118 protein-coding genes and 1 tRNA gene (1 of these 119 running past the window's edge) are annotated in these 111,308 nt (G+C 63.6%); 76 read left to right on the forward strand and 43 right to left on the reverse strand.

The window, feature by feature from the left end; translation table 11 throughout:
* The first annotated feature begins 227 nt into the window (after positions 1-227).
* Both NKI31_RS22070 and sbmA read left to right on the forward strand, forming a co-directional pair.
* Entirely contained in the window at positions 228-1,379 is a 1,152-nt protein-coding gene (locus NKI31_RS22070; protein ID WP_352652535.1) for a YbfB/YjiJ family MFS transporter, read from the forward strand.
* A gap of 115 nt (positions 1,380-1,494) precedes the next feature.
* Positions 1,495-2,763, forward strand: a complete 1,269-nt coding sequence (gene sbmA / locus NKI31_RS22075) for a peptide antibiotic transporter SbmA (protein WP_352652536.1) — start codon at positions 1,495-1,497, stop codon at positions 2,761-2,763.
* Between the two features lie 26 nt (positions 2,764-2,789).
* Here the strand turns inward: sbmA and NKI31_RS22080 are convergent, their stop codons facing one another.
* On the reverse strand, positions 2,790-3,794 hold the full coding sequence (locus NKI31_RS22080; RefSeq protein WP_352652537.1) for a polysaccharide deacetylase family protein: 1,005 nt from the start codon (positions 3,792-3,794) through the stop codon (positions 2,790-2,792).
* 192 nt (positions 3,795-3,986) lie between these two features.
* On the opposite strand from NKI31_RS22080, the gene NKI31_RS22085 reads away from it, so the two are divergent.
* Both NKI31_RS22085 and der read left to right on the forward strand, forming a co-directional pair.
* The gene (locus NKI31_RS22085) at positions 3,987-4,649 is read left to right on the forward strand and encodes a tetratricopeptide repeat protein (RefSeq protein ID WP_352652538.1); all 663 of its coding nucleotides are present in this window, start codon (positions 3,987-3,989) and stop codon (positions 4,647-4,649) included.
* Between the two features lie 76 nt (positions 4,650-4,725).
* The gene (gene der, locus NKI31_RS22090) at positions 4,726-6,156 is read left to right on the forward strand and encodes a ribosome biogenesis GTPase Der (RefSeq protein WP_023692116.1); all 1,431 of its coding nucleotides are present in this window, start codon (positions 4,726-4,728) and stop codon (positions 6,154-6,156) included.
* Positions 6,157-6,387: 231 nt separating this feature from the next.
* Here der and NKI31_RS22095 read toward each other — a convergent pair whose 3' ends face one another.
* On the reverse strand, positions 6,388-7,296 hold the full coding sequence (locus NKI31_RS22095; RefSeq protein ID WP_023692115.1) for a LysR substrate-binding domain-containing protein: 909 nt from the start codon (positions 7,294-7,296) through the stop codon (positions 6,388-6,390).
* 117 nt (positions 7,297-7,413) lie between these two features.
* On the opposite strand from NKI31_RS22095, the gene NKI31_RS22100 reads away from it, so the two are divergent.
* The 7 genes from NKI31_RS22100 to NKI31_RS22130 all read left to right on the forward strand — a co-directional run bounded on the left by NKI31_RS22100 (position 7,414) and on the right by NKI31_RS22130 (position 12,996).
* A complete protein-coding gene (locus NKI31_RS22100; protein ID WP_023807505.1) occupies positions 7,414-8,709 on the forward strand; it encodes an MFS transporter in 1,296 nt (431 codons plus the stop codon).
* Positions 8,710-8,846: 137 nt separating this feature from the next.
* A complete protein-coding gene (locus NKI31_RS22105; RefSeq protein WP_023668487.1) occupies positions 8,847-10,031 on the forward strand; it encodes a cell wall hydrolase in 1,185 nt (394 codons plus the stop codon).
* 265 nt (positions 10,032-10,296) lie between these two features.
* Positions 10,297-10,689, forward strand: a complete 393-nt coding sequence (locus NKI31_RS22110; protein ID WP_023668486.1) for an AtpZ/AtpI family protein — start codon at positions 10,297-10,299, stop codon at positions 10,687-10,689.
* Positions 10,690-10,752: 63 nt separating this feature from the next.
* A complete protein-coding gene (locus NKI31_RS22115) occupies positions 10,753-11,511 on the forward strand; it encodes a F0F1 ATP synthase subunit A (RefSeq protein WP_023668485.1) in 759 nt (252 codons plus the stop codon).
* Positions 11,512-11,577: 66 nt separating this feature from the next.
* The gene (locus tag NKI31_RS22120) at positions 11,578-11,802 is read left to right on the forward strand and encodes a F0F1 ATP synthase subunit C (RefSeq protein WP_006206606.1); all 225 of its coding nucleotides are present in this window, start codon (positions 11,578-11,580) and stop codon (positions 11,800-11,802) included.
* A 92-nt stretch (positions 11,803-11,894) separates the two neighbouring features.
* Entirely contained in the window at positions 11,895-12,494 is a 600-nt protein-coding gene (locus NKI31_RS22125) for a F0F1 ATP synthase subunit B (protein ID WP_023738460.1), read from the forward strand.
* Between the two features lie 10 nt (positions 12,495-12,504).
* On the forward strand, positions 12,505-12,996 hold the full coding sequence (locus tag NKI31_RS22130; protein ID WP_023668483.1) for a F0F1 ATP synthase subunit B: 492 nt from the start codon (positions 12,505-12,507) through the stop codon (positions 12,994-12,996).
* 247 nt (positions 12,997-13,243) lie between these two features.
* On the opposite strand, the gene rnhB is transcribed toward NKI31_RS22130, so the two are convergent.
* Both rnhB and NKI31_RS22140 read right to left on the reverse strand, forming a co-directional pair.
* Positions 13,244-13,939: a ribonuclease HII gene (gene rnhB, locus NKI31_RS22135; RefSeq protein WP_023747565.1), complete on the reverse strand. Its 696-nt coding sequence runs from the start codon at positions 13,937-13,939 to the stop codon at positions 13,244-13,246.
* 154 nt (positions 13,940-14,093) lie between these two features.
* Positions 14,094-15,248, reverse strand: a complete 1,155-nt coding sequence (locus NKI31_RS22140; protein WP_352652539.1) for a PA0069 family radical SAM protein — start codon at positions 15,246-15,248, stop codon at positions 14,094-14,096.
* A 150-nt stretch (positions 15,249-15,398) separates the two neighbouring features.
* Here NKI31_RS22140 and NKI31_RS22145 point away from each other — a divergent pair, with 150 nt between their 5' ends.
* Positions 15,399-15,902 (forward strand): glycosyltransferase, encoded by a 504-nt coding sequence (locus tag NKI31_RS22145; protein WP_352652540.1) that lies wholly within the window; start codon positions 15,399-15,401, stop codon positions 15,900-15,902.
* A 252-nt stretch (positions 15,903-16,154) separates the two neighbouring features.
* On the forward strand, positions 16,155-17,129 hold the full coding sequence (locus NKI31_RS22150; RefSeq protein WP_023687106.1) for a hypothetical protein: 975 nt from the start codon (positions 16,155-16,157) through the stop codon (positions 17,127-17,129).
* On the opposite strand, the gene NKI31_RS22155 is transcribed toward NKI31_RS22150, so the two are convergent.
* The 7 genes from NKI31_RS22155 to NKI31_RS22185 form a co-directional block, all read right to left on the reverse strand.
* Positions 17,119-17,550 (reverse strand): GFA family protein, encoded by a 432-nt coding sequence (locus tag NKI31_RS22155; RefSeq protein WP_023668478.1) that lies wholly within the window; start codon positions 17,548-17,550, stop codon positions 17,119-17,121. The genes NKI31_RS22150 and NKI31_RS22155 overlap by 11 nt on opposite strands.
* Positions 17,551-17,674: 124 nt before the next feature.
* Positions 17,675-18,229, reverse strand: a complete 555-nt coding sequence (gene moaB / locus NKI31_RS22160; RefSeq protein WP_023729313.1) for a molybdenum cofactor biosynthesis protein B — start codon at positions 18,227-18,229, stop codon at positions 17,675-17,677.
* Positions 18,216-19,109 (reverse strand): 4-(cytidine 5'-diphospho)-2-C-methyl-D-erythritol kinase, encoded by an 894-nt coding sequence (locus NKI31_RS22165; protein WP_352652541.1) that lies wholly within the window; start codon positions 19,107-19,109, stop codon positions 18,216-18,218. The genes moaB and NKI31_RS22165 overlap by 14 nt, the downstream gene beginning before the upstream one ends.
* Positions 19,110-19,135: 26 nt before the next feature.
* Positions 19,136-19,321 carry a membrane protein gene (locus tag NKI31_RS22170; RefSeq protein WP_023668475.1) on the reverse strand — a complete coding sequence of 62 codons (186 nt, stop codon included), beginning with the start codon at positions 19,319-19,321 and terminating at the stop codon, positions 19,136-19,138.
* Positions 19,322-19,393: 72 nt separating this feature from the next.
* Entirely contained in the window at positions 19,394-20,251 is an 858-nt protein-coding gene (locus tag NKI31_RS22175; protein ID WP_352652542.1) for a S49 family peptidase, read from the reverse strand.
* 121 nt (positions 20,252-20,372) lie between these two features.
* A complete protein-coding gene (locus NKI31_RS22180; RefSeq protein WP_352652543.1) occupies positions 20,373-21,167 on the reverse strand; it encodes a tRNA1(Val) (adenine(37)-N6)-methyltransferase in 795 nt (264 codons plus the stop codon).
* The gene (locus NKI31_RS22185) at positions 21,167-21,391 is read right to left on the reverse strand and encodes a putative signal transducing protein (RefSeq protein ID WP_023692106.1); all 225 of its coding nucleotides are present in this window, start codon (positions 21,389-21,391) and stop codon (positions 21,167-21,169) included. Before NKI31_RS22185 ends, NKI31_RS22180 begins: the two co-directional genes overlap by 1 nt.
* A gap of 221 nt (positions 21,392-21,612) precedes the next feature.
* Between NKI31_RS22185 and NKI31_RS22190 the strand changes: the two genes are divergently transcribed.
* From NKI31_RS22190 to NKI31_RS22210, 5 genes are all read left to right on the forward strand, one after another.
* Positions 21,613-22,629, forward strand: coding sequence for a polyprenyl synthetase family protein (locus tag NKI31_RS22190; RefSeq protein WP_352652584.1), 1,017 nt, complete (start codon positions 21,613-21,615; stop codon positions 22,627-22,629).
* An 89-nt stretch (positions 22,630-22,718) separates the two neighbouring features.
* Positions 22,719-23,387 carry a GntR family transcriptional regulator gene (locus NKI31_RS22195; RefSeq protein ID WP_023687112.1) on the forward strand — a complete coding sequence of 223 codons (669 nt, stop codon included), beginning with the start codon at positions 22,719-22,721 and terminating at the stop codon, positions 23,385-23,387.
* Positions 23,388-23,724: 337 nt separating this feature from the next.
* Positions 23,725-24,318: a biotin transporter BioY gene (locus tag NKI31_RS22200; protein ID WP_352498418.1), complete on the forward strand. Its 594-nt coding sequence runs from the start codon at positions 23,725-23,727 to the stop codon at positions 24,316-24,318.
* Between the two features lie 110 nt (positions 24,319-24,428).
* Positions 24,429-24,845: a DUF1284 domain-containing protein gene (locus NKI31_RS22205; protein ID WP_023735592.1), complete on the forward strand. Its 417-nt coding sequence runs from the start codon at positions 24,429-24,431 to the stop codon at positions 24,843-24,845.
* A gap of 191 nt (positions 24,846-25,036) precedes the next feature.
* Complete coding sequence (locus NKI31_RS22210) at positions 25,037-26,812, forward strand: tetratricopeptide repeat protein (RefSeq protein ID WP_352652585.1); 1,776 nt, start codon at positions 25,037-25,039, stop codon at positions 26,810-26,812.
* Between the two features lie 369 nt (positions 26,813-27,181).
* Here the strand turns inward: NKI31_RS22210 and NKI31_RS22215 are convergent, their stop codons facing one another.
* On the reverse strand, positions 27,182-27,643 hold the full coding sequence (locus NKI31_RS22215; protein WP_023684366.1) for a GNAT family N-acetyltransferase: 462 nt from the start codon (positions 27,641-27,643) through the stop codon (positions 27,182-27,184).
* A 176-nt stretch (positions 27,644-27,819) separates the two neighbouring features.
* Between NKI31_RS22215 and NKI31_RS22220 the strand changes: the two genes are divergently transcribed.
* The gene (locus NKI31_RS22220) at positions 27,820-28,764 is read left to right on the forward strand and encodes a glycine--tRNA ligase subunit alpha (protein ID WP_023687115.1); all 945 of its coding nucleotides are present in this window, start codon (positions 27,820-27,822) and stop codon (positions 28,762-28,764) included.
* A gap of 3 nt (positions 28,765-28,767) precedes the next feature.
* Here the strand turns inward: NKI31_RS22220 and NKI31_RS22225 are convergent, their stop codons facing one another.
* The gene (locus NKI31_RS22225) at positions 28,768-28,944 is read right to left on the reverse strand and encodes a hypothetical protein (RefSeq protein WP_352652544.1); all 177 of its coding nucleotides are present in this window, start codon (positions 28,942-28,944) and stop codon (positions 28,768-28,770) included.
* Positions 28,945-29,166: 222 nt separating this feature from the next.
* Here NKI31_RS22225 and NKI31_RS22230 point away from each other — a divergent pair, with 222 nt between their 5' ends.
* Entirely contained in the window at positions 29,167-29,568 is a 402-nt protein-coding gene (locus tag NKI31_RS22230; protein ID WP_352460048.1) for an endonuclease domain-containing protein, read from the forward strand.
* 306 nt (positions 29,569-29,874) lie between these two features.
* Complete coding sequence (gene glyS / locus NKI31_RS22235) at positions 29,875-32,226, forward strand: glycine--tRNA ligase subunit beta (RefSeq protein ID WP_352652545.1); 2,352 nt, start codon at positions 29,875-29,877, stop codon at positions 32,224-32,226.
* 120 nt (positions 32,227-32,346) lie between these two features.
* On the opposite strand, the gene NKI31_RS22240 is transcribed toward glyS, so the two are convergent.
* Positions 32,347-32,736, reverse strand: coding sequence for a hypothetical protein (locus tag NKI31_RS22240; RefSeq protein ID WP_023818981.1), 390 nt, complete (start codon positions 32,734-32,736; stop codon positions 32,347-32,349).
* A 159-nt stretch (positions 32,737-32,895) separates the two neighbouring features.
* Positions 32,896-33,348: a hypothetical protein gene (locus tag NKI31_RS22245; protein WP_352652546.1), complete on the reverse strand. Its 453-nt coding sequence runs from the start codon at positions 33,346-33,348 to the stop codon at positions 32,896-32,898.
* A gap of 370 nt (positions 33,349-33,718) precedes the next feature.
* On the opposite strand from NKI31_RS22245, the gene NKI31_RS22250 reads away from it, so the two are divergent.
* The 3 genes from NKI31_RS22250 (at position 33,719) to NKI31_RS22260 (ending at position 36,883) form a co-directional block, all read left to right on the forward strand.
* Entirely contained in the window at positions 33,719-34,684 is a 966-nt protein-coding gene (locus tag NKI31_RS22250; RefSeq protein WP_031193423.1) for an L-threonylcarbamoyladenylate synthase, read from the forward strand.
* 18 nt (positions 34,685-34,702) lie between these two features.
* Complete coding sequence (locus NKI31_RS22255) at positions 34,703-36,133, forward strand: FAD-binding oxidoreductase (RefSeq protein WP_352652547.1); 1,431 nt, start codon at positions 34,703-34,705, stop codon at positions 36,131-36,133.
* Between the two features lie 183 nt (positions 36,134-36,316).
* Positions 36,317-36,883 carry a DUF6101 family protein gene (locus tag NKI31_RS22260; RefSeq protein ID WP_023668457.1) on the forward strand — a complete coding sequence of 189 codons (567 nt, stop codon included), beginning with the start codon at positions 36,317-36,319 and terminating at the stop codon, positions 36,881-36,883.
* A gap of 267 nt (positions 36,884-37,150) precedes the next feature.
* Here NKI31_RS22260 and ubiA read toward each other — a convergent pair whose 3' ends face one another.
* Positions 37,151-38,134 carry a 4-hydroxybenzoate octaprenyltransferase gene (gene ubiA / locus NKI31_RS22265; RefSeq protein ID WP_352652586.1) on the reverse strand — a complete coding sequence of 328 codons (984 nt, stop codon included), beginning with the start codon at positions 38,132-38,134 and terminating at the stop codon, positions 37,151-37,153.
* Positions 38,135-38,185: 51 nt separating this feature from the next.
* Positions 38,186-39,097: a LysR family transcriptional regulator gene (locus tag NKI31_RS22270; protein ID WP_352652548.1), complete on the reverse strand. Its 912-nt coding sequence runs from the start codon at positions 39,095-39,097 to the stop codon at positions 38,186-38,188.
* Positions 39,098-39,187: 90 nt separating this feature from the next.
* Between NKI31_RS22270 and NKI31_RS22275 the strand changes: the two genes are divergently transcribed.
* Together NKI31_RS22275 and purD are read left to right on the forward strand one after the other, a co-directional pair.
* A complete protein-coding gene (locus NKI31_RS22275; RefSeq protein ID WP_352652549.1) occupies positions 39,188-39,982 on the forward strand; it encodes a phytanoyl-CoA dioxygenase family protein in 795 nt (264 codons plus the stop codon).
* Positions 39,983-40,115: 133 nt separating this feature from the next.
* The gene (gene purD / locus NKI31_RS22280; RefSeq protein WP_352652550.1) at positions 40,116-41,402 is read left to right on the forward strand and encodes a phosphoribosylamine--glycine ligase; all 1,287 of its coding nucleotides are present in this window, start codon (positions 40,116-40,118) and stop codon (positions 41,400-41,402) included.
* Positions 41,403-41,405: 3 nt separating this feature from the next.
* Here the strand turns inward: purD and NKI31_RS22285 are convergent, their stop codons facing one another.
* Entirely contained in the window at positions 41,406-42,518 is a 1,113-nt protein-coding gene (locus NKI31_RS22285) for a glycoside hydrolase family 25 protein (protein WP_352652588.1), read from the reverse strand.
* Between the two features lie 448 nt (positions 42,519-42,966).
* Here NKI31_RS22285 and NKI31_RS22290 point away from each other — a divergent pair, with 448 nt between their 5' ends.
* Together NKI31_RS22290 and NKI31_RS22295 are read left to right on the forward strand one after the other, a co-directional pair.
* Positions 42,967-44,736, forward strand: a complete 1,770-nt coding sequence (locus NKI31_RS22290) for an acyl-CoA dehydrogenase family protein (protein WP_286456335.1) — start codon at positions 42,967-42,969, stop codon at positions 44,734-44,736.
* A 31-nt stretch (positions 44,737-44,767) separates the two neighbouring features.
* Positions 44,768-45,520: a crotonase/enoyl-CoA hydratase family protein gene (locus tag NKI31_RS22295; protein WP_352652551.1), complete on the forward strand. Its 753-nt coding sequence runs from the start codon at positions 44,768-44,770 to the stop codon at positions 45,518-45,520.
* A gap of 8 nt (positions 45,521-45,528) precedes the next feature.
* Here the strand turns inward: NKI31_RS22295 and pdxH are convergent, their stop codons facing one another.
* A complete protein-coding gene (gene pdxH / locus NKI31_RS22300; RefSeq protein ID WP_081725434.1) occupies positions 45,529-46,158 on the reverse strand; it encodes a pyridoxamine 5'-phosphate oxidase in 630 nt (209 codons plus the stop codon).
* Positions 46,159-46,186: 28 nt separating this feature from the next.
* Between pdxH and NKI31_RS22305 the strand changes: the two genes are divergently transcribed.
* Positions 46,187-46,648, forward strand: coding sequence for an RT0821/Lpp0805 family surface protein (locus NKI31_RS22305; RefSeq protein ID WP_023818973.1), 462 nt, complete (start codon positions 46,187-46,189; stop codon positions 46,646-46,648).
* Between the two features lie 124 nt (positions 46,649-46,772).
* Positions 46,773-47,702 carry a DnaJ C-terminal domain-containing protein gene (locus tag NKI31_RS22310; RefSeq protein WP_023692090.1) on the forward strand — a complete coding sequence of 310 codons (930 nt, stop codon included), beginning with the start codon at positions 46,773-46,775 and terminating at the stop codon, positions 47,700-47,702.
* 19 nt (positions 47,703-47,721) lie between these two features.
* Here NKI31_RS22310 and NKI31_RS22315 read toward each other — a convergent pair whose 3' ends face one another.
* On the reverse strand, positions 47,722-48,357 hold the full coding sequence (locus NKI31_RS22315; protein WP_023740699.1) for a TetR/AcrR family transcriptional regulator: 636 nt from the start codon (positions 48,355-48,357) through the stop codon (positions 47,722-47,724).
* Positions 48,358-48,544: 187 nt separating this feature from the next.
* On the opposite strand from NKI31_RS22315, the gene mddA reads away from it, so the two are divergent.
* The 3 genes from mddA (at position 48,545) to NKI31_RS22330 (ending at position 50,958) form a co-directional block, all read left to right on the forward strand.
* On the forward strand, positions 48,545-49,279 hold the full coding sequence (gene mddA / locus NKI31_RS22320) for a methanethiol S-methyltransferase (RefSeq protein WP_023740700.1): 735 nt from the start codon (positions 48,545-48,547) through the stop codon (positions 49,277-49,279).
* A 223-nt stretch (positions 49,280-49,502) separates the two neighbouring features.
* Positions 49,503-50,324 carry an enoyl-ACP reductase FabI gene (fabI, locus tag NKI31_RS22325; protein WP_352652552.1) on the forward strand — a complete coding sequence of 274 codons (822 nt, stop codon included), beginning with the start codon at positions 49,503-49,505 and terminating at the stop codon, positions 50,322-50,324.
* 46 nt (positions 50,325-50,370) lie between these two features.
* The gene (locus NKI31_RS22330; RefSeq protein ID WP_023709880.1) at positions 50,371-50,958 is read left to right on the forward strand and encodes a histidine phosphatase family protein; all 588 of its coding nucleotides are present in this window, start codon (positions 50,371-50,373) and stop codon (positions 50,956-50,958) included.
* An 84-nt stretch (positions 50,959-51,042) separates the two neighbouring features.
* Here the strand turns inward: NKI31_RS22330 and NKI31_RS22335 are convergent, their stop codons facing one another.
* A complete protein-coding gene (locus NKI31_RS22335; protein ID WP_023685405.1) occupies positions 51,043-51,297 on the reverse strand; it encodes a DUF1344 domain-containing protein in 255 nt (84 codons plus the stop codon).
* A 183-nt stretch (positions 51,298-51,480) separates the two neighbouring features.
* Between NKI31_RS22335 and aroC the strand changes: the two genes are divergently transcribed.
* Complete coding sequence (aroC, locus tag NKI31_RS22340) at positions 51,481-52,596, forward strand: chorismate synthase (RefSeq protein ID WP_352652553.1); 1,116 nt, start codon at positions 51,481-51,483, stop codon at positions 52,594-52,596.
* Positions 52,597-52,669: 73 nt separating this feature from the next.
* Positions 52,670-53,770, forward strand: a complete 1,101-nt coding sequence (gene ribB, locus NKI31_RS22345; protein ID WP_023668438.1) for a 3,4-dihydroxy-2-butanone-4-phosphate synthase — start codon at positions 52,670-52,672, stop codon at positions 53,768-53,770.
* Between the two features lie 329 nt (positions 53,771-54,099).
* On the opposite strand, the gene NKI31_RS22350 is transcribed toward ribB, so the two are convergent.
* Positions 54,100-55,323: an MFS transporter gene (locus tag NKI31_RS22350; protein WP_352652554.1), complete on the reverse strand. Its 1,224-nt coding sequence runs from the start codon at positions 55,321-55,323 to the stop codon at positions 54,100-54,102.
* 118 nt (positions 55,324-55,441) lie between these two features.
* Between NKI31_RS22350 and NKI31_RS22355 the strand changes: the two genes are divergently transcribed.
* The 8 genes from NKI31_RS22355 (at position 55,442) to NKI31_RS22390 (ending at position 62,062) form a co-directional block, all read left to right on the forward strand.
* A complete protein-coding gene (locus tag NKI31_RS22355; protein WP_352652589.1) occupies positions 55,442-56,050 on the forward strand; it encodes a TetR/AcrR family transcriptional regulator in 609 nt (202 codons plus the stop codon).
* A 94-nt stretch (positions 56,051-56,144) separates the two neighbouring features.
* Positions 56,145-57,128 (forward strand): hypothetical protein, encoded by a 984-nt coding sequence (locus NKI31_RS22360; protein WP_352652555.1) that lies wholly within the window; start codon positions 56,145-56,147, stop codon positions 57,126-57,128.
* Between the two features lie 71 nt (positions 57,129-57,199).
* Entirely contained in the window at positions 57,200-58,126 is a 927-nt protein-coding gene (locus NKI31_RS22365; RefSeq protein WP_023687140.1) for a histone deacetylase family protein, read from the forward strand.
* A 3-nt stretch (positions 58,127-58,129) separates the two neighbouring features.
* The gene (locus NKI31_RS22370) at positions 58,130-58,381 is read left to right on the forward strand and encodes an exodeoxyribonuclease VII small subunit (RefSeq protein ID WP_023668433.1); all 252 of its coding nucleotides are present in this window, start codon (positions 58,130-58,132) and stop codon (positions 58,379-58,381) included.
* Positions 58,382-58,419: 38 nt separating this feature from the next.
* Positions 58,420-58,686 (forward strand): DUF2277 domain-containing protein, encoded by a 267-nt coding sequence (locus NKI31_RS22375; RefSeq protein WP_023668432.1) that lies wholly within the window; start codon positions 58,420-58,422, stop codon positions 58,684-58,686.
* Positions 58,687-58,695: 9 nt separating this feature from the next.
* Positions 58,696-59,616 (forward strand): pirin family protein, encoded by a 921-nt coding sequence (locus NKI31_RS22380; protein WP_352652556.1) that lies wholly within the window; start codon positions 58,696-58,698, stop codon positions 59,614-59,616.
* Positions 59,617-59,717: 101 nt separating this feature from the next.
* Positions 59,718-61,631: a 1-deoxy-D-xylulose-5-phosphate synthase gene (gene dxs, locus NKI31_RS22385; protein ID WP_023732098.1), complete on the forward strand. Its 1,914-nt coding sequence runs from the start codon at positions 59,718-59,720 to the stop codon at positions 61,629-61,631.
* 146 nt (positions 61,632-61,777) lie between these two features.
* The gene (locus NKI31_RS22390) at positions 61,778-62,062 is read left to right on the forward strand and encodes a hypothetical protein (protein ID WP_023735582.1); all 285 of its coding nucleotides are present in this window, start codon (positions 61,778-61,780) and stop codon (positions 62,060-62,062) included.
* On the opposite strand, the gene NKI31_RS22395 is transcribed toward NKI31_RS22390, so the two are convergent.
* Entirely contained in the window at positions 62,059-62,460 is a 402-nt protein-coding gene (locus tag NKI31_RS22395; protein ID WP_023687142.1) for a GFA family protein, read from the reverse strand. The two genes, NKI31_RS22390 and NKI31_RS22395, sit on opposite strands and share 4 nt — an antisense overlap.
* Positions 62,461-62,606: 146 nt before the next feature.
* Between NKI31_RS22395 and NKI31_RS22400 the strand changes: the two genes are divergently transcribed.
* Positions 62,607-63,401 carry a TlyA family RNA methyltransferase gene (locus NKI31_RS22400; RefSeq protein ID WP_352652558.1) on the forward strand — a complete coding sequence of 265 codons (795 nt, stop codon included), beginning with the start codon at positions 62,607-62,609 and terminating at the stop codon, positions 63,399-63,401.
* The gene (locus tag NKI31_RS22405; protein WP_352626071.1) at positions 63,398-64,633 is read left to right on the forward strand and encodes a class I SAM-dependent RNA methyltransferase; all 1,236 of its coding nucleotides are present in this window, start codon (positions 63,398-63,400) and stop codon (positions 64,631-64,633) included. Before NKI31_RS22400 ends, NKI31_RS22405 begins: the two co-directional genes overlap by 4 nt.
* Positions 64,634-64,699: 66 nt before the next feature.
* Here the strand turns inward: NKI31_RS22405 and NKI31_RS22410 are convergent, their stop codons facing one another.
* From NKI31_RS22410 to NKI31_RS22430, 5 genes are all read right to left on the reverse strand, one after another.
* Positions 64,700-65,089: a type II toxin-antitoxin system VapC family toxin gene (locus NKI31_RS22410; RefSeq protein WP_352652590.1), complete on the reverse strand. Its 390-nt coding sequence runs from the start codon at positions 65,087-65,089 to the stop codon at positions 64,700-64,702.
* Positions 65,076-65,351, reverse strand: a complete 276-nt coding sequence (locus NKI31_RS22415; protein WP_081725433.1) for an AbrB/MazE/SpoVT family DNA-binding domain-containing protein — start codon at positions 65,349-65,351, stop codon at positions 65,076-65,078. The genes NKI31_RS22410 and NKI31_RS22415 overlap by 14 nt, the downstream gene beginning before the upstream one ends.
* A 79-nt stretch (positions 65,352-65,430) precedes the next feature.
* Positions 65,431-66,843 carry a metalloprotease TldD gene (gene tldD, locus NKI31_RS22420; protein WP_023735580.1) on the reverse strand — a complete coding sequence of 471 codons (1,413 nt, stop codon included), beginning with the start codon at positions 66,841-66,843 and terminating at the stop codon, positions 65,431-65,433.
* A 272-nt stretch (positions 66,844-67,115) separates the two neighbouring features.
* Complete coding sequence (locus NKI31_RS22425; RefSeq protein ID WP_155923284.1) at positions 67,116-67,313, reverse strand: hypothetical protein; 198 nt, start codon at positions 67,311-67,313, stop codon at positions 67,116-67,118.
* 69 nt (positions 67,314-67,382) lie between these two features.
* Complete coding sequence (locus tag NKI31_RS22430; protein WP_023668422.1) at positions 67,383-67,967, reverse strand: invasion associated locus B family protein; 585 nt, start codon at positions 67,965-67,967, stop codon at positions 67,383-67,385.
* 362 nt (positions 67,968-68,329) lie between these two features.
* Between NKI31_RS22430 and coxB the strand changes: the two genes are divergently transcribed.
* From coxB to NKI31_RS22495, 13 genes are all read left to right on the forward strand, one after another.
* Complete coding sequence (gene coxB / locus NKI31_RS22435) at positions 68,330-69,226, forward strand: cytochrome c oxidase subunit II (RefSeq protein ID WP_050485823.1); 897 nt, start codon at positions 68,330-68,332, stop codon at positions 69,224-69,226.
* 38 nt (positions 69,227-69,264) lie between these two features.
* Positions 69,265-70,917, forward strand: a complete 1,653-nt coding sequence (gene ctaD, locus NKI31_RS22440) for a cytochrome c oxidase subunit I (protein ID WP_352652559.1) — start codon at positions 69,265-69,267, stop codon at positions 70,915-70,917.
* A 71-nt stretch (positions 70,918-70,988) separates the two neighbouring features.
* Positions 70,989-71,933: a heme o synthase gene (locus tag NKI31_RS22445; RefSeq protein WP_023692074.1), complete on the forward strand. Its 945-nt coding sequence runs from the start codon at positions 70,989-70,991 to the stop codon at positions 71,931-71,933.
* A complete protein-coding gene (locus NKI31_RS22450) occupies positions 71,930-72,085 on the forward strand; it encodes a cytochrome c oxidase system small membrane protein (RefSeq protein ID WP_023668418.1) in 156 nt (51 codons plus the stop codon). The genes NKI31_RS22445 and NKI31_RS22450 overlap by 4 nt, the downstream gene beginning before the upstream one ends.
* Positions 72,086-72,093: 8 nt before the next feature.
* Positions 72,094-72,720 carry a cytochrome c oxidase assembly protein gene (locus NKI31_RS22455; protein ID WP_352652560.1) on the forward strand — a complete coding sequence of 209 codons (627 nt, stop codon included), beginning with the start codon at positions 72,094-72,096 and terminating at the stop codon, positions 72,718-72,720.
* A gap of 1 nt (position 72,721) precedes the next feature.
* Positions 72,722-73,603 carry a cytochrome c oxidase subunit 3 gene (locus NKI31_RS22460; RefSeq protein WP_023668416.1) on the forward strand — a complete coding sequence of 294 codons (882 nt, stop codon included), beginning with the start codon at positions 72,722-72,724 and terminating at the stop codon, positions 73,601-73,603.
* 77 nt (positions 73,604-73,680) lie between these two features.
* Positions 73,681-73,821, forward strand: coding sequence for a L,D-transpeptidase family protein (locus NKI31_RS22465; RefSeq protein WP_023668415.1), 141 nt, complete (start codon positions 73,681-73,683; stop codon positions 73,819-73,821).
* Between the two features lie 13 nt (positions 73,822-73,834).
* A complete protein-coding gene (locus NKI31_RS22470) occupies positions 73,835-74,221 on the forward strand; it encodes a DUF983 domain-containing protein (protein ID WP_023685423.1) in 387 nt (128 codons plus the stop codon).
* Positions 74,218-74,973: an SURF1 family protein gene (locus NKI31_RS22475; RefSeq protein WP_352652561.1), complete on the forward strand. Its 756-nt coding sequence runs from the start codon at positions 74,218-74,220 to the stop codon at positions 74,971-74,973. The genes NKI31_RS22470 and NKI31_RS22475 overlap by 4 nt, the downstream gene beginning before the upstream one ends.
* A 161-nt stretch (positions 74,974-75,134) precedes the next feature.
* A complete protein-coding gene (ispH, locus tag NKI31_RS22480) occupies positions 75,135-76,145 on the forward strand; it encodes a 4-hydroxy-3-methylbut-2-enyl diphosphate reductase (protein ID WP_023692071.1) in 1,011 nt (336 codons plus the stop codon).
* 7 nt (positions 76,146-76,152) lie between these two features.
* Entirely contained in the window at positions 76,153-77,115 is a 963-nt protein-coding gene (locus tag NKI31_RS22485) for a homoserine kinase (protein ID WP_023668411.1), read from the forward strand.
* Positions 77,112-77,648: a ribonuclease HI gene (rnhA, locus tag NKI31_RS22490; RefSeq protein WP_023668410.1), complete on the forward strand. Its 537-nt coding sequence runs from the start codon at positions 77,112-77,114 to the stop codon at positions 77,646-77,648. Before NKI31_RS22485 ends, rnhA begins: the two co-directional genes overlap by 4 nt.
* 29 nt (positions 77,649-77,677) lie before the next feature.
* Entirely contained in the window at positions 77,678-78,262 is a 585-nt protein-coding gene (locus tag NKI31_RS22495) for a histidine phosphatase family protein (protein ID WP_352652563.1), read from the forward strand.
* A gap of 72 nt (positions 78,263-78,334) precedes the next feature.
* On the opposite strand, the gene NKI31_RS22500 is transcribed toward NKI31_RS22495, so the two are convergent.
* From NKI31_RS22500 to NKI31_RS22510, 3 genes are all read right to left on the reverse strand, one after another.
* Positions 78,335-78,814, reverse strand: coding sequence for a DUF2938 domain-containing protein (locus NKI31_RS22500; protein WP_023732091.1), 480 nt, complete (start codon positions 78,812-78,814; stop codon positions 78,335-78,337).
* Between the two features lie 87 nt (positions 78,815-78,901).
* Positions 78,902-79,384, reverse strand: a complete 483-nt coding sequence (locus NKI31_RS22505) for a peroxiredoxin (protein WP_023698522.1) — start codon at positions 79,382-79,384, stop codon at positions 78,902-78,904.
* A 111-nt stretch (positions 79,385-79,495) separates the two neighbouring features.
* Positions 79,496-80,302 (reverse strand): protein-disulfide reductase DsbD domain-containing protein, encoded by an 807-nt coding sequence (locus tag NKI31_RS22510; RefSeq protein WP_023706670.1) that lies wholly within the window; start codon positions 80,300-80,302, stop codon positions 79,496-79,498.
* 215 nt (positions 80,303-80,517) lie between these two features.
* Here NKI31_RS22510 and NKI31_RS22515 point away from each other — a divergent pair, with 215 nt between their 5' ends.
* Positions 80,518-81,126 (forward strand): YqgE/AlgH family protein, encoded by a 609-nt coding sequence (locus NKI31_RS22515; RefSeq protein ID WP_023668405.1) that lies wholly within the window; start codon positions 80,518-80,520, stop codon positions 81,124-81,126.
* 196 nt (positions 81,127-81,322) lie between these two features.
* On the opposite strand, the gene NKI31_RS22520 is transcribed toward NKI31_RS22515, so the two are convergent.
* Genes NKI31_RS22520 through thrC form a run of 4 tightly spaced genes read right to left on the reverse strand, consistent with a single transcriptional unit; the run spans position 81,323 to position 87,530 of the window.
* Complete coding sequence (locus NKI31_RS22520) at positions 81,323-84,211, reverse strand: EAL domain-containing protein (RefSeq protein ID WP_352652564.1); 2,889 nt, start codon at positions 84,209-84,211, stop codon at positions 81,323-81,325.
* Positions 84,212-84,214: 3 nt separating this feature from the next.
* Positions 84,215-84,811 carry a GNAT family N-acetyltransferase gene (locus tag NKI31_RS22525; RefSeq protein WP_023668403.1) on the reverse strand — a complete coding sequence of 199 codons (597 nt, stop codon included), beginning with the start codon at positions 84,809-84,811 and terminating at the stop codon, positions 84,215-84,217.
* Positions 84,812-84,825: 14 nt separating this feature from the next.
* Positions 84,826-86,118, reverse strand: a complete 1,293-nt coding sequence (locus NKI31_RS22530) for a M16 family metallopeptidase (protein WP_023668402.1) — start codon at positions 86,116-86,118, stop codon at positions 84,826-84,828.
* Between the two features lie 14 nt (positions 86,119-86,132).
* Entirely contained in the window at positions 86,133-87,530 is a 1,398-nt protein-coding gene (gene thrC / locus NKI31_RS22535) for a threonine synthase (protein ID WP_352652565.1), read from the reverse strand.
* A gap of 128 nt (positions 87,531-87,658) precedes the next feature.
* Between thrC and NKI31_RS22540 the strand changes: the two genes are divergently transcribed.
* From NKI31_RS22540 to NKI31_RS22570, 7 genes are all read left to right on the forward strand, one after another.
* The gene (locus NKI31_RS22540) at positions 87,659-88,390 is read left to right on the forward strand and encodes a hypothetical protein (RefSeq protein ID WP_023702000.1); all 732 of its coding nucleotides are present in this window, start codon (positions 87,659-87,661) and stop codon (positions 88,388-88,390) included.
* 199 nt (positions 88,391-88,589) lie between these two features.
* The gene (locus NKI31_RS22545; RefSeq protein WP_352652566.1) at positions 88,590-88,913 is read left to right on the forward strand and encodes an ArsR/SmtB family transcription factor; all 324 of its coding nucleotides are present in this window, start codon (positions 88,590-88,592) and stop codon (positions 88,911-88,913) included.
* Complete coding sequence (locus NKI31_RS22550) at positions 88,910-89,335, forward strand: SRPBCC family protein (RefSeq protein WP_023687161.1); 426 nt, start codon at positions 88,910-88,912, stop codon at positions 89,333-89,335. Before NKI31_RS22545 ends, NKI31_RS22550 begins: the two co-directional genes overlap by 4 nt.
* A 57-nt stretch (positions 89,336-89,392) precedes the next feature.
* A complete protein-coding gene (locus NKI31_RS22555; RefSeq protein WP_023668397.1) occupies positions 89,393-89,785 on the forward strand; it encodes a VOC family protein in 393 nt (130 codons plus the stop codon).
* Between the two features lie 25 nt (positions 89,786-89,810).
* Positions 89,811-90,032, forward strand: coding sequence for a hypothetical protein (locus tag NKI31_RS22560; protein WP_023668396.1), 222 nt, complete (start codon positions 89,811-89,813; stop codon positions 90,030-90,032).
* A 3-nt stretch (positions 90,033-90,035) separates the two neighbouring features.
* Entirely contained in the window at positions 90,036-90,494 is a 459-nt protein-coding gene (locus NKI31_RS22565) for a DUF1801 domain-containing protein (RefSeq protein ID WP_352652567.1), read from the forward strand.
* Between the two features lie 13 nt (positions 90,495-90,507).
* Entirely contained in the window at positions 90,508-90,939 is a 432-nt protein-coding gene (locus NKI31_RS22570) for a DUF1801 domain-containing protein (protein ID WP_352652568.1), read from the forward strand.
* Positions 90,940-90,944: 5 nt separating this feature from the next.
* On the opposite strand, the gene NKI31_RS22575 is transcribed toward NKI31_RS22570, so the two are convergent.
* Positions 90,945-91,631, reverse strand: coding sequence for an HAD family hydrolase (locus tag NKI31_RS22575; RefSeq protein ID WP_352652569.1), 687 nt, complete (start codon positions 91,629-91,631; stop codon positions 90,945-90,947).
* 189 nt (positions 91,632-91,820) lie between these two features.
* Between NKI31_RS22575 and NKI31_RS22580 the strand changes: the two genes are divergently transcribed.
* Positions 91,821-92,954, forward strand: coding sequence for a site-specific DNA-methyltransferase (locus tag NKI31_RS22580; protein ID WP_023727472.1), 1,134 nt, complete (start codon positions 91,821-91,823; stop codon positions 92,952-92,954).
* A gap of 218 nt (positions 92,955-93,172) precedes the next feature.
* Here the strand turns inward: NKI31_RS22580 and NKI31_RS22585 are convergent, their stop codons facing one another.
* Complete coding sequence (locus NKI31_RS22585; RefSeq protein WP_023732086.1) at positions 93,173-93,784, reverse strand: HAD family hydrolase; 612 nt, start codon at positions 93,782-93,784, stop codon at positions 93,173-93,175.
* A gap of 22 nt (positions 93,785-93,806) precedes the next feature.
* Positions 93,807-94,928, reverse strand: coding sequence for an A/G-specific adenine glycosylase (mutY, locus tag NKI31_RS22590; protein ID WP_023692057.1), 1,122 nt, complete (start codon positions 94,926-94,928; stop codon positions 93,807-93,809).
* A gap of 50 nt (positions 94,929-94,978) precedes the next feature.
* Between mutY and NKI31_RS22595 the strand changes: the two genes are divergently transcribed.
* The 4 genes from NKI31_RS22595 to NKI31_RS22610 all read left to right on the forward strand — a co-directional run bounded on the left by NKI31_RS22595 (position 94,979) and on the right by NKI31_RS22610 (position 101,448).
* Entirely contained in the window at positions 94,979-95,485 is a 507-nt protein-coding gene (locus NKI31_RS22595) for a DUF721 domain-containing protein (protein WP_023687168.1), read from the forward strand.
* 167 nt (positions 95,486-95,652) lie between these two features.
* The gene (locus tag NKI31_RS22600; protein ID WP_023692056.1) at positions 95,653-96,381 is read left to right on the forward strand and encodes a DsbA family protein; all 729 of its coding nucleotides are present in this window, start codon (positions 95,653-95,655) and stop codon (positions 96,379-96,381) included.
* Positions 96,382-96,450: 69 nt separating this feature from the next.
* Complete coding sequence (smc, locus tag NKI31_RS22605; RefSeq protein ID WP_352652570.1) at positions 96,451-99,909, forward strand: chromosome segregation protein SMC; 3,459 nt, start codon at positions 96,451-96,453, stop codon at positions 99,907-99,909.
* A gap of 1,230 nt (positions 99,910-101,139) precedes the next feature.
* A complete protein-coding gene (locus tag NKI31_RS22610; RefSeq protein WP_023670691.1) occupies positions 101,140-101,448 on the forward strand; it encodes a hypothetical protein in 309 nt (102 codons plus the stop codon).
* A 117-nt stretch (positions 101,449-101,565) separates the two neighbouring features.
* On the opposite strand, the gene NKI31_RS22615 is transcribed toward NKI31_RS22610, so the two are convergent.
* Both NKI31_RS22615 and NKI31_RS22620 read right to left on the reverse strand, forming a co-directional pair.
* Positions 101,566-101,640, reverse strand: a tRNA-Gln gene (locus tag NKI31_RS22615).
* Positions 101,641-101,751: 111 nt separating this feature from the next.
* Complete coding sequence (locus NKI31_RS22620) at positions 101,752-102,096, reverse strand: VOC family protein (RefSeq protein ID WP_023670692.1); 345 nt, start codon at positions 102,094-102,096, stop codon at positions 101,752-101,754.
* A gap of 216 nt (positions 102,097-102,312) precedes the next feature.
* Between NKI31_RS22620 and ppdK the strand changes: the two genes are divergently transcribed.
* The 3 genes from ppdK to NKI31_RS22635 all read left to right on the forward strand — a co-directional run bounded on the left by ppdK (position 102,313) and on the right by NKI31_RS22635 (position 107,153).
* Positions 102,313-105,018, forward strand: coding sequence for a pyruvate, phosphate dikinase (gene ppdK, locus NKI31_RS22625; RefSeq protein ID WP_352522285.1), 2,706 nt, complete (start codon positions 102,313-102,315; stop codon positions 105,016-105,018).
* A gap of 174 nt (positions 105,019-105,192) precedes the next feature.
* On the forward strand, positions 105,193-106,293 hold the full coding sequence (locus NKI31_RS22630; RefSeq protein ID WP_023684608.1) for a glycosyltransferase family 9 protein: 1,101 nt from the start codon (positions 105,193-105,195) through the stop codon (positions 106,291-106,293).
* Between the two features lie 89 nt (positions 106,294-106,382).
* Entirely contained in the window at positions 106,383-107,153 is a 771-nt protein-coding gene (locus NKI31_RS22635; protein ID WP_050592005.1) for a polysaccharide deacetylase family protein, read from the forward strand.
* A gap of 164 nt (positions 107,154-107,317) precedes the next feature.
* On the opposite strand, the gene NKI31_RS22640 is transcribed toward NKI31_RS22635, so the two are convergent.
* Positions 107,318-107,707 (reverse strand): DUF427 domain-containing protein, encoded by a 390-nt coding sequence (locus tag NKI31_RS22640; protein ID WP_023684606.1) that lies wholly within the window; start codon positions 107,705-107,707, stop codon positions 107,318-107,320.
* A 161-nt stretch (positions 107,708-107,868) separates the two neighbouring features.
* Entirely contained in the window at positions 107,869-108,228 is a 360-nt protein-coding gene (locus NKI31_RS22645; RefSeq protein ID WP_023684605.1) for a hypothetical protein, read from the reverse strand.
* Positions 108,229-108,587: 359 nt separating this feature from the next.
* Here NKI31_RS22645 and NKI31_RS22650 point away from each other — a divergent pair, with 359 nt between their 5' ends.
* Together NKI31_RS22650 and NKI31_RS22655 are read left to right on the forward strand one after the other, a co-directional pair.
* A complete protein-coding gene (locus NKI31_RS22650; RefSeq protein ID WP_023684604.1) occupies positions 108,588-110,216 on the forward strand; it encodes a fatty-acid--CoA ligase in 1,629 nt (542 codons plus the stop codon).
* A 122-nt stretch (positions 110,217-110,338) separates the two neighbouring features.
* Positions 110,339-111,121: a DUF1499 domain-containing protein gene (locus NKI31_RS22655; protein ID WP_023684603.1), complete on the forward strand. Its 783-nt coding sequence runs from the start codon at positions 110,339-110,341 to the stop codon at positions 111,119-111,121.
* A gap of 2 nt (positions 111,122-111,123) precedes the next feature.
* Here NKI31_RS22655 and NKI31_RS22660 read toward each other — a convergent pair whose 3' ends face one another.
* Positions 111,124-111,308, reverse strand: the 3' end of a protein-coding gene (locus NKI31_RS22660; RefSeq protein WP_352652571.1) for an MBL fold metallo-hydrolase. 724 nt of this gene lie beyond the right edge of the window; the window shows 185 of its 909 coding nt (coding positions 725-909); its start codon lies beyond the right edge, outside the window — the gene reads right to left on this strand; the stop codon is at positions 111,124-111,126.

Here is a 111,308-nt window from a genome sequence, read left to right on the forward strand (position 1 = left end):
CGCCGCGCCAACCAATCCGCTTGGCGCTGCGGCGGACGCATAGGGGGAGAGAAGTGTCACCTATGTATCCGGTTCAAAGTGTTACCCATCTATCGGCTGGACACCGGCAGGCGGGGCGGCGCGACGTCAGATGGGCTTTCGTGCCCGGCCACCATCGTTGCACGGACCGATCTGGCCCAACGCAAGTGGATTGGTCTGACCGGGCAGCACCCTTATTGTGCGCTGCAATGAACGCCGCGCCCTTACGCCTTGCTCTCGCTGGCATGATCGCCATGGCCGTCGCCATGGGCATTGGCCGTTTCGTCTACACGCCGATCCTGCCCGGAATGATGGAAGAACTGCATCTGTCGCCGGCCGATGCCGGCTGGATCGCGTCGGCCAACTACCTCGGCTACCTCGTCGGCGCGCTTGCGGCGGCCGGCGGCTGGGCGCATGGGCGCGAGCGGCTGCTGATGTTTGGCGGCCTTGCCGCCAGTGCTGCGCTCGCCGCCCTGATGGGACTGACCGAAACGATGACGGCCTTCATCCTCATCCGTTTCCTTGCCGGTCTCGCCAGCGCCTTCGTCATGGTGTTCATGGCCTCCATCGTCTTCGGTCACCTGGCAGCCGCCAACAGAAGCGACCTGCAGGCGCTGCATTTCGGCGGCGTCGGCCTCGGCATCGCGGCATCCTCAGCGCTGATGGCGGTTCTGGTCACCGAACATGCCGGCTGGGCTTCGGGCTGGCTGTGGTCGGCAGCGATTTCCGCCGGCGGCCTTGCGCTCGTCGCCCTGCTCGCCGGCGGCACCGCACCTGGCAGCGGCGTGGCCGACCGCGAACCGGCACTGCCGAGGGACCGGTCGTTGGCAAAAGTCATCGTTGCCTACGGCCTGTTCGGCTTCGGCTATGTGGTGACGGCGACCTTCCTGGTCGCCATCGTGCGCCAGGGCGGCGGCGGCCGTGTCTTCGAGGCAAGCGTCTGGATGGTCACCGGCCTTGCCGGCTTCCCCTCGGTCTGGCTGTGGCAGAAGGTAGCGGCACGGATCGGGCTTTATGCCGCCTATGCCTTGGGCTGCCTGGTCGAAGTGGTCGGCGTCACCGCCAGCGTCGCCATCGGCGCCGCCGCCGGGCCATTGCTCGCGGGAGTCCTGCTCGGCGGCACCTTCATCGCCATAACAGCACTCGGCCTGCAGACGGCAAGGCAGCTCGTGCCGCAGGCGCCGCGCCGCATCTTCGCTCTGATGACCGCGTCCTTCGGCATCGGCCAGATCGTCGGCCCCATCGTCGCTGGCCTGCTGGCGCAAGCCTCGGGCAACTTCTTCCTCGCCTCGATCGTCGCTGCTGGCGTATTGCTGGTATCTGCTGGGATCACCTGGTCGGCCGCGCCAAAATCGCCATGATTGTGGTCTTGCTCGATGCCGGGCATCGGGCACGGGCATTTGCTTTCCACCTAATGTGTGACTTTATGCCCGCTAAACCCCGCTGATTTGCGCATCGACCGAGGAATTCGCCACAGTGTTCGTATCCTTCTTCCCGCAGCCGAAGCTGTTTTTCATCTCGGCCGTCGTCTGGACTGCGGTTCTCGTGGCAGCCTGGTTCCTCGGTGCTGACCAGCTTGGCGCGTTTCTCGGCTTGCCTCCGGCTCTTGCCGACGCGCCGCCCATCATAGGCGTCTCGGTGTTCTGGTCGCCTCCGTTCCTCTGGTTCTACATCTACTATGCGCTTGGCGTTTTGATATTCTATGGCTTCTGGCACTGGTATTCTCCGCACCCGTGGGACCAATGGTCTATCCTCGGCAGTTCGCTGCTCCTGTTCACGACCTACTTTCAGGTGCAGGTAAGCGTGGCGATCAACGCATGGTATGGACCATTCTGGGACCTCATTCAGGGCATCGTGAGCAAAACGGTCAAGGCAACCGAGGCTGATCTTTACGCTCAAATAATCACTTTCCTCGGTATCGCTCTTGTCGCGGTTACCGTGTTCGTTTTGACAAACTTCTTCGTCAGCCACTGGGTGTTTCGCTGGCGCACTGCGATGAACAATTACTACATGTCCTATTGGCCGAAGCTGCGCCATATTGAGGGCGCTGCACAGCGTGTGCAGGAAGACACGATGCGGTTTTCCAAGATAATGGAAGACCTTGGCACTAGCTTCGTCGATTCCATCATGACGCTTATCGCTTTCATGCCGATCCTGCTCAGTTATTCTAAGCATGTCACAGAGTTGCCATTGATCGGTCATGTTCCTCAGCCGCTGGTTTTGGCTGCGATCTTCTGGGCAGTCTTCGGTACAGTCATCATTGCGACCGCAGGCATCAAGCTTCCTGGCTTGCAGTTTCGTAACCAGCGCGTCGAGGCAGCATATCGCAAGGAACTCGTCTACGGTGAGGACGATCCGGTCCGGGCGCAGCCGCAGACCGTCGCGGAGCTGTTTGCGAGTGTGCGGCAAAACTACTTTCGCCTGTATTTCCACTATGTGTATTTCAACGTGGTCCGCTATCTTTATCTTCAGACCAACAACGTCTTCTCCTACTTCCTGATGGTGCCTTCCATGATCGCTGGAACGCTGACGCTGGGTCTCATCAACCAGGTCAGTTCAGCCTTCAGTCAGGTAACCAACTCATTCCAGTATCTCGTCAATTCTTGGTCGACGATTGTCGAGCTTCTGTCAGTTCACAAGCGCCTTCGCGCCTTCGAGGCGACGATTCGCGGCGAGCCGCTGCCCGACATTGACCGCCACTTCATGGAGCGTCAGGAACAGGCAAAGGAACCCGACCCGGCTTGATCCTATTTGCACAGACGGTTGGCGGCTCAGCCGCCCACCGCCGCCTGCCTCTCGCTACCACGTTGCCGCTGCACATAATCGCGAAAACTGATGCATTCGACGTCGGCTTTCACGCACGCCTCGTCGGCAAAGCGCTCCAGCGCGTTCCAGTAGGCGCCGTTGTTCATCAAGGTGAAGTGGAAGCTCTGCACCAGCGGGATGCGCTTGCCCTGATATTGCTTGTCGAAGGCGGCGCGGAAGGCCTGGTAGGTCCGATCGCTGAACTCGGCTGCCTGGCTCGGCCGCTCGAAGCCGCCGGAATGCCGGACATAAAGATTGTAGTCCATGGCGATCACCGGCCTTGAGTTCGGGCCTTCCGGAATCTGTGGCAGCGAAAAGCGGGTCAGGCCGCCGCCGGTCGGCGGCTCGACCGGGCCATTCGAAACGCCGCTGGCGTCATAGTGGTAGCCGGCTTCACCCAGGGCCTCGTAGAGCCCTTTGCCGGTCGAGAGGTAGGGTGCGCGAAAGCCGACAACGGCGTGGGCAATGGCGTGCCAGCCCGCCGGCTCGGGCGCCATGCCGTTGATCGTATAGGCGTTCTCCAGAATGCGCCCGAACGAGGCGAATTCCTTCAGCCAGTCGGCCTTGCTCCAGTCCTTGCCGTCGAAGTGGCCGCAGCCATGGCTGGCAATGTCATGGCCCTCCGCAGCGGCAAGCCCGATCTGGTCGAGTCGGTCCGCGACTTCCTGCTTCGAGACGGCAAAGCCGATGTTGGATTTGCCCGCGGACCTGGCCGGCGCGGTGTATTCGGCGCGCGTCTGCTGCGACAACAGGAACACGCAGGACAGAAAGTAGGTGAAATGCGCGCCGGTGCGCTTGGCCAGTGCCCGGCTGCGCTGCCATTGCGAGATCTCCCGGGCGCTGTCGAACGAGATGATGACGATTTGCTTCGGCTTTGCCGGGGCAGGCGGCGCCGGCGGGTCGGCGAAAGCAGTGCCCGCCATGGCAAGCACGGCTGAGGAAAACGCAACAACGCGGGACAAACGTGGCATCGGCAATCTGGGCTTGATCTGAGGCAGTCCAAGCCGGCTATCGGCAAAATGTGGCGTGGGTGCGATCAATGTCGGCAGCTATGCGCCTGGCGATTAGCCGATTTTCCTGCCGAGCCCCTTCCATGCCCGCGAAATTTCGCTAAAACGCGGGCTCAAGAAGCGCCCCTGTTGGGGCAGCAATGGTTTTGATTGATGTCCGACGACAGTTTTATCCGCGAAGTCAACGACGAGATCCGTCGCGAAAAGGCGCAGGTGCTTTGGGATCGTTTCGGCCCGGCGATCCTTGTCCTCGCCGTCCTGGTGGTGCTCGGCACCGCCGCCTTCGTCGGCTACCGCTATTGGGACGAGACCCGCGCCAACCGCTCGGGCGATGCGTTTTCGCAGGCGCTGAAGCTTGCCAATGACGGCAAGAGCGACGAGGCGCTGACCGCGCTCGAACAGCTGGAAAAGGATGGCTACGGCGCCTATCCGCTGCTCGCCCGCATGCGCGCGGCAACCGTCAAGGCCGACAAGGGCGACTTTGCCGCTGCCGTCGCGGATTTCGATGGCGTCGCCGCCGACACCGCCATTCCGCAGGGCATTCGCGACATGGCGCGCCTGCGGGCAGCCCTGCTGCTCGTCGACCACGGCTCCTTCGCCGACGTCTCCAGCCGCGTCGAGGCGCTGACCGCCGACAACAACACGCTGCGCCACACGGCGCGCGAAGCGCTCGGCCTTGCCGCCTGGAAGGAAGGCAAGACCCAGGATGCGCTGAAACTGTTCGACCAGATCGCCGCCGATGACGGCGCCCCGCGCAACGCGCGCCAGCGGGCGACGCTGATGTCGGAATTGATCCGCGGCTCGGGCGCGTCATGATACGCATCGCCCAAAGCCTGCCCTCGGGCCTGACCCAAGGGCGCGCTGCGGTTTGGGCGATGATATGGATAGCCGGATGAGCTTCAAAGTCGCCATTATCGGCCGGCCCAATGTCGGCAAATCGACGCTTTTCAACCGATTGGTGGGACGGAAGCTGGCGCTTGTCGACGACACGCCGGGCGTCACCCGCGACCGTCGCGTCCACGCGGCCAAACTCTACGATCTGCATTTCGATGTCATCGACACCGCCGGTTTCGAAGACGCCGCCGCCTCGACGTTGCCCGGCCGCATGCGCGCGCAGACCGAGATCGCCATCCGCGAAGCCGACCTGATCTTCTTCACCATCGACGCCAAGTCCGGGCTTTTGCCCGACGACCGCACCTTTGCCGAGATCGTGCGCAAGTCCGGCAAGCCGGTCGTGCTGGTCGCCAACAAGGCCGAGGCCAAGGGCGCCCAGGGCGGCATGCTGGAAGCGTGGGAACTGGGCTTGGGCGAGCCGATCCCGGTCTCGGCCGAGCATGGCCAGGGCATGCCCGATCTGCGCGACGCGGTGATCGAGGCGCTGGGCAAAGACCGCGCCTTCGGCGAGGAAGAAGACGAGGCCGAGGACGTCGCCGCCAGCGAGGTGCTGATCGGCGAGGACATCACCGATCCCGACGCCGAACCCGCCTATGACGACACCAAGCCGATGCGCATCGCCGTCGTCGGCCGGCCCAATGCCGGCAAGTCGACGCTGATCAACGCGTTGATCGGCGAGGAGCGGCTGCTGACCGGCCCGGAAGCCGGCATCACCCGCGATTCCATCTCCGTCGACTGGGACTGGCATGGCCGCCGGCTAAAACTGTTCGACACTGCCGGCATGCGCCGCAAGGCCAGGATCCACGAAAAGCTGGAAGTGATGTCGGTGCAGGACGGTCTGCGCGCCATCCGCTTTGCCGAGATCGTCATCATCGTGCTCGACGCCACCATCCCATTCGAGAAGCAGGACCTCCAGATCGCCGACCTGATCATCCGCGAGGGCAGGGCGCCGGTCATCGCCTTCAACAAATGGGACCTGATCGACAATCCGCAGGAACTGCTGGCCGAATTGCGCGAAAAGACCACACGGCTTTTGCCGCAAGTGCGCGGCATCCAGGCGGTGACGGTTTCGGCCGAGACCGGGCGCAGCCTCGACAAGCTGATGGATGCCGTCATCAAGACGCACAAGGTGTGGAACAGCCGCGTTTCCACCGGCAAGCTCAACCGCTGGCTGGAAAGCATTCTTGCGCATCATCCGCCGCCCGCCGTCGCCGGACGCCGGCTCAAGGTAAAATACGTCACCCAGGCCAAGACGCGGCCGCCTGGCTTTGTCGTCCAGTGCTCGCGGCCGGATGCGATGCCGCAATCCTATGTCCGCTATCTCTCCAACAGCCTGCGCGAAGCCTTCGACATGCCTGGCGTGCCGATCCGGATAGCGCTGCGGACTTCGGACAACCCGTTCGCGGGGAGAGCGAACAAGCGCAAGTGAGCGGTGACGGTTGCGGAATTCTCCGCAAGATTGGCGGGACAGCACCCCCTCTGCCCTGCCGGGCATCTCCCCCGCAAGGGGGAGATCAGTCGTTTCGTCTTTGGAGCCTCTCTTGCAACGTTGAAAATTGGCGAAAGCATTCGCGAGATCCAATCTCCCCCCTTGCGGGGGAGATGTCCGGCAGGACAGAGGGGGGTGTGACGGAACGCTACGCTGGACAGCCGCTTCCGTCTAAGCGACCTCTCTCAACCGCTCGTCCTGCGGCAGCGCCGCCACCGCCGCGTGCCACAATATATCCGCCAGCCGCGCCGCCACCGGGTCCAGTTCGGCGTCTTTCTGGTGCAGCACCAGCGCCATGGTCGGCAGCGCGGGTAAGCCCAGCGTTTGCGGCGCCATCGCCCTGACATTGGCCGGCAGGCCGATATCGGTGCGGATGGTCAGGCCGAGGCCGGCGGCGACCGCCGCCCAGATGCCGCCAAGGCTGGGGCTGGAGAAGGCCATCCGCCATGGCAGGCCGGCGCGGTCGAGTGTTTCCGTCGTCACCGTGCGCAGCAGGCACGGCGCTTCCAGCGCCACCAGCGGCAGCGCCTCGCCCTCGCGCAGCCTGGTCTCGATCAGCTTGGCCGGCCCGATCCAGCGCAATTGCGCGTCGCCGACATGCCGGCTGTAAGGCAGCGCCTGGCCGCTGTCCCAGGCCAACGCAATGTCGAGATTGCCTGATGTGATCCGCTCGGCGAGTTCATAGCTGCGCCCGATCCGCGCCTCGATCTTGACCTTGGGGTGCGCGCGGGCGAAGCGTCCGAGCACCTCCGGCAGCACCGCCTCGCCGAAATCCTCCTGCAGGCCGAGCCTGACCCAGCCTTCCAGTTCCACGTCGTGGATGGCCGAGGCAGCCTCGTCGTTCAACTCGAGCAGCCGCCTGGCGTAGCCGAGCATGGTTTCGCCGGCTTCGGTCAACGCCAGTCCGCGGCCCGACTTGCGGAAGATCGGCGTCGCCGCCTGGTCCTCCAGCTTCTTCAGTTGCGCGCTCACCGCCGAGGTCGAGCGTCCAAGCCGGTCGGCGGCCTTGGCGAAGCTGCCGAGTTCCATGCCGGTGACGAAGCTTCGGAGGACTTCGAGGTCGAAGGTTACGCGGCGCATCATAACGATCCTGTTTTTCGGGAACAATTGTCAAAAACTTCCCGATATTCGGGATGAAGTTATGGCGGTAAAGACGAGGCGTCAAGGTCCCGAAAGGGCATCAACAGGAGTCCCGCCATGTCGATTGCCGACGCAAATTGTGAGCCAGGCCGGGTTGGCCGAGCCGCGGCCGTCACGTCGAAGGCTGAACGATTTCGCGCCAATCATCGCTGGAAGGTGCTTGGCATCGGCGTTGCCGCCAATGCCAGTTTCTCCGCAACCTTCGCCGGCATACCGGCGGCGGCGGTGTTTCTGCGGTCGGGCTATCACTTGAGCAATGGCAATCTCGGCCTGGTCGTCGGCCTTCTCGGACTGGGCGTCGCCTTGAGCGAACTGCCCTGGGGTCTGCTCACCGACCGCTGGGGCGATCGCGGCGTGCTATTGACCGGCCTTGGTGCGACCGCGGCGTGGCTCGCCCTGATGGCGTTGTTCATCGTGCCCTCAGTGACCTATGTGCCTGGCGTCGCAATGCTGGCCGCATGCCTTCTGGTCGCCGGCCTGCTCGGCGGCAGCGTCAACGGTTCCAGCGGCCGCGCCATCATGGCCTGGTTCCATGAAGGCGAACGTGGCTTTGCCATGAGCATCAGGCAGACCGCGGTGCCGCTCGGCGGCGGGCTCGGCGCGCTGGTCCTGCCGTCGCTGGCATCGGTGCACGGTTTCGCGGCGGTCTTCGGGCTGCTGGCCGCCATGAACGCCGTCTCTGCGCTGTTTGCCTTGCGATGGCTGCACCAGCCGCCGGAACTGGACAATGCCGGCAGCATGGCCATGGCAAAGTCGGGCGGTCCGGCGCCGCTGCGCAATGTCGAGGTCTGGCGCATCGCCACCGCCATCGGCCTGCTCTGCTTTCCGCAAGTGGCGGTGCTCACCTTCGCCTCCGTTTTCCTGCACGATTTCGCCGGCATGGCCACGCTCACGATCAGCGCCAGCCTTGCCGCGGTGCAGACCGGCGCGATGGTGATGCGCGTCTGGAGCGGCCGCTTCACCGACCGCCATGGCAACCGCCGCTGGTTCCTGCGCCTCTGCAGCATGACGAGCGCGCTTGGCTTCGCGGCCGTCGGCCTGCTGGTCCTGGCGGCAGGAGCCACGCCAGACGCCCATGCCGCGTTGATCCCGGCGATTGCCGTGCTGCTGGTCGTTGCCGGCATTTCGGTCTCCGCCTGGCATGGCGTCGCCTACACCGAACTCGCCACGCTTGCCGGCGCCAGCCGCGCCGGAACCGCGCTCGGTCTTGCCAACAGCTTCGTCTTCATCGCCTTCTTCGTGGTGCCGACCGCCATTCCGGCTTTGCTGCTTGTCTGGTCGTGGCCTGGCGTCTGGCTGGTGGGCGCGCTCTGCGCCTTGATTGCATGGCCAATTTTCCTGCGGCCGAACTGACGGGTTGGCCGGTCGGCAAACGGCGTCCCATTTCGGGCCGCTTCGGAAAAACACGATCAACCGCGTTAACCCCGCATCAAGGTTAATGCTTCACTTTGGCTCTCCAGTGGCTCAGTGGCGTTTCTGGAGAGTTCCCCGTGCATCGACGTGTCCTGAAGCGGCTGGCCGCCGCCGCCGGTGAGAAAAAACGTTCCTTCGTATCGCCATTGGTCATCGGGCTCGGCATCTGGATCGGCTTTCCAACTGTCGTCGCCTACCAGGACATGGGCAGCTTGATTTCCGGCCTCGAAGCCTCGGGCACCCGCTGGAACTCTTATGTCGAGCGCTCCGTCGCCGGCTCGGTTCATGCCGCCGAAATGCCTTTCATCGATTCCGTCACCACCGGTTCGCTCTCGGGCTCGGGCGTGCGCCTGCCCGGCGTCGGCAAGGTCTCGTTTCGCGGCAAGGGCAATGTCGCCGGCATCACGCCCGACGAGGACCGCATCATGCGCGCCGACAAGAAGGGCCGCATCATCCAGGTCTCGCCGGTGGCGCCGCCGAAGAACTTCAATGCCGGCTCGATCTTTCAGCGCACCTCCTCGCTGCTGCGGCCGAGCATGGACAGCGGCCTGAAGCTCGCCTTCGCCAAGCCCGGCATCAAGGGCAAGGAAATCCAGATCGCCCAGGCCTTCCACACCAACGTGGACAAGAAGCCCGATCCCGGCGTGCCGGCCATGCTTGCCGCGTTGGTCAACAATGACAGACCGGACGTGCTGGCCACCGCCTATGCCCAGGCCGAACCCGATTACGCCAAGGCCTCACCCTTCGAAGCGCTGCTGCAGGACGAGGAGCCGAGCAGCGGGCGCTTCATTCCGCCGATGGCCAAGGGTGACCACTCGTGGATCCAGAACCCGCTGCCGGCCAGCGTCTTCTCCACGAAGGAGCAGGCCTGCCTCGCCAACGGCATCTATTTCGAGGCGCGCGGCGAATCCGTGCGCGGCCAGGCCGCCGTCGCCCAGGTCATTCTCAACCGCGTCCGCAATCCGGCCTATCCGAACTCGATTTGCGGCGTCGTCTACCAGAACGACAACTGGCTGAACCGCTGCCAGTTCTCCTTCGCCTGCGACGGCCGCAAGAAGCGCATCGAGAGCCCCGCCCATTACAAGACCGCGCAGGACGTCGCGATGGCGGTCACCGCCGGCAAGATATTCATTCCCGAAGTCGGCTCATCGACCCACTACTACGCCAACTACGTCCATCCGGGCTGGGCGCGCACGATGCAGAAGATGACCAAGATCGGCCTGCATATCTTCTACCGCACGTATGGCGGCGGCTGGAGCTGAGCCCTTCGGCTTGCCTGTCGCAAACGAACCGCAAAGGCCCTGGAAGCCGAAATCGGACAGCGGTCGCCGGACGGATTCGGGGCATGTGCCGACCCGATAGTGCCGGGCACGATGTCGCACCTCGCCAAGTGGTTGATTCCAATAGAAAAAATACATGGCTTTGAAGTCCCGCCCGTGGCTTGACGGGCGCAAACCCTCTAACTATGTTGCCGGCGACTTTAGAAGCGGACGGACGGTGACGGTCTGACCGGGCAGGGGGGTTACGATGGCCGACAAGAACGGGCCAGACGGAACCGGAGAAACCGGCCGCGGCAGCAAGCACGAGGCCGACATCCGCGACGAAGATCTCGAACGCCGCCGGCGTGAGCTTGGAGCATCGCTTGCGACAAGACGGCCGGATCAGCTCGAGGGGAATGACGGCGCGAAAGCGACGGCCGGATATGGCCAGGCGCTCAAGCTGTCCAGCGAGTTCATCGCCGGGATAGTGGTGGGTGTGGGCCTTGGCTGGTTTCTGGATCGTGTGGCGGGAACCTCGCCATGGGGTCTGGTCGTCGGCTTGTTGCTGGGCTTTGGCGCCGGCGTGCTCAATGTCCTGCGTTCGTCAGGTGTTGTGGCGGAATTCGGAAAAAGCGAGAAGTCGCACGATCCGAAAGAATGAAATGGCGCCGCCAACGGCGCACAAGGACACTTAAGGCCGTTCGCGGCTTTGACGGGGATGTAAATGGCTGCTGACAAGGTCGATCCGATCCACCAGTTCCATATCGTCAAGCTGATTCCGATCAACATCGGAGGCTATGACCTGTCCTTCACCAATTCGTCCCTGTTCATGGTCGCGACCGTCCTCGTCGCATCGGCGTTTCTGTACCTCTCGACCTCGAGCCGCAGCCTTGTTCCCGGGCGCCTGCAGTCGGTTTCGGAAATGGGCTACGAGTTCGTCTCCAACATGCTGCGCGACGCCGCCGGAACGCAGGGCATGAAGTTCTTCCCCTTCGTGTTCTCGTTGTTCATGTTCGTACTGGTCGCCAACCTGCTTGGCCTTTTCCCGTACTTCTTCACCGTCACTAGCCACATCATCGTCACCTTCGGCCTCGCAGCCCTGGTGATCGGAACCGTCGTTGTCTACGGCTTCACGAAGCACGGTCTGGGTTTCCTCAAGCTCTTCGTGCCGCATGGCGTTCCGGTGTTCCTGCTGCCACTGGTGGTGCTGATCGAAGTGATCTCCTTCGTGTCGCGCCCGGTCAGCCTCTCGGTTCGTCTGTTCGCCAACATGCTGGCCGGCCACATCACACTGAAGGTGTTTTCGGGCTTCGTCGTCAGCCTGAGCGCGCTCGGCGCCGTCGGCGTTGCCGGTTCGGTGTTGCCGCTGGCCATGGCAGTCGCGCTGACCGCGCTGGAATTGCTGGTCGCTTTCCTGCAGGCCTACGTCTTTGCGGTGCTGACCTGCATGTATCTGAACGACGCCCTGCATCCCGGGCACTGACCTAGAATTTCCGGCATCTTTCGCCGGATGGAATTGCAACGAATTACAGATCCAAAGGAGTTTAAAATGGACGCAGAAGCAGCAAAGTACATCGGCGCCGGTATCGCTTGCCTGGGCATGGGCGGCGCGGGCATTGGCCTCGGCAACATCTTCGGCAGCTACCTGGCGGGCGCCCTGCGCAATCCGTCGGCCGCCGATGGCCAGTTCGGCCGCCTGATTTTCGGCTTCGCCGTGACCGAAGCTCTGGGCATTTTCTCGCTTCTCATCGCGCTTCTCGCCCTGTTCGGCTGAGCCCCTGTTCGGCCAATTATTGGTCGGACGAGCATTGGGAAGAATTGGCTGGCCGCATTCCTGCGGCCATGCCTGATATCAGGGGATAGTCCATGTTCGTGACATCTGCGTTTGCGCAAGAGTCCGCACCCGCCGCTGAAGGCGCCCATACCGGTACGGAAGGCGACACGCATTCCGGCACCGGCGTGCCTGCCGAGGCGCACGGCACGTTCCCGCCATTCGATCCGGCGACGTTTCCGTCCCAGCTTCTGTGGCTGGCGATCACGTTCGGGCTGTTCTATTTGTTCCTGAAGAAGGTGGTGATGCCGCGCCTTGGCGGCATCATCGACGTCCGCAGCGATCGCATCACGCAGGACCTCGACCAGGCCGCCAGGCTGAAGGGCGAGGCCGACGCCGCCGTTGCCGCTTACGAGCAGGAACTGGCGGAAGCCAAGGCCAAGGCCAACGCGATCGGGCAGCAGGCCAACGACGCTGCCAAGGCTGAAGCCGAGGCTGCCCGCAAGAAGGTCGAGGCCGCCCTCGACAAGAAGCTCGGCGAGGCCGAGGCCAGCATTGCTTCCATCAAGGCCAACGCCATGAAGGAAGTCGGCACGATTGCCGAGGACACCGCTTCAGCCATCGTCGATGCGCTTGTCGGCGGCAAGACCAGCAAGGCCGAGATCTTGGCTGCGGTCAAATCCGTGGCCCGGTGAGGAGCACATTATGGACGCCACATCTCTCGCAACGCTCTGGGCAACGGTTGCCCTCGTCATTTTCCTCGGCGTTGCCGTTTACATCAAGGTGCCGGGCCTGATCGCCAAGTCGCTCGACGCCCGCGCGACCAAGATCAGCGACGAGCTTGCGGAAGCCCGCCGGTTGCGCGAAGAGGCCCAGCAACTGCTCGGCCAATACCAGAAGAAGCGCAAGGAAGCCGAGCAGGAGGCCGCAGCCATCGTCGCTGCCGCCAAGCGCGAGGCCGACATGCTTGCCGCCGAGGCGCACAAGAAGACCGAAGACTATGTCACCCGCCGCACTGCGCTTGCCGAGCAGAAGATCGGCCAGGCAGAGCGCGAAGCCGTCGCCGAAGTGCGCGCCAGCGCCGTCGACATCGCCGTCGAGGCGGCCCGCACGCTGCTCGCCGGCAAGATCGACGCCAAGGCCGGCGCGGATCTTTTCAAGTCCGCGCTGCAGGACGTGAAGGCCAGGCTGAACTGAGCGGGGTTAACTCGCTGACATCAAGCCGCCCGGGCAACCTGGCGGCTTTTTTGTTGAGCGGCGACGGAGATTGGCGAAGGCGGTGCGCCTGATCTCCCCCCTCGAGGGGGAGGTGTCGCCAAAGGCGACAGAGGGGGTCCGTTCGACCGGGCGCGACGCATTCTGCTGCGAAGAAGGGCTAGCGCTTCACGCGCGGCGACCCCCTCTGGCCTGCCGGCCATCTCCCCCTCAAGGGGGGAGATTACCATTACTCCAACCCGGCGAAGCTCTCTTCCTCAACCACCTCAACTCCACCCAGCCTGAACGGCGCGAATGATGCCCGGTGCAGCCTTGCCACCGGCCCATGCGCTTCGATCGCGGTGCGGTGCCGCACGGTGGCGTAGCCCATATGGACCTCGAACCCGTAGCGCTCGTGATGGCTGCCGCAGCCGCACATCATGCGGTCGCGCATCACCTTGGCGACGATCGAGGCGGCGGCGATCGATTGCGAGCGCTGGTCGCCCTTGATCAGCGCGCGGCCTTCGCAGAGGAGACCCGGCGGCACATCGCGGCCATCGGCCAGCGCCAGCTTTGCCTGGATCGGCAGGCCGGCAAGGGCGCGGCGCATGGCTTCCAGGCTGGCTTTGAGGATATTGCTGCCGTCAATGCCTTCGGCGCTGACCGAGGCCATCGACACGCCGAGCGCTGACCCCAGGATTTTCAGGAACAGCGCCTCGCGCTGCAAATGGTTGAGCCGTTTGGAATCGTCTAGCCCGTCGGGAATGTTGGCGGGATCGAGGATCACCGCCGCCGCCACCACCGGCCCGGCCAGCGGACCGCGGCCGGCCTCGTCCATGCCTGCCACCGGCCAAAGGCCTTCAGCCATCGCCTTCGTCTCGAAGGAGAAGTCGGGCTTTTCGACGATTTCGAAAAGAAGCGGAGAATCGGAACGCGCGCGAGCCATGTTGCGGCGAGGTTCGCATCGGCTCCGATTCTCCGCAAGTCCCTCCAAGGTCGAGTGGGGCAAGACCGGGAGGGCACCGTCTGCAGGCCGGGGGACAGGCCGGACGGGATTCTTGGGTCGCCTGCCAACCACGAGGGCAGGGCAGGCGCTACTCTCAGAGCAGCATCAGCTGCTCGGTCGCCTTGGCGGCGGCGACAAACTGGTCGGTTCGGAGCGTGCGCCGCTCGGCGTTGAGGCCGAGCCGCTTGGCCGTGATCTCGAAGCGCCGGCCGATCTGCCAGGCATAGGGGCCGGCGCCTTTCATCCGCTTGCCCCATTCCGAATCATAGTCCTTGCCGTCGCGCATCGAACGGATCAGCGACATCACGTGCCGGTAGCGGTCGGGATAATGGCGCAGCAGCCAGTCCTTGAAGATCGGCGCCACCTCGAGCGGCAGGCGCAGGATGACATAGCCGGCCTCGCGGGCGCCTGCGGCGCGTGCCGAATCGAGGATGCGCTCCATCTCCTGGTCGGTCAGGCCGGGAATGATCGGCGCCACCATGACAGAGGCCGGGATGCCGGCATCGGAAAGCTGCCGGATCGCCTCAAGCCGCTTGGTCGGCGTCGACGCGCGTGGCTCCATGGTGCGCGCCAGCATGCGGTCCATCGTTGTCACCGACAGCGCCACCTTGGCCAAGCCCCGTTCGGCCATGCGCGACAAGATGTCGATGTCGCGCGTCACCAGATGGGATTTGGTGACGATGCCGACCGGATGGCCGCGCGCCTCCAGCACTTCGAGGATCTCGCGCATGATCCGGTATTGTTTCTCGATCGGCTGGTAGGGATCGGTGTTGGTGCCGATCGCGATGGTGCGCGGCTGATAGCCATCCTTCGACAGTTCCTTGTCGAGCAGCCGCGCCGCATCCGGCTTGGCAAACAGCTTCGCTTCGAAATCCAGCCCCGGCGAGAGGCCCATGAAGGAATGCGTCGGCCGGGCGAAACAATAGACGCAGCCATGCTCGCAGCCGCGATAGGGGTTGATCGAGCGGTCGAAGGAAATGTCGGGCGATTCGTTGCGGGTGATGATGGTGCGCGGCTTCTCGACCTGCACTTCGGTGTTGAACGGCGGCAATTCCTCCAGCGAATTCCAGCCGTCGTCGAACACATGCCGGCTGACCGGCTCGAACCGGCCGGACGGGTTGATGCCCGCGGAACGGCCGCGGTTGCGATCCGGACGGACGCGCATGCCGCTCTGTTCGATCATCGCATTGGCCATCTCGGCTCGCCCTGCTCCGAAAGCAGCAATGTCCGCACGCACGATATGTTCCATTTTGGCCCTTTCCCAAGGACTGTCGGCTGGCTGTCGAATCGCTCTGTTCATGAAAATAATCCTATTTCGCTGATGAGAACAAAGCAAGAACTTTTTCGTTGGGCCATGCAAAACTGGCGCTGCGCCGGGCTTTCCGCTATTCGGCTAAAAATGCTCAGCGTTCTCATCGAAACCCGGGATGACGAAGAAGGCCTTGCCCGCACGCTCGCCTCGTTGATCGGCGGCGCGGTCGAGGGCGTGGTGCGCGATGTCATCGTCTGCGACACCGGCTCGACCGACCAGACGCATCGGGTTGCCGATCATGCCGGTTGCCACTTCGTGGCCGGCGGCATTGCCGCGGGAATCAAGCAGGCGAAGGGTGACTGGCTGCTGTTTCTGGAACCCGGCGCAAGGCTGGCGGAGGGCTGGATCGACGACGTTGTCGCTCACACGGCGCGGCAAACCATGCCGGCGCGGTTTTGCCGTGCGCGCGGCAGCCGCACGCCGTTCCTGTCACGGGTGTTTTCGGGCAACCGGGCGCTGGCCGAAGGGCTGGTCATCAGCAAGCGCCAGGCCGCTGCCCTGTCGAAGAACGCGCACAGCGCCGAAGCCCTTGCGCGCGGTCTCGCCACCAGGCGGCTCGACGCCGAAATCTGGCTGGCGCCGAAGAAGTGATGTTTCTCCCTTTTCCCGTTCCCAGGGAGAAGGGTGCCCGAAGGGCGGATGAGGGGCAGCGTCGGCGTCTCATCCGCATTGGCACGGTCGCAGCACCATCCCTCTTTTTCGCCGCAAAAAGCTATTGTGCATTGCACAAAAGCTGACGCGGGATTAGCATTCCGTTGATGCGGGATATCGGGGTTTGGGTAGTGCCGGAGCGGTAAGCAAGCGCCGCGTCGTCGTTGCTGCCGTTCATATCTGAGGACCCCGATGAACCTTTCGTCCCCTGACAAATCCGGCGCCCCCAGTCTGGAAGCCATTGCCCGCAACGGCAGCCTGCTCCGCCGCATTGCGGTGCGTATCCCGACCTATCTGTCCGACCTGCGCGAAAATCCCGCATGGCTGCCGATGTTCGTGCTTGCCCGCACCATGCCGGCGCGCAAGCTGCACTGGCTTGGCGCCAAAGCCGCGCGCCCCGCGCAGAGTGCCGGAGCGACGATGTTCAGGGGCGTCGACCTCAAGTCGATCGTCGCGGCGCTGCGCACCGATGGCCTGTTCTCCGGACTGGTCCTGCCGCAGGCAATCCACGAAGAGATCGCCAGCTTTGCTCAGAGCACGCCGTGCTTCGGCAATTTCGACCGCCGGCTCGAATTCATGCCCGGAGAACACGCAGAAGCCGAGAAGCGGTTCGGCCGCTCTTTGCTCAGCGGACACTATTTCGAGCGCATCCTCGGCTGCAAGGCGGCACTCGCCATCCAGAACGACCCGCTGCTGCTCGACATCGCCCAGCACTATCTGGGCGGGCAGGCAAAGCTGATCACCACGCGTGTCTGGTGGAGCTTTCCGACCGGCGAGGCTTCCGACGCCGACAAGAACCTTGCCTCGCTCGGCAAATATCATTTCGATCTCGACGACTGGCGGATGCTGAAATTCTTCTTCTATCTCAAGCCCTGCGATGCCGGCACCGGCCCGCATGTCTATGTCAAAGGCAGCCACAACAGGCGCAGCCTCAAGCACCAGTTGACGCTGCTGGTCGGCCATCCGGCGCAAGACGTGCTCAAGGTCTATGGCGACGACAGCCCGGTCACGCTGACCGGCGAGGCCGGCCTCGGCTTCGTCGAGGACCCGTTCGGCTTCCACATGGGCACCGTGCCGTCCACCACGCCACGGCTGATGATGGAGGTCGGCTTCGGCGTCTCGCCGCCCTCGCGCCGCCGCTTCCACGGCGAACCGGTCATCCGCTGAGGCCGGAGCGGATCTCGACCGGCATCCAGCGCGCTTGCCGCCGGGCAATGCGACCCTCTTTGTTCTCGGCATCATAGTCCATTGGGACCGGCTCGCGGTTGAACCGCGGCCGGTCATCCAGCGCATTGACGATGACGATCGCTCTCGGTTCGCCGTCGGTGGTCACAGCAGCGACATAGACGCCGCAGTCCCGGCAGATGAGATAATCGGCGGTGCGCAATCCGAACCGGTATCGGTGCAGCCGCGCCTCGTCCTCGACCGAGACGATCAATCGGCCCTGCGGATCGGCGGCGGCGCGCGAACCATGCCGGACACAGAACGCGCACTGGCAGGCGCGGATCTCCACCTCGGCCGGCTCGATTCCCGTTTCGAACGTCAGGTGGATGTTGCCGCAATGGCAGCCGCCGCGGTGCGCGCTCATTGGATCTCTTCCGTCTTGACTTGGCGACAGACTATCCGCCCGACGACCCGGAGGAAATGACCTCTCGAAGGCGCAGCCGCCATTCTGCCTGACAAAGGCAGCACTTGGCCGGCTTTGCCTTGGTTTACGAGGCGGCCTTGCCGCGCCGCAAATGCTCGTCCAGGCGCGGCATGATCTCGACGAAGTTGCAGGGCATGTGGCGGTAGTCGAGCTGCGGTTTCAGGATGCCGTCCCAGGCGTCCTTGCAGGCGCCGGGCGAGCCCGGCAGCACGAAGACGAAGGTGGCGTTGACGACGCCGCCCGTCGCCCGGCTCTGCACTGTCGAGGTGCCGATCTTGTCGTAGGAAATGCGGTGGAACACTTCGGAAAAGCCATCCATGCGCTTCTCGAAGATCGGCTCCAGCGCCTCCGGCGTCACGTCGCGGCCGGTAAAACCGGTGCCGCCGGTGGTGATGACGACATCGATGTCTTCGTCGCGCGACCAGCCCAGCACCTTGTCGCGGATTTTCTCCCGGTCGTCGGTGACGATGTCGCGCGCGGCCAGGACATGGCCGGCCTCCGCGATGCGATCAGCCAGCGTCTGGCCGGATTTGTCGTCGGCAAGGCTGCGCGTATCGGACACCGTCAGCACCGCGATGCGCACCGGGATGAACGGCCGGCTCTCGTCAATTTTGGCCATCGGCCCCCTCCGAAGCGATGCTTCGTGTCGCGGCGACAAACCACTCCGGTTCGCGACTGCGAATCTCGGCGGCGGCGCGCTTGGCGACATTGCCGGTCTCGAACAGCCCGAAGCATGTCGCGCCGGATCCCGACATGCGCGAGAATCCAGATCCGGCCCTGTTCAGCAGGGAAAGCGCTCTGCCGATGGGCGGCTGTATTGCTTGCGCCGGTTCCTCAAGATCGTTGCGGGTGATCTCCAGCCAATTGCGGACGCCGTGGAAATCGAAACCGCGCGGCAGCGGCGGCAGTCCTTCATTGTCGCGTTTTTCAAGTGCATTGAACACATCGGGCGTGGAGACGGCGACGCCGGGATTGACCAGCACCAAGGCCAGCGCAGGAAAATCCGCAATTGGCGACAGCTCGTCGCCGACGCCACGCGCAACCAGCGGTTTTGCCGCAAGACACATCGGCACGTCGGCGCCGAGCGTGAGACCGATCCGGCTCAGTTCGGCCTCGCCGATGTCGAGCCCCCAGGTCCGGATAAGACCCTGCAATACCGCCGCCGCGTCGCTCGAGCCGCCGCCGACGCCGGATGCGACCGGCAGGTTCTTTTCCAGCCGGATGGCAACCGGCGGCGTGCTCTGCTGGCCGGCCTGCCTGCGCAGCGCCTCGCGCGCCTTCACCACCAGATTGCTGTCGTCGATCGGCACGGAAGTCGCGTAACGGCCCGATACGGAGAACCGGTCGGCGTCGGCAGGCTCGATCTCGACCCTGTCGCCGAAGCGGGTGAAAACGACCAGGCTCTCGAGCAGATGGTAGCCGTCGGCGCGCTTGCCGGTGATGTGCAGCGCCAGATTTATCTTGGCGGGCGCAAGCCACGTCCGGGCTGCGGCATCCAAACTGTCGGCTGCTGACGGGATGATGCTCAGTCCTTGGCCAGGCGGTATTCGCCGGTCTTGGGATCCTGGACCAGCGTGCCGTTGGTGCCGTTGGCTGCCTGCTTTTCGGTGCGCCGCACCTTGGCGGTCACACGTTCGGCCTCGCGGACGAAGGTGCGGTAGCCGAAATAAGCGGCTGCGCCGACAACTGCGAAGAAAATGATCTGTGGCATTTCAAAGCTCCTCCCTCGCAAGGCGGCAAGGCAGACTGTCAAGCCCTCATGCTAGACGCTTTCCCTGCTTTTTCAAAGCCCGAAGCGCGCCCACAATGCCCGCTCTTCCGCCGCATCGATCACGCCGCTTGCGGCGGCGGCGGCAATATCGGGCGCTGAAAAGTTCGAGCCGAACAGGCCGATGCGGCCAAACAGGCCACGCGGCGCGGTGACCAGCCTGAGCTGGGTTTTCGCGCCGAAGCGGGTTTTCAGTACCGTGCGCATGTCGCTCAACGCATCGACGAGGCCAAGCTCCAGCCCTTTCTTGCCGGTCCAGAACAGGCCGGTGAACAGGTCCGGATCGTCCTTCAGCTTGGTGCCACGGCGCTCCCTGACCAGATCGATGAAGGTCTCGTGCACTTCCAGCTGCAGCGCCTTCAGGCGCTCGACGTCTTCCCTCTTCTCCGGCTTGAACGGGTCGAGCACCGCCTTGTTCTGGCCGGCGGTGTGGACACGGCGCTCGACACCGATCTTCTTCATCAACTCGGGAAAGCCGAACGAGGCCGAGACGACACCAATCGAACCGACGATGGAGGACGGATCGGCAAAGATCTCGTCGCCGGCGACCGCGATCATGTAGCCGCCCGAGGCCGCCACATCCTCGACGAAGACCAGCACCTTCTTGTTCTTCTCGACCGCGAGGTCGCGGATGCGCTTGAAGATCAGCCGCGACTGCACCGGCGAGCCGCCAGGCGAATTGATCGAAATGGCGACGGCGGGCGCATCGAACAGGAACGCCTTTTCGATGAGGGCGGCGGTGGACGCCAAGGACAGGCTCGGCCGGAACGGGCCGCCGCCGGCCATGATGGCGCCATGCAGCCTGATGACGGGAATGGTGACGACGCTGGATCGCCAGGATTTCGGCAGCAGGCGGTTGAAAAGGCGTTTCACGAGGTGGCTGTCTCCAAATGGCTTCAACGCATGTAGGGATTTGCCGGTCAACGGCAATGCTGCAATCCATCTCAGCCAACTGTGTGCCGGTTTTGCGGCAACGACACTGACGGGCCCAAAATCAATCGCCAAACAGCGACGCCAGTCCGTTGTTGATCATCTCGGTTCGTTCCGACGGGCCGTCGCCCGTTTGCCCATGCAGCATCAAAGGCGGGCGGATCGACAGCTTGCCGCGCGCGCCGAGCGCTGCCCTGACGACAATGCGGATTGCGGCTGCTTCCGGGCGCGGATGCACGGCCAGCATCTCGGCGTCGCCGAAGCGGCCCGACAGCGCATGGAGGAGGTCGCCAAGCTGTTCCGGCCGCGCAATGACGGCCAGGCCGCCGCGCGGCTTGGCGACGGCAGCCGCACTCCGGATCCAGCTTTCGAACAGCCCCTGTTCCATCACATGCGCCTGCCGCCGCAGCGGATCGGGCGTGGCGCGGTCTTGCGCCGCGTTGAAGGGCGGGTTCATGATGACGAAATCGAAGGAATTGTCGGCAAGGCCGGCTTGCGTCCGCGCCCGGCCCGACAGCGTGACGTCGGCGGTCAGCACCGAGGCGCGATTGCCGAGATGCGCATTGCCGGGATGGGCGAGCGTGGTTGTGGCGAAGCCTGCCATCTCGGTCGACCGTTCGACGAGCACGACCTGCGCCTCTGGGCAGCGCGACAGCACGGCGAGACCCGCCGCACCGGCGCCGGCGCCGAAATCGGCGAGGCGCCCAGAAAAGCCGGATGAAACTGCTGCCGCCAGCATCATGGCATCCATCCCGGCGCGATGCCCTGTCCTGGGCTGGACCAGCCAGAAGCGGCCGCGATGGAAGGCATCGACCGTGTGGGCCGGCGTATCGCTGGTAAGCGCGCTCGCTTCAGCCATTATGTCTGGCGGATTTCGTTCTCGATGCCGGCGTCTTTCAAGATGCGCCGCGCCTGATCGGCCTGGTCGGCATCGACCATCACGCGCTTCTGCAAAAGACCGATCGACCCTTCGAGAATGCTCATGTTCTGGTCGGCGACGAAGCAGGCGATCCCGGCATCGCGCATCAGCGATTCGACGAAGGAGATGATCACGGCATCGTTGGTGCGCACGAGTTCTATCATCGGACGAAGTTCGCAGGTTGCAGCGTTGATGTAAACGCCGGAGCATGGCGCCCAAAAGTGTGGAGCGGTTTTCGGGCAACGGCATGCGGTCGCTAAGGTTGACACGCCGTCACCGCAGCCGCGCCAATTCGCCTCTTGCCGTGCCCGTATGTGCCGCCCTAGAGTCCCAGGCGGGACCAGGGTGCCGTCGCACGCGTGATCAAAGACGGGAGTGTTTGTTGGTGGGTGTCGTTCTCAACATCGAAAACGGGAAGCGGGAACCCGCCCCCATCAAGGATCTCATCGACCTGACAGCAGCCGATATGGGGCGCGTCAACAAACTGATCCTGTCCAAGGCCGGCTCCGACGTCGAGATGATCCCGGAGGTCGCCAATCATCTGATCTCGTCGGGCGGCAAAAGGCTGCGTCCCATGCTGACGCTCGCGGCGGCCCAGATGTTCGGCTATTCCGGCGAGGGCCACGTCAAGCTCGCCACCGCGGTCGAGTTCATGCACACCGCCACGCTGCTCCATGACGACGTCGTCGACGAGAGCGGCATGCGGCGCGGCAAAAAGACTGCCCGCATGATCTGGGGCAACCAGGCGAGCGTGCTGGTCGGCGATTTCCTGCTCGGCCAGGCTTTTCGCATGATGGTCGATGTCGGTTCGCTGGAAGCGCTCGACATCCTGTCCAGTGCCGCCTCGATCATCGCCGAGGGCGAGGTGATGCAGCTGGCGGCCGCCAAGAACCTCGATACCACCGAGGACGAGCATTTCGCCGTCATTAAGGCCAAGACCGCGGCGCTGTTCTCGGCTGCCGCCGAGGTCGGTCCGGTCATCGCATCGGCGACGCGCAACGATCGCGCCGCATTGCGCTCCTACGGCATGAATCTCGGCCTTGCCTTCCAGCTCATCGACGATGCGCTGGATTATGGCGGCTCCAGCCAGGAGCTAGGCAAGAATGTCGGCGACGATTTCCGCGAAGGCAAGGTTACGCTGCCGGTCATCCTCGCCTACCGGCGCGGCACCAAGGCCGAGCGCACCTTCTGGAAGCGCGCCATCGAGGACAATGTCACCGACGATGCCGGCCTGGAAAAGGCGATCGGCCTGATGACCCGCCATGGCGCCATTGCCGACACCATCGGCCGCGCCCGCCATTTCGGCGAGATCGCCCGCGACGCGCTGGCGCCGCTGGAGGCGACGCCGCAGAAATCGGCGCTGATCGACGTCATCGACTTCTGCATCAGCCGGGTGAACTGAGGCCCGCGCCTGGCGCCAAAGCAAGTTTGCATGCAAAGTCGGGCAATCACCGCTCGACAATCGGCAGCAGTGCAAATTATCTATAAAACATGGCAAAGACCGCAGACGACACCATCGCCGTGCGCATCAGCAAGGTGCTGGCGGATCGCATCATATCGGGTGCGATCGAACCGGGAGCCCGGCTGCGGCAGGATCACATCGCCGAGGAATTCCAGACCAGCCATGTCCCGGTGCGCGAAGCCTTCCGGCGCCTGGAGGCGCAAGGGCTGGCGGTCAGTGAGCCCAGGCGGGGCGTGCGCGTCGCTGCTTTCGATCTCGGCGAGGTAAGGGAGGTCGCCGAAATGCGGGCAGCGCTCGAAGTGCTGGCGCTGCGCCATGCCGCGCCGCATCTGACGGCTTCCATTCTCAACCTTGCCGAAGAAGCCACAAAGGCCGGCGACAAATCCCGCGATGTCCGCTCTTGGGAGGAGGCCAACCGCACGTTCCACCGGCTGATCCTGGCGCCCTGCGGCATGCCGCGGCTCATCGCCACCATCGACGATTTGCACGCCGCAAGCGCCCGCTTCCTGTTCGCCGCCTGGCGCTCGGAATGGGAAATCCGCACCGACCAGGATCATCGCGCGATCCTCAGCGCGCTGCGGCAGGGCAATACCGAATCGGCCGCCGCCACGCTTGGCCGGCACGTGCAGTGGATCGGCCAGAAACCGGTCAAGACCGCGTCGGGCAAGATGCGCGAAGCGTTTGCCATCGTCGGGTAGGGACGAAGGGACAGTCGTCGGATTCCGCGCGTAGCGATCCTTCACACCCCCCTCTGTCCTGCCGGACATCTCCCCCGCAAGGGGGGAGATCAACAGCTTTGCCGTTGCGTTAGTCCTGCAACGTCGGCCATTGGCGAAAGCAGAGGCGACATCCGATCTCCCCACTGCGGGGGAGATGGCCGGCAGGTCAGAGGGGGGTGCTGTCCCGCCAGCTTTATTCGGCACGCAAGCCCAAGCCTTTTTAGGGGCGAGGGTTGCCATTCCCGCGCAAATATGGATTCGATAATAGATCGAACAACAAAATTATCTATAATTCAAACCAGCCAGGGAAGCCGCCATGACCGACATCGCCTTTTCGCCCTCCAAGCCCTCCTTCAGCCCGTTGCGCCTGCAAACCCGCTCGTATGCCTGGCAAGCCGCGGCCATCGTCATCGGCACGCTGTCCATTGCGCTCGCCTCCTACATGGAAGTGCCGATGCTGCCGGTTCCAATGAACATGCAGACCTTTGCGGTGACGCTGGTGGGCGCGCTCTACGGCTGGCGGCTCGGCGCGATCACCATCGCCGCATGGCTCGTCGAGGGCGCTGTGGGTTTGCCGGTGCTGTCGGGCGGAGCTGCCGGCATCCAGCATTTTGCCGGGCCGACCGCCGGTTATCTCTTCGCCTTCCCGCTCGTCGGCGCGCTTGTCGGCTGGCTGGCCGAGCGCGGCTGGAACGGCAACCGCGTGCTGCTCGCCTTCGCCGGCATGGTCCTCGGCAACCTCGCCTGCCTGGTTCTCGGCACGGCCTGGCTCGCCGTCATGATCGGCCTCGAACAGGCCATCGCCTTCGGTTTCCTGCCGTTCCTCGTCGGCGGCCTGCTGAAATCGGCGCTCGGCGCCGCGACGCTCAAGCTGTTTTGGAGCAACAAGGCGGACCCGGCAGGAGCATGATCCCGAAAAGTGGAGTCCGGTTTTCGGAAGAGATCATGCTCAAACAAAAAAATGGAGCCCCATCCCGATACCATCGGGATGGAACAGGCTCCGCTGGCGCGTCCTGACCGATGACCGTCCGGCTGCGCTCCCACCATCTGCTTTGCCTGCTGACCTATATCGGCGAAGGGTACAGCGCAGCCTTCGTCGCCAACTATGACGTGATCGCGAAACGTCTGGGCCGGGGCGAGGATATTCTGATCGTCTCCGGCCCCGACGACATCTGCCGGCCGCTGCTCGGCGAGGCCGAGCCCCACTGCTTGCGCGAAAGCGCCGCAGGCCGGGACGAGCTGGCAGCACGCGATGTCGGCAAGCTGCTGGCCCGGCCCATCGAGGCGGGCGTCCGTCTCAGCCTCGACGCGGCAACGCTTGCCGCCTCGCGCGCGGCCTTTTCAGCCGGCGTGACGCGTGAGGCCTGCCAGGGTTGCGAGTGGGCCGGCCTGTGCAGCACGATAGCGGCAGGCGGATATCGCGATGTCAGGCTGTAGCTCCCAACCCCGATCTGCTATTGTCGGAACCGACAGTGTCTGCGTCGCCATGGTTTGTTAATCGGGTGACCCGATTGTGAATTCGGCCCGGATTGCAGCCTGACCCCAAAAAGGCCATGCTTTGTCAGGAAAGATCGAGTCTATGGCTTCTCCGCGCCGACGCGGGATGGCGCTTGGCTGAAAGGGATACGATGCGGCAAGGACGTGCGCGCTGGCTCGCGGGGCTGGCAATTGTGGCAGGAATGGCGATTTCTCCGCTGCCTGCCTACGCCAAGGAATCGACCGGCCCGGTCAAGATCACCTCCTTCTCGGGCGCCTATCTCGCCGCCCGCATCGCCGAAGGCGACAACGACCTCGACAATGCCATCGCTTATTACAAGCAGGCGCTCGCCTTCAATCCCGGCGACACCTCGCTGCAGCAAAGCCTGATGCTGTCGCTGATCGCGCAAGGCCGCTTCGAGGAATCGCTGGTCTATGCGGACAAGCTCAAGGCAGTTCCCGACGTCGAGCGCTTCTCGCGTCTGGCTCTGGCGGTCGATTCCTTCCACAAGAAGGATTTCACCAAGGCGCAGTACTGGCTCAAGCTGTCGCTCGAATCCGATCTCGACCGGCTGATTTCCGGCGTCATGTCCGGCTGGGCACAAGAGGGCGCCGGCGACCCCACCGGGGCGATGGCCTCGATCGACAAACTGCAGGGGCCTGACTGGTTCGGCGTGTTCAAGTCCTTCCACCGCGCGCTGATCGCCGATGCCGCAGGCCTATCGGACAAGGCCGACGCGCTTTATGACGCGACCCTGACCGACGTCACGGCCGGCGGTGCCGCGCCCGAGACATGGATGCGCAACGCCCAGGCCTACGCGTCTTTCCTGGCGCGCAAGGGAAACAAGAACAAGGCGCTCTACGTGCTCGACAAGGCCGAGGCGTTCGCGCCCGGCAAGCTCGACATCCAGGCGCTTCGCGACAGGATCAGCAAGGGCGACAAGATCGAGCCCTTCGTCGCCAGTCCCTCCGAAGGCGCCGCTGAAATCCTGCTCGACCTCGCCATCGCGCTCAATCGCGGCGGCGGCGAGCCGTTCGTGCGCCTCTATCTGCAATATGCGCTCGCGCTCAAGCCCGACAGCGACGCCGCTTTGGTGCAGCTTGCCGCCGTTGCGGAGCAGCTGAAGGACGGCGAAGGCGCCATTGCGCTCTATAGCCGCATTCCAGCCTCCTCGCCGCTGAAGGAGCTTTCCGACCTGCAGCTCGGCCTCAACCTTGCCGATCTCAACCGTCACGACGAGGCTATCGCCCATCTGAAGGCATTCGTCGAAGCTCACCCCGATGACATGCGCGCCTATCTGGCGCTGGGCGGGGTCTATGCCTCGAAGGAGGATTTCCGCTCCGCCGCCACTCTCTACGACAAGGCGGTCGCGGTGCTGAAGACGCCGACCAATGCCAACTGGAACATCTACTATCAGCGCGGCATCGCCTATGAGCGGCTGAAGGAATGGCCCAAGGCCGAACCGAACTTCCTCAAGGCGCTTGAGCTGTTCCCCGACCAGCCGCAGGTGCTGAACTATCTCGGCTATTCCTGGGTCGACATGAACATGAACCTCAAGGAAGGCCTGGCGATGATCCAGAAGGCCGTCGACCTCAGGCCGAGCGACGGCTACATCGTCGATTCGCTGGGCTGGGCCTATTTCCGCATGGGCCGGTTCGAGGACGCCGTGCGCGAAATGGAGCGCGCCGTGTCGCTCAAGCCGGAAGATCCGGTGCTCAACGACCATCTCGGCGATGCCTATTGGCGCGTCGGCCGCAAGCTCGAAGCCACTTTCCAGTGGAACCAGGCGCGCGACCTGAAGCCGGATCCCGATGTGCTTGCCATTTTGCAGCAGAAGCTGATGAAGGGCCTGCCGCCGATCGAATCCAACACGGCGCAGGAAACCCCGAAGGTCAAGCCGGCCACCCCGCCAGCGCCGAAGGGGTGATCGGGCCATACTTCTGATGAAACGGGGCTCTCGCTGAGCCCCGTTTTTTCGGTTTGGCGTCTTAGAGCAATTCCAGGAAAGTGTGCGCGGTTTTCCGTTCGGAATTGCGACAGAAACAAAGAGATAGAGACGCCCTATCGCGATCGTCATTCTATGGCGGAGCAAGGAGCGAAGCGACGCGGCGCAGACCATAGAAGCCATGCCGTGACCCTTAAGGCGTTGCGAGGTGCAGAATTCTGCTCCGCTGCGTTCTTCGATCAAGGTCACGGAATGGATACCAGGTCTGCGCGACACCGCTTCGCGGCTGCTTCGCCCTGGAACGACGAAGTCGGGAAGGCTTTCAGCCAATCTCCAGCGTTGGCGCTCATTCTAGAACAGCTTTCGGTAGACGACGAACCCCGAGAGATCGCCGATCTTGTCGTAGAGCTTCATCGCCGTGTGGTTGGTTTCGTGTGTCAGCCAGTAGACGCGGCTGGAGCCTGCGGTTTGCGCCCTGGTATAGACGTCTTCGATCAGTGCCCGGCCGACGCCCTTGCCGCGCGACGCCTCATTGGTGAAGAGGTCCTGCAGATAGCAGTTCGGCGAAATCGCCGTCGTGGTGCGGTGATAGAGATAGTGGACAAGACCGAGAAGCTTGCCTTCGCTCTCCGCGACCAGCGCATGCATAGGCTCATAGGCATCGAAGAAGCGCGACCATGTCATTGCAGTGATGTCACCGGGCAGGGCGGTCTCGCCCGAGCGGCCGTAAAACGCATTGTAGCCGTCCCACAGCGGCAGCCATTGCTCGTAATCCTCTCGGGTGACGGGGCGTACGGTGAGCTGGCCTTGCATGGCTGAACCTCTGTCGTTGAAGCTGGGCGAGCAAACGGCCACCGGCACCGTCCGGCAATGGGCCAGTCCGAAGCAAAGCGTTCAACCTCTCATCAAGGCGGCCATAGGCGCTGCCTTGACGCTAGCCGGCCCGGCAACTAGGGAATGGCATCATTTCAGCGCTTTCCGAGGCCGCCGTGACGTCAGACAGTCCAGCCCATATGCATCCCAGTCGCTCGTTCCAGGGGCTGATCCTGACCCTGCACAATTACTGGGCCGCCTATGGCTGCGTCATCCTGCAGCCTTACGACATGGAAGTCGGCGCCGGCACCTTCCATCCGGCCACCACGCTGCGCGCGCTCGGGCCCAAGGGCTGGAACGCCGCCTACGTCCAGCCCTCGCGCCGGCCGAAAGACGGCCGCTATGGCGAAAACCCCAACCGGCTGCAGCATTATTACCAATACCAGGTGATCCTGAAGCCCAATCCGCCGAACCTGCAGGAGCTTTATCTCGGCTCGCTCAAGGCGATCGGCGTCGATCCGTTGCTGCACGACATTCGCTTCGTCGAGGACGACTGGGCAAGCCCGACGCTTGGCGCCTGGGGGCTCGGCTGGGAGTGCTGGTGCGACGGCATGGAAGTGTCGCAGTTCACCTATTTCCAGCAGGTCTGCGGCATCGAATGCGCGCCGGTGGCGGGAGAACTGACCTACGGCCTGGAGCGGCTGGCCATGTATGTGCAGGGCGTCGACAATGTCTACGACCTCAACTTCAATGGCCGAGAAGGCGCCGAAAAAGTCACCTATGGCGATGTCTTCCTGCAGGCCGAGCAGGAATATTCCAGGCACAATTTCGAATATGCCAACACCGCCATGCTGCTCAGGCATTTCGAGGACGCCGAAGCCGAATGCAAGGCGCTGCTCGCGGCCGGCGCCCCGGCTTCGAACGACAATCTGCCGATGCACCGCATGGTCTTCCCGGCCTATGACCAGTGCATCAAGGCCAGCCACGTCTTCAACCTGCTCGACGCGCGCGGCGTGATTTCGGTGACCGAGCGGCAGAGCTACATCCTGCGGGTGCGCAATCTGGCGAAGGCCTGCGGCGAGGCGTTCCTCCAAACCCAGGCCGGCGGCCTCGCCGCCTGAGGTTCAGGCCCACTTTATCATTTCGGGGGAAATGTTGATTGGCGCCGAGAACTGGCCAGTCGATCCCGCCATGGTCCGCATAGCCTGCCGTACGCCCGGCATCGAGAAGGCGCCATGCACCTGCGCGGCGAAACAGGCGCTGAGCGCGATGATCTGGAGAAGTCTCGATGCCGTTTTCATGGTCGTTCAGCCAATAGGTCCCTGCCTGAGCGTTGGTCGCTTCAGCGCTGCGTTTGGTTCATGGAAATCTTTGATCCAAGGACGGGCGGGCTGGTTGCGGCCCGACAGGGGCGGTCAAATTTCTGGAAACAGCGGTCAGCCGAGTTGCTATGCCCTCTTACCTCCCCCTAGATGGGGGAGGTCGCCGCGAAGCGGCGGGTGGGGGTGACAGCGCGACGTTCCATGCCAAAACTCGATCGATTCAAGCTGCAGTCTGCGCAAAGGCTTCGCGCGGCGATGACCGACGAGGAACGCATCCTGTGGCGGCATCTGTGGCGCATTCCAGTAGAAGGCACTCATTTTCGCAGGCAGGCGTCGGTAGGCGTTTACTTCCCTGATTTCATCTCCCACCGGCTGAAGCTGATCATTGAGGTGGACGGTGTCCATCACAGCTTCGATGACCAGCTGCGCCATGACGAGCGTCGAACGAAATGGTTCGAGAGCCAAGGCTACCGCGTCATTCGCTTCTGGAACCATGAAATCAAAAACGAACTGGATTCCGTGCTCGATACGATCTATGCGGCGGTGGAAGAACGAAAATCACACCTGCGTTTGCGCGATGGTGCCGAAGGTATCGGCGGCTGAGAGGTCGCCACCCCACCCCGGCGCTACGCGCCGACCCTCCCCATCGAGGGGAGGGTGGGAGCCTAACTATGCCTGATCTGCTTCTAGAACTCCGCTCGGAAGAGATTCCCGCCCAGCCGCGCAACCGCAGCGCCGGAGGCGCGAGGACGCGCAATCAGGAAGAAGGCATGCGGGTGGAGAAACTCTGATGCCTGATCTTTTGCTAGAACTTGGCTCCGAGGAAATCCCCGCCCGGCCGCGCAACCGCAGCGCCGGAGGCGCGAGGACGCGCAATCAGGGAGAAGGCATGCGGGTGGAGAAACTCTGATGCCGGATTTGTTGCTGGAACTCCGCTCCGAGGAAATCCCCGCCCACATGCAGCGCAAGGCGGCGGGCGATCTCAGGAAGATGCTGACCGACGGTCTGGTCGAGGCGGGTCTGACCTATGACGCCGCGCGCGAATACTGGACGCCGCGGCGCCTGGCGCTCGATGTCAGGGGCCTGACCGCGCGCTCGAAGGACATCCACGAGGAGATCAAGGGGCCGTCGACGGCGGCGCCGGACCAGGCGGTGCAGGGTTTTCTGCGCAAGGCAGGCCTTGCCTCGGTTGCCGAGGCGCATGTTCATTCCGATCCGAAGAAGGGCGATTTCTACGTCGCCCATATTTCGAAGCCGGGCAGGGCGGCGGAAGAAATCATCGCCGAACTGGTGCCGGCCATCATTCGCGGCTTCCCCTGGCCGACATCGATGCGCTGGGGGCCGGCTTCAGCCAAGCCCGGTTCGCTGCGCTGGGTGCGGCCGCTGCAGACGATTCTGTGCACCTTCGGCCCGGAGACCGAGGAGCCGGTGGTGGTCGATTTCGAGATCGATGGCATCCGCTCGGGCAATATCACCTACGGCCATCGTTTCATGGCGCCGGGAGAAATCACCGTGCGCCGCTTCGACGATTACGTGACCAAGCTGGAAGCGGCCAAGGTCGTGCTCGATGGCGACCGCCGCAAGGAGATCATCCTTGCCGACGCCCGCAACCTCGCCTTCGCCAACGGGCTCGATCTGGTCGAGGACGAAGGGTTGTTGGAAGAAGTGTCGGGCCTGGTCGAATGGCCGGTGGTGCTGATGGGCGAATTCGAGCAGGCCTTTCTGGCCATACCGCCAGAAGTGGTCCGGCTGACCATCCGCGCCAATCAGAAATGCTTTGTCACCCGTCCGCAAGGCGACGGCGAAAACCTCTCCAACCGCTTCATCCTCACCGCCAACATCGAGGCCAAGGATGGCGGCAAGGAGATCGCGCACGGCAACGGCAAGGTGGTGCGCGCGCGCCTGTCGGACGCGCTGTATTTCTGGAAGACCGACCAGGGCGATCTGCCGGATCTGGAGCAGATCGAGGCGTCGGCGAAGAAATTCGGGCTCGATCTGAAAAAGTCGCTCGACCAGCGCATGGCCCGCCTCGACCATCTCAATGTGACTTTCCATGCCAAGCTCGGCACGCAAGGCGAGCGGGTAGAGCGGATCAAGCGGCTGGCGGAAGAGCTGGCGCCAACAGTGGCGCAGTCGATCTCCCCCCTTGAGGGGGAGATGGCCGGCAGGCCAGAGGGGGTCGCTTCGGCTGCCGCGACGCCGTCCGGTCTCTCGAAGAAAGAGGGAGTTGGCGCTCCACGCGAGACGACCCCCTCTGTCGCCTTCGGCGACATCTCCCCCTCAAGGGGGGAGATTACCGCGCTCGCGGCCCGCGCCGCGGTGCTGGCCAAGGCTGATCTCACCACCGAAGTGGTCGGCGAGTTTCCGGAACTGCAGGGCGCCATGGGCCGCAAATACGCGCTGCTGCAAGCCGAGCATCCGTCCGTGGCTGCGGCGATCGAGGAACACTACAAACCGCAAGGTCCGTCGGATAGCGTGCCGACCAATCCGGTGTCGATTGCCGTCGCGCTGGCCGACAAAATCGATACGCTGGTCGGCTTCTGGGCAATAGATGAAAAGCCGACGGGATCAAAAGACCCCTATGCGCTGCGCCGGGCGGCGTTGGGCGTGGTTAGAATATTGATTGAGAATCGTATCCGTTTGGCGCTGACACCCATCTTTGGGAGCGCTTACGAGTGGGCGAACTATCTCGATAAGAATGCTACTTCAACGCTGGAAGTGAGGGCGGAGCAGATTTATCGCTCCGACCTCCTCGCCTTCTTCCACGACCGCCTGAAAGTCTATCTCCGCGACAAGGGCGCCCGTCACGATCTCATCGATGCGGTCATCACGCCGCAGTCGGACGACCTCCTGCAGATCGTCCGCCGCGTCGAGGCGCTAGGGTCCTTCCTCGACACCGAGGACGGCAAGAACCTGCTCGCCGGCGCCAAGCGCGCGGCCAACATTCTGGCGGCCGAGGAGAAGAAGAAAACGCGCGTCGCCGCAACTGTAGAGCCGGCGCTGTTTCGCGAGGAGGCCGAGAAATCGCTGTTTGCGGCGGTGAATCAGGCGGAGAGAGAAGCCGGCGAAGCGATTCAAAACGAAGACTTTTCCGCCGCCATGCTGGCGCTTAGCGTGTTGCGTGAACCGGTTGATTCATTCTTTGAACGCGTTCTCGTGAATGATGAGGACCAGGCCGTGCGCGCCAACCGCCTGGCGCTGCTGGCTCGCATCCGCACGGCCACCGATCAGGTCGCGGATTTTTCCAGGATAGCTGGCTAAAGGGCAGATAAGCCCGAAGACAGCGACGACAAGGGCGGTGCTCACACGCCGCCCTTCTTGTCCGTGACCAACGTGTCAGTCTTGAGGCTGACTCCGTCAGTCCTCCCGAGGTTGACGAAGTCAATCCTCCAAAATGCTGACATGCACGCTGTCTGAATAGACGTCGACCTGGATCAGCGGCTCGCCATTGACGATGGCGTTCCGTGTCGAGGAGCTCATCGCGCCACCGCGCTTCAGCATGCGTTCCAGATACGCGCGATCATCGTTGCTGCGGAACCAGTCATCGCCCTGGTCGTCGGCATCGCGCCGGTGGAACTTGTGCCAGTTGGCACGGTCCTGCCGCACCATCTGTGCTGCGCTGCTCAGCTCATAGCCGTCGCTGGCATGGTGGTCGCGATCGGAAATGCGCGCGACGTAGGACCCTAGCTCGTCACCGGCCTGCGCGCCGCCGACAGCTATAGGTGACGCCAGCAACAGGCCGGCAATGGTCAAAGATTTCGTCATGTTCATGATAACCCCTCGCTCTCCTAGAACCCGGCGCGCTCATGCCAAACCCGATTGGCGAAATTGGGGCCGCCGCCGCCAAGCCGATCGTGCGCCGGGGCGTCGATCGGCGTCAAGCGGCATGGATCGGCCGACTGTCTTGGCCGACTGTCTTGGCTGAATGGCCTACTCGGCTTTGCCGACGCCCTCGATCGGCTGCTGCGGTGTTGCTGCCGGCTGCGGCGCTGCCGGTTGCGACTCGGGCTTGCCGTTCGATGCCGTTGCAGTTCCGGCTGGCGCGGTCTCTGCCGTCGTCTCCGCTGCCGGCGCCGCGGCGCTCGCCCTGGCCGGAGCCGGCGCGGCGAAGGCGCCGCCGACGACGCCGCCGCGAATGATCATCGGGTCCTGCCTGGGCTTTTCGGGGATCGCCGCGACCTTTTCATAGGTCACATCGGGCTGGGCATCGCCGAGCGCGACGATCGATGGCGACGAGGCGATCCTGACCGGTTCGGCTCCGCCGATCTTGATGATTGACGGCGTCGAGGTCGAGACGCCGAGAAAGACGATCGACGAGGCGTGCGCCCTACCGGTCATCGCCGCCAGGGTGAAACCAAGCGCTCCAAGCACACGCATCGACATCGAAACCGTCCCCTTGCCCAACAAGCTGCCAGCCCTAACCCAGGTAGCCTAGCCCCAGTGGATTGATGCCGCCTTGCAGGGAAACATAGCATTTTAGGCATTGATAATTCGCCAACGCTGGCTTGCCCGAAAACCACTGCCGTATTAGAGCAATTCCAGGAAAAGTGAGTAGCGGTTTTCCGTCCGGAATTGCGCAAAAACAAATACTTAGAGCGTTTGAGCGAACAGCTGAACCGCTCTAACGCATGTCGCTCAAAAGTGGCCCCGGTTTTGAGAGAACGACATGCATCAAAACAAAGACCTAAAGCGCGTCGCATGAATCCGGTTCAGCGCGACGCGCTCTAGGTCCGGTGCCTGTGAGGTGAAGCGAGTGGCTGAGATACTATCCGTCGGCGAAGCGATGGAGCAGGCGTTGGCGCTGCTTGAGGGCGGCGACGTCGTCGCCATCCCGACGGAGACCGTCTATGGACTGGCCAGCGACGCGACCAATGGCGTCGGCGTCGCCCGCATCTTCGAAGCCAAGGGCCGGCCGCGCTTCAACCCGCTGATCGCCCATGTCGCCGATCTCGCGATGGCCGAGCGCATTGCGATCTTCGACCCGCTTTCGAAGCGGCTGGCCGAGGCGTTCTGGCCGGGGCCGCTGACGCTGGTGCTGCCGCTCCGACCCGGCAACGGCATCCATCCGCTGGTCACCGCCGGGCTCGATACGATCGCGCTGCGCATGCCGAGGGGCTTCGGCGGCGAGCTGATCGCCAGGCTCGGCCGGCCGCTGGCCGCGCCCAGCGCGAACTCTTCGGGCAAGATAAGCGCCACGACGGCGCAAGCCGTGGCGGCCGATCTCGGCGCCAAAATCCGGCTGGTGGTCGATGGCGGCGCCACCCCGGTCGGGCTGGAATCGACCATCGTCAAGGTCGAAGGCAACAGCGTGCGGCTGCTGAGGCCAGGCGGCATCGCTGCCGCCGATATCGAGGCCGTCACCGGCATCAAGCTGCAGCGCGGCGCGACAGCCGGCATCGAGGCGCCCGGCATGCTGGCGTCGCATTATGCGCCGAGCGCATCGGTGCGGCTCGATGCACAGAGTGTGGCTGAAGGCGAGGCCTTGCTGGCCTTTGGTGGCGACCGCGCCGAAGGCTGGCAAGCGGCGGCCGCCTTGCGCAACCTGTCCGCGTCAGGCGATTTGCGCGAAGCCGCAAGCAATCTGTTCGCGTATTTGCAGGAACTCGACCGCAGCGGTGCGGCGACGATCGCCGTCGAGCCGATCCCGTTCGATGGGCTCGGCGAGGCGATCAACGATCGGCTGTTTCGTGCCGCTGCCCCCCGTGACAAGCTCGACTGAGCGCCATAGTTTGCGCCGATGAACGACTCCCCCTTCGACCTCGATCCCGCTCTCATCGACCGCTTCACTGCCATTGTCGGCGAAAAATATGCACTGCGCGACCAAGCTGATATTGCGCCGTATCTGACTGAGCGGCGCGGGCTGTGGCACGGCAGGACGGCCTTGGTGCTGCGTCCCGGCAGCGTCGACGAGGTCAGCCGGATCATGCGGCTGGCGAGCGAAACGGGAACGCCGGTCGTGCCGCAGAGCGGCAACACCGGGCTGGTCGGCGCGCAGGTGCCTGATACCTCGGGCCGCGAGATCGTGCTGTCGCTGTCGAGGCTGAACCGCATCCGCGAGATCGACGTGTTGTCCAACACGGTGACTGTCGAGGCCGGCGTCATCCTGCAGACGCTGCAGGAAGCGGCAGACGCCGCCGACCGGCTGTTTCCGCTGTCGCTTGCCGCGCAAGGCTCCTGCCAGATCGGCGGCAATCTATCCTCCAACGCCGGCGGCACCGGCGTGCTTGCCTATGGCAATGCGCGCGAACTCTGCCTCGGCGTCGAAGTGGTGCTGCCGACCGGCGAAGTCTTCGACGATCTGCGCAAACTGAAGAAGGACAACACCGGTTACGATCTGAAGAACCTGTTCGTCGGCGCCGAAGGCACGCTCGGCATCATCACTGCGGCGGTGCTGAAGCTGTTTCCCAAGCCCAAGGGGCGCGAAGTGGCCTTTGCCGGCCTGTCGTCGCCGGAAGCAGCCCTTTCGCTGTTCAGCTTGGCGATGGACCGGGCAGGGGCGGCACTCACCGCCTTCGAACTGATCGGCCAGCGCCCTTATGATTTCACGCTGCGCCATGCGCAGGGCGTCACGCGGCCGCTGGCGCAGGATTGGCCATGGTATGTGTTGATGCAGGTGTCGTCGGGCCGTTCGGCCGAGGACGCCAGGGGGCTGATCGAAGAAGTGCTGTCGGCAGGCCTCCAGCAAGGCATCGTCGGCGACGCGGTGATCGCGGCCAGCCTGGCGCAGGGCGACGCGTTCTGGAACTTCCGCGAGGTGCTGCCGGATTCGCAAAAGCCCGAAGGCGCTTCGATCAAGCATGATATTTCGGTACCGGTGGCATCCATCCCGGCGTTTATCGAAAAGGCGGCCGGTGCAGTGGCTTCGGTCAGTCCGCAGGCGCGCGTGGTCTGCTTCGGCCATATGGGCGACGGCAATCTCCACTACAACATCTCCCGGCCGGAGGGCGGTGACGACGAAGCGTTTCTCGGCCTCTACCACGCCATGAACCATGCCGTGCACGATGTCGTGCGCTCCTTCCACGGCTCGATCTCGGCCGAGCACGGCATCGGCCAGTTGAAGCGCGACGAGCTGATCGCCACCGCGCCGCCAATGGCGATCGAGCTGATGCGCCGGGTGAAGGCCGTCTTCGATCCGGCCGGCATCATGAATCCCGGTAAGGTTATCTGATCCTTTCAACATTTTGTGGCTGGTCTCATTCCGATAACCATCGCCTGAGATCAGCAAAATTTAACTGACTTTCTTAAGCCGGGCGGCAGAAGCTCGCGCTAATGTTTCACACAACGAGGCCGGGAAAACCGGCCCGGAGAGACCCGCAAAACGGCTCTCAGGAGAAACACAGGAAGGCAGCAGATGAACAGTGTATTGAAGCCCGTCTGGGCCGGGCGCAACATGCGCCTCGACCCATTCCGCCTGCCGCAAGTGGTGAGCTATGCCACGCGCGACGACTATGGCGACGTTACCTTCACCATCGACCAGCGCGGCGCCGTCATCCGCCGCACGCTCGAGATGAGCGGCGTGCCGGCGATCATCGCGCTGCCCGCCAACGCGTTTCGCGGCGTCGCCGCCCGCGCGATGGAGGATGCGCAAGGCAATGTCACGGTAACCCTCGAACTCCTGCACAACGACCCGATGCTGTCGGTGCCGCTGCTGGTGGCCGACGATCTCGACGACGTCGCCGCCGACTGGCGCGCCTGGGCCGATGCTTACCGGCTGCAGATGCTGCTGATCGAATCCGACGGCATTGCCCGCACGCTTGAGGAATCGCTCGGCGCCGCCATCAAGGCGCTGCCGGCCAAGGATCGCCGCAAGGGCCGGGTCTCGACCACGCGCCGCCCGCGCTTCCTCGCCCGCCGCAGGGCCGGCAATCTCGGGCTGAGACTGGTGATCGACGGCCAGGAGATTATTTCGAGAGAGTAGCTTGACCGGCGATTGGCGAAACCGCCGACGACAGCCTTCTTCTCCCCGTCACTATACGGGGGTTGAGGAGCGGTCCGCGTAGCGGACGAAAAGCCAATTGCTTGGCTTTTCGAGTAACGAACGCCCGGCAGGGCGATGAGGGGCGGCGCTGACCGAGGCATTTCTCGCAATATCGCCGCTGTGCATCTCACCTCAACTGCAAAGATGGGCGCTGCCCTCATCCGGCTGCCGCCACCTTCTCCCCGTGTAGTGACGGGGAGAAGGTGATTAAACCAGCGGCTTTAGCGCTACCCACAGCGCACCGCCGATCAGGCCGATGAAGATCAACCAGCCGACCTGGTTGTTGGATTTGAACAGCCGCAGGCACTGATCGGGATCGTCGATATCCAGAACCGCTATCTGCCGCGCCATATGGGCGCCGGCGGCGATCAGCCCGGCCAGCGCCACCACAGGCGCCTGCGCCGAGGCGAAGGCGATGGCGAAGCAGACCAGCGTGCCGCCATAAAGCCCGACCAGCCAGGTCTTGGTGTTGTCGCCGAACAGCCGCGCCGTCGAGCGCACGCCGACAATGGCGTCGTCTTCCTTGTCCTGATGCGCGTAGATAGTGTCGTAGCCGATCACCCACAGGATTGAGCCGATATAGAGCATGACGGCCGGGCCATCGAGATCGCCGAACTCCACCGCCCAGCCCATCAGCGCACCCCAGGAGAAGGCGAGCCCGAGCACCAATTGCGGCCAGTTGGTGAAGCGCTTCATGAAGGGATAGACGGCAACGATGACCAGCGAGACGATGCCGAGCGGAATGGCGAAGTCGTTGAACTGCAGCAGCACGACGAGGCCCAGCAAGGCCTGGATGACCAGGAACGCCCAGGCTTGGCGGCGCGTCACCTTGCCGGCCGGCAATGGCCGCGAGCGCGTGCGCTCGACCTTGTTGTCGATGTCCTGGTCGACAATGTCGTTATAGGTGCAGCCGGCGCCACGCATGGCGACGGCGCCGACAAAGAACAGGAACAGGAACCACGGCGACGGCAGCAATGTGAGCAACGGGTCTGCCGGGCGGGGATAGGCGCTGGCCGCAAGCGCTGCCGACCACCAGCAGGGCCACAGCAGCAATTGCCAGCCGATCGGCCGGTCCCAGCGCGCAAGCTGCGCGTAAGGCCACAGCCAGCGCGGCAATATCTTGTAGACCCAATGGCCGCTCGGCGCGTCGGCGACGCGGCCCTGTGCGGCTTTCGACTGGATGGTTTCCATCGTGCTGGAGTGGCAGCAGCGGCGTGCGCCGTCAAGCGGCCGCATTGTCGCTCAGGCGGTGAAAATATCGTGGCTGGCAAACCATTCCTTCGCCACCTCCGTGAAGGCCAGCGCCGCCTTCGACAGCCTTTGCCTTGTGTCATGGGTGAGGATGATGCGCTGCATCGGCAGCGGATCGGACAGCGGCTTGCAGACCAGCGGCAGCCCGTCATAACTCCTGTCGCCATAGGGCCTGGTGTAGCTCACCGCGACGCCGAAGCCGTTGGCGACCATGCTGCGCTGCAGTTCGAACGAACTCGCCGTCGATTGCGAGACCGGCGACAGGCCGCGGCTGAGGAACAGGTCCAGCATATGCTGCCAGCTATGCGGCTGGTCGGTGGTGATCAAGGGATGGGTCGCCAGCTCCGCCAGGCTGACGCTCGCCTGGCTGGCCAGTGCGTGGCCTTGCGGCAGAAGCGCGTGTGGCCGCAGCTCATGCAGCAGGATGCGGGCGAAGTGCGAGGGCAGGCCGAGATCGTAGGTCAGGCCGAGATCGATTGCCGCATCGCCGAGCCGCCGGCCCAGCGTCTCGAAGGTCTCGTCGCGGACCACCACGGTGACCGCCGGGCAGCGTTGCGAAAAAGCGCGGATCAGCGCCGGCGCGAAATAGGGCGCCAGATCCTCGAAACAGCCGAGCACAAGTTCGCCCCCGACATCGGCGTCGCGCGTCCCGAGCCCAACCAGTTCGTCCGCTTCGGCCAGCACCTGCTTTGCCTTCGCCACCGCGCTGCGGCCGAACGAGGTCAGCGCGATGCCGCTGCCGCGCTGGCGCACGAACAGTTTCTGGCCGAGCGTCGCTTCGACATTGTCGATCGCCACCGAGATCGACGGCTGCGAGACGTTCAGCATCCGCGCGGCCGCGGTGACGCTGCCACGCCGTGCGACGGCGACGAGGTAACGCAGCTGGGTGAGGGTCAGATTCATAGTCTAAAACTATACGAGAGATGAGAAGTTATTATTTTACGCGATGTGCGGCGGCTGCGATAGTCGGTCATCGAAACAGGAAGACATGAGATGGCCGCCAGACATATTGATGCCGCAGCGATTGCCGACTACCAGCGCGACGGCGCGGTCTGCATACGCGGCGCCTTCAAGGACTGGGTCGGCACCATCGCCGCCGGCATCGAGCGCAACATGCAAAACCGCAGCGCCACGGCTTCGGACATCGCCAACGGCAAGGGCAGCTTCTTCGACGATTACTGCAATTGGGAGCGCATTCCCGAATTCGTCGACGTGGTGCGCAATTCCCCGGCCGCGGAACTCGCGGCAGCGGCGATGCAGTCGCGCAGCGCCCAGTTCTTCCACGACCATGTGCTGGTCAAGGAACCGGGCACGCAAAAGCCGACGCCTTGGCACCAGGACATCCCGTATTACTTCGTCGATGGCACCCAGACCGTCAGCTTCTGGATTCCGATCGATCCGGTCAAGGAAGCGACGCTGCGGCTGATCGCCGGCTCGCACAAATGGGACAAGATGATCCTGCCGGTGCGCTGGCTAGATGACAGCAATTTCTATGCCGGCGAGGGCGACTACCTCCCCGTGCCGGATCCAGACAAGGACCCGTCGCTGAAGGTGCTCGAATGGGAGATGGAACCGGGGGACGCCATCCTGTTCGACTTCCGCACCGCGCATGGTGCGCGCGGCAATCCGACCGCGGCGCGGCGCCGGGCGCTGTCGCTGCGCTGGGTCGGCGACGATGCGCGCTATGTCGAGCGCCCCGGCCGTACCTCGCCGCCCTATGCCGGCCATGACATGAAGCCCGGCCAGAAACTGCGCGAGGACTGGTTTCCAGTGGTCTTCCAGAGCTGATACCGGCCGGGGACGCCGTGCTCTCGGCGCGACGTTCCCGTGCGCAACCGGTATGGCGCAAGGTAAAACTCTTGACCCGCGCCGCCCGGGGCAATAGCGCAGTCCCTGTCGTGAAATGACAAGGGACATCGGCATGCGCGTTTTGTTGATCGGCTCCGGCGGCCGCGAACATGCCCTGGCCTGGAAGATCGCGGCCTCGCCGCTTTTGACCAGGCTCTATGCCGCGCCCGGCAATCCGGGCATCGCCCACGAGGCCGAACTGGTCAAGCTCGACATCGCCGACCATGCCGCTGTTGCCAGCTTCTGCCAGGACAACGCGATCGATCTCGTCGTCGTCGGGCCGGAAGGGCCGCTGGTCGCCGGCATTGCCGACGATCTGCGTGAGCAGGGCATCCGCGTCTTCGGCCCGTCGAAGCGGGCAGCGCGGCTCGAAGGCTCGAAAGGTTTTACCAAGGACCTTTGCGCCAAATACGGCATCCCGACCGCCGCCTATGGCCGCTTCACCGATCTTGCCTCGGCGAAAGCCTATGTCGAAAAGGTCGGCGCGCCGATCGTCATCAAGGCCGACGGGCTTGCCGCCGGCAAGGGCGTCACCATCGCCATGACGCTGGACGAGGCGCGCGCCGCCCTCGATGCTTGTTTCGACGGCGCATTCGGTGACGCCGGTGCCGAGGTCGTGGTCGAGGAATTCATGACCGGCGAGGAGGCAAGCTTCTTTTGCCTCTGCGACGGCACGACCGCACTTCCCTTTGGCACCGCACAGGACCACAAGCGCGTCGGCGACGGCGATACCGGCCCCAATACCGGCGGCATGGGCGCCTATTCGCCGGCGCCGGTGATGAGCCCCGAAATGGTCGAGCGCACCATGCGCGAGATCGTCGAGCCGACCATGCACGGCATTGCCGAGCTTGGCGCGCCGTTCGCCGGTATTCTGTTTGCCGGGCTGATGATCACCGACAAGGGGCCGAAGCTGATCGAATACAATACCCGCTTCGGCGATCCCGAGTGCCAGGTGCTGATGATGCGGCTGAAGGACGATCTGCTGGTGCTGCTCAACGCCGCCGTCGACGGCCAGTTGGCGCACAGTTCGATCCGCTGGCGCGACGATGCCGCGCTGACCGTGGTGATGGCGGCACAGGGCTATCCCGGGACGCCGGAAAAAGGCTCGGTCATTCGGGGTCTCGACGAAGCCGCTGGCGAAGGCGTTGAGATTTTCCATGCCGGCACTGCCATCAATGGCGGCGCGCTGGTCGCCAATGGCGGCCGCGTGCTCAACGTCACGGCATCAGGCAAGACGGTGGGCGAAGCGCAAAGCCGCGCTTACGCCGCGCTCGACCTTATCGACTGGCCGCAAGGCTTCTGCCGCCGCGACATAGGCTGGCAGGCGGTGGCGCGGGAAAAGGCCAGCGCCGCCACATAAGCCTCAGCGCTCGCGAACCAGTTCCGTCGAAGCGGTGCTGACCGGGTCGGCGGCCTGCGAGAAGGCGGCCTCGAGCAGAGCCTCCGAACGATACGCGGTCCGCTTCCAGGCGACATACTCGGCAATGCCGAAGCGCGCGCGGCGCGGCACCGTCTTGACCACCGGCATGCGGAAGGCGGCGCGGAATGTCTGCCAGCGCGCGCCGAGCACCGCCACCATTTCCTCGACCGTCGGTGGCGTCGCCACATCGGCGTATGTGATGGTGACTTTGCCGGCGAGCCCGGCCGCGCGCGACACCGGCACCGGTATCGAGGCGAGGTAGTCGGGCGGCACGTCGATCAGGCCGCCGAAGGGCCATTGCTGGCGCAGTGCCGCCGCGTCCATCGGCGCGACGTTGACGTCGATGTCGTTGGGCGTGCCGGCGACGCGGTAGGGGCAGCGCAGGCGCCCGCAATTGGCCTGCGCCGAGAACTGCCACAGCGCATAGCCCTGCCAGTTGCCCATCGGAAAATGCACGTCGATGTCGGGCTTGTAGCGCGCATACCAGAGCGGCAGCCGCGACAGCAGACGGTATTGGTAGCGGTTGTCGGCGATGTACTGGGCGGTCTTGCCGTTGGTGTAGAGGATCGGGAAACGGCCGAGCCGCCGGTGCACCTGGCGCACGAATTCCTCGGCATCCTCGAGCGACATCCATTGCGAGGGGTCGTTGCCTTCGAGATCGAGGGCGAGCAGATCGTCAGGGGCTGGCTCTGCGAAATCGATGAAACTGTTGGCCTGCTCGAGCGGATTGCCGGGGCGGGCAAGATGATACGCGCCCCATCTCAGGCCGAGCGCCTTGGCCACCACCTTGCGCGTCTGAAACAGCTCGCGCGTCACCGCAAAGCGTTTCCACAATGTCTTGCAGAGTTTGACCGTAGGCTCGTCGCCGTAGCAGAAATAGGGCGGCGGCAGCCCGTCGGAGGCCTTGTTGATGAAGCCGACAATGCGCTTGTCGGTGGCAAGCTGCGCCCAGTCGATGGAATTGTATTCATAGGCGTCGACCACCAGCGCGCGGTCGCCATCCCGCCAAGGCTCGGAAAAGTCCGAGGCTGTAGCCGCTGACGTCAGCGCCATCATCGCCGCGAGAGCGATCGCTGAGCGGCGAAGAAGATGCGCCGGCGTTTTCAAACAGGGGATCCCCGCTGACCAAACACCGATGGTGGACCGGTATGGTTAAGGAAGTGCTTTCGGGCAGGAGTCCTGTCGCTCTCGCGATTTCGTCATTCTATGGCGAAGCAAGGAGCGAAGCGACGCGGCGCGGACCATAGTATGCATTCCGCGACTTCGAAGCGCTGCCACGGCGCGGAATTCTGCACCGTTGCGCCCCTAGCGCGAGGTCGCGACATGGTACTCGGCGTCCGCTACGCTCCCGCTCCACCTGTGGACGACGAAGTTCGATGAAAATCCGCGTGACAAAGTTTGACGTTTACGTAAAAAGAAGGTCGGAGGCCGCCCAGAGGCGGATGGTTTTGCATCGGCCCGGGTCCTAGGATCGAGCGGCCGGAGCAGCGGAGGAGAAAGCGGCATGTACAAGGCCCCGGTCGGCGACATTTCGTTCACGCTCAAGCATGTCGCCGGGCTCAAGCCGGCGCTCGACCGCGGCACGTTCGGGGACCTCGGCGAAGACCTTGTCGACGCCATCCTGTCCGAGGCCGGCCGCTTCGCCAGCGAGGAAGTGGCGCCGCTCTACAAGATCGGCGACCAGCATGGCGCGGTGCTGAAGGATGCGACCGTGACCACGCCGCCCGGCTGGAAGGCGCTTTACCGCAGCTGGATCGACGGCGGCTGGAACGCGCTGTCGGGACCGGAAGAATTCGGTGGCCAGGGCCTGCCGACCATGGTCGGCGTTGCCGCGCTCGAAATGTGGAACTCCGCCGCCATGGCCTTTGGCATCGGCCCGACGCTGACCATGGGCGCGGTCGAGGCGCTCGACAAGCATGCTTCCGAAGCGCTGAAGGCAAAGTATCTGGCAAAGCTCGTCTCCGGCGAGTGGATGGGGACGATGAACCTGACCGAGTCGCAGGCCGGTTCCGATCTCGCCGCCTTGCGCAGTCGCGCCGAGCCTGCCGGCGACGGCACCTACCGCATCTTCGGCCAGAAAATCTTCATCACCTATGGCGAGCATGATTTCACCGACAACATCATCCATCTGGTGTTGGCGCGGCTGCCCGACGCACCGGCCGGCACGCGCGGCATCTCGCTGTTTTTGGTGCCGAAATTCCTGGTCAATGATGACGGCTCGCTCGGCGCCCGCAACGACGTCTTCTGTTCCGGCCTCGAGCACAAGCTCGGCATCCATGCCTCGCCGACTTGCACCATGATCTATGGCGACGGGTTCCAGGGTGCTGCGCCCGGCGCCATCGGTTGGCTGATAGGCGAGGAGAACAAGGGGCTCGCCTGCATGTTCACCATGATGAACAACGCGAGGCTTTGCGTCGGCATGCAGGGCGTGGCAGTGGCCGAAGCCGCGACGCAGAAGGCGATCGCCTATGCCAATGAGCGCCGCCAGGGCAAGGCATCGGACTTTTCAGGCGCCGGGATGGCGCCGATCGTCCATCACCCCGACGTGCAGCGCAATCTCTTGACCATGAAGGCTTTGACCCAGATCGCCCGCGCCATCTCGTATTCCTGCGCCTATGCCATCGACTTCGCGCGTGTGTCGACAGGCGAGGAGGCCGCGCATTGGCGCGATCGCGCCAATCTGCTGACGCCGCTGGCCAAGGCCTTTTCCACCGATATCGGCGTCGATGTCGCATCGCTCGGCGTCCAGGTCCACGGCGGCATGGGCTTCATCGAGGAGACGGGCGCGGCCGCGCTCTATCGCGACGCCCGCATTGCGCCGATCTATGAAGGCACCAACGGCATCCAGGCGATCGACCTTGTAGCCCGCAAATTGCCGCTTGGCGGCGGCGAGCATGTGCATGGCTATATCGCCGAACTGAAGGCCATCGCCGACGAGGTGCGGACCTCGAACCTGCAGGGCTTCGGCCGCACCGCCGAAGCGCTTGACCAGGCGTTCGACGATCTCACCGAGGCGACGCGCTTCCTGCAGAAGCTGCTGGCCGACGGCCGTCTGGACGAAGCGCAAGCCGGTGCGACCCCCTATCTCAGGCTGATCTCGCTTGCTGCCGGCGGCGCTTATCTGGCGCGTGGCGGACTTGCCCAGCAGAGCCGCATCGCCCTTTGCCGCTTTTTCGCCGAAAACCTGCTCGGCGAAGTCAGCGCCTTGAAGGAACGCGTCATCGATGGCGCCGAGAGCCTCGCTACCGCCGGCAAGGCGCTGATAACGGCCTGAATACCAGAGCGCTCACCAGGGAAGAATGACCGTGACAGACCATATTCTCGTCGAGCGCCAGGGCGCCATCCAGATCATCCGCATGAACCGTCCCGACAAGAAGAACGCACTGACGCGCGCCATGTACGCGACAATGTCCAAGGCGCTGGCCGATGGCGATGCCGATCCGGCGGTCCGCGTCCATGTCTTCCTCGGTGTTTCAGGCGCCTTCTCTTCCGGCAACGATCTCGCCGATTTCCTGGTCATCGCCACCGGCGGTGAAGGCGGCAACGAGGTCTGGGACTTCCTGATGGCGCTGGCCAAAACGGAGAAGCCGATGGTCTCCGGCGTCGACGGCATTGCCGTCGGCATCGGCACCACGCTCAATTTGCATTGCGACCTGACTTTCGCCACGCCGCGCACTGTGTTCCGCACACCCTTCGTCGACCTCGGCCTGGTGCCGGAGGCGGGCTCCAGCCTGCTGGCGCCGCTCATCCTCGGCAGGCAGGGCGCCTTCGCGCTGCTTGGGCTCGGCGAAGGTTTTTCCGCCGAACGCGCCAAGGCCGCCGGCCTGATCTATGCGGTGGTCGAGGAGGACGGGCTAGAAGCCGCGGTACTCGCAGCGGCCGGCGCGATCGCCGCCAAGCCGCCGCAGGCGCTGAAGATCGCTCGTGACCTGATGCGCGCCCCGCGCCACGAGCTTGTCGCCCGCATCAAGGTGGAGAGCGAGCATTTCTCCGAGCGGCTGAAGTCCGACGAAGCGCGCGCCGCGTTGACGGCCTTCATGACACGCAAGAAGGCCTGAACCTCTCCTCAGGGATAAAGCCGTGTCTTGTCCCAGCCGCCTTCGGCGTTGCGCGAAAAGACCAGCCGATCGTGCAGCCGGAACGGCCGGTCGTGCCAGAACTCGATCGCCTGCGGCACGATGCGGAAGCCCGACCAGTGCTTTGGCCGCGGGATTTCGCCGATAGGGTAGCGCGCCGTGTATTCGGCCACCGCCTTCTCCAGGGCAAAGCGGCTTTCCAGCGGCCGCGACTGTTTCGAAGCCCATGCGCCGATCCGGCTGCCGCGCGGCCGCGTCGCGTAATAGGCGTCGGCTTCAGCGTCGCTGACGATCTCCACCGGACCGCGTATGCGCACCTGGCGGCGCAGCGATTTCCAGTGGAAGCACATCGCCGCCTTCATGCTGCCAAGAATCTCGCGGCCCTTGGCGCTCTCGAAATTCGTGTAGAAGACAAAGCCGCTTTCATCGAAGCCCTTGAGCAGCACCATCCGCACATCCGGCATGCCGTCGGCATCGACGGTTGCAAGTGCTACGCCGTTGGCGTCGTTGATTTCGCTTTTCTTGGCGTCCTCCAGCCACTCAGCAAAGAGCCGGAACGGCTCGGCGGCTTCGGTAAAGTCACTACTTGTTAACTCAGTGTCACTCATAGTTTTTCTCAAATTGTCTCGAGCTTCAGGAGGTTGCCGATTGTCGCGTATCGCGCAAGCTTTTGACAGCGGGCAATGGAGCGTTATCGCTTCGGCCAGTTCGAAAGCCGTGATCGTGATTATCGCACTGCCGCTTGCCGCCTGCGGCGCCGGCGGCTTCAGCCTGGAAAAGGCCGAGGTTGATCGTTCCATCGTCACCTCAAGCGCGCCGGCCAGGGTGACATCGACGGACGCCGACAGCGCTTCCGACCAGACCACGATCGGCAATGCGGTGTCTTCGGCCGACATCGAGGAGCTTCGCGGCCAGGCCGTGCCGTGGGCGAATGCCTACACCGGCTCGCGTGGCTCCATCACCGAACTCGCCGAAGTGCAGGACAACGGCCAGGCCTGCCGCAGCTTTACCGCCTCGCGCGAAAGCTTCGACGGCGTCGCTTTGTTCAAGGGGCAATTGTGCATCGCCGCGGCCGGCGGCTGGCACATGCAGGACTTCAAACCGCTCTGATTTTCGAGGTTTGCGGGCATCGCAATTTCAACCCTCGATAAGCCTGCGCGCCACTGGAATTTCTTCCTATGGGAGCGCATATAAGGGCCAACGTGGATTTAACTCATTTTCCAGGGCAGGACGCATGCGCGACCCCTATGAGGTGCTGGGCGTTGCCAAGAACGCATCGGCCAAGGACATAAAATCGGCTTACCGCAAGCTCGCCAAGAAGTATCATCCGGACCAGAATCCGAATGATCCCAAGGCCAAGGACCGTTTTGCCGCCGCCAATCAGGCCTATGAGGTCGTCGGCGACGAGAAGAACCGTGCGGCCTTCGACCGCGGCGAGATCGACGCCGACGGCAAGCCGAAATTCCAGGGCTTCGAGGGCGCAGCCGGCGGCGGCGATCCGTTCGGTGGCTTCCGCCGCCAGCAGGGCGCCGGCGGCTCGCGCTTCGAATTCCGATCGGGGCGTCCGGGCGGCGATCCGTTCGACGGCAACAGCGACATTTTCAGCCAGATCTTCGGCGACGCCTTTTCCGGCGCGCGCGGCGCCGGAACAGGCGACCGCCGCCAGCAGGCGACCGCCGCCGATCTGAACGTCACGCTCGACGTCACCATCGAGGAGATAGCGACCGCCGAAAAGGTGACGGCGATGTTCCCCGACGGCCGCAAGATCGCGGTCAAGCTGCCGGTCTATGTCGAGGATGGCCAGACCATCCGGCTGAAGGGCCAGGGCGAGCAGGGGCCGGGACAGCCGGGCGATGCGCTGGTCAAGATCCGTATCCGCAGGCACCCGCGCTACCGCATCGAGGGCCGTGACTTGCATGCCGATCTGGAGGTAGCGTTGGCCGACGCGGTGCTGGGCGCCAAGGTGCCGGTCGACACGCCGACCGGCAGGCTGGCGGTCAACATTCCGGCCTGGTCGAGTTCCGATAAGGTGCTGCGCCTGAAGGGCAGGGGCTTGCCGGAAAAGGCCGGCGGCCATGGCGATCTCTACGCCCATGTCCGCATCATGCTGCCGGAAGGCGGCGACAGCGAACTCGAAGCGCTGATGCGCAGCCGCAAAGGCTGACGCGGCTCGACTTCGCTGGCTAACTGCCGGGCGCTGCTTCCTCCATCCGCCGGATGGTTTCGCCGAAGCGGCGCAACGCCTGCCGCACCGGGACATGCGGGCTCTCGATCTCAAGCAGGATCATCGTCTCGCTGCCGAGGAATGCGGCGCTGACCAGGCTGGTTACTTCGGCGGCGGAGAATGGCCCGAGGCCGCCGAACCGACGCTCCGCCTCTTGCGCCAGTCCGTCCAGCAGTTCGAACCAGCCGCGCAGGTCGCGGCGCACCGCCTTGGCGATCTCGGGGCTCGACAGGCTTGCCGCGATCATCTCGTGCAGGATCCGGACATAGCCGGACGCCAGATCATCGTCGAGGAAATCGCAAGCGCGCTCCCAGCGTTGCCACAGCGGCATCGGTGCCGCAAAAGTCTCCGCCTGGCGTTTCAGCAGGCCCTCGTTCAGATGGTCGAGCAGGGCCAGGAACAGCCGTTCCTTGGAGCCGAAATGGTAATGGATCTGGCTGAGCGGAACGCCGGCGATCTCGGCAACGCGGCGCGTCGACAGATCGGCGTAGCCGCCTCGATGGAGGCACAACTCGGCGGCTGAAATCAGTTCGGCGCGCGTGTCGCGCTTTTGCTTGTTCTGCGGTGGGGTAACGGCTTGGGCAGCGTCCGTCATGCGGCGTGGCTGCCGCTGGTAGCGGTGCAATCTGGGCGGATCATAGCTTCTCCTGTCCGGGGCTGGACGTCCCTCCACTCTATCTCGGTCGAGCGACCGATCAAGTTGACTCGTCAGAGAATTTATGGTTTTTGACACTGAATTCGGTCGACCGACCGAATCCTGATGCTTGCATGGAGGGGCAGTCATGGCGGGCGTGATCACCCTTATCTACGGCGTTGCCGCATACCTGATTTTTCTCGGTTCGTTTCTCTATGCGGTCGGTTTCGTCGGCAACCTGGTCGTGCCGAAATCCATCGATTCCGGAGTCGCTGGAAGTCCGGTCGAAGCCGTCGTCGTCAATGCGCTGCTGCTCGGCCTTTTCGCCGCCCAGCACAGCATCATGGCGCGGCCGGTTTTCAAGCGCTGGTGGACACGGATTGTCCCGCACGCGGCCGAACGCAGCACCTATGTGCTTTTGGCCAGCCTCATCCTGCTGCTGCTCTACTGGCAATGGCGGCCGATCCCCGGTCTCGTCTGGACGGTCGAGAACCCGGTCTGGGTCGCCGTCATCCATGGCGTGTTCTGGCTCGGCTGGGCGGTATTGTTGACCAGCACCTTTCTGATCAACCATTTCGAACTGTTCGGCCTGCGCCAGGTTCTCGCCGCTTTGCGCAAGAGCGAACCGGCGCCGCCCGTGTTCAGGACGCCGCTGTTCTACAAATGGGTCCGGCACCCGCTCTATGTCGGCTTTCTCCTCGCCTTCTGGGCGACGCCGTCGATGACATGGGGCCATCTTCTGTTCGCGGCGGGCAGCACCGGCTACATCCTGCTCGGCATCTTCCTCGAGGAACGCGATCTCGTCGCGATGTTTGGCGATCAGTACCGCCTCTACCGCAAGCAGGTGGGAATGCTCATTCCCTGGCGCAAAATGGCGGGATAGGGCCGATGCGGTGCCGGCCAGCCGATTCGGCTGGTCGGCCGGCCCGGGCCGTCAAGGCGCGCTGGCCGCAGTGAGGCGTTCAAATCTCACAACAACGTTATTATCCCCCATTCGTTGTCACGCCGAGTGTCTGAATTGAACGCGCGCCCCGTCTGTGCTTGATGCGCCTTTCTGCCTGTGCGATAGGCACTCCAAAGCAGAAAACCTTTCGGAGAGCGCTGACATGGCGGGTGGACAGGGCCTTATGGCCGGCAAGCGCGGCCTTATACTGGGCGTCGCCAACAACAGATCGATTGCCTACGGCATCGCCAAGGCCTGCGTCGACCATGGCGCCGAGATCGCGCTGACCTATCAGGGCGAGGCGTTCAAGAAGCGCGTCGAGCCGCTGGCTGCGGAACTGGGCGCCTTTGTCGCCGGCCACTGCGATGTCACTGATCCGGCGAGCCTCGACGAGGTGTTTGCCAATGTCGCCAGGCATTGGGACGGCAAGCTCGACTTCCTCGTCCATGCCATCGCCTTTTCCGACAAGGACGAGTTGACCGGACGCTATGTCGAGACGACGCGCGACAATTTCCTGCGCACCATGGACATTTCGGTCTATTCCTTCACCACCATCGCCAAGCGCGCCGAAGCGCTGATGACCGATGGCGGCTCGCTGCTGACGCTGACCTATTATGGCGCTGAAAAGGTCATGCCGCATTACAACGTCATGGGTGTCGCCAAGGCCGCGCTGGAAGCCAGCGTGCGCTATCTCGCCGTCGACCTCGGCGGCAAGAAGATCCGCGTCAACGCCATCTCGGCCGGGCCGATCAAGACCTTGGCTGCTTCGGGCATCGGCGACTTCCGCTACATCCTCAAGTGGAACGAATACAATTCGCCGCTGAAGCAGACCGTCACCCAGGAAGAAGTCGGCGATTCCGCCGTGTATTTCCTGTCGGACCTGTCGCGTGGCGTCACCGGCGAGGTGCACCATGTCGATTCCGGCTATCACGTCGTCGGCATGAAGGCGGTCGACGCGCCGGATATTTCGACCGTCAAGGAATAGTTCTGCCGCGGTTTCCGCCTGCCTGTCCTGATTTCCGGAAGACCCGATGGTTCCGCTCGTCTACATCGTGCGCCATGGCCAGACGCAGTGGAATGCCGAGTCGCGGCTGCAGGGCCAGGCCGACACCGATCTCAACGCGCTCGGCCGCGAGCAGGCGACCCGCAATGGACGGCGGCTGGCCGAACTGATCCAGAACCCTGAGGATTTCGACTTTGTCGCCAGCCCGATGAAGCGGACGCGCGAGACGATGCAGCGGCTACGCTTGGCGATGCAACTCGATCCCGATGCCTACCGCACCGACCCGCGTCTGGTCGAGGTGCACTTTGGCGACTGGCAGGGCTTTACCTATGCCGAACTCGATACGCGAATGCCGGGCTCGGCGAAGGCGCGACGGCGCAACAAATGGAATTTCCAGCCGCCGGGCGAGGGCGCCGAAAGCTACCAGATGCTGCTCGAACGGGTGAAGCCGTGGTTCGACGCGCTCGACCGCCAGACGGTCTGCGTCACGCATGGTGGCGTCGTGCGGACCCTGTTTCGGATGGTCAAGGGTGTTTCCGAACACGAAGCGGCAAACCTGGAAGTGCGGCAGGACCGGGTGCTCAGGCTGCAGGACGGGCGTCTGGATTGGCTTTAGGTTCGAGCAGATAAAAACAGGACGACCGTCCTGTTTATCCGGGCAGGGCTCCGCCGAGCGGCAAGGGCCTGTGCGATGTCGGTGTTACTCGGTGTCGGGCAGTTCCATGTCGGTGACGACGTTCTCGCCATTCGTCACGTCATAGGCAATGACGATATCCATGCCCGGTTTCAGCGAATCGAGATCGGTCTCGGCGTTGAGCTTGAAGGACTTACCGTCCTCCAGCGTCAGCGTCAGCGCGTCCTTGTCGACCTTCTTGATCAGGCCTTCGGTCTGGCCGGCATAGGCGGCGGTGGAAATCAGCAACATGGCGGCAGCAGCGCCAATCAGGGTACGCATCGTCGTCCTCTTTGTCATTGCGCCTGCACGGATGGCGGCGAGCTTTCAACGGGCGGATGGAAGAGAGCAGAAACCAACCGAATGTGTCAAAACTAAAACCGCCGGATCACAGTTTGACCGCTGTGGAAAACGCCAATAGAACGCACCTTTGATCCGGTCCGCTGCCGGGCAGGGCTAAAATTCATGTCTCACAACACGTTCGGCCATCTCTTCCGCGTCACCACCTGGGGCGAAAGCCATGGCCCGTCGCTCGGCTGTGTCGTCGACGGCTGCCCGCCCGGCATCCGCTTCACACGGGCCGAAATCCAGGCCGAACTCGACAAGCGCCGTCCCGGCCAGTCGCGTTTTGTGACCCAGCGACGCGAACCGGACGAGGTGAACGTGCTATCCGGCTTCATCCTCGACGAGGACGGCGAGACGATGATCACCACCGGCACGCCCGTCTCGATGCTGATCGAGAATGTTGACCAGCGCTCCAAGGACTATGGCGAGATTGCCCGCCAGTACCGTCCCGGCCACGCCGACTACACCTATGAAGTCAAATACGGCGTGCGCGACCATCGCGGCGGCGGTCGTTCCTCGGCGCGCGAGACGGCCGCTCGCGTGGCGGCCGGCGCCTTGGCGCGCAAGGTGGTGCCCGGAATGGTGGTGCGCGGCGCGCTGGTCTCGATGGGCGAAAAATCGATCGACCGCGCCAACTGGAACTGGAATTTCATCGGTGACGCCGAAAACCCGTTCTTCACCCCCGATCCGGCCTCGGTTCCGGTCTTCACCAGCTATCTCGACGGCATCCGCAAATCCGGCTCCTCGGTGGGCGCGGTTATTGAAATCATCGCCGACGGCGTGCCAGCCGGCCTTGGCGCGCCGATCTATGCCAAGCTCGACCAGGACATCGCGTCCGGCCTGATGTCGATCAACGCCGTCAAGGGCGTCGAGATCGGCAACGGCTTCGAGGCCGCGCGCATCACCGGCGAACAGAATGCCGACGAGATGCGCATCGGCAATGACGGCAAGCCGGTCTTCCTGTCCAACAATGCCGGCGGCATTCTGGGCGGCATCTCGACCGGCCAGGCGATCGTCGCCCGGTTCGCCGTCAAGCCGACCTCGTCGATCCTGACGCCGCGCAAATCCATCGACAAGGACGGCAACGACGTCGACGTCATGACCAAGGGCCGCCACGATCCCTGCGTCGGCATCCGTGCCGTGCCGATCGGCGAAGCCATGGTTGCCTGCGCCATCGCGGACCATTATCTGCGGCACCGGGGACAGACAGGCCGGGGATTAGGCAGTAGGGATTAGGCAATAGGCCAGCCCGTCCTTCCTTCCCTAACTCCTACTGCCCAACCCTATTCCCTGCGAGCGAAGCGAGCCAATGCCATACGATCAGAAGAAAATCGTCGAAGCCATCCGCGCCTTCGAACGCGGCGAGATCGTCGTCGTCATGGACGATGACGGGCGTGAGAACGAGGGCGACCTGATCGTTGCCGCCGTGCATTGCAGCCCGGAGAAAATGGCCTTCATCATCCGTCACACCTCCGGCATCGTCTGCACGCCGATGCCGCGCGAGGAGGCCAAGCGGCTCAATCTGCAGCCGATGGTCGCCGACAATGATTCCGCCCACACCACGGCCTTTACCGTCAGCGTCGATTTCAAGCATGGCACCACCACCGGCATTTCGGCCGAGGACCGCACGCTGACCGTGCGCAACCTGGCCAACGGCAATGTCGGCGGTTCGGATTTCGTCCGGCCCGGCCACATCTTCCCGCTGATCGCTAGGGAAGGCGGCGTGCTGATGCGCTCGGGCCATACCGAAGCCGCGGTCGATCTCTGCAAGCTTGCCGGCCTGCCGCCGGTTGGCGTGATCTCGGAACTGGTCAATGACGACGGCACCGTCAAGCGCGGCCCGCAGGTGGCGAGCTTTGCCGAGGAACACGGCCTCAAGCAGGTCTCGGTCGCCGACCTCATCGCCTACCGGCAGCGCAAGGAAACGCTGGTCGAACGCGTCGCCTGCTCCGAAATCGACACACTCGGCGGCAAGGCACAGGTCTTCACCTACACGCTGCCCTGGGACTCCATGCACCATGTCGCGGTCGTTTTCGGCGACATCCGTGACGGCGAGGACGTGCCGGTGCGGCTGCATTCGGAGGATGTGGTGACCGACGTGTTCGGCACCAGCCACCGGCTCGACGCCATTATGAAGGCGATGGGCGAACGCAAGCGCGGCGTCATCGTCTATCTCCGGGAGGGTTCGGTCGGCGTCGCCCATCAGGAGCGCAACCGGCCGATGAGTGCCGACCGTGAGGACCACGAAGAGGCCCGCCGCCGTGAGAACGAGTGGCGAGAAATCGGCCTCGGCGCCCAGATCCTGAAGGATCTCGGCATTTCCTCGATCAACCTGATCGCCTCGCGCGAGCGCCACTATGTCGGGCTTGAAGGCTTTGGGATTCACATCGCGAAAACTGAGATTATCTAGTTCGTCGCGCAAGAGCGACGCTGCCGAAAAAATTGCGCGGGCAGGTCGCCTGCTTCTGCGATTTGCTGAAGCCTCCACGCGTTCGTCATCCTATGGCGAAGCAAGGAGCGAAGCGACGCGGCGCAGACCATAGGATCCATGCCGCGACTTCGACGCGTTGCAACGGTGCAGAAGTCTGCTCCGCTGCACCCTTCGGTCAAGGTAACGGAATGGGTCCTCGGGTCTGCGCGGCCGCTTCGCTCCCGCTCGCGCGTGGATGACGACACCAGAGGCCTCACCTAATTCCGAACGTTTGCGATCGTCTCCAAAGCCAACGTCAGGCCATATCCTCACTCCGCGGGAACGGCGGCCGCGTCGCATCCGTCCAGCTCGCATGTGTGGGTGGCCAGGCTGCGCTGGCCCAGCAACACCGTCACCAATGCGATGACGCCGGCCGCCACCGAGACCCAGAACCCGTTGCGGGCGCCGAATTCATCCACCACCGCACCGGCGGCAAACGAACCGAGCGCCATGCCGATGCCGATGCCTGTCATCACCCAGGTGATGCCTTCGGTCAGCATCGCTTCCGGCACGTGGCGTTCGATCAGGCCGAAGGCGGTGATGAAGGTTGGCGAGATCGCCACGCCGCTGATGAAAACGGTCAGCGCCAGCAGCGGCACCGTGTCGGCGGTGAGCGGCAGCAGCGTGCCGAGCGCAACGAGGGCGACCGCGAGGGCCAACTGGCGCTGCAGCGGCGCTTTCAGGTTGAGCGCGCCGACGATAAGGCCGAGCACGAACGATCCCAGCGCATAGACGCCGATGACGAGGCTGGCGGCGCCCGGCTGGCCGAGTTCCTTGGTGATCGCCACCGTGCTCACTTCCGTCGTCGCGAAGGTGGCGCCGACGAAGATCAGGGCGAAGGTGATGATCTGCACCGGCCTGAGCCGGATTGCCGAGCCGCTCGAGACATGATTCACCGGCCGCACTTGTGGTTCGGTCGAACGCTGCAGGATGAAGGCTGCCGAGCCAAGGGCGAGGAATAGCGTGCTGACCAGGACACCGGCTTCCGGGAACAGAGCGGCACTCAAGCCCACCGACAGCGATGCGCCTGCAATGTAGACGAGTTCGTCCGCCGCCGATTCGAAGGCGAATGCGGTGTTCATCTGCGGCCGGCCGCGAAAAATCTCGGTCCAGCGCGCGCGCACCATCGCCGGCATGCTGGGCATGGCGGCGGCCGCCAGTGCCGACACAAACAGCGTCCACACCGGCCAGTCCTGATTGGCTGCGGCAATCAGCACCGCGAAGGCGAGCACGGTGAGGATGGTGGTCGGAACCACGATCCGCGTCTGGCCAAGGCGATCGACCAGCCGTGATATCTGCGGCGCCACGAAAGCGTTGCTCAGCGCGAAAGTCGCCGAGACAGCTCCCGCCAGCCAGTATTCGCCACGTGTCTGCGAGAGCATGGCCACGATGCCGATCGGCGCCATGGCGATCGGCAGCCGCGCGAGGAAGCCCGCGGCGGCAAACCCCTTGGCTCCAGGGGCACGAAAGATTTCCGAGTATGGGTTTTGCATGGCTGGCTCCTCGACAAAGGCCAATTCGACAATTACATACGATGCGTATGAATGTATGTAATCCATACGCCGCGTATGTCAATTGGCATACGAAGCGTATATGAATAAGGCCAGAACCATGCACAGACCCCGCAAGGAGATGATTGCCGAAACGCGCGCCAAGCTGATCACGGCGGCCCGCCACGCCTTCGGCACGATCGGCTATGCCGACGCGTCGATGGACGACTTCACCGCCTCGGCCGGGCTGACGCGCGGTGCGCTCTATCATCATTTCGGCGACAAGAAGGGCCTGCTGCAGGCCGTCATCGCCGAAATCGATGGCGAGATGGCCGTCCGCATCCATGAGATTGCGTCGCGGGCGCCAAGCCGCTGGCAGCGTTTCGTCGACGAATGCACGACCTATATCGAGATGGCGTTGGAGCCGGAAATCCAGCGCATCATGTTTCGCGACGGTCCGGCTGTGCTCGGCGATCCGGCGCAATGGCCGAACGCCAATGCCTGCGTCGGCTCAATAACCGATCATCTGACGGCTCTGCAGCAGGAGGGGGTGGTCGTCCCCGGCGTCGACCCCGAAACCGCCGCCCGGCTGATCAACGGCGCCAGCAGCCAGGCGGCGCAGCGCATCGCCAATTCGAACGACCCCGAAGCGACGTCGAAGACCGTGGTGGCAGCCTTCCAGCAACTGCTTGAAGGCCTTCTCAAAAAACAGGGTTCGCAGCCGGCCTGAAATCTGGTCGGCCGAGACCCGGCATTTGCCGAGATTGACAATTCCCGGCCCGGGTTCATCCTCGCCGTCCATCTCTGAGGGGAGATTCGGGCGCATGTGGGATTTCGAAATCGGCAGGTCGGTGTCCATCATGATCAGGACATGGCCATTCGTCGTCTTTCGCATGATCGTCTATTTCGGCATCACGCTCGCCTATATCGTGGCGACCGGCAGCGGCGCCTCGGTCGGCTATGGCGTCGGCCATATCTCCACCGATCCCGACGGGCCGCTTTCCTTTGCACTGTGGGGCGGCATCGTCGGCATCGGCATCGTTTCGATAGCGCTCTACTGGATCCGCGAATACATCCTCTATGTCGTCAAGGCCGGCCATATCGCCGTCATGGTCCATCTGATCGATGGCCGGGACGTTCCCAATGGGCAGGACCAGATCGCCTACGCCAAGGACGTGGTGAAGGAGCGTTTCGCCGAGGCCAACATCCTTTTCGTGGTCGACCAGCTGGTCAAGGGCGCCATCCGCGCCATCACCGGCCTGATCGGCGGCATCGCCGCCTTCCTGCCCATTCCGGGCCTCGGCGGTCCGGTCGCTTTCATCAATACGGTGATCCGCCTGTCGCTGACCTATGTTGACGAGATCATCCTCGGCTACAACATCCGCATCAACTCGTCGTCGCCCTTCGAAACCGCCCGGCAAGGCGTCGTGCTCTATGCCCAGAACGGCAAGACCATGGTCAAGAACGCGGTCTGGCTGGCTGTCATCATGTGGGCCGTGTCCTTCGTCATCTTCCTTTTGATGCTGGCGCCGGCCGCCGCCATCATGTGGTTCATACCGGGGCAGCTCGGCGGCTGGGCCTTCGTGCTCGCCATCCTCCTTGCCTGGGCCTTCAAGGCGGCCTTCATCGAACCCTTCGCCATCGCCTGCCTGATGCAGGTCTATTTCAAGACCATCGAAGGCCAGGTGCCGAACGCCGAATGGGACCAGCGGCTGGCCGAGGCGTCGTCCAAGTTCAGGGAACTCAGGGACAAGGCGGTGGCTTCCTTCGGCGGCTCGCGCTGGACGCAGCCCGCGCCCGGGGTGTAATCCCTGTTGAACGTCGGGGCGGTGAGGCGTCAAACCATGGTCAAAGCGGCCGGGCGCGCCTATATCGGGTCATGGTCACCAGGCTCTACACCCATCCGATCTTCCTCGAACATCTGACGCCCCCCGGTCATCCGGAGCGGCCGGACCGCTTGCGCGCTATCGAGCGCGTGCTCGACGACGAGGCCTTCACCGCACTCGATCGGGTAACGGCGCCGCAAGGCGACGAGGCCACAATCCTCTACGCCCACCCCGAGGATTTCGTCGCCCGCGTCCGCGCCGCGATCCCTGAAAGCGGCATTGCCTCGATCGACGCCGACACCAGCGCCAGCCCGAAAAGCTGGCAGGCGGTGGTCACTGCCATCGGTGCGGCCAACGCTGCCGTCGACGATGTTTTCGAGGGCAGCGTTGCCAATGCCTTCGTCGCCGCGCGTCCGCCCGGCCATCATGCCGAAAAGACCACGGCCATGGGCTTTTGCCTGTTCAACACCGCGGCGATCGCGGCCCGCTACGCGCAGAAGAAACACGGCGCCGAGCGTGTCGCCATCGTCGACTGGGACGTGCATCACGGCAATGGCACGCAGGACATTTTCTGGGATGATCCGTCGGTGCTCTATTGTTCGACGCACCAGATGCCGCTCTATCCCGGCACTGGCGCCAAGACCGAAACCGGCGCCGGCAACATCGTCAACGCCCCTCTGGCGCCGCAGACCGGCTCGGACATGTTTCGCGATGCCTTGCTGTCGCGCGTCCTGCCGGCGCTCGATAATTTCGCGCCCGATCTGATCATAATTTCCGCAGGCTTCGACGCTCACCATCGCGACCCGCTGGCCGAGATCAACCTCAGCGAGGACGATTTCGACTGGGCGACAGGCCAGTTGCTGGAACGCGCCGGGCGCCACAGCGGCAACCGGCTCGTCAGCCTGCTCGAGGGCGGCTACGATCTGCAGGGACTGGCATTTTCGGTCGCCGCCCATGTCGGGCGGCTGATGAAGGGGTAAAGTATGGCTGGCGAAGCAAATGAAGACGTGAAGGCGATGAGCTTCGAGCAGGCACTCGACGCGCTGGAAAAGATCGTCGATGATCTGGAACGTGGCGACGTGCCGCTCGACCAGTCGATCAAGATCTATGAGCGCGGCGAGGCGCTGAAGGCCCATTGCGACCGGCTGCTGAAGGCCGCCGAAGACAAGGTCGAGAAGATAAGGCTGTCGCGTGATGGCAAACCGGTGGGAACGGAGCCGCTCGACGCGGAGTAGTGGAATGGGGCGGGCATAAAGCAGATAGGAGTTCAAGCATGTGCAGAAACATCAAGACCCTGTTCAATTTCGAGCCGCCGGCGACCCATGACGAGATCCGCGACGCCGCCCTTCAATTCGTGCGCAAACTGAGCGGAACGACGCGCCCCTCGCAGCGCAACCAGGCAGCCTTCGACCGCGCCGTCGAGGCGATCGCCGAATCGGCGCATGAATTGCTGCATTCGCTCGAAACCACACACCATCCGCGCAATCGCGAAGAGGTGGCGGCCAAGGCGAAAGCCAAATCGGCGCTGCGCTTCGCATAAGGAAATCCAATGAGTTTCTTTCCCGGCAAGGACCCTGAGCCTGGCGACGCGTTCGCCAGCGACCAGATCGAGTTGATGGTCATTCCGAATGCCAAGGATATTGGCGGCTTCCAGGTTCGCCGCGCTCTGCCGACGGCAAAGCGGCGGTTGGTCGGTCCCTTCATCTTCTTCGACCGCATGGGGCCGGCGATCTTGCGTGCCGGCCAGGCGATGGATGTGCGCCCGCACCCGCATATCGGGCTTTCCACCGTCACCTATCTGTTCGACGGCAATATCAGGCACCGCGATTCGCTCGGCACCGAGATGGTCATCCAGCCGGGCGACGTGAATTTGATGACCGCCGGCCGCGGTATCGTCCATTCCGAGCGCACGCCCGAAGAACTGCGCGGCGCGCCAATGTCGGTCTCCGGCCTGCAGACATGGCTGGCTTTGCCCGACGGCAAGGAGGAAGTGGCGCCGGTGTTCGAGAACACGGCCGCGCTCCTTCTGCCCGAGATCGACGCCGAAGGTGTTTCCGGCCGCGTGGTGATCGGCGATTTCCAGGGACTGCGCTCGCCGGTAAGAGCCGACACCGAGACGCTCTACGCCGATCTGAGGCTGGCGCCCGGCGCCAGCGTCAAAATTCCCGCCGACGCCGAGGAACGCGCCATCTACACGCTGGACGGCGATGTCTCGGTTTCGGGCGACCGTTTTCCGGCCGAACGGCTGCTGGTGTTCCGGCCTGGTGACGAGATCGTCGTGTCGTCCGAGCGCGGCGCCCATTTCATGCTCTTCGGGGGCGCTTCGCTCGGCTCTCCGCGCCACATCTGGTGGAACTTCGTCTCGTCGTCGAAGGAACGCATCGAAGAGGCCAAGCAGGAATGGAAGACGGGCCGCTTCGATATCGTTCCTGGAGATGAGGAAGAGTTCATTCCGTTACCGGACAATTAACGTCAGCATCACCCGCGTCACTGACACGCATTTACATTCCGGCGACGCAGGCATATTTCGCCATGATCGACGCGCATTATAGCTGAGCAGGCCCTTTAACAGTGAACGCAACGCTGCATACGCCGCTTCTCGACAAGGTCCGCATTCCAGCCGACCTGAAGAAGCTTGACGAAAGCGAGCTGCCGCAGCTGGCCTCGGAGCTGCGCGCCGAGCTGATCGATGCCGTCTCGCATACGGGCGGGCATCTCGGCGCCGGCCTCGGTGTCGTCGAACTGACGGTGGCGCTTCACTATGTCTTCAACACGCCGGAAGACCGCGTGATCTGGGATGTCGGCCACCAGGCCTATCCGCACAAGATCCTGACCGGCCGCCGCGACCGCATCCGCACGCTCAGGCAAGAAGGCGGCCTGTCTGGCTTCACCCGTCGCGCCGAGAGCGAATACGACCCGTTCGGCGCCGCGCACTCTTCGACCTCCATTTCCGCCGGCCTCGGCATGGCCATGGCGCGCGACCTCTCCGGCGGCCACAACAATGTCATTGCCGTCATCGGCGACGGCGCCATGTCTGCCGGCATGGCCTATGAAGCCATGAACAATGCCGGCGCGCTCGATGCCCGGCTGATCGTCATCCTCAACGACAACGACATGTCTATCGCGCCGCCGACCGGCGCCATGAGCGCCTATCTGGCGCGGCTCGCGTCGGGCAAGACCTATCTTGGCCTGCGCGATTTCGGCAAGAAGCTGACCTCCTATCTCGGCAAGCGCGCCGACCGCGCCATCAAGCGGGCGGTCGAGCATGCGCGCGGCTACGTCACCGGCGGCACGCTGTTCGAGGAGCTTGGCTTCTACCATATCGGCCCCATCGACGGCCACAATCTCGAGCATCTGATCCCGGTCTTGAAGAACGTCCGCGACCATGCCGACGGTCCGGTGCTGATCCATGTCGTGACCCAGAAGGGCAAGGGCTACGCGCCGGCCGAGGCTGCGGCCGACAAATATCACGGCGTCAACAAGTTCGACGTCATCACCGGCGCGCAGACCAAGGCCCCGGCCAATGCGCCGGCCTACACCAAGGTGTTCGCCGAGAGCCTGGTCCAGGAGGCCCGCCTGGACGACCGCATCGTCGCCGTCACCGCCGCCATGCCGAACGGCACCGGCCTCGATTTGTTCGGCGAAGCGTTTCCGACCCGGACCTTCGATGTCGGCATTGCCGAGCAACACGCCGTGACCTTCGCCGCCGGCCTCGCCAGCGAGGGCTACAAACCCTTCGCCGCCATCTATTCGACCTTCCTGCAGCGCGCCTACGATCAGGTCGTCCATGATGTGGCGATCCAGAAACTGCCGGTGCGTTTCCCGATCGACCGCGCCGGGTTCGTCGGCGCCGACGGCGCCACTCATTGCGGCGCCTTCGACACCACCTTCCTGGCGACGCTGCCGGGCTTCGTGGTGATGGCGGCTGCCGACGAGGCGGAGCTTCGCCACATGGTGCGCACCGCCGCCTATTATGACGAAGGCCCGATCGCCTTCCGCTATCCGCGCGGCAATGGCGTCGGCGTCGACATGCCGGAGCGCGGCTCGGTCCTCGAAATCGGCAAGGGCCGCATCGTCAGGGAAGGCACCAAGGTGGCGCTTCTGTCCTTTGGCACCCGGCTGCAGGATTGCCTGCTGGCGGCCGAGGAACTCGGCGCGGCAGGGCTTTCGACGACGGTTGCGGACGCCCGTTTCGCCAAGCCGCTGGACGAGGATTTGATCCGCCGTCTCGCCCGCTCGCACGAAGTGCTGGTGACGGTGGAAGAGGGCGCTGTCGGCGGTTTCGCCAGCCACGTGCTGCAGTTCCTCGCCCATGAAGGCTTGCTGGAAAGCGGTCTGAAAGTTCGGCCGCTGGTGCTGCCGGACGAGTTCACCGACCACGCCAAGCCGGAAAAAATGTATGCCGATGCCGGGCTCGACGCGGCCGGCATCGTGCGCACCGTGTTCGTCGCGCTCGGCCATTCCGCGCGCGCGCAACGGGCCTGAATCAAACCTCACGCCTCTGAAGCGGTTGTCGGCAGCAACCCTAACGCTGTGTTAACGCTTCCTTTTGGCGTTTTGCTTACCGTGTCTTTTGGCCGTTTTTCAACGCCCCCCTGCTAGAACGAGAGCCAGGCAGGGAGTTAAAAACAATGCGAACGCTTCTGTGCGGCGCGGCCCTTTTGGCCGTCATCGCCGCGCCGGCCATGGCCGAGACGCGCTATGACCGCAAGCTCGAACAGGCGGTGGCAGGCATCGTCGCCGGCAAGATGGGCGATATCAGGGGCGCTTTTTCCTACAAGCAGGTTCCGCAGCTTGTCGTCGTGCCGGACGCACCAGTCGTTGCTGTCGAGCGCCCGCGCAAGCAGGCTTCAGATGACGTAAGCGACGGCCTGATGCCGGCCGTTGAACGGCAGGTCTCACGGACGATCTTCTAAAACCACATATCGCGCACGCAGCGCCCATCGCGCGGCAGGTCGTCATAAGTGTCCAGCCCGTCGAAATGGTCGATCGGCAGGTCGGCGACCGCCTCCGGCGGTGCCAGCCTGACATTGACGGCGATCCGCGTGCGGCCGCTGTCGCTGCGGCGCAAACCGCGCCAGGCAAGCACACAGGCACATGTCGGGCAAAACAGTATTTCCAGCGACGGCGTCTCCTTGCCAGCGCGGGTGTAGGACTGCACAGGCCCCGCAAGCCGGATACGCTCGTCGACAAAGTCATAGGCCCAGAGTGTGCCATAGCGGCGGCAAAGCGTGCAATTGCAGGCCGTGATCGGGCCGGGATCGCCTTCCAGGGTCCAGTGGGCGGCGCCGCAATGGCAGGTTCCCGTCAGCATTCGTCTTCCTCCGCATTGCCTGAGCCTCTACATCTTGCCGGACTGGCTGCGCTATTCAACCGGGCGGACTGGCTTGCGGCCCGGGTCTCGACGTCCTCCTATGCCAATGTCCTTGCCTTCGCGGCCGGCTTTCGCCATGAAGGCCGATGAACTCCCCTCTGCCAGCCAGCACACGCCAGCGGCTCGACGAATTGCTCGTCCAGCGCGGCCTGTTTGCGAGCCGCTCGCGCGCCCGCGACGCGGTCGAGCGCGGCACCGTGATGGTCGACGGCGTGGTCGCCCGCAAGCCCGGCCAGACGGTTCTGCCGCACTGTCTCATCGTCATCGACGACCCGGCGCAGGGTTATGTCTCACGCGCGGCGCTGAAGCTGATCGCCGGGCTCGACCATTTCAGTCTCGATCCCGCGGGCAGTGAAGCCCTCGATATCGGCGCCTCGACAGGCGGCTTCACCCAGGTGCTGCTCGAACGCGGCGCGGCCCATGTCACTGCCATCGATGTCGGCCACGGCCAGATGCATCCCGGTGTCTCGTCCGACCCGCGCGTCACCGTGATCGAGGGCCTCAACGCTCGCGAGCTCGCGGCTGCCGATCTCGGCGGCCGTATCCCCGATTTCATCGTCTCCGATGTCAGCTTCATCTCGTTGAAACTGGCGATGCCACCGGCGTTGGCATTGGCACGGGACGGCGCTCGTGCGGTGTTTCTGGTCAAGCCGCAATTCGAGGCCGGCCGCGAGGCGATCGGCAAGGGCGGTCTTTTGAAAGACCCTTATGACGCCGCCCGTGTGGCCGGCTTGCTGCAGGAATGGCTCGAAGGCGTCCCTGGCTGGCGTACATTGGGCTTGCACATGTCGCCGATCGAAGGCAGGGACGGCAACCGCGAATTCCTGCTTGCCGGGATCAAGGATGCCGGGACCAAGGATGCCGGGACCAAGGACCGATGAGCACGGGCTTCACCATCAAGAGACTGGGTTCGCAGGGCGACGGCGTCGCCGAGACGGAAACCGGCGAGCTGTTCATTCCCTTCACCCTGCCCGGCGAGACCGTCACCGCCGCGCGCGAGAGGGATCGCGCCATGCTGATGGCGGTATTGGAGACGTCGCCGCTGCGTATCGATCCGGCCTGCCGGCATTTCACCGAATGCGGCGGCTGCGCCGTCCAGCATCTGCAAGCCGACGCTTACCAGCAATGGAAACGCGACAAGGTCGTGCACGCCTTGAAAGGCATTGCCGGCGACATCGGCGCCCTGGTGCCGTGTGCGCCACACACACGCCGCCGCGTCGTGCTTGCCGCCAGGCGGGCCAACACAGGCATGCTGCTTGGCTTCCATCGCCATCTGTCGCCGGAAATCATCCCCATCGAGGAATGTCCGATCTCACTGCCGGAGATCGTTGCCGCGCTCGATCGTTTGAGGTCGGTCGCCGACCTGGTTTGCGCCACCACCAAATCGTTCCGGATGGCGGTCACTGTGACGGGCTCGGGGCTTGACGTCGCTGTCTATGAGTCGGGCAAGCTGGGCGAGAACCAGCGCCGGGTCGCCTCCAACTTCATCATGGCCAATGGCTTTGCCCGGCTTTCGATCGACGACGAGATTGTCATCGAGCCGAAAAAGCCGGTGGTCATGTTCGGCACCGTCGCTGTCGCCATACCGCCTGGCGCCTTCCTGCAGGCAACGCAAGCCGCCGAGCAGACGATGGCCGATCTCGTTGGCGGACATCTGAAGCGGGCCAGGAAAGTCGCGGATCTTTTCGCCGGCTGCGGCAGCTTTGCGCTTCGGCTGGCGGCCAAATCCGAAGTCCACGCGGTCGAAGGCGACGCGGCAGCCCTTTCGGCGCTCGACCGCGGATCGCGCTTCGCCACCGGCCTGAAGCGGGTAACCGGCGAACGCCGCGACCTGTTCCGGCGGCCGCTGACGTTCAAGGAGCTGAATGCTTTCGATGGCGTCGTCTTCGACCCGCCGCGCGCCGGCGCCGAGGACCAGTCGAAGCAGATCGCCCGCTCGGATGTGCCGTTCGTCGCCGCCGTCTCCTGCAATCCGGTGACGCTGGCACGAGACCTGCGCATCCTGATTGACGGCGGCTACATCTTGAAGAGCGTCACGCCCATCGACCAGTTCCTGTGGTCGCCGCATGTCGAGGCCGTGGCGCTGCTGGAGAAGCCGAAACGGCGACGTTAATCCGCCGATTTTCACAAGGCCGTGCTTGAGTTTGCCGCCCCCCGCAAGACGTAGCCGGCTGGCAAACTAGCCTTCGCGAACGCTTTCGTACCCGGCCGCTTGTGCGGCCTTGATGAACTTACGGTCGAAGGACACAAATGCTGAGCAGTGCGAGGACTTGCCCAGATGGAGCGCATCGGCGAAATCCATTCCCGTCTCGGCTAGATCGACCGCGGAAGAGACCATCGCAGCATCCTCTATCTCGACAGTGGGAAGCCCGCCGAACACCCGCAGTGCATTGACGATCGAGGCCTGATCATAACCATAGCCGCTGCGCAGCACCCACTCAGCCTCCAGGATCACCGTGACGGCGACGAAAACGGGCTGACCGTCGATCAGCCGCCGGGCTCGCGGGGACTGCTCGGGATCGTCGTTCGTCAGATACCTGATGACAACGTTGGTATCAATCGCGAGCATGGCGCCGCCGTGCTTCAGCAAGGACGGCCGCGTCCATCTCCTCCAAGGTCTTCGGTCTGCCACTGTGCGGCAGGACACCAAAGACATCTTCTGGTCGTGTCGGGGCAAAGGCAGGCGCCGGTCTCAAAAGTACACCGTCCGGTGTGTCTTCGACCTGCAGGCGCGTGCCCGCGCCCCAGTCCCTCCGTTTGCGGATAGCGCTGGGCAGGATGACTTGTCCCTTGGTCGAGACGGTCGTTATAAGCTTTTCTATTGCACCCATTGCGGTATTACCCTTGTGTAAGACAAAGGTAAGATATCCCTGTGAGGGGAACTATTCAAGCCCGCCGACGTCTCCTCGCTCAAACCCTGGTGCCGCCGACCGTCATCTGGTTCATCCTGAGATGCGGCTGGCCGACGCCGACCGGCACGCCTTGTCCGGCCTTGCCGCACATGCCGATGCCGGTGTCGAGTTTCATGTCGTTGCCGATCATCGACACACGGTGCATGGCGTCCGGTCCGTTGCCGATCAGCATGGCGCCCTTGATCGGCTGCGTCACCTTGCCGTTTTCGATCATGTAGGCCTCGGTGCAGCCGAACACGAACTTGCCTGAGGTGATGTCGACCTGGCCGCCGCCGAAGGATACGGCATAGATGCCGTTCTTGACCGAGGCGATGATCTCATCCGGCTCCATGTCGCCCGCCGTCATATAGGTGTTGGTCATGCGCGGCATCGGCTGGTGCGCATAGCCTTCGCGCCGGCCGTTTCCCGTGGCTTTCATGCCCATCAGCCGGGCGTTCTGGCGGTCCTGCATGTAGCCGACAAGCTTGCCGTCCTCGATCAGCACATTGCGGGCCGAAGGCGTGCCTTCATCGTCGACGGTCAGCGAACCCCGCCGCTCCGGCATGGTGCCGTCATCGACCACGGTAACGCCCTTGGCGGCGACCTGCTGGCCGAGCAGGCCGGCAAAGGCGGAGGTCTTCTTGCGGTTGAAGTCGCCCTCCAGCCCATGGCCGACGGCTTCGTGCAGCATCACGCCTGGCCAGCCGCTGGACAAAACGATGTCGAACGTTCCGGCCGGCGCGGGAATGGCTTCGAGATTGACCAGCGCCTGCCTGAGCGCCTCCCTGGCCGCATGCTTCCAGGCGTCCTCGACCAGGAACTCGCCGAACGCCTTGCGCCCGCCCATGCCATAGGAGCCGCTTTCCTGGCGGTCGCCGTCGCCGACGACGACGGAAACGTTGATGCGGACCAGCGGGCGGATGTCGCGCACGATCTGGCCGTCGGCGCGCACGATCTCGACATGCTGCCAGGACGCCGCGAGCGAGGCCGTCACCTGGCGCACGCGCGGGTCCTCGGCGCGCAGCCATGCGTCGATTTCCTGCAACAGCTTGGCCTTGACCTCGAAGGAGGGCGAGGGGATCGGGTTCTCCTCGCCATAGAGATGGCGGTTGGTGCGCGCGGGTGCCGCGGCAAGCGTGCCGGAATAGCCGCCCCTGACTGTCGAGACGGCGTCGGCGGCGCGCAGCAGCGACGCCTCCGAAAGATCGCTGGAATGAGCGTAGCCGCTGGCCTCGCCGGCCACGGCGCGCAGGCCAAAACCCTGGTCGGTGTTGAAATTGGCGGTCTTCAGCCTGCCATTGTCGAACATCAGCGCTTCGCTCTCGCTGTATTCGAGGAACAGTTCGCCGTCGTCGGCGCCGTTCAGTGTGTCGGCGACGATCCGCTTGATGCGATCGTCTGAAATGTCGAATTGGCCGGTCAGGCTGTTCATGGCAGGTCCGCTCACAGGAGGAATGGTGTTGCCACGATGTAGGCGCGAAGACGCGCCTGCACAATCCGCAATGACGATCCGCAGCAGGTAGGAGCGGGTAGCCCCGCCCCTGAACATGACATCCATCTTGAAGTTCGACCCGTCACCCGAAAAGGCCTTCACCCAGCGATATTTCTTGTTCCATTCATTGGCCTGGTCGGCCGTGAAGGGGTCGGTATAGCCCGAGGAGAACTGGATCGACTTGCACTTCTCATGGTTTTCGCAGCCATATTTCATGCCCTGAAGCCGGCCCGAGACCATCGGATCGCCCCGTCGTCCTTGTCCATCTTGGCCGAGCCATAGCCTTTCGCAAGCTCGAAAATGACGGCCGGATCGGGCGCCGTGATGATTTCGGAATCCTCGGCAAAGGCGACGGAAACGGCGCCGGTCAGGATCAGACCGGTCGACAAAAGCAAAGAACAAGCACGCATGATGACCCCCACAGCCAAAGATCAAACCCGTGGGAATTGTGAGGAAAGACGGTTTCGCAAGCATCAAGCTCAGGGCAGGGCGGCAAAACCGTCGGCGAAGCCCTTGAGGTCGACGGGGATGCCGATGCCTTCTTCCGGCGTCTGGAAGACGATGAAGGTGGCCGACGTCCCGGTCTTCAGCGTATCGAGCAGCGGCTTTTCGAGAATGACCTCGGCATAGCAGCCGTCCTGGAAGCAGCGCACGAAATAAGCGCGGCCGATATCCTTGCCGTCGACATTGAGGCCCAGGCCATTGGGCAGCAAAACGCCGAGCGGCGCCAGCACGCGCAGGATCTCGGCCTTGTTGTCGGCGGTGCGCAGGACGACGACGGACAGTCCCATTTCCGGGCGATCCTCGGCAACGACGTTCTGCATCATCACGCATTGTTCCGAGGTGGCGCCGGCCGGCGTGTCGCAGATGATCGACCACGCGCCATGCGTTGACTTGACCGTGCCGCTGGGCTGCGCTGCATTGGCGACGCCGGTTGCGGACGAGCCGATACCGATCAGGGCGGCGAGAAAAACGACCTTCGCCCCGCTTCTCGAAAGCCAAGCGCTTTTCGAATGCCAGGCGCTCTTCGAATGCCAGGCGTTTCTCGAAAGCCAAGAGGTCATGACGGCTCCATTGCGAATCACGGCACTTTAAGCCGCGCCAAGGCCAAGTAAAGGATAGGGCGACCGCCGGTCAGCCCCGGCAGGCGCAATAATGCGCTTTTCCCTAGCAAATTCGCCCGAATTGCGACCGTCAGGCGCATTCCGGACACAAGCCCGCATAGCCTGTCTGTCGACGACCCGCGCGGGCACGAGGCCGTCGAAACAGCGCGGCAGCACTTGCGCGCAAAAATGCCGCACGGTTTCGCCCGCTCCTTTCTTGCGGAGGGAAATAGAGTATGGTTTGAACCACCCTTGGGACTGTCCGGGATTCCCATCCCGGCATTGTTCGATATTCTTGCGTCGCGATCGCGAGGAACCGGGAGATGAAGAGGGCGATGAGAAAATTCCCAGCAAGCGCCAAATTGATGGCAACGGCAGGCGCCGCCGCCGCATTTTTCGCCGGTGCCTCCGCCCATGCGGCCCAGCCGCAGCCGTGGGAGATGACTTTTCAGCCGCCGGCGACAGACATGATGCGGCAGATCGAGTGGTTCGGGAACTACACGATGTGGTTCGTCGTCCCGATCACTGCTTTGGTTCTGGCGCTTCTCGCCTGGTGCATCTTCAGGTTCCGCGCCAGCAAAAACCCGGTTCCGTCCAAGACCAGCCACAACACGCTGATCGAGATCATCTGGACAGTCGGGCCGGTCGTCGTCCTGCTGTTCATCGCCATTCCCTCGTTCCAGTTGCTGACGGCGCAGTACACGCCGCCGGAAGAGGCCAAGCTGACCGTCAAGGTAACGGGCAATCAGTGGAACTGGGACTATGAGTACCAGACCGAGAACACGCTCTCCTTCAACTCGGCCATCCTGCAGGACGCCGACCGCGCCGCGATCGGCAAGGAAGACCGCAAGGTCTATCCGCGCCTGCTGGCGGTCGACAACGAGCTGGTCGTGCCGGTCAACACCATGACGCGCGTCCTGGTTACCGCAGCCGACGTGATCCATTCCTTTGCCGTTCCGGCCTTCGGCATCAAGATGGACGCGGTTCCCGGCCGCACCAACGAGACGTGGTTCAAGGCGGAAAAGGAAGGCATCTATTACGGCCAGTGCTCGCAGCTCTGCGGCAAGGACCATGCCTTCATGCCGATCGCTGTCCGCGTCGTATCCGATGCGCAGTACAAGACCTGGCTGGCAGCAGCCAAGACCGACCTCCCCGGCGCCAACAAGGCGCTGATGGCCGAGGTCGACGGTACTAACAAGGTAGCGGCCGCCGGCAATTGATGCCGCGGGTTAGCAAGAATTAGGGAACGGAGCCGACCATGGCAGAAGCTGCAGCTCACGACGACCACGACCACAAGCCCTATCATGGCTGGGTCCGGTGGGTGTACTCCACCAACCACAAGGACATCGGCACGCTCTACCTGATCTTCGCGATCTTCGCGGGCATCGTCGGCGGCGCGCTTTCGGTCGTCATCCGCATGGAGCTGCAGGAGCCGGGCATCCAGATCTTCACCGGTCTGGCGCAGATGGTCTATGCCATGAACGGCGATGCCGCCATCGACGGCGGCAAGAGCATGTACAACGCCTTCGGCACCGCGCACGCGCTGATCATGATCTTCTTTATGGTCATGCCGGCGCTGATCGGCGGCTTCGCCAACTGGATGGTGCCGATCATGATCGGCGCGCCTGACATGGCCTTCCCGCGCATGAACAACATCTCGTTCTGGCTGCTGCCGCCGGCCTTCCTGCTGCTCATCGCTTCGGCTTTCATGCCGAGCGCGCCCGGCGCCTATGGCGTTGGCGGCGGCTGGACGCTCTATCCGCCGCTGTCGACCTCCGGCCAGCCCGGGCCGGCCATGGATCTGGCGATCCTGTCGATCCACATTGCCGGCGCGTCCTCGATCCTCGGCGCCATCAACTTCATCACCACCATTTTCAACATGCGCGCGCCGGGCATGACGCTGCACAAAATGCCGCTATTTGCCTGGTCGGTTCTGATCACCGCCTTCCTGCTGCTCTTGTCGCTTCCGGTTCTGGCCGGTGGCATCACCATGCTGCTTACCGACCGCAATTTCGGCACCACCTTCTTCGCCCCGGATGGCGGCGGCGATCCGATCCTGTTCCAGCATCTGTTCTGGTTCTTTGGTCACCCCGAAGTGTACATCCTGATCCTGCCGGGCTTCGGCATCATCAGCCACATCGTCTCGACCTTCTCGAAGAAGCCGGTGTTCGGCTATCTCGGCATGGCCTACGCCATGGTCGCGATCGGCGCCGTCGGCTTCATCGTCTGGGCGCACCACATGTACACGACCGGCCTGTCGCTCGACACGCAGCGCTATTTCGTCTTTGCCACCATGGTCATCGCCGTGCCGACAGGCGTGAAGATCTTCTCCTGGATCGCGACGATGTGGGGCGGCTCGATCTCGTTCAAGACGCCGATGCTGTGGGCGCTGGGCTTCATCTTCCTGTTCACGGTCGGCGGTGTCACCGGCGTCCAGCTCGCCAATGCGGGCCTCGACCGCTCGCTGCATGACACCTATTTCGTCATTGCCCACTTCCACTATGTGCTGTCGCTTGGCGCGGTCTTCGCCATCTTCGCCGGCTGGTACTACTGGTTCCCCAAGATGACCGGCTATATGTACTCGCCGGTGATCGCCAACACCCACTTCTGGGTCACCTTCGTCGGCGTCAATTTGATCTTCTTCCCGCAGCATTTCCTCGGCCTCGCCGGTATGCCGCGCCGCACCATCGACTATCCCGACGCGTTCGCCGGCTGGAACATGGTGTCGTCCTACGGCTCCTATATATCGGCCGTCGGCGTGGTGATCTTCCTCTATGGCGTGTTCGAGGCCTTCCAGAAGAAGCGCGTCGCCGGCGCCAATCCGTGGGGCGAGGGTGCAACGACGCTCGAATGGCAGCTGCCTTCGCCGCCGCCCTTCCACCAGTGGGAACAACTGCCGAAGATCAAGTAAGGCAGCCCGAATACGAAACCGCCGGCCCGCCGGCGGTTTTCGGCCAACGGAATGATTGGACTTATGTACGCATGGCCCTTGTCGACGACCCAATGATTGACGAAGCGGGCTTTCGCATGTCGGAAGCCACGTCGGGCGATTTCTTCGCCCTGCTGAAGCCGCGCGTCATGTCGCTGGTGGTGTTCACGGCCTTTGTCGGCATGGTCGCTGCACCCGTGACCATCAACCCGCTGCTGGCGGTGATCGCCATCCTGGCCATTGCCATCGGCGCCGGCGCCTCTGGTGCGCTCAACATGTGGTACGACGCCGACATCGACGCAGTAATGAGCCGGACCGCCGGCCGCCCGGTACCCTCCGGCCGCATCCTGCCCGGCGAAGCCCTGAGCTTCGGCCTTGTGCTTTCGGTGCTGTCGGTGATGACGCTGGGCGTGCTGGTCAACTGGCTGTCGGCGGCGCTGCTTGCCTTCACCATCTTCTTCTACGCCGTCGTCTACACGATGTGGCTGAAGCGCTCGACGCCGCAGAACATCGTCATCGGCGGCGCCGCCGGCGCCATCCCGCCGGTCATCGGCTGGGCCGCGGTGACCGGAACGGTGAGCCTGGAAAGCCTCGTCCTGTTCCTGATCATCTTCCTGTGGACGCCGCCGCACTTCTGGGCGCTGGCGCTGTTCAAGTCCGACGACTACGCCAAGGCTGGCATCCCGATGATGCCGAACGTTGCCGGCCAGGCCTCGACCCGCCGCCAGATCTTTGCCTACGCCCTGATCCTGGCGCCGATCGGCGTGCTGCCCTGGTTGCTCGGTTTCACCACCGCCATCTATGGTGTCGCATCAGTGGCTCTCGGCGCCGGCTTCGTCTGGTATGCCTGGAAAGTGCTGTGCATGACCGATAGCGACCGCGTCATGAAGCCGGCCAAGGCTCTGTTCGCCTATTCGCTGCTCTACCTCTTCGCCATCTTCGCCATCTATCTTGCCGACTGTGTCGTCGGTCGCGCTTTGGCCATCGGTGGAGCATGACCATGATCGACAAGAAGCTTGAACTGGTCACGCTGACCGAAAGCCAGAAGAAGGCGCGGCGCAACCGTTCGGCGGCGATCGGCGTCGCGCTGGCGATTCTGGTCGTCATCTTCTACGTCGCGACCATCGTGAAATTCGGCCATACCGGATGAGGCCGATGATGACCCGCCAGACCGTGACCGATCCCAGGAAGAAGAACACCAACCGCGTCGTCGCCGCCGTCTGCGTCGCCTTCTTCGGCGGCATGATCGGCATGGCCTACGCCGCGGTGCCGCTCTACAAGATGTTCTGCCAGGCCACCGGCTATGGCGGCACGACGCAGCGCGCCGAAAAGCAATATGCCGGCCGCATCCTCGACCGCGACATCACCGTGCGCTTCGACGCCAACACCAACGGCATTCCGTGGCAGTTCCAGCCGGTCGCCCGTTCGGTCACCATCAAGATCGGCGAGACCACGCAGGCGCATTACAGCGCCACCAACAAGTTCGACCGCGCCGTTACCGGCCGCGCCACCTTCAACGTGCAGCCGGAACTGGCAGGCCCCTACTTCAACAAGGTCGAGTGTTTCTGCTTCACCGACACGACGCTGAAGCCCGGCGAGACGCTGGACATGCCGGTCGTGTTCTATGTGGATCCCGATATCGTCAACGTGCCGGAACTGAAGGACTTGAAGACGATCACCCTGTCCTACACGATGTTCCTGGTCCAAAAGAACAAGCCGGTGGCGTCATCGACGCCGGACAGCAGCAGCAAAGTTTCAGATACCGAAGCAAATCTCGGGGGTTGATATGGCAGACGCGCACGCAAAACCACAACACGACTACCATCTCGTCAACCCGAGCCCGTGGCCCTTCCTGGGGTCGATCGGCGCGCTGGTGACTGCAGTCGGCGGCGTCGCCCTGATGCAGTATCTCAAGAACGGCGATTTTCCGATTTTCGGCCACAACATCGCGAACCCATGGCTGTTCTTCATCGGCCTGGTCATCGTCCTCTACACGATGTTTGCCTGGTGGTCGGACACCATCAAGGAAGCGCATGAGGGCCACCACACGCGCGTCGTGTCGCTGCATCTGCGCTACGGCATGATCATGTTCATCGCTTCGGAAGTGATGTTCTTCGTTGCCTGGTTCTGGGCCTATTTCGATGCCAGCCTGTTTCCGAGCGAAGTGCAGAATTACGCCCGCACCGCTTTCACTGGCGGCGTCTGGCCGCCGAAGGGTCTCGAAGTCCTCGATCCCTTCCATCTGCCGCTCTACAACACCATCATCCTGCTTCTGTCGGGCACCACGGTGACATGGGCGCACCATTCGCTCATCCATGGCGACCGCAAGGGCCTGATCAACGGCCTGGTGCTGACCGTCGGCCTCGGCATGCTGTTCACCATGGTGCAGGCCTACGAGTACATGCACGCTCCGTTCGGCTTCAAGGATTCCATCTACGGCGCCACCTTCTTCATGGCGACCGGCTTCCATGGCTTCCACGTCATCATCGGCACCATCTTCCTGCTGGTCTGCCTGATCCGCGCCTGGAAAGGCGACTTCACGCCCAAGCAGCATTTCGGCTTCGAGGCGGCTGCCTGGTACTGGCACTTCGTCGACGTGGTCTGGCTGTTCCTGTTCGCATCGATCTACGTCTGGGGATCGGTCGGCGCGGTGATCGAAGGCCACTGACGGCTTTCACCGAACCGACAAATCAGAAGGGCGGTCGCGGCAACGCGGTCGCCTTTCTTCTTTTCGGCGCCCCATCAATGGCCAACGGATTCGGCTGGTCGGGCTGGCTGCTTCAATTGGTCGACTGGACCGATGGCTGCATTGGGGTTACCGACTGCGACATGGACGAAATCTGGACTATGGTGCCGGATGGAACGCTGATCGAAATCGAGCCGTAAAGCATGACTATCCATGAGTGAAGATAGGGCGATCTGGCCACCCATTGAGCCGATCTCGGCCGGCCTGCACGGACGCTGCCCGCGCTGCGGCGAAGGACGGCTGTTTTCCGGCTTCCTCACCGTCGGCAAGCGCTGCAACAATTGCGGCCTCGACTATTCCTACGCCGATGCCGGCGACGGCCCGGCGGTGTTCGTCATCCTGATCATCGGCTTCATCGTCGTGGGGCTGGCGCTGTGGGTGGAGGTCACGCTGAGCCCGCCGCTCTGGCTGCATTTCATCATCTGGATACCGCTGGCCGTGGGACTGTGCCTGACGGCGCTGAGGTTGATCAAGGGGGTGCTGCTGACGCTTCAATACGCCAACAAGGCGGCCGAAGGCCGCCTGGACCAGGGGCAATGAGCGAGGCGCTGACCAAGCCCGCCGGCCGCTCGCGGCCGAAGACGGCATTGCTGCTCGGCCTCGGCCTGGTGGTGTTCGTCATCCTGCTCGGGCTTGGCACATGGCAGGTGCAGCGCCTGTACTGGAAGGAAGCCCTTCTGCAGACCATCGACCAGCGCACCCATTCAGCGCCGCAGCCGCTGGCGGACGTCGAGAAGGAATTCGCCGCCACCGGTGATGTCGACTACACGCCGGTCACCGTCAGCGGGACGTTCCTGCACTCCGGCGAGCGGCATTTCTACGCCACATGGGACGGCGACGCCGGCTTCAACGTCTATACCCCGCTGGCCCTCGACGATGGCCGCTATGTCCTGATCAACCGCGGCTTCGTTCCCTATGATGTCAAGGATGCCGCCAAGCGCCCGCAAGGGCAGGTGACCGGCAAGGTCACGGTCACCGGCCTGGCGCGCAACCCGCTGCCGGCCAAGCCGTCGATGATGCTGCCCGACAATGACGTGGCCAAGAACATCTTCTATTGGAAGGATCGTGACGTCATGGCGGCGAGTGCCGGCCTGCCGGCCGGTGCCTTGCTGGTGCCGATCTTCATCGACGCCGACAAGACGCCGAACCCGGGCGGGCTGCCGGTCGGCGGCGTCACCATCATCGACCTGCCGAATTCTCATCTGCAATATGCCTTCACCTGGTATGGCCTGGCGGCGGCTCTTGCCGCGGTTCTGATCATCAGGCTGCGCCGTCCGGCAAAGACTGAATGATCCAGTGCATGATCCCGAAAAGTGGGAACCGGTTTCGGACAAGATCATGCTCCAACAAAGAGTTAGATCAGGTTGACCATTCAACCTGATCCAACTGCCCTTGACAGGGCAGGGGTGCACACCTCATTTCGCCAAACGATACGATCAACCGATCTGGAATCATGCTGCAGACCGCCACAAAACCACCGCTGACGATCCGGCTCTGCCAGCCGCGCGGCTTTTGCGCCGGTGTCGACCGCGCGATCCAGATCGTCGTGCTGGCGTTGAAGAAATACGGCGCGCCGGTCTATGTCCGCCACGAGATCGTGCACAACCGCTATGTCGTCGAGGGCCTGCAAAGCCTTGGCGCGGTTTTCATCGAGGAACTCTCGGAAATCCCGGCCGAGCACCGCAAGTCGCCGGTTGTCTTCTCAGCCCACGGCGTGCCGAAATCGGTGCCGGCCGACGCCAAGGCACGCGAGCTCTTCTATCTCGACGCCACCTGCCCGCTGGTGTCCAAGGTGCACAAGCAGGCGATGCGCCATCAGCGGCTCGGCCGCCATGTGCTTCTGATCGGCCATGCCGGCCATCCCGAAGTGATCGGCACCATGGGCCAACTGGCTGAAGGCGCCGTCACGCTGATCGAGACCGAAGCCGACGCTGGGACCTTTGCCCCCGCCGACCCGGAAGCGCTCGGCTTCGTAAGCCAGACAACGTTGTCGGTCGAAGACACTGCCGGCATATTGCGGGTGCTGCAGGAGCGCTTCCCGCAACTGCATGCACCGGCCGCCGAATCGATCTGCTACGCCACCACCAACCGCCAGGAAGCGGTCAAGGAAACCGCCGCCGGCGCCGATCTCTATCTGATCGTCGGTGCGCCCAATTCCTCCAATTCGCGCCGTCTTGTCGAAGTGGCGGAGCGCGCCGGCGCCACCATGTCGCTTCTCGTACAGCGCGCCGCCGAAATTCCGTGGAATGACATCACGAATATCTCGACGCTCGGCCTGTCTGCCGGCGCGTCGGCGCCGGAGATCATCGTCGACGAGATCATCGACGCCTTCCGCCAGCGCTTCGAGGTGAACATCGACCTGGCGATCACGGCCACCGAAACGGAGGATTTTCCAGTCATGCGGGTTCTGCGCGATGTCGAACTGACGCGGGCCGACATGGCCTTCGTCAACGGAGCCGCGTGAACAGCCCATGGCGGTCTACACCGACGTCAATGAGGGCGAACTCGGCGCGTTCCTGAGGGCATATCCAGTCGGCGAACTCTTGTCCTACAAGGGTATCGCCGAAGGCACGGAGAATTCGAATTTCCTGCTGCACACCTCAAGCGGCTCTTACATACTGACGCTCTACGAGAAGCGCGTCGACAAGGCCGACCTGCCGTTCTTCCTCGGCCTGATGGGCCATCTCGCCCGCAAAGGCATTTCCTGCCCGCTGCCGGTGACCGCGCATGACGGCACCGTCATCGGCACGCTGGCCGGCCGTCCCGCGGTCATCATCACCTTCCTCGAAGGCCTGTCGCTGCGGCGGCCGACAGCGGCGCATTGCGCCGAGGTCGGCAAGGCGCTCGCCGCCCTGCATTTGGCCGGGCAGGATTTTGCGATGACGCGTGACAACGCACTGGCCATCGAGGGCTGGCGCAAATTGTGGAACGCCTCGCGCGACCGAGCCGACGAGGTCGAGCCGGGACTGGCGGCCGAGGTCGACGCCGATTTCGCGGATTTCGAACGCCATTGGCCGCAGGGCCTTCCTGCCGGCATCATCCATGCCGATCTGTTTCCCGACAATGTCTTCTTCCTCGGCGAGAAACTGTCCGGCCTCATCGACTTCTATTTCGCCTGCCACGACCTCTACGCCTATGACGTCGCCACCTGTCTCAACGCCTGGTGTTTCGAGAAGGATTTCTCCTTCAACCTGACCAAAGGCACGGCGCTGCTGGCCGGCTATCAGAGCGTGCGGCCTTTGAGCGATGGCGAGAAAGCAGCGCTGCCGATGCTTTCGCGCGGTTCGGCGCTGCGCTTCATGCTGACCCGGCTCTATGACTGGCTGACGGTTCCAGAGGGCGGGCTGGTCATGAAGCGCGATCCGACCGAATATATCCGGCGCATGCGCTTCCACCGCGCGATCAGGTCGCCTTCGGAATACGGACTGACATGACCAAGCAGGTTGAAATCTTCACCGACGGCGCCTGCTCGGGCAATCCCGGTCCCGGCGGCTGGGGCGCCATCCTGCGCTTCAACGGCAAGACCAGGGAATTGTCGGGCGGCGAGGCCGAGACGACCAATAACCGCATGGAGCTGCTGGCCGCCATCTCGGCGCTGAATGCGCTGAAGGAGCCGTGCGCCGTCGAGCTTCACACCGACAGCAAATATGTCATGGACGGTATCTCCAAATGGATCCACGGCTGGAAGAAAAACGGCTGGAAGACCGCTGACAAGAAGCCGGTCAAGAACGGTGAACTGTGGCAGGCGCTGGATGAGGCCAATCGGCGCCACAAGGTGACCTGGAACTGGGTCAAGGGCCATGCCGGCCACACCGAGAACGAACGCGCCGACGAACTCGCAAGGGAAGGCATGGCGCCGTTCAAGAGGGGCTCAGCCAAACCTGCGGCGCCGAAAGTGGCGCTGAAGCCGGGGGCATCCGAGAAGCAGCCGGCGCCACGGGCACGGCGCTCGACCCAAAGCTATTGAGCTCAAGCTATCGGCAGGGGATCTCACTCATGCCGATCGTATACTACATCACCCATCCCCAGGTTCAGATCGATGCCAACGTTCCCGTGCCGCACTGGGGGCTGTCCGAGATCGGACGAGCGCGAGCATCAGCTATGGTCGATCAGCCATGGGTCGGATCGATCCGCCGTGTCGTCTCGTCGGCCGAGCGCAAGGCGATCGAAACCGCCGAGATCCTTGGCAAACACCTCGGCCTCGCGGTCGAGGTGAAGGAGCGCATGCATGAGAACGATCGGTCGGCAACCGGCTTCCTGCCGCCGCCGGAGTTCGAGGCGGTCGCCGACCAGTTCTTCGCCAATCCGCACAAAAGCATTCGCGGCTGGGAACGGGCCATCGACGCCCAGCAACGCATTGTCAGCGAGGTCGAAACGGTGCTGGGTGCTGCCGACGGCGGCGACATTGCCTTCGTCGGCCATGGCGGCGTCGGAACGCTCTTGCTGCTCTCGCTCAGCGGCCGCGCAATCAGCCGCGCGGCGGATCAGCCGGCCGGCGGCGGCAATTACTTCGCCTATGATGTCGGCACGCGCCGCGTCGTCCACGGATGGCGGCCGATAGACAGTCTGGCGCCGCGCTAAAGCGGATGTCAGGAGATCATCGATACCGTAGCCGCGATGAAGCCGCTGGCGACCAGCGGATAGAACCTGTCCTCAGCGGATCAGCAGGGCCGTGCCGTAGAGGCCGAGCGCGAACACCGTGTGCGAGATCACGTTGAAGGCGCGGATCTGCATCGCGTTGGGGCGCTTTGACGCAGCCCAGCCGGCGCCCATGCCGGGCGCCAGCAGGAACCAGCCGGCGCCGATGGTGACCATGCCGAGGATGAAGGCCGGCAGGAAGGTCGGCGCGTCCAGCCATGCCGTGCCCGCCAGCGCCACCAGGATGAAGCCGTAGACGATGCCGGTGACATAATGGAAGGCCCAGCCCAGCGCCTGCTCATGCGCATAGGGTGCGGCATGGGCGATATCGTCGTGGAAAACCTTGCCTTCCCTAAGGTGCCAGACCCAGCGGCCGGGCGGCCCCCAGTTCGGCCGCGGCTGGCTGAGCGCCAGATGCAGGAACAGCGCCCAAAGATCCATCAGCACCGTGGCGCCGATGCCGATCGCAACGCTGCGCCAGATGATGTCAAACATCGTCGATGTCCCCCAAAGCAGGCAATCCGGCTGGAAGCGCGTCGTCGTCAGGCCATGGCGCTCATGAGCCGACGCGGCCGCCGCGGTTTAGAGCTGGCTCAGAATGTGAGCGGCACCCGATGTGTCGACTCCTGGCTTGGTCTCGACATTGAGCGCCGTGACCTTGCCGTTGTCGACGATCATCGAGAAGCGCTTCGAGCGCAATCCCATGCCGCCGCTGGAATAGTCGGAGTCGAGGCCGATCGACCTGGCGAAGTCGCCATTGCCGTCGGCGAGATAGAGGATCTTGCCTTGACCGCCGGTGAAATTGGCCCAGGCGCCCATGACATGGACATCGTTGACGGAGACGACGGCGATGGTGTCGACGCCGCGGGCCAGGATGGCATCGTGGTTCTCGAGATAGCCCGGCAGATGATTGTTGCTGCAGGTCGGCGTGAAGGCGCCTGGAACGCCGAACAGCACGACCTTCTTGCCCGCGAAAATCTCGGCCGAGGTGATCACCTTGGCGCCGTCGGCGGTCATTTCCTTGAAGGTCGCATCGGGCAGTTTGTCGCCAACGGCAATCGTCATGATGGTCCTCGTGTGAAAAGCAGGGAAGGTTTCTTGCGATAGCGAAATCGGGCATCTCCCGCAACCGCCGACAAGGCCTGGATCAAGGGAAAGCCCTGATCGGGTTCGGTATCAGGGGAACGGCAGAACGCCCTCGACCGCGCCTTCGGCACTTGTCAGGGTGTAATACAACCCGCCATCGGTCGGTGTCGTCGACGGCCGGTCGAGGATCGGAATGGTAAATACCAGCCGGCCGTCCTTTTCGCTGCGTGCAGGCGCCCCGAACATATAATCGCGTCCCCCGGCGACGAATAAATCCGCCGCCTCCGGATCTCCGGGAAAAGTCGCCTCGACCATCAGCGTCTCATGGTCGCCCGGCAGCACCTTGATCCCGAAATCGGGCTTGGCAGGCGCGGGCAAGGTGGCGAGTGCAGCCTTCACCAGCGCCGCATCCTCGGCATTGTCGGGATCGGCGGCGGGATCGACGCTCAGCCGCGTCTGCACCGGAATACAGATCGTCTCGCAGATGCCAAGAAAGATGTCGGCATCGATGACGGCCGCATCCCCAGGCGACGACAAAGTGAATGTCACCGGCAGCGAGACCGGATGGTTGTAGCCGGCCCATTTGCCGTAGCCGTCGTCATGGCGCTGCGGCGGCGGGAAGGAAAACGCCGCATCGGTGATGTTGGTGCTGGCCGAAACGTCGATCTGCGGCGGCACGCCGGCGTCGCCCGGATCGCGCCAATAAGTTTTCCAGCCGGGCTTGAGCGCGATGTCGAGCACGCCCTGTATGCGACCGGCCTCGTCGGCCTTGCCTGTTGTCACCAGCCGCACCTTGCCGCCTTCGCTGTTGTACCATTCCGACGAGGAGGCGGCGGCGGGCAGGACTGCTCCGCATCCGATAGCAATACCGAGCAGCAGGATTTTCAAGCTTTGCATGGCGTTGATTTGATCGTCAGTTCATGGCCGCGCAATGTTTTCATGGCGCTCTGCGTATCATATTTGCGTGACCTTCGGGCAAGGAACAGTTGGCTTCAAGCAATCGGCCGAGTGAAGTTCGCAGTCAAGATTCCGTTGTTCCAACCGTTGGGCTTTGGCCGAATCGCACGCGGCGCATCTTTTCGGCGTCCCGGAAACGCGTTACGCTCCCGTCCATGGACTTGTTGCGCCACAAAAAGACGGCCGGTGGACGCGGCTTTCTTGACGACCAGTTTCTGATTGCCATGCCCGGCATGAAGGACGATCGCTTCACGCGCTCGGTCATCTACATCTGTGCGCACAGCGATGAAGGCGCCATGGGCCTGATCATCAACCAGACGCAGCAGATGCTGTTTCCCGATCTTCTGGTGCAGCTCGGCATCATGAACGAGCAGGAGGCGATCAGGCTGCCGGCGCAGGCTCGCGACTTCGTCGTGCGCAATGGCGGCCCCGTCGACCGTAGCCGCGGCTTCGTCCTGCACTCGGGCGACTACCGGGTGGAATCCTCGCTCACCGTCTCCGACGATATCTGCCTGACCGCGACGGTCGACATATTGCGCGCCATCTCGTCCGGCCGCGGCCCGCGGCGCGCGTTGATGGCGCTCGGCTATTCCGGCTGGGGCGCCGGCCAGCTGGAAACCGAGATCGCCGAGAATGGCTGGCTGACCTGTCCGGCCACGCCGGAGCTGCTGTTCGACGCCGACATCGAGCGGAAGTACGACCGCATCCTGGCATCGATCGGGATTGATCTGGCGCATCTGAGCCTGGCCGCGGGGCACGCCTGAGGCCTCGCATTCGCCGACGTTCCGCCGAACCTTCGCCACTAGCCGAAGCCGCCCGCCACTTTCGTCATCCTAGGGTCTGCGCTGCGTCGCTGCGCTCCTTGCTTCGCCCCAGGATGACGAAGGCGCGGTCGCTTCAGCTAATTTTCGGGGTTCATTCCAATGTAGCCACGCGCCTGCACGACGCATGCCTCACCCATCACGCCTGCGTCATCGGGTACTGCTCTTTCAACGCCTTCAGCACCTGGTCGCCTGGCATCGGCGCGCCGAACATGAAGCTTTGCACATACTCGCAGCCCATCTGGCGGAGTTCCAGCGCATCGCTTTCGTCGGAGATGCCCTCGGCCACCACCGACAGGCCGAGTTCATGCGCCATGTTGACCATGGATTTGAGCAGCACCGCCCGCTTCGGCGTCGCGTCGTCGACGAAGCTCTTGTCGATCTTGATGGTGTCGAAGGGGAAGCGGGTCAGATAGGCGAGCGAGGAATAGCCGGTGCCGAAATCGTCCAGCGACAGGCCGATGCCGAGCTGCTTGAGCTTGGTCAGCACATGCGAGGTTTGCTCTGGATTGTCCATGACCAGCGATTCGGTAAGTTCGAGCCGGAAGCAGCGCGGCTTCAGATTGGCGCGCGCGATGACCGAGCGGACATCGCTGACCAGGTCGCGGCGGATCAGCTGGCGACTGGACAGATTGACCGACACCGACAGCGGCGTGTCGCCGATCTGCTTTTGCCAACCGGCGAGGTCTTCGGCCGCCTGCTGCATGGCAAACAGCCCAAGCTGCACGATCAGGCCACAGCTTTCGGCGACCGGGATGAAATCGCCGGGCGGGATCATGCCGCGGCGCGGATGGTCCCAACGCAGCAGCGCTTCGAAGCCGGCAATGCTGCCGTCCTCCAGCCGCACGATCGGCTGGTAGGCAAGGGTGAATTCGCGCCGCTCGATGGCGCGGCGCAGATCGGATTCGAATTGCAGCCGGTCGGTGCCGACGGTGCGGAAGGCCGGCCGGAACGGCTCGATCCTGTCGCCGCCGAAGCGCTTGGCCTGGTGCATGGCAAGCTCGGCGTCCTTGACCATGTCTTCTGCCGAAGTCTGCGCCGAGGTCCAGGTGATCAGGCCGATCGAGGCGGTCAGCACGATCTCGCGCTTGGCGAAGGTGATCGGGTTGTTGATGGCGTGCTTGATGGCGTCTGCCACCGCCGCGATGCGGGAGGGTTCCTGTTCGGAGAGCAGCATCAGGGCGAACTGGTCACCGGCAAAGCGCGACAGCGAATCCTTCGGTTTCAACAGCCGGTGCAAGCGGCGCGCAATGGTGAGCAGGATGGTGTCGCCGGCCGAGATGCCAAGCCCGTCATTGACCTGCTTGAAACGGTCGATGTCGATGACGAAGACGGTGGGGCGCACCTTCTCTTCGGTGCGCGCGATCGAGATGATGGCTTCCAGCCGGTTCATCAGAAGTTCGCGGTTGGGCAGGCCGGTCAGATTGTCGTGAACGGCATCGTGCAGCAGCCTTTCCTCGGACTTTTTCTGCTCGGTGACGTCGACCATGGTGCCGACGCAGCGAATCACTTCGCCGTCCGAGCCGATCACCGGCCGCGCCCGAAGCAAGAACCAGTGGTAGTGCCCGTCGGCGCCGCGCAGGCGGAAATTCTGCGAGACCCGGCCGCGCCGATGTTCGAGCACCACGTCGAGGGTGGTGCGGAACGTGTCGCGGTCGTCGGCATGCAGCACCGGCAGCCAGTTGCGGGCCGCACCCCCCAGGCTGTTGGGCGCCAGGCCAAGCTGGATGCTGACGTCGGGCTTGGTGACGACGCGGTCGCGCAGCACGTCCCAGTCCCACACCGTGTCGCCGGAGCCGGCGACGGACAGCGCCTGGCGCTCAAGATCGGAGAACAGGCCCTGATGCAGCGCGCCGCCGGCAAAGGCATGCTGCATGACGGTGAAGCCGATCAAAAGGATGATCAGGATCAGCCCGCCGCCCAATGCCGGCTGGGCGATGTCGTTGTCGAGCATGCCGGTGATTGCCATCCACGACCCGCACAGCCATAGCAGCACCATCACCCAACTGGGCACCAGCATGATCGCACGGTCGTAACCACGAAGACCGAGCAGGATGATGAGGCCGAGCCCGGTCAGCGCGGTGGCGGCAAAGGACAGCCGGGCAATACCGGCGGCGACGGCCGGATCGATGATGGCCACACCCGCAATCAGCACCAGGCCGAGGATCCAGACCAGCGCGCCATAGCTGAAATGGCCGTGCCACCGGTTGAGGTTGAGATAGGCGAACAGGAACACCACGAAGGTCGCCGCAAGCGCCACCTCCGTTCCCGCCCGCCACATCTGCTCGTTCCCGGGCGATATCTCTATGATCTTGTTTAGAAAGCCGAAATCGACGCAGATATAGGCAAGTACCGCCCACGCAAGTGCGGCTGTCGCCGGAAACATCGAGGTTCCCTTGACGACGAAAAGGATGGTCAGGAAGAGCGCCAGCAGCCCGGCGATGCCGATGACGATGCCGCGGAACAGCGTATAGGAATTGACCGAGTCCTTGTAGGCTTCCGGCTCCCATAGATAGACCTGCGGCAGCTTCGGCGAGGCGAGTTCGGCGATGAAGGTGATCACCGTTCCCGGGTTCAGCGTCACCCGGAACACGTCGGCGTCGGAGCTTGACTGGCGGTCGAGCGCGAAGCCCTCGCTGGGTGTGATCGCGGCGATGCGGGTGGCGCCGAGATCGGGCCAGAAGATGCCGGAATTCACCAGCCTGAAATGCGGCGCCACGATCAGCCGGTCGAGCTGCTGGTCGGTGGTGTTGGCGAGCGCGAACACCGCCCAGTCGCCGCTCGAGCGCGCGTCATTGGCCTCGACCTCGATGCGCCGCACGATGCCGTCGGGACCGGGCGCGGTCGACACCTGGAAGTTTTCGCCCTGATTGACGTAGATCTGGACGGCGCGCGACAGGTCGAGCGCGACATCGTCGCGGGCAATCTTGATCGGTTCGACGGCGAAGGCCGGGAGCGCCGCGCAAAGCGTGACGACAACCGCCAGAACAAAGGCCAACAGCGACCCGTTTCGCAGGAAATTCGTCAAAAATCAGTCCTTCGTTCCAGCGCCCGGCGGATCGTCCGCGATCCGGGCGTAGAGGTAGTGGTCCTGCCAGATGCCGTTGATCCTGAGGTAGGATCGCAGAAGTCCTTCGCGCCGGAATCCGGCTTTTTCAAGCACGCGGATCGACCGGACATTGTCGGGAATACAGGCAGCTTCGATCCGGTGCAACCTCAGCGTATCGAAGGCGAAGCGGCAGACCACCTTGACCGCGTCGGTCATCAGGCCGCGGCCGCCAAACCGCTCCCCGATCCAGTACCCGACATGGCCGCTTTGCGAGACGCCGTGGCGGATATTGCCGAGCGTAATGCCGCCGGCAAGCTTGCCGCTCGCCTTCTCGAAGATGAAGAAGGCGATGGCTGTCCCCTGCGCATAGTCTTCGCGGTAGCGGCCGATGCGCAGCCGCCAGGCGGTGCGGTCGAGTTCATCGGGCGTCCAGCGCGGCTCCCACGGTTCGAGGAAGGCACGGCTTTCGCCTCGCACCGCTGACCATTCGCGATAGTCGTTGGTGTAGGGCACGCGCAGCATGACCCGGTCGCCTTTCAGTGCCGGCAGGTCACGGCGAAAGAAAGGGAGCGCGAACACCGGCGCTTGAAGGCTTAGACGGCGAGCTTGCGGGCCGTGGTGTGCGTGCCCGCAAGCGAATCGAGAATCGCCTCATAGGGCGCGAGCGTACCCACCGGTCCAACCGCAGTCAGCGTCGGCTTGGTCGAAAACAGCCGGGACGAAAGGTCGGTCAGCCGCTCGACGGTCAGCGCCGACAGCCGTTCCATCAATTCCTCCTTGGCGATCGGCCGGCCGAACAGAAGCAGCTGCCTGGCGATCTGCGAGGCGCGGCTGGCCGGGCTTTCAGCCGACATGATCAGGCCGGCGCGATATTGCGCGCGGGCGCGGTCGAGCTCTTCCTGAAGGATATTCTCGCCGGCCTTCTGCAGCTCGTCGATAATGACCGGCACCAGTTCGGCAATGTCGCTCTGCCCGGTCGCGGCATGAACGCCGAAGATGCCGGTATCGGAAAAACCCCAGTGGAAGGCATAGACCGAATAGCACAGGCCACGCTTTTCGCGGACCTCCTGGAACAGCCGGGACGACATGCCGCCGCCGAGGATCATCGACAGCACCTGCGAAGCGTAGAAATCGCGCACATGATAGGCTCGGCCTTCGAAGCCGAGCACGATCTGCGCGTCCATCAGGTCGCGATCCTCGCGGAAATCGCCGCCGACATACTGCGCATATTGCGGCATCGTGCTGTCGGACTTGCTGCGGAAACCGCCGAGCTGCTTTTCGACCTCGCGCACGAAATTGTCGTGCTTGATGTCGCCGGCCGCCACGATCACCATCTTCTCGGCGCCATATTGGCGCTCGATGAAATCATGCAGCTGTTTGGAGGTGAAGGATTTGACGGTTTCCGGCGTGCCGAGGATCGAGCGGCCGATCGTCTGGTGGCGGAAGGCGGTCTCGGTGAAACGGTCGAAGACGATGTCGTCGGGCGTGTCGTGCGCGGCGCCGATCTCCTGCAGGATCACATGCTGCTCGCGCTCCAGTTCCTCTGGGTCGAATTCGGACTCCTGCAGGATATCGGCAAGGATATCCACCGCCAGCGGCACATCGTCGGACAGCACCCTGGCGTAATAGGACGTCGTCTCGACTGATGTGGCGGCATTGATCTCGCCGCCGACATCCTCGATTTCCGAGGCGATCTCGAAGGCGGTCCGCCTTTTCGTACCCTTGAAGGCCATATGCTCGAGCAGATGGGCCATTCCGTGCTCGTCGTCACGCTCATTGCGGGCGCCGGACTTTACCCAGGCGCCAAGGGCAACGGATTCGAGGCTTGGAAGGGTTTCGGTGGCGACTGTCAGGCCGTTCGACAGACGGCTTACCTCAACACCCATATGGCAAGTACTCCCTAACGCGCTGCCCTTGAGTGGCGGCTCACGTAATCTTCCACCATTTTCAGGTCGGATGGAAGTACCGTGTACTTTTCGTCGGCTGACATCAAGGACCCCAGCCATGCCGGCAGGGCCGGCGACACGCCGCAGGCGGCTTCGACCGCGGCCGGGAACTTGGCCGGGTGCGCCGTGCCCAGCACCACCATCGGCACTGCACCGTCAGCCTTGCCGGCGGCGACATGCACGGCCGCGGCCGTGTGCGGATCGAGCTGATAATTGCTGGATTCGAGCGTTGAACGGATGGTGGCGGCAACCTCGTCCATATCAGCGCGTCCGGCGTCGAATTCGGACCGCATCCGGTCGATTTCTGCGGTTTCGATGGTGAAGGCGCCGGATTGCTTGAGGCCGGCCATGTAACGCCGCACCGTCTCTGCGTTACGGTCGCAGGCCTCGAACAGCAGTCGCTCGAAGTTCGACGATACCTGGATGTCCATCGATGGCGACGTCGTCGCAAACACACCCTTGGTGCGGTATTCACCGGTCGCGAAAGTGCGCGCCAATATGTCGTTGTCGTTGGTGGCGACGATCAGCCGCTCGATCGGCAGGCCCATCTTCTTGGCGGCGTAACCGGCGAAAATATCGCCGAAATTGCCGGTCGGCACGGTAAAGGAGACCGGCCTGTCCGGCGCGCCGAGCGAAAGCGCCGAGGAAAAATAATAGACGATCTGGGCCATGATGCGGGCCCAGTTGATCGAATTGACGCCCGACAGCGACACGCGATCACGAAAACGATGATCGTTGAACATATCCTTCAGCAGGCCCTGGCAATCGTCGAAATTGCCTTCGATCGCCAGCGCCTGGACGTTGGCGGCAGTCGATGTCGTCATCTGCCGCTGCTGCACCGGCGAGACGCGGCCATGCGGGAACATCACGAAAATGTCAGTTCGGTCGCGGCCGGCGAAGGCATCGATGGCCGCGCCGCCAGTGTCACCCGAGGTCGCGCCGACGATGGTGGCGCGCTGGCCGCGCTCAGTCAGTACATGGTCCATCAGCCGGGCAAGCAGCTGCATGGCAACGTCCTTGAAGGCCAGCGTCGGACCGTGGAAGAGCTCGAGGATGAACGTGTTGGCGTCGGTCTGCACCAGCGGGCAGACGGCCCGGTGGCGGAAGGTGGCATAGGCTTCGCGCACCAGGCGCTCGAAGACGGGTGCGGCGATCTCGCCGCCGAGGAAGGGCGTCAGCACGCGGATGGCGAGGTCCGCATAGGGCAGGCCGCGCATGGCGCGGATCTCGGCTGCCGAAAACTGCGGCCATGTCTGCGGCACATAAAGCCCGCCGTCGCGGGCCAGCCCCGCCAGCACCGCATCGGCAAATCCAAGCACGGGCGCATCCCCGCGGGTACTCACATAGCGCATCGTCAAAGGTCCATTGCTGCCGCCGGTTTCATCCACGGCAATTGGTTAATTTTCCGAGCCGCCTCAGTCGCATTTTTGCCGTGGCGTTGCTATACGTCACCAACTTTGCGAGAGGGAAGTGCAGTTTCATGGCGTTTCATAAGTTCAACCGTCGCTTTGTCGCGGGTCTGGCGCTAACCGGCTTTATGCTTGCCGCCGCCGGTTGCCAATCGAGCGACAATGGCATCCTCAATCTCGGTTTCGGCAAGAAGACCGACCCGAATGCGCCAATACCGCCTCAGGATCCCAAGGTTCTCGCCAGCCAGTTGCAGGCCTACTGCCCGAAAGTGACGGTGCGTGACGGCACCGCATACTTCAATACCTACGCCAAGGGCGCGCCGCAGCCGAAAAAGAAAAAGGCTGATGCGGCACAGGATGCCGAGGCGGCTGCCGCCGCGCAGACGGCGCCTGACGGCTCCATCGTCGATCCGAACAAGGATCCGGCCAAGATCATCTACCAGGCCTCGATCAGCGATGTGAGCCGCGATTGCAGCCGTGCCAACGGCCAGTTGACGATGAAGGTTGGGGTTGCCGGCAAGATCGTGCCGGGACCGCTGTTCGCCCCCGGCACCATCACCATGCCGATCCGCATTGCCGTCATGCACGGCCCCGACGTGCTTTATTCGCAAATTCACCCCTATCAGATCCAGGTCAGCGATCCCTCGACAGCCACCCAGTTCGTGTTCACCGATTCCAACGTCGTCGTGCCCGAACCCTCCGCCCGGGATTACACTGTCTATGCCGGCTATGACGACACCGCGCCGGCGGCGGCGGACAAGAAGTCCGGCAAGAAAAAGAAGCGCGCTCCCGCGACCAACTAAGCGCCTGGGCGCCGTCGCTGCTGCGACGGTGCCGGTCAACTCTTTGAAAGATCCAAACGATCCGATCGTAATCCTGCAGGCGTGCGCCTGCGGCAGGTCGCGTCTGCGCTTTAATCTCGATCCATTCCGCCAGCGCACTTGACTCATTCATATCTCGGCAGTTATACGTCGATCAATAGCTCACAGGTTATTGATCCCGATGCCAGACGCCCACGATACTTTGTTTAGAACGCTTGCCGACCCGACCCGGCGGGCCATCTTCGAGCGCCTTTGCCGCCAGGGTGAGCAGACTGTGGGGGCGCTGACGGCGGAGTCCGGGGTTTCGCAACCGGCGGTGTCGAAGCATCTCGGCGTCCTGAAGCTGGCCGGGCTGGTGCGTGACCGCCACGCCGGACGCCAGACCCACTACAGCGCGCAGCCCGAGGCACTTGGTCCGCTGACCAACTGGACAGTTCAAATGACAGGATTCTGGGAGAGCCGCTTCGATGATCTCGAGAACCTGCTGAAAAGGATGGACCAGTGAGCAATCCCGAGCTGCGCACCGTCGTCGTCGAACGTGAAATATCCTGGCCGGCGGAGAAGATCTGGCGCGCGTTGACGCAGCCGCATCTGATGGAGGATTGGCTCATGAAGAACGATTTCAAGCCTGTCGTCGGCCACAGCTTCAATCTTCGCGGCGACTGGGGCGGCGTGCTCGACTGCGAGGTGCTGGCCATCGAGCAAAACAGGACGCTGTCCTACAGCTGGGATTTTGCGCATGAGGATGCCGCCTACAATCTGAAGAGCGTGGTGACGTTCACGCTCACACCCACGAGCTCGGGAACCCATCTGCGCGTCGAGCAGTCGGGCTTCCATCCGAGCCAGAAGCAGGCCTATGGCGGCGCCAGGGCCGGGTGGCAGCAATTCCTCACCAAGCTGGAGCAGGTCCTGGCGAAGCCGGATTGAAGCCTGCCGGTACCATGCCCTGATCGCGGGGCACCGAATGCAAAAAGGAGGAAATCGATGAAGATCAAGCTGACCAGCGTCTATGTGGACAACCAGGACAACGCACTGCGCTTCTACACCGACGTGCTGGGCTTTGCTGTGAAGGCCGACTTCAGCAATGGGCCTTTTCGTTGGCTGACCGTCATCTCACCCGATGAGCCCGAGGGAGCCGAGCTACAGCTGGCGCTCAACGACAACCCGGCCGCCAAGGCCTACCAGCAGGCCATCTTCAAGCAGGGGCAGCCCGCGCTCATGCTGTTCACCGACGACGTCAAGGGTGATTACGAGCGCATCAAGGGACGCGGCGGTGCGTTCGCCATGGCGCCGACAGAAGTGACCGGCTCGACTATCGCCCAGCTCAACGACAGCTGCGGCAATCTCATCCAGATCACCCAACTGGCGCGTTGGTAGGCGCTGGTTTCAAGAGGAAGTTGCAATGAACTTGAGCAAATGGATACGTCAAACCCATCGTTGGCTGTCGATCATCTTCACGCTGACCGTGGCAGCCAATTTCATCACCATGGCGTTCGGGCAACCTCCGGCCTGGGTGGTCTATTCGCCGCTGCTGCCGCTATTCCTGCTGCTGTTCAGCGGCCTCTACATGTTCGTGCTGCCTTACGTCGCGAGATCGCGTGGCGAGCAGGGCGCGCAAGGGTAGGACATGGCCAAGGCGCCGGGAAAATCGAAGGTCGCAAAACCGGCCCCAGACAAGCCGGAAAAGCCGGTCCTGCTTTCGGGCGGCAACCCGCAGATCCCGAAGGCCTATGGGGACGCTCCGGTGCAGGCATATATTGCTGCCATGCCGGGCTGGAAAAGCGATGTCGGGCGCCGGATCGACGCACTTATCGTCAGCGCCGTCCAGGGCGTCTGCAAGGCGGTGAAGTGGAACTCACCGTTCTATGGCATCGAGGGCGAGGGTTGGTTCCTCAGCCTGCATTGCTTCACCAGATACGTCAAAGTCGCCTTCTTTCGCGGCACGTCGCTCGATCCTGTGCCTCCCGGCGGTTCCAGGCAAAAGGAAGTGCGGTATCTCGACATCCATGAAGGCGAAGAGATCGACGAAGCCCGCTTCGCCTCCTGGGTGAAGCAGGCCAGCCGATTGCCCGGCGAGAAGATGTGAACGGAGGCAGACCATGAAGATCAGCATGTCGAGCAAGGACGAGGGAGGCGCCTCTGCCTCCGAGCGGATAGATGCCCGAATCCGGGAGCTGGACGATTGGCGGGGCAAGACGTTGGCCAGCCTGCGCAATACCATCCTCGACGCCGACCCGGAAATCACCGAGGAGTGGAAGTGGATGGGCAGCCCGGTATGGTCGCGCGACGGCATGATCGCCGTCGGCAACGCTCACAAGGACAAGGTGAAGCTGACCTTTTCTCACGGCGCCAGCCTGCCGGATCCCGACAGGCTGTTCAACAACGGGCTCAACGGCAAGGTGTGGCGCGCCATCGATGTGTCGGAGGGCGACGAGATCGATGCGGATGCGCTGAAAGCGCTCGTCCGCGCCGCGATTGCCTACAACAGGGCAAAGAAGAAACGGGCCAAGTCGGCCAAAGCCAAGGACTGATCGGTTCAGGCGTCCGACCACTCCGACAGAGCGGCAATCACACTTTTCAGTTCGGCCCAGCGGCGGATGACGGTTTCGGCGCCGGCTTCGGTCAGCACATCGGCATGGCCGGGATAGCTGTGCGCGGCGCCGGTGAAGCCGATCACGCGCATGCCAGCGGCCCTGGCGCCGGTGACGCCGTGCACCGAATCCTCGATGACGAAGGTGTTTGCCGGATTGGCGTTGAGTTGCTGCGCCGCGATCAGGAACACATCCGGCGCGGGCTTGGTTTTCTTGCTTGGTATTTCCAGCGCTGAAAAAATCCGGCCGGCGAAGAACGGCAGCAGGCCCACTTTCTCGAGCATGAACTCGATCCGCTCCAAGCGTGAGTTCGAGCAGACGCAGCGCGGCGCGGTGACCGCGGCGACCGCCTCGCGCACGCCGTCGATGGCGCGCACGTCGCTGCGCAGTTTGCGGTCGACCAGCTCTTCGGCCCGGTCGATCATCGAGGCCTGGAACGGGATCGCGGACTTTGCCTCGACCCGCATCATGATGTCCTTGAAGGTCAGTCCGGCATAGGTTTCGGCGTATTCCTCGGCCGAGATTTCATATCCGGCCAAGGTCAGCAATTCGGCCTCGACGCGGGCTGCGATGATCTCGGAATCGACGAGCACGCCGTCGCAATCGAAGATGACAAGGTCTGGCTGGGGCATGGCAATCCGAACGAGGGAGGGTGATGAGAGGCCCGGCAAGGCTCAAGCGGCGCGACATACACCAACGGGCCGGGCTGCGCAAATTGACGACGTCAGGGCTGCTTGGCCCGTTGCGTCCTTCACCGAATATTTACGCTGATCGGTAACCATAACGGGGAGTAAACAGTAACGAGTGCCTTGGGTGTAAAAATGTCTGCCGTGCGTCTTGTCGCCGACCTCTCCCACGCCCCCCAGCAATCCGAGTGGCTGGACACGATCCTCAAGGGCGATTGTGTCGCCGCGCTCGATCGGCTGCCGGAAAAATCCATCGACGTCATCTTCGCCGATCCGCCTTACAATCTGCAGCTCGACGGCGATTTGCACCGGCCCGACCAGTCCAAGGTCGACGCCGTCGACGATGACTGGGACCAGTTCGAGAGTTTCGAGGCCTATGACGCCTTCACCCGCGCCTGGCTCCTGGCGGCACGCCGCGTGCTGAAGCCGAATGGCACCATCTGGGTCATCGGCTCCTACCACAACATCTTCCGCGTCGGCGCCAAGATGCAGGATCTCGGCTTCTGGATTCTCAACGATGTCGTCTGGCGCAAGACCAACCCTATGCCGAATTTCCGCGGTCGCCGCTTCCAGAACGCGCATGAGACCATGATCTGGGCCTCGCGCGACCAGAAGGGCAAGGGCTATACCTTCAATTACGAAGCCATGAAGGCATCGAACGACGACATCCAGATGCGCTCCGACTGGCTGTTCCCGATCTGCACTGGCGGCGAGCGGCTGAAGAACGACAATGGCGACAAGCTGCATCCGACGCAGAAGCCGGAAGCCCTGCTCGCCCGCATCATGATGGCCTCGACCAAGCCGGGCGACATCGTGCTCGACCCGTTTTTCGGTTCCGGCACCACCGGTGCCGTGGCCAAGCGGCTTGGCCGTCACTTCGTCGGCATCGAGCGCGAACAGGCCTATATCGACGCCGCCAATGAGCGCATCGATGCGGTGCGGCCGCTGGAAAGCGCCGATCTCGCCGTGCTCACCGGCAAGCGCGCCGAGCCGCGCGTCGCCTTTGTCAGCCTCATCGATACCGGGCTTATGCAGCCCGGCGCCACGCTTTACGATGCCAAGAAGCGCTGGTCGGCCAAGGTACGCGCCGACGGCACGGTGGCGATCGGCGACAGCGCCGGCTCGATCCACAAGATCGGCGCCGAAGTGCAGGGCCTGGACGCCTGCAATGGCTGGACCTTCTGGCACTATGAGCGCTCGGGCGGCCTGACCCCGATCGACGAACTGCGCCGCATCGCCAGGCTTGGCATGGAGCGGGCAGGGGCTTGACGCTACCACATAAAGGTCGGCGCCCTACCGCGCCCCCCTCTGGCCTGCCGGCCGTCTCCCCCACGAGGGGGGAGATTGCGCGCTTCATTGTTTTCGCCAACTTTCAACGTTGTAAGAAAGAGCCGTCGGCGAGGCTGCCAATCTCCCCCCTCGTGGGGAGATGCCCGGCAGGGCAGAGGGGGCGCCATAAAGCGCTACCTTCGACCCCTCTGCGTAGCTCAGGTCGCGATGCCATACCGCTCAAGGTCCGCCTTGAGCGTTTTTGCATCCGTGAACAGCACTGACTGCCAGCCGGCCGCCTTGGCGCCGTCGACATTTTTTTGGCTGTCGTCGATGAACAATGTCGCTGACGGTTCGAGCTCGAACGCGGCAACGTGATGGTCGTAGATGGCGCGGTCGGGCTTGATTTCACGGATATCGGCCGACACGGTCACGCCGCGCGGGCGGCTAAGGAAATCGAAGCGCAGTCGTGCCTCGGCAAGTGTGTCGGCGGCGAAGTTCGTCAGCATGGTCACGTCGTGGCCGCTCTCGATCAGGCCGAGCATGATGGCGACGCTGTCCTCATAGGCATGCGGCACCATGTCGTTCCAATAGCGTCGGAAATTGCGAATGTTTTCAGCATGATCCGGGTAATCCGCGATCAGCAGCGCTTCCGCCTCTTCCCACGTCCGGCCACGGTCCTGCTCGATGTTCCAGTCATGCGTGCAGACATTGTCGAAGAACCACTTGCGCTCTTCGGCATCGGGAATGAGGCGGCTGAACGGAATGTTCGGATCGTAGTGGAGCAAGACGCGGCCGATGTCGAACACGATATGGCGGATTTCAGTCATTTCTGGCCTTTCAAAGCGAATGCTAGTCAATGGGGCGGTGCTTTTTGGTTGCGCCCGGTATCGCTGCTTCGATGACCTTTTTCATGACCGTCGGCAGCGCTTCTCCGGAAATGTCATGGGCCAGCGACCAGAAATGCCCTTCCGGCGCATCACTTTTCACTTGAGCGTGAAAAACTTCGAGCTCGAGCGCGAAATGGGTGAAGACATGCGCGATCTCTCCAGCGCGCCGCCAGTCGGCAGGGAAGGGCGCTGCCTCCGAAGTGGTTGCACCGTCGATCCGCGCTGTCCAACCTGTGGTCGGCACCTCGGTCATGCCGCCGAGCAGGCCCTTGTCAGGCCGCTTGCGCAACAGGATGGCGCCGTCGCCGCGCTCGGCGACGAAGGCGGCACCCCGCCTGAGTGGTTTGTCGACCTTGGGCAGGCGGACCGGAAAGCGCTCGGGGTCGCCGGACAGGATGGCGCTGCAATCCTCGCGCACCGGGCACAGCATGCAGCGCGGCCGTCTTGGCGTGCAGATCGTGGCGCCAAGGTCCATCATTGCCTGGGCGAAGTCGCCCGGCCTTGTCTGCGGAACCAGTCTTTCGACGAGCGCGCGGATTTCAGGCTTTGCCTCGCTGAGCGGCGTTGCGATCGAATAGAGCCGCGAGATGACACGTTCGACATTGCCGTCGACGACCGCCGCCGGACGGTCGAAGGCGATCGCCGCGATCGCCGCCGCCGTATAGGCGCCGATCCCCGGCAATTCCCTCAATCCCGTTTCGTTGTCGGGAAAACGGCCGCCCTGGCTCGCAACCAGATCGGCGCAGGCCTTGAGGTTGCGCGCCCGTGAATAATAGCCGAGCCCGGCCCAGGCCTTCATCACATCCTCGGCCGGCGCAGCCGCCAGCGCCTTCACATCAGGCCATTTCTCGACAAAGGCGCGAAAATAGGATTTTACCGCTTCGACCGTGGTCTGCTGCAGCATCACTTCCGAAAGCCAGATGCGATAGGGGTCCGGCCGTGCACCGCCGGCCGCGGCGTGCGGCGTGATCCGCCACGGCAGTTCGCGATGGTGCGCGTCGTACCAGGCAAGCAGACGCGCGGCGATCTCTCCCGATAGAGTTGGTCCGGATGCGGCCTTGCGGGTCTGTTCGTGCAGTGCCATTGATCGCGGGCTGGCTCTAGGCTGGTGAGGAGCGTGGCTGGAGAACGTACATGGCAGGGAGAACGCCTTACGGCAATCCCGTTCCGGTGAGCGATCTCGCGACCGCGATCCTCGACCCCGTGCTGCGCAAGCGGGCCGGCATTTCGATCGGGCTGGTGCAGTCATGGGAAGAGATCGCCGGCCCCAGGCTCGCCGGCCATTCGCGCCCCGAAAAAATCCAGTGGCCGCGCCGCATGCATGAGGACGATCCGTTCGAGCCGGCGGTGCTGGTCATCGCCTGCGAGGGCATGGCCGCGCTGCACCTACAGCACGAGACCGGCGAGATCATCAACCGCGTCAATGCCTTTCTCGGCTTCAACGCGATCGGCAGGATCCGGATCGTGCAAAAGCCGGTGCTGAGGGACAAAGCCCGGCCGAAACCGACGCCGAGAGCACTGACTTCTGTCGAAAAGGCCAAATTGTCGGATACCGTCGGCAAGATCGAGGATGAAGGCTTGCGCGCCTCGCTGGAGCGTCTTGGCGCCACAATTCTTGGCCAAAGGAAGCGGCCAAGGTAATCAACCGGTAATCAGTCGGTCATGAACGCGTCATCTATCTCGCGCATTCGTGATCCTGCATGTAGAGTTTGGCGATTGGAATGGGGACGGCGATGCCTTAATTCCCGCCAACTCTCGCCTTTTCTAGCCTTTGCGTTGCAAAATCAAACCACAGTCAGGTGATTCGCATGAACCGTAGCTTGTCCCGCAGAAACCTCCTGTCTTCGCTGGCCGTCATTCCGGCAGTGGCTATGCTCGCCGCATGCAGCGATTCAGGCGAGGATGCCAAAGCAGCGGATGTGAAGCCTGCGGCTCCCGCGCCTGCTTCGACGCCTGCCACTCCGGCCGCCGTCAAGGTCCCGGAGTCTTCCGGCAATGTCGACATGGCCGAACTGCTGAAGCCCGGCGCTTTGCCCGACAAGCAGCTCGGCAAGGATGACGCCAAGGTCACCATCGTCGAATATGCCTCGATGACCTGCCCGCATTGTGCGCATTTCGCCGCGACCACCTTCCCTGAGTTGAAGACCAAGTACATCGACACCGGCAAGGCGCGTTACATCCTGCGCGAATTCCCGTTCGATCCGAGCGCCGAGGCCGGTTTCATGCTGGCGCGCTGTTCGAAGGACAATTATTTCCCGATGGTCGACGTGCTGTTCAAGCAGCAGGCCAACTGGGTCGGCGTCAACAATACCAAGGATGCGCTGCTGCAGATCTCCAAGCTCGCCGGTTTTACACAGGAGTCCTTCGAGGCCTGCTTGACGGACCAGAAACTTCTGGACGATGTGAGATCGGTCCAGAAGCGCGGCGCCGATGAATTCAAGGTCGACTCGACGCCGACCTTCTTCATCAACGGGAAAACCTACAAAGGTGCGATGTCGATTGAGGAAATATCGGCCATCATCGACCCTCTGCTCTGACGTCCAGGCGGCGCCGGAGCGACTGCGCTTCGGCGTCAGCGCACCTTTGTGCCTTCCAGGCAGGCGCGAATGAAGTTTTCGCGCCTTCGCCTCCTCGGCTTCAAGTCCTTCGTCGAACCCGGCGAGTTCGTCATCGAACGCGGCCTGACCGGCATTGTCGGGCCGAATGGCTGCGGCAAGTCGAACCTTGTCGAGGCGATGCGCTGGGTGATGGGCGAAAGCTCATACAAGAACATGCGCGCGTCCGGCATGGACGACGTGATCTTTTCCGGCTCGGGAACGCGCCCGGCCCGCAACACCGCCGAAGTCACGCTGTTCCTCGACAATAGCGACCGGACCGCGCCCGCCGCCTTCAACGACGCCGATGAATTGCAAGTGTCGCGCCGAATCGAGCGCGAAGCCGGCTCGCTCTACCGCATCAACGGCAAGGAAGCCCGCGCCAAGGACGTGCAGCTTCTGTTCGCCGACCAGTCGACCGGCGCGCGCTCGCCATCCATGGTCGGACAGGGCCGCATCGGCGAACTGATCCAGGCCAAGCCGCAGGCGCGCCGCGCGCTGCTCGAAGAAGCCGCCGGCATTTCCGGCCTGCACACCCGCCGCCATGAGGCCGAGCTTCGGCTGAAGGCGGCCGAACAGAATCTGGAACGGCTGGACGATGTCGTCGGCGAACTGGAGAGCCAGATCGAAAGCCTTAAGCGCCAGGCGCGCCAGGCATCGCGCTTCAAGAACCTGTCGGCCGATATCCGCAAGGCGGAAGCCACGCTCTTGCATCTGCGCTGGACGCTGGCCAAGACCCAGGAGGGCGATGCGCGGTCGGCGCTGGCGGTTGCCACAGCTCTGGTCGGCGACCGCGCCGCCGCCCAGATGGCTGCCGCCCGGGAGCAAGGCATCGGCGCCCACCGGCTGCCCGATCTGCGTGACGCCGAGGCCGCGGCTGCCGCCGCCTTCCAGCGGCTGTCGATCGCCAAGGCGCAGATCGAGGAGGAGGCAGGCCGCATCCGCGCCCGCCAGGCCGAACTCGAGCGCCGGCTGCAGCAGCTCGACGGCGACATCGCCCGCGAGGAGCGCATGGTCCGCGACAATGCGGATATTCTTGAGCGCCTGCGCGAGGAAGAAGCCACGCTCAACTCCGAAAATGCCGGCGCCGCCGAACGCGAGGCCACGACGCGGGCCGCTTTCGAGCAGGCCGGCGCAACGCTGTCGCAGAGCGAAGCAAAGCTCGCTGCGCTGACCGCAGAACGAGCGGAGGCCGCCGCCGCGCGCAATCAGATCGAACGCACGCTGCGCGAAAACGCCGAACGCCGCGACCGCTTCGCCCGCCAGCTGGCCGACGTCGACCGCGAATTGTCCGAGATTGTGTCGAAGGTTGCGGGCTTGCCTGACCCGGCCGAAAAACGTGCTCTGGTCGAGGACGCGCTCGCCCGGTTGGAGGAAGCGGAGGCCGGCGCCATTGCTGCCGAACAGGCGGTCGCCGAGGCGCGCGCCACCGAGAGTGCCGCTCGTCCGCCGCTGCAGGACGCCAGGTCGGAGCTCGCCGGCATCGAGACCGAAGCGCGCACGCTGGCCAAGATCCTCAATGCCGCCAGCGGCGATCTTTTCCCGTCGGTGCTTGAGCAGCTCAGCGTCGAACGTGGCTATGAGACCGCGCTTGGCGCTGCGCTTGGTGAGGACCTCGGCGTGCCGCTCGACCGCAGCGCGCCGGTGCATTGGGGCGAAAGCCAGGTTCAACCAGGCGATGCGGCCTTGCCGGAAGGCATCAAGAGCCTCGCCAGCGTGGTGCGCGCGCCTTCGCAGCTTGCCCGCCGGTTGGCGCAGATCGGCATCGTCGATGCCGCCGACGGCAAACGCCTGCAGACGCTGCTTGCCCCCGGCCAGCGGCTGGTCAGCCGTGACGGCGCGCTGTGGCGCTGGGACGGGCTGACCGCCAGCGCCGATGCACCGACCGCGGCCGCGCAAAGGCTGGCGCAGAAGAACCGGCTGGCCGAGCTCGATGCCGAGGCGGTGCAGGCGACGCAGATCGTGCGCGAGGCCGAAGCCGCCCTTGCCCAGGCCGAACAGGCACTCCGCCAGGCGAGCGAGGCCGAACGCAATGCGCGCCAGGCCGGGCGCGATGCCCAGCACGGCCTGGACGCCGCCCGCAGCGCGCTGGCCGAGGCCGAAAAGGCCGGTGGCGAGCTGGCAAGCCGCCGCGCCGCCCTCGACGAGGCGCGCGCGCGAATCGTCGACAGCCATGAAGAAACGGCCGCCGCCTTCGCCGAGGCCGAAATGCTGCTGCAGGACGCCCCCGATCTCGGCGACCTGCAATTGCAGCTTGAACAATCCGCCGCCAATGTCAGCCGCGATCGCGCAACCTTGGCCGACGCGCGCGCCGTCCATGAAGGCCTGCGCCGCGAAGCCGAGGCGCGCACGCGCCGGCTCGACGCCATCGGCGCCGAGCGCAGCAACTGGTTGCAGCGGGCCGAAAACGCCTCGACGCAGATTGCCGCGCTGGGCGAGCGCAGGGCCGAGGCCGCGGCCGAGCGCGAAACGCTGGCCGACGCCCCCGACGAGATCGACGCCAGGCGGCGCGCGCTGCTGTCGCAGCTGACCGAGGCCGAGACCTTGCGCAAGGCGGCCGCCGACCGTTTGCAGGAGGCCGAGAACAACCAGGCCGAGCTGGACAAGGCCGCCACCGCGGCGATCCAGTCGCTGGCCGATTCCCGCGAAACCCGCGTCCGCGCCGAAGAGCGATTGACCGCCGCCGACGAGCGCCGGCTCGAGGTCGAGGCGCGCATCCAGGAAACGCTGAACACGCCGCCGCATCTGGTCATTCGCCATACTGGCCTGGAAGCCGACAGCCCGATGCCCGAAATGGCCGAGATCGAGCGCCAGCTCGACCGGCTGAAGGTTGAGCGCGAGCGGCTCGGCGCCGTCAATCTGCGCGCCGAGGAAGAACAGAAGGAACTGTCGGACCGGCTGGAGGCCATCGTTTCCGAGCGCGAGGACATCATCGAGGCAATCCGCAAACTGAGGCAAGCGATCCAGAGCCTGAACCGCGAAGGCCGCGAACGGCTGCTTGCCGCTTTCGAGGTGGTCAACGGCCATTTCCAGCGGCTGTTCTCGCATCTGTTCGGTGGCGGCACGGCCGAATTGCAGCTGATCGAATCCGACGACCCGCTCGAAGCCGGGCTCGAAATCCTGGCCCGTCCGCCCGGCAAGAAGCCGCAGACCATGACGCTGCTGTCCGGCGGCGAGCAGGCGCTGACGGCGATGTCGCTTATCTTTGCCGTGTTCCTGACCAATCCGGCGCCGATCTGCGTGCTCGACGAAGTCGACGCGCCGCTCGACGATCACAATGTCGAACGCTTCTGCAACCTTATGGACGAAATGGCCGCGACCACCGAGACGCGCTTCGTCATCATCACCCACAACCCGATCACGATGGCGCGCATGAACCGCCTGTTCGGCGTGACCATGGCCGAGCAGGGCGTCAGCCAACTGGTCTCGGTCGATCTGCAGGCCGCCGAGGCGATGCGCGAGGCGAGCTGACGCAGCATGCTTTGTTGATTTCGTCGGCGATGGCGTCGATCCGACTGTTGCAACAGGACCGTCGCCCTTGCGACCTGCTTGCGACGCGCATTCTGTAAGGTTCGAAGAGAAGGAATTTAAGCGCCACCTGAGAGCGAACGCCAAAGCCCACATGCAAAGCGCCGGCCAACGCGAAAGCGATGCCTACAAGGCGCAGATGGCAATTGGCTCCGACAGCAATTCAGCTGCCACCTTTATCGGAAGCCCAGGAAGCTCAGTATCGCAATCACGATAACGACTGCTCCGATGAGCCAGATTATGTTGTTCACCGTATCTCTCCCGAACTAGTTGCTGGGAGTGAACTCGTAAGAGCCTACTAATGTTCCCGCATTTTCTGCGTCGAAACAAAATGGCGGCCATCGCTTCGTCGATTGCCAGACCAAGGTCCGAACAGGGTATGACTGAAGTCCTGACGTCGGAGCCATAGGCCCGAAGGCGGGCAACCTATGCCCTCCCGATACATTGGAACCGGGCTGCCGAGCATGAGTCCCTTCATCGGTGGTCAATCGGGTGCCCGCCATTCCTGAGAGGTTAGCGGGCACCCGATCGTCGTGACACCGCCAAGCGGTGTTCGTTCAATAGAGAGGCTGACAGTGACCTTTGTCCAGAGATCAGTGCGTGACGGCGCAACCCGACCCGCAAACGACAACGACAGTCCTGCGGAAGTTTCTTCCGTTCTTGACCTCATACCATCGGCTGACGACGACAAGGTCGCTGAGCTTGTCAGGCGAACAGAGCGCCTGGCAATCGCAGTGGTTATCGGAATCGCGGTTCTGCTGATCTTGGCGCCGGTGGTTTACCTTGCACTTTCTTACGGGATCTGAGACGGCCCGACCTATGGGATCTGAAATGGCCTGATTGGTCTCGTAAATCTCACAAATTGTGCCGACGGTCTTCCTCGCAAGACGGGTGTTTCCCGTCACAGATCAGGAGATCGAACGCGACGACATAGAAGGGTCCTGTGCAGCGCTCCTTTGTCGAGTGGCGTAACCCTGGTGGTCGGCTTGAAAGAGCGCCTTTACCAGAAGTTGCCAACAGGAGCTGCTGTCGCAACTTCTTCTTTCGATACGCCGTGTTGCACGGGAGCAGCCGTCACTGATCGCGCCCGTGGACCGACGCCGCTACTCGGAACCAAAGGGATGGGACGCGGTTATCCCCGCGAAGGGATAATTAGCAGGTGGAGATATTACAATGAAAACAATGATCGTGAGCGCCTTGGCGCTGTTCATCGCCATGCCGACGATAGCTCCGGCAGCCGAAGCTGACGTGGTCATCACGACCCACCATCGACATCATCACAGGAGCGTAAAGGTCATCAATGACCAGGGTCAACGCCTTCATCACCGCAGACACGGCACGGTTGCCTTCTACGACCACGGCCGCAGACATCATCGCCGGGATACGGTCATCGTGACCGGCTCGATCGAGCGCAGCCATCATCGCTATTATCGACATCATCGGCATCATCCCGTCGTCATCCAGGACGACAACGATTACTGATCCTCTCCGCACGGCCCCGGCTCTGTCAACGGAGTCGGGGTCGCGTGGGAGTCAGATAGCTCCTGACGGCAGCCATCGATAAGGTCGGTAAATCATTGATTCCAAAGGCATGTGATTTGGCTGGGGCGCCAGGATTCGAACCTGGGAATGTCGGTACCAAAAACCGATGCCTTACCACTTGGCGACGCCCCAGCAAACGAGCTTTGCCCGCTGCGCGCGGCCTTATAGGACGAGCGGCACGAAAGCTCAATGCCGAGTTGGCCACTGTGCAAAACTGAGCCACCGCTTGGGCGCGGGGACGCGCTATTCGCCCCAGACCGCCAACTCGTTGCCAGCGGGATCGGTGAAATGGAACCGCCTGCCGCCCGGGAACGAGAATATCGGCTTGACGATCGTGCCGCCGGCGCTTTCGACAACGTCGAGCGTTGCTTCCAGATCCTGCGAATAGAGCACCGGCAATGGTTTCGCCGGCGCCTCCGCTGCATCGGCCTGGAAGCCGCCATCGAGCCCTTCGCCGAAGGCCGAATAGGTCGGCCCGTAATCGGTGAACGACCACGAGAAGGCGGCGCTGTAGAAAGCCTTGACGCTGTCCAGCGTTGCGCCAGTCGCGGGCAGTTCGAGATAGTCGAGTTTTCCGTTGAGTTTCATCACGCTGCTCCCAACTTGTTCCCTATATGTTCTATATCCTGGGCAGCGATCCGGCAAGTCTTTTCGACGCAGCTTTTGCTTAATCGATTGTAGTCGCCGGGCTTCGCTGCCACACCTTGCCTTTCGCACTGCAGCATAATAACGCTCGCGTCGGAGCACGGGGGAACCGGGTCTTGGCCCCGGGGTTCTAATCTTCCGAGAACTTGGAGGGCGAGCATGACCAAATGGGTCTACACCTTCGGCGATGGCGCCGCGGAGGGACGTGCGGGCGACCGCAACCTTCTCGGCGGCAAGGGCGCCAATCTGGCCGAGATGTGCAGTCTTGGCCTGCCGGTGCCGCCGGGCTTCACCCTCACCACCGAAGTCTGCAACGCCTATTATGCCAACGGCAACAGCTATCCGGCCGCGTTGAAGGCCGACGTCGTCAAGGCGCTGGACCATATCGGGCAACTGACCGGGCGCCGTTTCGGCGATCCGTCGAAGCTGCTTCTGGTCTCGGTCCGCTCCGGGGCCAGGGCCTCGATGCCGGGCATGATGGACACCGTGCTCAATCTCGGCCTCAATGACGAGACGGTCGAGGCGCTGGCAGCTGATTCCGGCGATGCCCGCTTTGCCTATGACAGCTACCGCCGCTTCATCCAGATGTATTCCGATGTCGTCATGGGTCTCGACCACGAAGTGTTCGAGGAAATCCTGGAGGACCAGAAGGCGAGCCTCGGCCACGAGCTCGACACCGAACTGACAGCGCAGGAATGGCAGAGCGTCATCGCCCTCTACAAGGCCAAGGTCGAGGAGGAGCTCGACAGGCCGTTTCCACAGGACCCGCACGAGCAGCTGTGGGGGGCGATCGGCGCGGTGTTTTCCAGCTGGATGAACAACCGCGCCATCACCTACCGGCGTCTGCACGATATCCCGGAAAGCTGGGGCACGGCGGTCAATGTCCAGGCCATGGTGTTCGGTAACATGGGCGAGACGTCGGCCACCGGCGTCGCCTTCACTCGCAACCCCTCGACCGGCGAAAAGATGCTCTACGGCGAGTTCCTGGTGAACGCGCAGGGCGAGGATGTCGTGGCCGGCATCCGCACGCCGCAGAACATCACCGAGGCGGCGCGCATTGCCGCTGGCTCCGACAAGCCGTCGCTGCAGAAACTGATGCCGGACGCGTTTCGCTCCTTCGTCGACATCTCCGACCGCCTGGAACAGCACTACCGCGATATGCAGGACCTCGAATTCACCATCGAGCGCGGCAAATTGTGGATGCTGCAGACGCGTTCCGGCAAACGCACCGCCAAGGCGGCGCTGAAGATCGCCGTCGAAATGGCGCGCGACAAGCTGATCACGACGGAGGAGGCGGTCGCCCGCATCGATCCGGCCTCGCTCGATCAGCTGTTGCATCCGACCATCGACCCCAAGGCCGCGCGCGATGTCATCGGCGTCGGCCTGCCGGCTTCTCCGGGCGCGGCGACCGGCGAGATTGTTTTCTCCTCGGGCGATGCCGAGGATCTGAAGACGCAAGGTCGCAAGGCAATCCTGGTGCGCATCGAAACCAGCCCCGAAGACATTCACGGCATGCATGCTTCGGAAGGCATCCTGACCACGCGCGGCGGCATGACCAGCCACGCCGCCGTGGTCGCGCGCGGCATGGGCAAGCCTTGCGTTTCGGGCGCCGGCTCGCTGCGTGTCGACTACAAGGCCGGCACGCTGATGTCGATGGGCCAGACCTTCCGCAAGGGCGACATCATCACCATCGATGGCAGCAACGGCCAGGTGCTGAAGGGCGCCGTGTCGATGCTGCAGCCGGAACTGTCGGGCGATTTCGCCGCCATCATGGAATGGGCCGATGCGGTGCGCCGCATGAAGGTGCGCACCAATGCCGAGACGCCGCTCGATGCGCGCATGGCGCGCTCCTTCGGCGCCGAAGGCATCGGCCTCTGCCGCACCGAGCACATGTTCTTCGACGGCGAGCGTATCGTCGCCATGCGCGAGATGATCCTGGCCGATACCGAGAAGGACCGCCGCACCGCGCTTGCCAAGCTGTTGCCGATGCAGCGCTCGGATTTCCTCGAACTGTTCGAGATCATGGCCGGCCTGCCGGTGACGATCCGGCTGCTCGATCCGCCGCTGCACGAATTCCTGCCCAAGACGGAAGCGGAGGTGGCGGAGGTCGCCGCCGCCATGAATGTCTCGCCCGACAAGCTCAGGCAGCGCACAGAAGCCCTGCACGAGTTCAACCCGATGCTTGGCCATCGCGGCTGCCGTCTCGCCGTCTCCTATCCCGAGATCGCCGAGATGCAGGCGCGCGCCATTTTCGAGGCCGCGGTCGAGGCCGGCAAGAAGGCCGGCGCGCTGGTCGTTCCCGAGATCATGGTGCCGCTGGTCGGCCTGGTGAAGGAGCTCGACTACGTCAAGGCGCGCATCGATGCGGTTGCCAAGGCTGTCATGGACGAGACCGGCGTCAAGATCGACTATCTCACCGGCACGATGATCGAGCTGCCGCGCGCGGCGATCCGCGCCCACGTCATCGCCGCTACGGCCGAGTTCTTCTCCTTCGGCACCAACGATCTCACCCAGACCACTTTCGGCATCTCGCGCGACGATGCGGCGTCCTTCCTCGAGACCTATCGGCAGAAAGGCATCATCGAGCAGGACCCGTTCGTCTCGCTCGACATCGAGGGCGTCGGCGAACTGGTGCGCATGGCTGCGCAAAAGGGCAGGGCGACGCGGCCCGACATCAAGCTCGGCATATGCGGCGAACATGGCGGCGATCCGGCCTCGATCCGCTTCTGCGAAGAGGTCGGCCTCGACTATGTCTCGTGCTCTCCCTACCGCGTGCCGATCGCAAGATTGGCCGCAGCCCAAGCCGCGGTGCAGATTGCCAAAACAGCAGTGCCGCGCCCCAAAAAGAGCGCCGCGGCATCCTGATTTCGACATAGTCCTTTCGGTATCGATGAAACGGCCAGCCCTGCGTGGCCGTTTGGCGCTAAGCTTACGATTTTGTAAGCAAATTCACGCTGATGTGCGCGGCTCAACACGCAATCCCGACATCGTTTCTTCCCAATTTCACGGCCCCCCAACCCGCCCGGTGCCGAGAAAAAGATGTTACAGATTTCGCCCAGACCCTTCCGCTCGATCCTGATTATCCAGACCAAGTTCATCGGCGATATTGTTCTGTCCTCCACGCTGGCCAAGAACCTGCAGCTCGAATATCCCGGTGTCAGGATCGTCTTTCTCTGCGAGGCGCGCCTGGCCAGTTTCGTCACCGCGCACGGCATCGCCGCCGAGGTCGTCAGCTTCCGCCGCGCTGCCATGCGTGGCACCCCGCTGGAGCGTGGGCGCGAGCTCTATTCTATGATCAGCAAGCTGCGCCAATTCCGTTTCGACCTGACCATCGACCTCACCGATTCAAAGACATCGCGGCTCATCGTCAGGTTCCTCAACGCCAGGACGCGCATCGGCTACAATCCTCCGGAAAGGCCGCTGCGCTGGCATGAGCGCCAGCCCGCCAATGTCTTTGCCGAGCCGTTCGGTTTTGGCGAACGTCACTATCTCTACCGCTACCTTTCGCCGCTCGAGCCGCTCGGCGTCGGTCTGCGCGTGCGGGTGCCGTCGATTCGGCCATTGCCGATGGAGACGGCGAGGGCCCAGGCATTGCTGGACAAACACCATCTGCGGCCAAATGGCTTTATCGCGGTGCATGCCGGCGCCAGTTTTCACGGCCGGCGCTGGCAGCATGAACGCTTTGCCGCCGTGATCGACACGGTTGCGCGCGAAACCGGACTGGATTTCGTACTCGTCGGCGGCCCTGACGAGCGCAAGCCGGCCGAGCAGATCCTCGCCAGTGCCGCGTCGATCGTCAACTTCGTCGGCGCGCTGTCGCTGGAAACGCTCCTGGCGGTGTTGCAGCAGGCGCGGCTGTTTGTCGGCAATGAGAGCGGCCCCATGCACATGGCAGCAGCGGCCGGAACGCCGGTTGTCGGCCTTTTCGGCCTGACCAGCCCGGCCGTCTGGGGACCGGTTGGCGTGCCCAGCCTCGCCTTGCAGCCATCCATGCCGTGCAATTGCGTGGCGGGCAGCCTGTGCAATCCGCTCGATCCCAGCAAGGCCTGCTGCGTCTGGCGCCTCGAGGTCGAACCGGTCGTCGCGGCCGTGCGCGAAGTCCTGTCACGCACGCATGTGGAACTGGAACACGCCGTCTGACGGTGCGCGGCGGTCACATTGTCGGGATATCAGCTTTCTCACGGCCACTATCCCGATTTCCGCCTTGTTGCGGGTCCTGGGATGCGGCTATGACAGCGCCGATTCTCAGACAAGACAGGCATCCCTTGCAAAAGCTGTTTTGCGCCTTGGCGCTATCTATCGTGGCCGTGTCCTCGGCCCAGGCCGCGCCGCTTGTCGAGCCGGCGCTGCATCTGAAGGCTGAGGACGGTAGCAGTGTCGGCCGCGTCGCGCTCACGCTCGACGCCTGCGGCGGGCAGACCGATACGAGGATACTCTCGGCCCTGGTGGAGAACCGGATTCCGGCGACGATCTTCGTCACCGGTATCTGGCTGAAGCGAAATGCCGCCGCCGTCGAGATCATGCGCGCACATCCCGATCTGTTCGAACTGGAAAACCATGGCGGCCGTCACATCCCGGCTGTCGACACGCCGCAGAAAATCTATGGCATCCGCAGCGCCGGCAGCCCTGAAGCGGTGCAGGCCGAAGTCGAGTCGGGCGCGGCCGCTCTTGCCGGCACCGGCGAGCCGGCGCCGAAATGGTTTCGCGGCGCGACCGCCGAATACAGTCCGTCGGCCATCGCCATGATCCGCAGGCTCGGCTTCAAGATCGCCGGCTTTTCGATCAACGGCGATGGCGGCTCGTTGCTTGGTGCAAAAGAAACCGCCCGGCGCATCGCCGCCGCCAAGGATGGCGACGTCATCATCGCTCACATCAACCAGCCGACCCACGCCGCCGGCGAGGGCGTCGTGCAAGGTCTGCTCGCGCTGAAGGCCAAGGGGCTGATGTTCGTGCGGCTGGATGACGCCGACGGTGTCGGCAACGACGGGACGACTGATTAGGATTAGGCGGCGGCAGGCGGTTTCCTCGCCTTTGGACTAACGTCGCCGAGGTTTGAGATTAGCCGAGGCCTCTAAACTCGTCATCCCGGAATGAAACAGGAGCGAAGCTCCGTCGCGAAGACCCTGGGATGATGAAGCGAGCAACGGCGGCTTGAGTCGCTTGCTCAGGCCGGTGCTGCTTCGATCGTCACCCTGTTGGGATAGAAGGCGCCGTGGTAGCGTATCTCAGCCATTTCCTCGAAGGGCTGCTCATAGCCCCACATTGCGTCCTTGCCGGTCTCGCCGGCCGGCAGCACGCTCCAGTAGCTGGCGTCGCCCTTGTAGGGGCAGTGGGTCGACAGGGTGGTTTTGCCGAGCTGGGTGAAGTCGATGTCTTCGAAGGGGATGTAGAATGCCTGGGGGTAGGGCGGTTCGGACAGAAGCTTCGCTCGCGTCGATGAGGCGATCACCGTATCGCCGGCACGCACGACCACGGTACCGCGATAGGGTTCGACGGTGATGACCTTGCCGGGATTGCTCTGAAAGCCGGGGGCGGGGTTGGCGACCTGGTCCATGCGGGGGTTCTCCTTGTTCGATTGGGAGCACAGTTCGATTGGGAGCGTGCGGGGTTGCTTCCCATGTCCCTAAAATGTGTCTGGAGAACTCGTTGCGCAAGCCTTCGCCAGTAGGCCAGAGCTGGCCTTCCGATCACAAAAAACGATCCCGCGTGGAATGCTCAGGCTGCGGTCTTGAACACGTCCATGAGGCCGGCATAGGCCGCGGCAATACCGGCTACCGGGTTGGTGCTTCTTGACGTCGTCTCGACCTTCAGCGGGCCGCCGCCGGTCGGCAAGGTGAGCAGCAGGAACTGGCGATTGCCGCCGTCGCCGATCGATGCGGCGGCGACATGCTGGCCTTCGCCTTCGTTCTGGACGCACATTTTGAACAGCAGCGTGCCGCCGACCGCTTCCAGGGCGCCGCCGACCACCTCGACAAATTCGTCTTCGGTGACCTTTTTGGCCTCCGGCACGAGATCGGCCAGACTTGCGGCAAGCGTGTCTTCAAGCTCTTTGTCGTCGAGTTGAATATCGTCCAACTGCACGTCTTGGGCCCCGCTGTCATCCAGCTGCCTGTCGTCGATCTGCCTGTCGTCGATCTGCCTGTCGTCGATCTGCCTGTCGTCGATCTGCTTGTCGTCGATCTGCTTGCCGTCGATCTGCTTGTCGTCGAGCTGCGTGTCCATGCGAACCTCTTTCAGTCTCGCCAATCCGCACCCCTACCCCGTTAACGAACCTTAACGTCGACGATGGCCGGATTGTGGCGGTTTTCTCCGCCTTTCGATCACTGCTTGCTTCAGCCGTTAACGGTTGGAGACGTCACGACTGGACAATCCTTCCGTTCGTCCCACAATGGAACAAAAGACGGGAAAAACGAGGAAGCAATGGGAGGAACCAGATGCTCGGACTGATGCAGGAATGGCCGCTGCTCTGCCACAAGCTGATCGACAATGCCGAGCGTCAGCACGGGACGCGCGAGATCGTCTCGCGCTCGATCGAAGGTCCTGTCGTTCGCACCACCTATGCTGAAGTTCATCGCCGCGCGCTCAAGGTCGCTCAACGGTTGGAGCGCGATGGCTTTGTGCTCGGCGACCGCATCGCGACCCTGGCCTGGAACACGGCGCGCCACATAGAGGCCTGGTACGGCATCATGGGCATCGGCGCCATCTACCATACGCTTAACCCGCGTTTGTTCCCCGAGCAGATCGTCTGGATCATGAACAATGCGCAGGATAGAGGGATCTTCGTCGACCTGACCTTCATGCCGCTGCTGGAAAAGATCGCCGGCGCGGTCAAATCGCTGAAAAAGGTGATCGTCCTGACCGACAAGGCGCATCTGCCTGAAACGACGCTGCCGAATGTGGTTGCCTATGAGGACTGGTTGAACGAGGCCGATGGCGACTTCGCCTGGAAGGTTTTCGGCGAAAACACCGCAGCCGGCATGTGCTACACCTCCGGCACGACGGGCGATCCCAAAGGCGTGCTCTACAGCCACCGCTCGAATGTGCTGCATGCCATGATCGCCGCCATGCCCGACGCCATGGGCCTCTCCGCGCGGGACACGATCCTCCCCGTCGTGCCGATGTTTCATGCCAATGCCTGGGGCCTTGGCCAGAGCGCGCCGATGATCGGCGCCAAGCTGGTCATGCCCGGTTGCAAGATGGACGGCGCCTCGATCTACGAGCTGCTCGACACCGAGAAGGTGACCTTCAGCGCCGCCGTGCCGACCGTCTGGATGATGCTGCTGCAGCATCTGGAAGAGACCGGCAAGAAGCTTCCCTATCTCAGCAAAGTCGTCATCGGCGGCTCGTCCTGCCCGCGCGCCATCATCAGGAAATTCCAGGACAATTACGGTGTCGAAGTCATCCATGCCTGGGGCATGACCGAAATGTCGCCGCTCGGCACGCTGTGCACCATGAAGCCGCAGTATCAAGCGCTCGAGGGCGAGGACCGGCTCGATATCCAGGGCAAGCAGGGCTACCCGCCCTTCGGGGTCGAGATGAAGGTGACGGATGACGACGACAAGGAACTGCCTTGGGACGGCAAGACCTTCGGCCGGCTGAAGGTGCGCGGTCCAGCCGTCGCCAGCGCCTATTATGGCGGCGTCGGAGCCGAGCAGTTCGACAAGGACGGCTGGTTCGACACTGGCGATGTCGCCCATATCGATTCCGGCGGCTACATGCAGATCACCGATCGCGCCAAGGACGTCATCAAGTCGGGCGGCGAGTGGATATCGACCATCGACCTGGAGAACCTCGCCGTCGGCCATCCCGATGTCGCCGAGGCCGCGGCGATCGGCGTCCATCATTCGAAATGGGGCGAACGGCCCTTGCTGGTCGTGGTCGCCAAACCCGGCAAGGAGCCGAGCAAGGCGGACATACTGGCGTTCATGGACGGCAAGGTGGCGAAATGGTGGATGCCCGACGACGTCGCTTTCATCAGCGAAATCCCGCACACCGCCACCGGCAAGATCCAGAAGATCACCTTGCGCAAGCAGTTCAGCGACTACCGCCTGCCGACGGATTGACCGGGACCGTGCGTTTCCTTGACCTTCAAGCTACCGGCGGCAAAAACGTTAGGGCAGGGGATGTTCAATTTGAGCATCCTTTGCTCTAAGCGTCTGTGCGGGTTGGGGCGGTGCTGAAGACAATGGAAATTGACGAGCGGCAGACATCGAAGGCGGCCGGCTGGTCGCGGCGCACGGGCGCTTTTGCCCTGGTCCTGCTGCTCACCGTGCTGGCCGGCCATCATTTCGAACTGGTGGAAACGCCGGCCTTCCTGTGGGTGCTGGCGATCGTCGCCCTGCTTGCCGCATTCGCTTTGCTGTTTGCCGGTCTCGCTCTGTCCAGGCTGTGGCATTTCGGTGACCGTGGCGGCCGCGACCTCTCGGTCGGCGCCCTGCTGGCGCTGCTGGTGCTGACGCCCTACGGCTTTGCCACCTATTTGGCGGCGACCACGCCGCCCCTGAGGGACATCACGACGGACCTCGACAATCCGCCAGTGCTCGACACCAGCGACCGCACCAAGGACATGAACGTGCTCGCGCTGCCAACGCCGGGCGAAGCGCGCCTGCAGGCCGACGCCTATCCGCTGGTCACCGGGCATAGCTACAATCTGCCTTTCGAAACCGTCGTCGACGCCGTTGAAACCGTGCTCGACCGCCGCGATTGGCAACTTACCGCGCCATACCCAGTGACCGACGGTCAAGACGAGGTGACGATATCGGCCGTGGCCCGGAGCTTCGTCGTGGGCCTGCCCGCCGACGTCGCCATCCGGGTCAGCAATGATGGCGACACCATCGTCGTCGACATGCGCTCGGCCTCCCGCTACGGCCGCTACGACCTCGGCGACAATGCCGCCCGTATCGTCGGGTTCCTCGCCGAACTTGATCAGGAAGTTGCGGGCCAGGTGGGTGCGGCGCCGGCTGAGTAGTTCTACCCCACCGGCACAAAAACGCCGTCGATGGCCGGGTCACCCTGGGTAGCAACCAGGCCGCGCGCCACCAGGTCCTCGAGATGGGCAAGCACCGACAGGCCGGCGGCGCCATGCAGGCGCGGGTCGGTGTCCCTGTAGATCGCCTTGACCATGTCCGGGATTGTCCGGTCGCCGCCCCGGATGC

The sequence above is a fragment of the Mesorhizobium sp. M0659 genome, assembly GCF_040320605.1.
Lineage (GTDB): Bacteria > Pseudomonadota > Alphaproteobacteria > Rhizobiales > Rhizobiaceae > Mesorhizobium.

Coding starts and splice junctions, on each gene's coding strand:
- NKI31_RS22070 (WP_352652535.1), top strand. CDS start 228: ATGAACGCCGCGCCCTTACGCCTTGCTCTCGCTGGCATGATCGCCATG.
- NKI31_RS22080 (WP_352652537.1), bottom strand. CDS start 3,794: ATGCCACGTTTGTCCCGCGTTGTTGCGTTTTCCTCAGCCGTGCTTGCC.
- NKI31_RS22085 (WP_352652538.1), top strand. CDS start 3,987: ATGTCCGACGACAGTTTTATCCGCGAAGTCAACGACGAGATCCGTCGC.
- der (WP_023692116.1), top strand. CDS start 4,726: ATGAGCTTCAAAGTCGCCATTATCGGCCGGCCCAATGTCGGCAAATCG.
- NKI31_RS22095 (WP_023692115.1), bottom strand. CDS start 7,296: ATGCGCCGCGTAACCTTCGACCTCGAAGTCCTCCGAAGCTTCGTCACC.
- NKI31_RS22100 (WP_023807505.1), top strand. CDS start 7,414: ATGTCGATTGCCGACGCAAATTGTGAGCCAGGCCGGGTTGGCCGAGCC.
- NKI31_RS22110 (WP_023668486.1), top strand. CDS start 10,297: ATGGCCGACAAGAACGGGCCAGACGGAACCGGAGAAACCGGCCGCGGC.
- NKI31_RS22115 (WP_023668485.1), top strand. CDS start 10,753: ATGGCTGCTGACAAGGTCGATCCGATCCACCAGTTCCATATCGTCAAG.
- NKI31_RS22120 (WP_006206606.1), top strand. CDS start 11,578: ATGGACGCAGAAGCAGCAAAGTACATCGGCGCCGGTATCGCTTGCCTG.
- NKI31_RS22125 (WP_023738460.1), top strand. CDS start 11,895: ATGTTCGTGACATCTGCGTTTGCGCAAGAGTCCGCACCCGCCGCTGAA.
- NKI31_RS22130 (WP_023668483.1), top strand. CDS start 12,505: ATGGACGCCACATCTCTCGCAACGCTCTGGGCAACGGTTGCCCTCGTC.
- rnhB (WP_023747565.1), bottom strand. CDS start 13,939: ATGGCTCGCGCGCGTTCCGATTCTCCGCTTCTTTTCGAAATCGTCGAA.
- NKI31_RS22140 (WP_352652539.1), bottom strand. CDS start 15,248: ATGGAACATATCGTGCGTGCGGACATTGCTGCTTTCGGAGCAGGGCGA.
- NKI31_RS22145 (WP_352652540.1), top strand. CDS start 15,399: ATGCTCAGCGTTCTCATCGAAACCCGGGATGACGAAGAAGGCCTTGCC.
- NKI31_RS22150 (WP_023687106.1), top strand. CDS start 16,155: ATGAACCTTTCGTCCCCTGACAAATCCGGCGCCCCCAGTCTGGAAGCC.
- NKI31_RS22155 (WP_023668478.1), bottom strand. CDS start 17,550: ATGAGCGCGCACCGCGGCGGCTGCCATTGCGGCAACATCCACCTGACG.
- moaB (WP_023729313.1), bottom strand. CDS start 18,229: ATGGCCAAAATTGACGAGAGCCGGCCGTTCATCCCGGTGCGCATCGCG.
- NKI31_RS22170 (WP_023668475.1), bottom strand. CDS start 19,321: ATGCCACAGATCATTTTCTTCGCAGTTGTCGGCGCAGCCGCTTATTTC.
- NKI31_RS22180 (WP_352652543.1), bottom strand. CDS start 21,167: ATGGCTGAAGCGAGCGCGCTTACCAGCGATACGCCGGCCCACACGGTC.
- NKI31_RS22185 (WP_023692106.1), bottom strand. CDS start 21,391: ATGATAGAACTCGTGCGCACCAACGATGCCGTGATCATCTCCTTCGTC.
- NKI31_RS22195 (WP_023687112.1), top strand. CDS start 22,719: ATGGCAAAGACCGCAGACGACACCATCGCCGTGCGCATCAGCAAGGTG.
- NKI31_RS22200 (WP_352498418.1), top strand. CDS start 23,725: ATGACCGACATCGCCTTTTCGCCCTCCAAGCCCTCCTTCAGCCCGTTG.
- NKI31_RS22205 (WP_023735592.1), top strand. CDS start 24,429: ATGACCGTCCGGCTGCGCTCCCACCATCTGCTTTGCCTGCTGACCTAT.
- NKI31_RS22210 (WP_352652585.1), top strand. CDS start 25,037: ATGCGGCAAGGACGTGCGCGCTGGCTCGCGGGGCTGGCAATTGTGGCA.
- NKI31_RS22215 (WP_023684366.1), bottom strand. CDS start 27,643: ATGCAAGGCCAGCTCACCGTACGCCCCGTCACCCGAGAGGATTACGAG.
- NKI31_RS22225 (WP_352652544.1), bottom strand. CDS start 28,944: ATGAAAACGGCATCGAGACTTCTCCAGATCATCGCGCTCAGCGCCTGT.
- NKI31_RS22230 (WP_352460048.1), top strand. CDS start 29,167: ATGCCAAAACTCGATCGATTCAAGCTGCAGTCTGCGCAAAGGCTTCGC.
- glyS (WP_352652545.1), top strand. CDS start 29,875: ATGCCGGATTTGTTGCTGGAACTCCGCTCCGAGGAAATCCCCGCCCAC.
- NKI31_RS22240 (WP_023818981.1), bottom strand. CDS start 32,736: ATGAACATGACGAAATCTTTGACCATTGCCGGCCTGTTGCTGGCGTCA.
- NKI31_RS22245 (WP_352652546.1), bottom strand. CDS start 33,348: ATGTCGATGCGTGTGCTTGGAGCGCTTGGTTTCACCCTGGCGGCGATG.
- NKI31_RS22255 (WP_352652547.1), top strand. CDS start 34,703: ATGAACGACTCCCCCTTCGACCTCGATCCCGCTCTCATCGACCGCTTC.
- NKI31_RS22260 (WP_023668457.1), top strand. CDS start 36,317: ATGAACAGTGTATTGAAGCCCGTCTGGGCCGGGCGCAACATGCGCCTC.
- ubiA (WP_352652586.1), bottom strand. CDS start 38,134: ATGGAAACCATCCAGTCGAAAGCCGCACAGGGCCGCGTCGCCGACGCG.
- NKI31_RS22270 (WP_352652548.1), bottom strand. CDS start 39,097: ATGAATCTGACCCTCACCCAGCTGCGTTACCTCGTCGCCGTCGCACGG.
- NKI31_RS22275 (WP_352652549.1), top strand. CDS start 39,188: ATGGCCGCCAGACATATTGATGCCGCAGCGATTGCCGACTACCAGCGC.
- purD (WP_352652550.1), top strand. CDS start 40,116: ATGCGCGTTTTGTTGATCGGCTCCGGCGGCCGCGAACATGCCCTGGCC.
- NKI31_RS22285 (WP_352652588.1), bottom strand. CDS start 42,518: ATGATGGCGCTGACGTCAGCGGCTACAGCCTCGGACTTTTCCGAGCCT.
- NKI31_RS22290 (WP_286456335.1), top strand. CDS start 42,967: ATGTACAAGGCCCCGGTCGGCGACATTTCGTTCACGCTCAAGCATGTC.
- NKI31_RS22310 (WP_023692090.1), top strand. CDS start 46,773: ATGCGCGACCCCTATGAGGTGCTGGGCGTTGCCAAGAACGCATCGGCC.
- NKI31_RS22315 (WP_023740699.1), bottom strand. CDS start 48,357: ATGACGGACGCTGCCCAAGCCGTTACCCCACCGCAGAACAAGCAAAAG.
- mddA (WP_023740700.1), top strand. CDS start 48,545: ATGGCGGGCGTGATCACCCTTATCTACGGCGTTGCCGCATACCTGATT.
- fabI (WP_352652552.1), top strand. CDS start 49,503: ATGGCGGGTGGACAGGGCCTTATGGCCGGCAAGCGCGGCCTTATACTG.
- NKI31_RS22330 (WP_023709880.1), top strand. CDS start 50,371: ATGGTTCCGCTCGTCTACATCGTGCGCCATGGCCAGACGCAGTGGAAT.
- NKI31_RS22335 (WP_023685405.1), bottom strand. CDS start 51,297: ATGCGTACCCTGATTGGCGCTGCTGCCGCCATGTTGCTGATTTCCACC.
- aroC (WP_352652553.1), top strand. CDS start 51,481: ATGTCTCACAACACGTTCGGCCATCTCTTCCGCGTCACCACCTGGGGC.
- ribB (WP_023668438.1), top strand. CDS start 52,670: ATGCCATACGATCAGAAGAAAATCGTCGAAGCCATCCGCGCCTTCGAA.
- NKI31_RS22350 (WP_352652554.1), bottom strand. CDS start 55,323: ATGCAAAACCCATACTCGGAAATCTTTCGTGCCCCTGGAGCCAAGGGG.
- NKI31_RS22355 (WP_352652589.1), top strand. CDS start 55,442: ATGCACAGACCCCGCAAGGAGATGATTGCCGAAACGCGCGCCAAGCTG.
- NKI31_RS22360 (WP_352652555.1), top strand. CDS start 56,145: ATGTGGGATTTCGAAATCGGCAGGTCGGTGTCCATCATGATCAGGACA.
- NKI31_RS22365 (WP_023687140.1), top strand. CDS start 57,200: ATGGTCACCAGGCTCTACACCCATCCGATCTTCCTCGAACATCTGACG.
- NKI31_RS22370 (WP_023668433.1), top strand. CDS start 58,130: ATGGCTGGCGAAGCAAATGAAGACGTGAAGGCGATGAGCTTCGAGCAG.
- NKI31_RS22375 (WP_023668432.1), top strand. CDS start 58,420: ATGTGCAGAAACATCAAGACCCTGTTCAATTTCGAGCCGCCGGCGACC.
- NKI31_RS22380 (WP_352652556.1), top strand. CDS start 58,696: ATGAGTTTCTTTCCCGGCAAGGACCCTGAGCCTGGCGACGCGTTCGCC.
- NKI31_RS22390 (WP_023735582.1), top strand. CDS start 61,778: ATGCGAACGCTTCTGTGCGGCGCGGCCCTTTTGGCCGTCATCGCCGCG.
- NKI31_RS22395 (WP_023687142.1), bottom strand. CDS start 62,460: ATGCTGACGGGAACCTGCCATTGCGGCGCCGCCCACTGGACCCTGGAA.
- NKI31_RS22400 (WP_352652558.1), top strand. CDS start 62,607: ATGAACTCCCCTCTGCCAGCCAGCACACGCCAGCGGCTCGACGAATTG.
- NKI31_RS22405 (WP_352626071.1), top strand. CDS start 63,398: ATGAGCACGGGCTTCACCATCAAGAGACTGGGTTCGCAGGGCGACGGC.
- NKI31_RS22410 (WP_352652590.1), bottom strand. CDS start 65,089: ATGCTCGCGATTGATACCAACGTTGTCATCAGGTATCTGACGAACGAC.
- NKI31_RS22415 (WP_081725433.1), bottom strand. CDS start 65,351: ATGGGTGCAATAGAAAAGCTTATAACGACCGTCTCGACCAAGGGACAA.
- tldD (WP_023735580.1), bottom strand. CDS start 66,843: ATGAACAGCCTGACCGGCCAATTCGACATTTCAGACGATCGCATCAAG.
- NKI31_RS22425 (WP_155923284.1), bottom strand. CDS start 67,313: ATGCGTGCTTGTTCTTTGCTTTTGTCGACCGGTCTGATCCTGACCGGC.
- NKI31_RS22430 (WP_023668422.1), bottom strand. CDS start 67,967: ATGACCTCTTGGCTTTCGAGAAACGCCTGGCATTCGAAGAGCGCCTGG.
- coxB (WP_050485823.1), top strand. CDS start 68,330: ATGAAGAGGGCGATGAGAAAATTCCCAGCAAGCGCCAAATTGATGGCA.
- ctaD (WP_352652559.1), top strand. CDS start 69,265: ATGGCAGAAGCTGCAGCTCACGACGACCACGACCACAAGCCCTATCAT.
- NKI31_RS22445 (WP_023692074.1), top strand. CDS start 70,989: ATGGCCCTTGTCGACGACCCAATGATTGACGAAGCGGGCTTTCGCATG.
- NKI31_RS22450 (WP_023668418.1), top strand. CDS start 71,930: ATGACCATGATCGACAAGAAGCTTGAACTGGTCACGCTGACCGAAAGC.
- NKI31_RS22455 (WP_352652560.1), top strand. CDS start 72,094: ATGACCCGCCAGACCGTGACCGATCCCAGGAAGAAGAACACCAACCGC.
- NKI31_RS22460 (WP_023668416.1), top strand. CDS start 72,722: ATGGCAGACGCGCACGCAAAACCACAACACGACTACCATCTCGTCAAC.
- NKI31_RS22465 (WP_023668415.1), top strand. CDS start 73,681: ATGGCCAACGGATTCGGCTGGTCGGGCTGGCTGCTTCAATTGGTCGAC.
- NKI31_RS22470 (WP_023685423.1), top strand. CDS start 73,835: ATGAGTGAAGATAGGGCGATCTGGCCACCCATTGAGCCGATCTCGGCC.
- NKI31_RS22475 (WP_352652561.1), top strand. CDS start 74,218: ATGAGCGAGGCGCTGACCAAGCCCGCCGGCCGCTCGCGGCCGAAGACG.
- ispH (WP_023692071.1), top strand. CDS start 75,135: ATGCTGCAGACCGCCACAAAACCACCGCTGACGATCCGGCTCTGCCAG.
- NKI31_RS22485 (WP_023668411.1), top strand. CDS start 76,153: ATGGCGGTCTACACCGACGTCAATGAGGGCGAACTCGGCGCGTTCCTG.
- rnhA (WP_023668410.1), top strand. CDS start 77,112: ATGACCAAGCAGGTTGAAATCTTCACCGACGGCGCCTGCTCGGGCAAT.
- NKI31_RS22495 (WP_352652563.1), top strand. CDS start 77,678: ATGCCGATCGTATACTACATCACCCATCCCCAGGTTCAGATCGATGCC.
- NKI31_RS22500 (WP_023732091.1), bottom strand. CDS start 78,814: ATGTTTGACATCATCTGGCGCAGCGTTGCGATCGGCATCGGCGCCACG.
- NKI31_RS22505 (WP_023698522.1), bottom strand. CDS start 79,384: ATGACGATTGCCGTTGGCGACAAACTGCCCGATGCGACCTTCAAGGAA.
- NKI31_RS22510 (WP_023706670.1), bottom strand. CDS start 80,302: ATGCAAAGCTTGAAAATCCTGCTGCTCGGTATTGCTATCGGATGCGGA.
- NKI31_RS22515 (WP_023668405.1), top strand. CDS start 80,518: ATGGACTTGTTGCGCCACAAAAAGACGGCCGGTGGACGCGGCTTTCTT.
- NKI31_RS22530 (WP_023668402.1), bottom strand. CDS start 86,118: ATGGGTGTTGAGGTAAGCCGTCTGTCGAACGGCCTGACAGTCGCCACC.
- thrC (WP_352652565.1), bottom strand. CDS start 87,530: ATGCGCTATGTGAGTACCCGCGGGGATGCGCCCGTGCTTGGATTTGCC.
- NKI31_RS22540 (WP_023702000.1), top strand. CDS start 87,659: ATGGCGTTTCATAAGTTCAACCGTCGCTTTGTCGCGGGTCTGGCGCTA.
- NKI31_RS22545 (WP_352652566.1), top strand. CDS start 88,590: ATGCCAGACGCCCACGATACTTTGTTTAGAACGCTTGCCGACCCGACC.
- NKI31_RS22555 (WP_023668397.1), top strand. CDS start 89,393: ATGAAGATCAAGCTGACCAGCGTCTATGTGGACAACCAGGACAACGCA.
- NKI31_RS22560 (WP_023668396.1), top strand. CDS start 89,811: ATGAACTTGAGCAAATGGATACGTCAAACCCATCGTTGGCTGTCGATC.
- NKI31_RS22565 (WP_352652567.1), top strand. CDS start 90,036: ATGGCCAAGGCGCCGGGAAAATCGAAGGTCGCAAAACCGGCCCCAGAC.
- NKI31_RS22570 (WP_352652568.1), top strand. CDS start 90,508: ATGAAGATCAGCATGTCGAGCAAGGACGAGGGAGGCGCCTCTGCCTCC.
- NKI31_RS22575 (WP_352652569.1), bottom strand. CDS start 91,631: ATGCCCCAGCCAGACCTTGTCATCTTCGATTGCGACGGCGTGCTCGTC.
- NKI31_RS22580 (WP_023727472.1), top strand. CDS start 91,821: ATGTCTGCCGTGCGTCTTGTCGCCGACCTCTCCCACGCCCCCCAGCAA.
- NKI31_RS22585 (WP_023732086.1), bottom strand. CDS start 93,784: ATGACTGAAATCCGCCATATCGTGTTCGACATCGGCCGCGTCTTGCTC.
- mutY (WP_023692057.1), bottom strand. CDS start 94,928: ATGGCACTGCACGAACAGACCCGCAAGGCCGCATCCGGACCAACTCTA.
- NKI31_RS22595 (WP_023687168.1), top strand. CDS start 94,979: ATGGCAGGGAGAACGCCTTACGGCAATCCCGTTCCGGTGAGCGATCTC.
- NKI31_RS22600 (WP_023692056.1), top strand. CDS start 95,653: ATGAACCGTAGCTTGTCCCGCAGAAACCTCCTGTCTTCGCTGGCCGTC.
- smc (WP_352652570.1), top strand. CDS start 96,451: ATGAAGTTTTCGCGCCTTCGCCTCCTCGGCTTCAAGTCCTTCGTCGAA.
- NKI31_RS22610 (WP_023670691.1), top strand. CDS start 101,140: ATGAAAACAATGATCGTGAGCGCCTTGGCGCTGTTCATCGCCATGCCG.
- NKI31_RS22620 (WP_023670692.1), bottom strand. CDS start 102,096: ATGAAACTCAACGGAAAACTCGACTATCTCGAACTGCCCGCGACTGGC.
- ppdK (WP_352522285.1), top strand. CDS start 102,313: ATGACCAAATGGGTCTACACCTTCGGCGATGGCGCCGCGGAGGGACGT.
- NKI31_RS22630 (WP_023684608.1), top strand. CDS start 105,193: ATGTTACAGATTTCGCCCAGACCCTTCCGCTCGATCCTGATTATCCAG.
- NKI31_RS22635 (WP_050592005.1), top strand. CDS start 106,383: ATGACAGCGCCGATTCTCAGACAAGACAGGCATCCCTTGCAAAAGCTG.
- NKI31_RS22640 (WP_023684606.1), bottom strand. CDS start 107,707: ATGGACCAGGTCGCCAACCCCGCCCCCGGCTTTCAGAGCAATCCCGGC.
- NKI31_RS22650 (WP_023684604.1), top strand. CDS start 108,588: ATGCTCGGACTGATGCAGGAATGGCCGCTGCTCTGCCACAAGCTGATC.
- NKI31_RS22655 (WP_023684603.1), top strand. CDS start 110,339: ATGGAAATTGACGAGCGGCAGACATCGAAGGCGGCCGGCTGGTCGCGG.